Source organism: Bradyrhizobium sp. PMVTL-01 (genome assembly GCF_051861855.1).
GTDB lineage: Bacteria > Pseudomonadota > Alphaproteobacteria > Rhizobiales > Xanthobacteraceae > Bradyrhizobium.
Map to the genome: position 1 here is coordinate 112,293 of NZ_CP193983.1, position 115,343 is coordinate 227,635.

Annotated in this window: 83 protein-coding genes and 9 pseudogenes; 53 read left to right on the forward strand and 39 right to left on the reverse strand. The window is 60.6% G+C overall.

Annotated elements, in window-relative coordinates; translation table 11 throughout:
* The first annotated feature begins 95 nt into the window (after nucleotides 1-95).
* The 5 genes from ACRQ5Q_RS41485 to ACRQ5Q_RS41505 all read left to right on the forward strand — a co-directional run bounded on the left by ACRQ5Q_RS41485 (nucleotide 96) and on the right by ACRQ5Q_RS41505 (nucleotide 6,235).
* On the forward strand, nucleotides 96-554 hold the full coding sequence (locus ACRQ5Q_RS41485) for a hypothetical protein (RefSeq protein WP_439400086.1): 459 nt from the start codon (nucleotides 96-98) through the stop codon (nucleotides 552-554).
* 474 nt (nucleotides 555-1,028) lie between these two features.
* Nucleotides 1,029-2,159 carry an efflux RND transporter periplasmic adaptor subunit gene (locus ACRQ5Q_RS41490; RefSeq protein ID WP_439400087.1) on the forward strand — a complete coding sequence of 377 codons (1,131 nt, stop codon included), beginning with the start codon at nucleotides 1,029-1,031 and terminating at the stop codon, nucleotides 2,157-2,159.
* Nucleotides 2,160-5,234, forward strand: coding sequence for an efflux RND transporter permease subunit (locus ACRQ5Q_RS41495; RefSeq protein WP_439400088.1), 3,075 nt, complete (start codon nucleotides 2,160-2,162; stop codon nucleotides 5,232-5,234).
* A complete protein-coding gene (locus ACRQ5Q_RS41500) occupies nucleotides 5,231-5,542 on the forward strand; it encodes a DUF3240 family protein (RefSeq protein ID WP_439400089.1) in 312 nt (103 codons plus the stop codon). Before ACRQ5Q_RS41495 ends, ACRQ5Q_RS41500 begins: the two co-directional genes overlap by 4 nt.
* A gap of 246 nt (nucleotides 5,543-5,788) precedes the next feature.
* Nucleotides 5,789-6,235, forward strand: coding sequence for a c-type cytochrome (locus ACRQ5Q_RS41505; protein WP_439400090.1), 447 nt, complete (start codon nucleotides 5,789-5,791; stop codon nucleotides 6,233-6,235).
* Between the two features lie 405 nt (nucleotides 6,236-6,640).
* On the opposite strand, the gene ACRQ5Q_RS41510 is transcribed toward ACRQ5Q_RS41505, so the two are convergent.
* Complete coding sequence (locus ACRQ5Q_RS41510) at nucleotides 6,641-8,929, reverse strand: heavy metal translocating P-type ATPase (protein WP_439400091.1); 2,289 nt, start codon at nucleotides 8,927-8,929, stop codon at nucleotides 6,641-6,643.
* A 596-nt stretch (nucleotides 8,930-9,525) separates the two neighbouring features.
* Between ACRQ5Q_RS41510 and ACRQ5Q_RS41515 the strand changes: the two genes are divergently transcribed.
* The 3 genes from ACRQ5Q_RS41515 (at nucleotide 9,526) to ACRQ5Q_RS41525 (ending at nucleotide 14,516) form a co-directional block, all read left to right on the forward strand.
* Nucleotides 9,526-9,978 (forward strand): pyridoxamine 5'-phosphate oxidase family protein, encoded by a 453-nt coding sequence (locus ACRQ5Q_RS41515; RefSeq protein WP_439400092.1) that lies wholly within the window; start codon nucleotides 9,526-9,528, stop codon nucleotides 9,976-9,978.
* A gap of 989 nt (nucleotides 9,979-10,967) precedes the next feature.
* Nucleotides 10,968-13,379: a phosphoenolpyruvate synthase gene (ppsA, locus tag ACRQ5Q_RS41520; protein ID WP_439400093.1), complete on the forward strand. Its 2,412-nt coding sequence runs from the start codon at nucleotides 10,968-10,970 to the stop codon at nucleotides 13,377-13,379.
* A 171-nt stretch (nucleotides 13,380-13,550) separates the two neighbouring features.
* A complete protein-coding gene (locus ACRQ5Q_RS41525) occupies nucleotides 13,551-14,516 on the forward strand; it encodes a 1-phosphofructokinase family hexose kinase (protein WP_439400094.1) in 966 nt (321 codons plus the stop codon).
* A gap of 551 nt (nucleotides 14,517-15,067) precedes the next feature.
* Here ACRQ5Q_RS41525 and ACRQ5Q_RS41530 read toward each other — a convergent pair.
* Nucleotides 15,068-15,487: a hypothetical protein gene (locus ACRQ5Q_RS41530; protein ID WP_439400095.1), complete on the reverse strand. Its 420-nt coding sequence runs from the start codon at nucleotides 15,485-15,487 to the stop codon at nucleotides 15,068-15,070.
* Nucleotides 15,488-15,800: 313 nt separating this feature from the next.
* Here ACRQ5Q_RS41530 and ACRQ5Q_RS41535 point away from each other — a divergent pair, with 313 nt between their 5' ends.
* Nucleotides 15,801-16,019: a hypothetical protein gene (locus tag ACRQ5Q_RS41535; RefSeq protein ID WP_439400096.1), complete on the forward strand. Its 219-nt coding sequence runs from the start codon at nucleotides 15,801-15,803 to the stop codon at nucleotides 16,017-16,019.
* Nucleotides 16,020-16,104: 85 nt separating this feature from the next.
* On the opposite strand, the gene ACRQ5Q_RS41540 is transcribed toward ACRQ5Q_RS41535, so the two are convergent.
* The 4 genes from ACRQ5Q_RS41540 to ACRQ5Q_RS41555 are packed head-to-tail and all read right to left on the reverse strand — an operon-like array spanning nucleotide 16,105 to nucleotide 19,775.
* Nucleotides 16,105-16,515, reverse strand: coding sequence for a hypothetical protein (locus tag ACRQ5Q_RS41540; RefSeq protein ID WP_439400097.1), 411 nt, complete (start codon nucleotides 16,513-16,515; stop codon nucleotides 16,105-16,107).
* Nucleotides 16,516-16,549: 34 nt separating this feature from the next.
* Nucleotides 16,550-18,205 (reverse strand): cation/acetate symporter ActP, encoded by a 1,656-nt coding sequence (gene actP, locus ACRQ5Q_RS41545; RefSeq protein WP_439400511.1) that lies wholly within the window; start codon nucleotides 18,203-18,205, stop codon nucleotides 16,550-16,552.
* Nucleotides 18,205-18,504, reverse strand: a complete 300-nt coding sequence (locus tag ACRQ5Q_RS41550; RefSeq protein WP_439400098.1) for a DUF485 domain-containing protein — start codon at nucleotides 18,502-18,504, stop codon at nucleotides 18,205-18,207. Before ACRQ5Q_RS41550 ends, actP begins: the two co-directional genes overlap by 1 nt.
* Nucleotides 18,505-18,533: 29 nt before the next feature.
* Complete coding sequence (locus ACRQ5Q_RS41555) at nucleotides 18,534-19,775, reverse strand: FAD binding domain-containing protein (protein WP_439400099.1); 1,242 nt, start codon at nucleotides 19,773-19,775, stop codon at nucleotides 18,534-18,536.
* Nucleotides 19,776-19,939: 164 nt separating this feature from the next.
* Here ACRQ5Q_RS41555 and ACRQ5Q_RS41560 point away from each other — a divergent pair, with 164 nt between their 5' ends.
* The 6 genes from ACRQ5Q_RS41560 to ACRQ5Q_RS41585 all read left to right on the forward strand — a co-directional run bounded on the left by ACRQ5Q_RS41560 (nucleotide 19,940) and on the right by ACRQ5Q_RS41585 (nucleotide 27,372).
* Complete coding sequence (locus ACRQ5Q_RS41560) at nucleotides 19,940-20,644, forward strand: TetR/AcrR family transcriptional regulator (protein WP_439400100.1); 705 nt, start codon at nucleotides 19,940-19,942, stop codon at nucleotides 20,642-20,644.
* Between the two features lie 842 nt (nucleotides 20,645-21,486).
* Complete coding sequence (locus tag ACRQ5Q_RS41565; RefSeq protein WP_439400512.1) at nucleotides 21,487-22,710, forward strand: ABC transporter substrate-binding protein; 1,224 nt, start codon at nucleotides 21,487-21,489, stop codon at nucleotides 22,708-22,710.
* A gap of 102 nt (nucleotides 22,711-22,812) precedes the next feature.
* Nucleotides 22,813-23,688: a branched-chain amino acid ABC transporter permease gene (locus ACRQ5Q_RS41570; protein WP_439400101.1), complete on the forward strand. Its 876-nt coding sequence runs from the start codon at nucleotides 22,813-22,815 to the stop codon at nucleotides 23,686-23,688.
* 1 nt (nucleotide 23,689) lies between these two features.
* Nucleotides 23,690-24,616, forward strand: coding sequence for a branched-chain amino acid ABC transporter permease (locus tag ACRQ5Q_RS41575; RefSeq protein ID WP_439400102.1), 927 nt, complete (start codon nucleotides 23,690-23,692; stop codon nucleotides 24,614-24,616).
* Nucleotides 24,616-26,097 carry an ATP-binding cassette domain-containing protein gene (locus ACRQ5Q_RS41580; RefSeq protein WP_439400513.1) on the forward strand — a complete coding sequence of 494 codons (1,482 nt, stop codon included), beginning with the start codon at nucleotides 24,616-24,618 and terminating at the stop codon, nucleotides 26,095-26,097. Before ACRQ5Q_RS41575 ends, ACRQ5Q_RS41580 begins: the two co-directional genes overlap by 1 nt.
* 39 nt (nucleotides 26,098-26,136) lie before the next feature.
* On the forward strand, nucleotides 26,137-27,372 hold the full coding sequence (locus ACRQ5Q_RS41585) for an ABC transporter substrate-binding protein (protein ID WP_439400103.1): 1,236 nt from the start codon (nucleotides 26,137-26,139) through the stop codon (nucleotides 27,370-27,372).
* A gap of 507 nt (nucleotides 27,373-27,879) precedes the next feature.
* On the opposite strand, the pseudogene ACRQ5Q_RS41590 reads toward ACRQ5Q_RS41585, so the two are convergent.
* From ACRQ5Q_RS41590 to ACRQ5Q_RS41605, 4 genes and pseudogenes are all read right to left on the reverse strand, one after another.
* Nucleotides 27,880-28,043: pseudogene (locus ACRQ5Q_RS41590) on the reverse strand (IS5/IS1182 family transposase); the annotation flags it as partial.
* A gap of 48 nt (nucleotides 28,044-28,091) precedes the next feature.
* Entirely contained in the window at nucleotides 28,092-28,250 is a 159-nt protein-coding gene (locus ACRQ5Q_RS41595) for a hypothetical protein (protein WP_439400104.1), read from the reverse strand.
* Nucleotides 28,251-28,279: 29 nt separating this feature from the next.
* Nucleotides 28,280-28,885: a hypothetical protein gene (locus ACRQ5Q_RS41600; RefSeq protein ID WP_439400105.1), complete on the reverse strand. Its 606-nt coding sequence runs from the start codon at nucleotides 28,883-28,885 to the stop codon at nucleotides 28,280-28,282.
* A gap of 281 nt (nucleotides 28,886-29,166) precedes the next feature.
* On the reverse strand, nucleotides 29,167-31,860 hold the full coding sequence (locus ACRQ5Q_RS41605) for a bifunctional diguanylate cyclase/phosphodiesterase (protein ID WP_439400106.1): 2,694 nt from the start codon (nucleotides 31,858-31,860) through the stop codon (nucleotides 29,167-29,169).
* 380 nt (nucleotides 31,861-32,240) lie between these two features.
* On the opposite strand from ACRQ5Q_RS41605, the gene ACRQ5Q_RS41610 reads away from it, so the two are divergent.
* Nucleotides 32,241-32,375 carry a hypothetical protein gene (locus tag ACRQ5Q_RS41610; protein ID WP_439400107.1) on the forward strand — a complete coding sequence of 45 codons (135 nt, stop codon included), beginning with the start codon at nucleotides 32,241-32,243 and terminating at the stop codon, nucleotides 32,373-32,375.
* A 302-nt stretch (nucleotides 32,376-32,677) separates the two neighbouring features.
* Here the strand turns inward: ACRQ5Q_RS41610 and ACRQ5Q_RS41615 are convergent, their stop codons facing one another.
* Together ACRQ5Q_RS41615 and ACRQ5Q_RS41620 are read right to left on the reverse strand one after the other, a co-directional pair.
* Nucleotides 32,678-33,694: an aldo/keto reductase gene (locus ACRQ5Q_RS41615; RefSeq protein WP_439400108.1), complete on the reverse strand. Its 1,017-nt coding sequence runs from the start codon at nucleotides 33,692-33,694 to the stop codon at nucleotides 32,678-32,680.
* Between the two features lie 304 nt (nucleotides 33,695-33,998).
* Entirely contained in the window at nucleotides 33,999-34,583 is a 585-nt protein-coding gene (locus tag ACRQ5Q_RS41620) for a hypothetical protein (protein ID WP_439400109.1), read from the reverse strand.
* 282 nt (nucleotides 34,584-34,865) lie between these two features.
* Between ACRQ5Q_RS41620 and ACRQ5Q_RS41625 the strand changes: the two genes are divergently transcribed.
* From ACRQ5Q_RS41625 to ACRQ5Q_RS41675, 11 genes and pseudogenes are all read left to right on the forward strand, one after another.
* On the forward strand, nucleotides 34,866-35,969 hold the full coding sequence (locus tag ACRQ5Q_RS41625; RefSeq protein ID WP_439400110.1) for a hypothetical protein: 1,104 nt from the start codon (nucleotides 34,866-34,868) through the stop codon (nucleotides 35,967-35,969).
* 107 nt (nucleotides 35,970-36,076) lie between these two features.
* Nucleotides 36,077-36,208 (forward strand): hypothetical protein, encoded by a 132-nt coding sequence (locus ACRQ5Q_RS41630; protein ID WP_439400111.1) that lies wholly within the window; start codon nucleotides 36,077-36,079, stop codon nucleotides 36,206-36,208.
* A 168-nt stretch (nucleotides 36,209-36,376) separates the two neighbouring features.
* On the forward strand, nucleotides 36,377-37,267 hold the full coding sequence (locus ACRQ5Q_RS41635) for an N-acyl homoserine lactonase family protein (RefSeq protein ID WP_439400112.1): 891 nt from the start codon (nucleotides 36,377-36,379) through the stop codon (nucleotides 37,265-37,267).
* Nucleotides 37,268-37,377: 110 nt separating this feature from the next.
* A complete protein-coding gene (locus ACRQ5Q_RS41640; RefSeq protein WP_439400113.1) occupies nucleotides 37,378-38,325 on the forward strand; it encodes an ABC transporter ATP-binding protein in 948 nt (315 codons plus the stop codon).
* A complete protein-coding gene (locus ACRQ5Q_RS41645; protein ID WP_439400114.1) occupies nucleotides 38,322-39,023 on the forward strand; it encodes an ABC transporter permease in 702 nt (233 codons plus the stop codon). Before ACRQ5Q_RS41640 ends, ACRQ5Q_RS41645 begins: the two co-directional genes overlap by 4 nt.
* 12 nt (nucleotides 39,024-39,035) lie before the next feature.
* Entirely contained in the window at nucleotides 39,036-40,637 is a 1,602-nt protein-coding gene (locus ACRQ5Q_RS41650; protein ID WP_439400115.1) for a Gldg family protein, read from the forward strand.
* Nucleotides 40,634-41,695, forward strand: a complete 1,062-nt coding sequence (locus ACRQ5Q_RS41655; protein ID WP_439400116.1) for a DUF4340 domain-containing protein — start codon at nucleotides 40,634-40,636, stop codon at nucleotides 41,693-41,695. The genes ACRQ5Q_RS41650 and ACRQ5Q_RS41655 overlap by 4 nt, the downstream gene beginning before the upstream one ends.
* Nucleotides 41,692-42,783 (forward strand): HupE/UreJ family protein, encoded by a 1,092-nt coding sequence (locus ACRQ5Q_RS41660; protein ID WP_439400117.1) that lies wholly within the window; start codon nucleotides 41,692-41,694, stop codon nucleotides 42,781-42,783. The genes ACRQ5Q_RS41655 and ACRQ5Q_RS41660 overlap by 4 nt, the downstream gene beginning before the upstream one ends.
* A gap of 525 nt (nucleotides 42,784-43,308) precedes the next feature.
* Nucleotides 43,309-44,706, forward strand: a complete 1,398-nt coding sequence (locus ACRQ5Q_RS41665; RefSeq protein WP_439400118.1) for a cytochrome ubiquinol oxidase subunit I — start codon at nucleotides 43,309-43,311, stop codon at nucleotides 44,704-44,706.
* The gene (gene cydB / locus ACRQ5Q_RS41670) at nucleotides 44,703-45,713 is read left to right on the forward strand and encodes a cytochrome d ubiquinol oxidase subunit II (protein ID WP_439400119.1); all 1,011 of its coding nucleotides are present in this window, start codon (nucleotides 44,703-44,705) and stop codon (nucleotides 45,711-45,713) included. Before ACRQ5Q_RS41665 ends, cydB begins: the two co-directional genes overlap by 4 nt.
* Nucleotides 45,714-45,837: 124 nt before the next feature.
* A pseudogene (locus ACRQ5Q_RS41675) lies at nucleotides 45,838-46,417 on the forward strand (MFS transporter); the annotation flags it as partial.
* 800 nt (nucleotides 46,418-47,217) lie between these two features.
* On the opposite strand, the gene ACRQ5Q_RS41680 reads toward ACRQ5Q_RS41675, so the two are convergent.
* Entirely contained in the window at nucleotides 47,218-47,427 is a 210-nt protein-coding gene (locus ACRQ5Q_RS41680; RefSeq protein WP_439400120.1) for a DUF2934 domain-containing protein, read from the reverse strand.
* A gap of 363 nt (nucleotides 47,428-47,790) precedes the next feature.
* Here ACRQ5Q_RS41680 and ACRQ5Q_RS41685 point away from each other — a divergent pair, with 363 nt between their 5' ends.
* Nucleotides 47,791-48,015 carry a hypothetical protein gene (locus tag ACRQ5Q_RS41685; protein ID WP_439400121.1) on the forward strand — a complete coding sequence of 75 codons (225 nt, stop codon included), beginning with the start codon at nucleotides 47,791-47,793 and terminating at the stop codon, nucleotides 48,013-48,015.
* A 203-nt stretch (nucleotides 48,016-48,218) separates the two neighbouring features.
* Here ACRQ5Q_RS41685 and ACRQ5Q_RS41690 read toward each other — a convergent pair whose 3' ends face one another.
* Both ACRQ5Q_RS41690 and ACRQ5Q_RS41695 read right to left on the reverse strand, forming a co-directional pair.
* Nucleotides 48,219-48,473 (reverse strand): hypothetical protein, encoded by a 255-nt coding sequence (locus ACRQ5Q_RS41690; RefSeq protein ID WP_439400122.1) that lies wholly within the window; start codon nucleotides 48,471-48,473, stop codon nucleotides 48,219-48,221.
* A 126-nt stretch (nucleotides 48,474-48,599) separates the two neighbouring features.
* Entirely contained in the window at nucleotides 48,600-49,385 is a 786-nt protein-coding gene (locus tag ACRQ5Q_RS41695; RefSeq protein ID WP_439400123.1) for a hypothetical protein, read from the reverse strand.
* A 60-nt stretch (nucleotides 49,386-49,445) separates the two neighbouring features.
* Between ACRQ5Q_RS41695 and ACRQ5Q_RS41700 the strand changes: the two genes are divergently transcribed.
* Nucleotides 49,446-49,724 carry a hypothetical protein gene (locus ACRQ5Q_RS41700; RefSeq protein WP_439400124.1) on the forward strand — a complete coding sequence of 93 codons (279 nt, stop codon included), beginning with the start codon at nucleotides 49,446-49,448 and terminating at the stop codon, nucleotides 49,722-49,724.
* A gap of 225 nt (nucleotides 49,725-49,949) precedes the next feature.
* Entirely contained in the window at nucleotides 49,950-50,474 is a 525-nt protein-coding gene (locus ACRQ5Q_RS41705) for a hypothetical protein (RefSeq protein ID WP_439400125.1), read from the forward strand.
* An 800-nt stretch (nucleotides 50,475-51,274) separates the two neighbouring features.
* Here the strand turns inward: ACRQ5Q_RS41705 and ACRQ5Q_RS41710 are convergent.
* The 14 genes and pseudogenes from ACRQ5Q_RS41710 to ACRQ5Q_RS41775 form a co-directional block, all read right to left on the reverse strand.
* Nucleotides 51,275-51,832: a VOC family protein gene (locus ACRQ5Q_RS41710; protein WP_439400126.1), complete on the reverse strand. Its 558-nt coding sequence runs from the start codon at nucleotides 51,830-51,832 to the stop codon at nucleotides 51,275-51,277.
* A 168-nt stretch (nucleotides 51,833-52,000) separates the two neighbouring features.
* Nucleotides 52,001-52,849: pseudogene (locus tag ACRQ5Q_RS41715) on the reverse strand (sensor histidine kinase); the annotation flags it as partial.
* A 93-nt stretch (nucleotides 52,850-52,942) separates the two neighbouring features.
* Nucleotides 52,943-56,150 (reverse strand): annotated as a pseudogene (locus tag ACRQ5Q_RS41720) (GAF domain-containing protein); the annotation flags it as partial.
* A 577-nt stretch (nucleotides 56,151-56,727) separates the two neighbouring features.
* A pseudogene (locus ACRQ5Q_RS41725) lies at nucleotides 56,728-56,852 on the reverse strand (cyclase); the annotation flags it as partial.
* Between the two features lie 196 nt (nucleotides 56,853-57,048).
* Nucleotides 57,049-57,225 (reverse strand): annotated as a pseudogene (locus tag ACRQ5Q_RS41730) (EamA family transporter); the annotation flags it as partial.
* Nucleotides 57,186-57,677, reverse strand: a complete 492-nt coding sequence (locus tag ACRQ5Q_RS41735; RefSeq protein ID WP_439400127.1) for an alpha/beta fold hydrolase — start codon at nucleotides 57,675-57,677, stop codon at nucleotides 57,186-57,188. The gene ACRQ5Q_RS41735 and the pseudogene ACRQ5Q_RS41730, both read right to left, overlap by 40 nt.
* The gene (locus ACRQ5Q_RS41740; protein WP_439400128.1) at nucleotides 57,674-59,620 is read right to left on the reverse strand and encodes an acyl CoA:acetate/3-ketoacid CoA transferase; all 1,947 of its coding nucleotides are present in this window, start codon (nucleotides 59,618-59,620) and stop codon (nucleotides 57,674-57,676) included. The genes ACRQ5Q_RS41735 and ACRQ5Q_RS41740 overlap by 4 nt, the downstream gene beginning before the upstream one ends.
* A 4-nt stretch (nucleotides 59,621-59,624) precedes the next feature.
* Nucleotides 59,625-60,659: a class III poly(R)-hydroxyalkanoic acid synthase subunit PhaC gene (gene phaC, locus ACRQ5Q_RS41745; protein WP_439400514.1), complete on the reverse strand. Its 1,035-nt coding sequence runs from the start codon at nucleotides 60,657-60,659 to the stop codon at nucleotides 59,625-59,627.
* Nucleotides 60,660-60,718: 59 nt separating this feature from the next.
* Complete coding sequence (locus ACRQ5Q_RS41750; protein WP_439400129.1) at nucleotides 60,719-61,378, reverse strand: poly(R)-hydroxyalkanoic acid synthase subunit PhaE; 660 nt, start codon at nucleotides 61,376-61,378, stop codon at nucleotides 60,719-60,721.
* Nucleotides 61,371-62,561 carry an iron-containing alcohol dehydrogenase gene (locus ACRQ5Q_RS41755; protein WP_439400515.1) on the reverse strand — a complete coding sequence of 397 codons (1,191 nt, stop codon included), beginning with the start codon at nucleotides 62,559-62,561 and terminating at the stop codon, nucleotides 61,371-61,373. The genes ACRQ5Q_RS41750 and ACRQ5Q_RS41755 overlap by 8 nt, the downstream gene beginning before the upstream one ends.
* 91 nt (nucleotides 62,562-62,652) lie before the next feature.
* Nucleotides 62,653-64,305 carry an acetolactate synthase large subunit gene (locus ACRQ5Q_RS41760; RefSeq protein ID WP_439400516.1) on the reverse strand — a complete coding sequence of 551 codons (1,653 nt, stop codon included), beginning with the start codon at nucleotides 64,303-64,305 and terminating at the stop codon, nucleotides 62,653-62,655.
* A 190-nt stretch (nucleotides 64,306-64,495) separates the two neighbouring features.
* Nucleotides 64,496-65,842: an MFS transporter gene (locus ACRQ5Q_RS41765; protein ID WP_439400130.1), complete on the reverse strand. Its 1,347-nt coding sequence runs from the start codon at nucleotides 65,840-65,842 to the stop codon at nucleotides 64,496-64,498.
* Between the two features lie 4 nt (nucleotides 65,843-65,846).
* Entirely contained in the window at nucleotides 65,847-66,761 is a 915-nt protein-coding gene (locus tag ACRQ5Q_RS41770) for a DUF1932 domain-containing protein (RefSeq protein ID WP_439400131.1), read from the reverse strand.
* 2 nt (nucleotides 66,762-66,763) lie between these two features.
* Entirely contained in the window at nucleotides 66,764-68,131 is a 1,368-nt protein-coding gene (locus tag ACRQ5Q_RS41775) for an MFS transporter (protein WP_439400132.1), read from the reverse strand.
* Between the two features lie 191 nt (nucleotides 68,132-68,322).
* On the opposite strand from ACRQ5Q_RS41775, the gene ydiJ reads away from it, so the two are divergent.
* The 7 genes from ydiJ (at nucleotide 68,323) to ACRQ5Q_RS41810 (ending at nucleotide 80,382) form a co-directional block, all read left to right on the forward strand.
* On the forward strand, nucleotides 68,323-71,355 hold the full coding sequence (ydiJ, locus tag ACRQ5Q_RS41780; RefSeq protein ID WP_439400133.1) for a D-2-hydroxyglutarate dehydrogenase YdiJ: 3,033 nt from the start codon (nucleotides 68,323-68,325) through the stop codon (nucleotides 71,353-71,355).
* 58 nt (nucleotides 71,356-71,413) lie between these two features.
* Nucleotides 71,414-74,095: a pyruvate dehydrogenase (acetyl-transferring), homodimeric type gene (aceE, locus tag ACRQ5Q_RS41785; protein ID WP_439400134.1), complete on the forward strand. Its 2,682-nt coding sequence runs from the start codon at nucleotides 71,414-71,416 to the stop codon at nucleotides 74,093-74,095.
* Between the two features lie 23 nt (nucleotides 74,096-74,118).
* Nucleotides 74,119-75,678, forward strand: a complete 1,560-nt coding sequence (locus tag ACRQ5Q_RS41790; protein ID WP_439400135.1) for a dihydrolipoyllysine-residue acetyltransferase — start codon at nucleotides 74,119-74,121, stop codon at nucleotides 75,676-75,678.
* 18 nt (nucleotides 75,679-75,696) lie between these two features.
* Complete coding sequence (gene lpdA / locus ACRQ5Q_RS41795) at nucleotides 75,697-77,448, forward strand: dihydrolipoyl dehydrogenase (protein ID WP_439400136.1); 1,752 nt, start codon at nucleotides 75,697-75,699, stop codon at nucleotides 77,446-77,448.
* Between the two features lie 216 nt (nucleotides 77,449-77,664).
* Nucleotides 77,665-78,429: an IclR family transcriptional regulator gene (locus ACRQ5Q_RS41800; RefSeq protein ID WP_439400137.1), complete on the forward strand. Its 765-nt coding sequence runs from the start codon at nucleotides 77,665-77,667 to the stop codon at nucleotides 78,427-78,429.
* A gap of 82 nt (nucleotides 78,430-78,511) precedes the next feature.
* The gene (locus tag ACRQ5Q_RS41805; protein ID WP_439400138.1) at nucleotides 78,512-79,462 is read left to right on the forward strand and encodes an amidohydrolase family protein; all 951 of its coding nucleotides are present in this window, start codon (nucleotides 78,512-78,514) and stop codon (nucleotides 79,460-79,462) included.
* On the forward strand, nucleotides 79,459-80,382 hold the full coding sequence (locus tag ACRQ5Q_RS41810) for an SMP-30/gluconolactonase/LRE family protein (RefSeq protein ID WP_439400139.1): 924 nt from the start codon (nucleotides 79,459-79,461) through the stop codon (nucleotides 80,380-80,382). Before ACRQ5Q_RS41805 ends, ACRQ5Q_RS41810 begins: the two co-directional genes overlap by 4 nt.
* A gap of 52 nt (nucleotides 80,383-80,434) precedes the next feature.
* On the opposite strand, the gene ACRQ5Q_RS41815 is transcribed toward ACRQ5Q_RS41810, so the two are convergent.
* The 3 genes from ACRQ5Q_RS41815 to ACRQ5Q_RS41825 all read right to left on the reverse strand — a co-directional run bounded on the left by ACRQ5Q_RS41815 (nucleotide 80,435) and on the right by ACRQ5Q_RS41825 (nucleotide 83,636).
* Nucleotides 80,435-81,697: an MFS transporter gene (locus ACRQ5Q_RS41815; RefSeq protein ID WP_439400140.1), complete on the reverse strand. Its 1,263-nt coding sequence runs from the start codon at nucleotides 81,695-81,697 to the stop codon at nucleotides 80,435-80,437.
* Nucleotides 81,698-81,769: 72 nt separating this feature from the next.
* Entirely contained in the window at nucleotides 81,770-82,828 is a 1,059-nt protein-coding gene (locus tag ACRQ5Q_RS41820; RefSeq protein ID WP_439400141.1) for an amidohydrolase family protein, read from the reverse strand.
* Nucleotides 82,829-82,958: 130 nt separating this feature from the next.
* The gene (locus tag ACRQ5Q_RS41825) at nucleotides 82,959-83,636 is read right to left on the reverse strand and encodes an RraA family protein (protein ID WP_439400517.1); all 678 of its coding nucleotides are present in this window, start codon (nucleotides 83,634-83,636) and stop codon (nucleotides 82,959-82,961) included.
* Nucleotides 83,637-83,978: 342 nt separating this feature from the next.
* Between ACRQ5Q_RS41825 and ACRQ5Q_RS41830 the strand changes: the two genes are divergently transcribed.
* Nucleotides 83,979-84,713 carry an IclR family transcriptional regulator gene (locus tag ACRQ5Q_RS41830; RefSeq protein ID WP_439400142.1) on the forward strand — a complete coding sequence of 245 codons (735 nt, stop codon included), beginning with the start codon at nucleotides 83,979-83,981 and terminating at the stop codon, nucleotides 84,711-84,713.
* A gap of 136 nt (nucleotides 84,714-84,849) precedes the next feature.
* Here ACRQ5Q_RS41830 and ACRQ5Q_RS41835 read toward each other — a convergent pair.
* Both ACRQ5Q_RS41835 and ACRQ5Q_RS41840 read right to left on the reverse strand, forming a co-directional pair.
* Nucleotides 84,850-85,119, reverse strand: a pseudogene (locus ACRQ5Q_RS41835) (integrase core domain-containing protein); the annotation flags it as partial.
* 640 nt (nucleotides 85,120-85,759) lie between these two features.
* Nucleotides 85,760-86,002 carry a hypothetical protein gene (locus ACRQ5Q_RS41840; protein WP_439400143.1) on the reverse strand — a complete coding sequence of 81 codons (243 nt, stop codon included), beginning with the start codon at nucleotides 86,000-86,002 and terminating at the stop codon, nucleotides 85,760-85,762.
* A gap of 253 nt (nucleotides 86,003-86,255) precedes the next feature.
* Between ACRQ5Q_RS41840 and ACRQ5Q_RS41845 the strand changes: the two genes are divergently transcribed.
* The 7 genes from ACRQ5Q_RS41845 (at nucleotide 86,256) to ACRQ5Q_RS41875 (ending at nucleotide 96,161) form a co-directional block, all read left to right on the forward strand.
* Nucleotides 86,256-88,040, forward strand: a complete 1,785-nt coding sequence (locus tag ACRQ5Q_RS41845) for an adenylate/guanylate cyclase domain-containing protein (protein WP_439400518.1) — start codon at nucleotides 86,256-86,258, stop codon at nucleotides 88,038-88,040.
* Nucleotides 88,041-88,387: 347 nt separating this feature from the next.
* Nucleotides 88,388-89,782 carry an AAA family ATPase gene (locus tag ACRQ5Q_RS41850; protein ID WP_439400144.1) on the forward strand — a complete coding sequence of 465 codons (1,395 nt, stop codon included), beginning with the start codon at nucleotides 88,388-88,390 and terminating at the stop codon, nucleotides 89,780-89,782.
* Entirely contained in the window at nucleotides 89,773-91,779 is a 2,007-nt protein-coding gene (locus tag ACRQ5Q_RS41855; RefSeq protein WP_439400145.1) for an ATP-binding protein, read from the forward strand. Before ACRQ5Q_RS41850 ends, ACRQ5Q_RS41855 begins: the two co-directional genes overlap by 10 nt.
* A gap of 341 nt (nucleotides 91,780-92,120) precedes the next feature.
* Nucleotides 92,121-92,939: a class I SAM-dependent methyltransferase gene (locus ACRQ5Q_RS41860; protein WP_439400146.1), complete on the forward strand. Its 819-nt coding sequence runs from the start codon at nucleotides 92,121-92,123 to the stop codon at nucleotides 92,937-92,939.
* A gap of 71 nt (nucleotides 92,940-93,010) precedes the next feature.
* Complete coding sequence (locus ACRQ5Q_RS41865; protein WP_439400147.1) at nucleotides 93,011-93,460, forward strand: hypothetical protein; 450 nt, start codon at nucleotides 93,011-93,013, stop codon at nucleotides 93,458-93,460.
* 1,498 nt (nucleotides 93,461-94,958) lie between these two features.
* A complete protein-coding gene (locus ACRQ5Q_RS41870) occupies nucleotides 94,959-95,720 on the forward strand; it encodes an outer membrane protein (RefSeq protein WP_439400148.1) in 762 nt (253 codons plus the stop codon).
* 69 nt (nucleotides 95,721-95,789) lie between these two features.
* Nucleotides 95,790-96,161 carry an addiction module antidote protein gene (locus ACRQ5Q_RS41875; RefSeq protein WP_439400149.1) on the forward strand — a complete coding sequence of 124 codons (372 nt, stop codon included), beginning with the start codon at nucleotides 95,790-95,792 and terminating at the stop codon, nucleotides 96,159-96,161.
* Between the two features lie 173 nt (nucleotides 96,162-96,334).
* On the opposite strand, the gene ACRQ5Q_RS41880 is transcribed toward ACRQ5Q_RS41875, so the two are convergent.
* The 3 genes from ACRQ5Q_RS41880 to ACRQ5Q_RS41890 form a co-directional block, all read right to left on the reverse strand.
* Nucleotides 96,335-97,681 carry an IS5 family transposase gene (locus ACRQ5Q_RS41880; RefSeq protein ID WP_060909953.1) on the reverse strand — a complete coding sequence of 449 codons (1,347 nt, stop codon included), beginning with the start codon at nucleotides 97,679-97,681 and terminating at the stop codon, nucleotides 96,335-96,337.
* Between the two features lie 1,074 nt (nucleotides 97,682-98,755).
* On the reverse strand, nucleotides 98,756-99,943 hold the full coding sequence (locus ACRQ5Q_RS41885; protein WP_439400519.1) for a c-type cytochrome: 1,188 nt from the start codon (nucleotides 99,941-99,943) through the stop codon (nucleotides 98,756-98,758).
* A gap of 209 nt (nucleotides 99,944-100,152) precedes the next feature.
* Nucleotides 100,153-100,362 carry a hypothetical protein gene (locus tag ACRQ5Q_RS41890; RefSeq protein WP_439400150.1) on the reverse strand — a complete coding sequence of 70 codons (210 nt, stop codon included), beginning with the start codon at nucleotides 100,360-100,362 and terminating at the stop codon, nucleotides 100,153-100,155.
* A gap of 260 nt (nucleotides 100,363-100,622) precedes the next feature.
* On the opposite strand from ACRQ5Q_RS41890, the gene ACRQ5Q_RS41895 reads away from it, so the two are divergent.
* Nucleotides 100,623-100,823 carry a hypothetical protein gene (locus ACRQ5Q_RS41895; protein WP_439400151.1) on the forward strand — a complete coding sequence of 67 codons (201 nt, stop codon included), beginning with the start codon at nucleotides 100,623-100,625 and terminating at the stop codon, nucleotides 100,821-100,823.
* A gap of 815 nt (nucleotides 100,824-101,638) precedes the next feature.
* Nucleotides 101,639-101,794: a hypothetical protein gene (locus ACRQ5Q_RS41900; RefSeq protein WP_439400152.1), complete on the forward strand. Its 156-nt coding sequence runs from the start codon at nucleotides 101,639-101,641 to the stop codon at nucleotides 101,792-101,794.
* A gap of 1,365 nt (nucleotides 101,795-103,159) precedes the next feature.
* Here ACRQ5Q_RS41900 and ACRQ5Q_RS41905 read toward each other — a convergent pair.
* Nucleotides 103,160-103,322 (reverse strand): annotated as a pseudogene (locus ACRQ5Q_RS41905) (DUF3606 domain-containing protein); the annotation flags it as partial.
* A gap of 313 nt (nucleotides 103,323-103,635) precedes the next feature.
* On the opposite strand from ACRQ5Q_RS41905, the gene ACRQ5Q_RS41910 reads away from it, so the two are divergent.
* From ACRQ5Q_RS41910 to ACRQ5Q_RS41925, 4 genes are all read left to right on the forward strand, one after another.
* A complete protein-coding gene (locus tag ACRQ5Q_RS41910) occupies nucleotides 103,636-103,827 on the forward strand; it encodes a hypothetical protein (RefSeq protein WP_439400153.1) in 192 nt (63 codons plus the stop codon).
* Nucleotides 103,828-103,934: 107 nt separating this feature from the next.
* Nucleotides 103,935-104,624, forward strand: a complete 690-nt coding sequence (locus ACRQ5Q_RS41915; RefSeq protein ID WP_439400154.1) for a hypothetical protein — start codon at nucleotides 103,935-103,937, stop codon at nucleotides 104,622-104,624.
* A 601-nt stretch (nucleotides 104,625-105,225) separates the two neighbouring features.
* Nucleotides 105,226-105,720 (forward strand): PRC-barrel domain-containing protein, encoded by a 495-nt coding sequence (locus ACRQ5Q_RS41920; RefSeq protein ID WP_439400155.1) that lies wholly within the window; start codon nucleotides 105,226-105,228, stop codon nucleotides 105,718-105,720.
* A 1,073-nt stretch (nucleotides 105,721-106,793) separates the two neighbouring features.
* Complete coding sequence (locus ACRQ5Q_RS41925) at nucleotides 106,794-107,222, forward strand: hypothetical protein (protein WP_439400156.1); 429 nt, start codon at nucleotides 106,794-106,796, stop codon at nucleotides 107,220-107,222.
* A gap of 250 nt (nucleotides 107,223-107,472) precedes the next feature.
* Here ACRQ5Q_RS41925 and ACRQ5Q_RS41930 read toward each other — a convergent pair whose 3' ends face one another.
* Nucleotides 107,473-111,414 carry a GAF domain-containing protein gene (locus ACRQ5Q_RS41930; RefSeq protein ID WP_439400157.1) on the reverse strand — a complete coding sequence of 1,314 codons (3,942 nt, stop codon included), beginning with the start codon at nucleotides 111,412-111,414 and terminating at the stop codon, nucleotides 107,473-107,475.
* Between the two features lie 377 nt (nucleotides 111,415-111,791).
* On the opposite strand from ACRQ5Q_RS41930, the gene ACRQ5Q_RS41935 reads away from it, so the two are divergent.
* On the forward strand, nucleotides 111,792-112,718 hold the full coding sequence (locus ACRQ5Q_RS41935; protein ID WP_439400158.1) for a tyrosine-type recombinase/integrase: 927 nt from the start codon (nucleotides 111,792-111,794) through the stop codon (nucleotides 112,716-112,718).
* Nucleotides 112,719-112,729: 11 nt separating this feature from the next.
* A pseudogene (locus tag ACRQ5Q_RS41940) lies at nucleotides 112,730-113,940 on the forward strand (IS91 family transposase).
* The last annotated feature ends 1,403 nt before the right edge of the window (nucleotides 113,941-115,343 follow it).

The following is a 115,343-nucleotide window of genomic DNA, read 5'->3' on the forward strand; positions in this document are numbered from 1 at the left end:
CACGGATCCTATAGTCGCGGCTCCCGCTTCTCAGCAATCGACGCGACGCTCTTGCGAAACTGTATGGCGGTGTCCGCGGAACTTGCAACGCATTGATGACTGCGAGCGAAATTTCGCAGCCGACCGAGCGCCGCATCGTTCAATCCGAACAGGCGCTCGTAGTCACGGCGGCTAATCTGAACGAGCGCTCCGTCCTGCAGCTCTTGCAACCTCGCCTCCAAGTCGGGCAAGGTAAATTTAGAACGCATGGTCATATCCTCCGTGTTTCGTTGCGCGCCGTGCACGATCAGCTGACCTGGACTGGGACTGTGCGAAGTTTATTTCCCGACAAACCGGCTCCCATTCCACCGAAGCAAGCTGCTGTTACCTTTTGCATCGACGACTTCAAGGACGGCCCGATCGTGAAGAGACGACAACCGAACGTCGCGGGCATGAACAGAAAGCACACGGCGATACCGGCCCATGGTGGAGACGTAGACTTCGTGCAGGCATCCAGCGGCACCGCAGTAAGCCGTCTTATTGCGGCAGCGAAAATCGTCGAAATGGAGAGCTAAGAACTGCGCGCTCGGAACCGTGAGGTAGAGAGCGAACCGCTGGGCCGCGGCTACCGAGCCTCCGCACCTGGCATCCCATTTTCGTACGTCCGCCCGAACTTCAGGAGGCAGCATTTGAAGGTGCGCAGGATTCCAAGGGTCCTGCGCCGTCCCGCTATGTGAGAGCGCCGGCTGCCGAAGCCCGAACAATGCAATAAGGGCGCCTGCAATGACCGCGATTTTGTTTGGCTTCACTGGCCACAACTCCTCAGGACATAAAGTCTAACCTCTCGCACGGCGAACGGATTGAGCGAGATCAAGAGAGAGCTGTTGGCGACCCATTTGGCGTTGGAGCATCCGACTGCATTCCCTTCCCCGAGCGGTCAGTGGATCGTGGTCAGTTGATGCAAATCAACCCATCAAGGCTCTGATGGAGTAAGCAAAATCCGCAATCACGGGATGCTTCGGCTGCCCGGCGACAGAGGACATCCGGTCATGCAGCTCCGGCAGGCGATTCTCGGTCCGAGCCTCTTTCGGCGCGCGGCCCGCGCTCTCCTTGCGCTCGTACTCAGTTTTTTGCCCTCAGTGTCGGTGGCGCAGGATGAGGTGAAGCTAAGCGCGGAGCAGGCTCAGAATCTTGGAGTCCGGGTGACGCATCCGGTATCGAGCCGTACCGACCAAACGCTGCCCTATCCGGCCCAGATTGTGATCCCAACGCCGCAATTATGGGTCGTCAGCGCTCCCGTTGCGGGGATGGTCTCCAATCTGGCCGTCGCTCGTGGAGATCGCGTCAACGCCGGCCAGCCGCTCGTCACGCTGGAAAGCCCAAGCTTCGTTTCGCAGCAACGCGAGTATCTGCAAGCGGTCGCGCAAGAAGTTCTGGCTGCCCTGCAGCTCAAGCGTAACGCCGACCTGTTTGAAGGGAAGGCGGTGCCGCAACGTGTGCTGGAGGCGAGCCAGACTGAGGCGCGGCAGGCGAGCATCGCGGTCGCAGAGCGACGCCAGATGCTACGTCTGAGCGGACTATCCGATGAGGCGGTCTCGCGGCTGACCAACGAGGCGGCGATCAGCGCGAGGCTGACTGTCTACGCGCCGCAGGCGGCTTCCGTAGTTGATATCGCGGTTTCGCCAGGCCAGCGGCTCGAGCAGTCAGCACCGCTCGTCAAGCTTGCGCAGCTCTCGTCACTCTGGGCAGAAATCGCAATTCCGGCGGCGAACCTCCATGCAATCCGCACCGGTGCGAAAATTGAAATCGAAGGCTATGCCACGCCGGGCAAGGTCGTGCTGGTCTCCGAGACCACGGACGCGGCGACCCAGACCATCTTGGTTCGCGCGGAAATCCCCAACAACGGGGAACTGCATCCCGGCCAGACAGCTGCGGCACGCATCGGTTTCCTCTCCCCTGGAGAAAGCGCCTGGGAAATACCTTATAATGGGCTAGTCCGCCGCGGCGAGCAGACTTGGGTCTTCGTGGCCATCGACGGCGGCTTCCGCCTCGTTCCGGTCGCTCTGCTCGCGGAAGACCAGAACCACGTCGTGGTGTCCGGTCCCATCACGGACAGGAACGAAATCGCGATCGGCGGCATTTCGGCGCTTCGCGGTATTCTCTCTGGGTTAGGGCAATAGATGCTCCAACGCCTCGTCGCATTCGCACTTTCACAGAGGCTGTTCGTCGTCCTGAGCGCGCTGCTGTTGATCGGTGCTAGCGCCGTGTTTCTACCGAGCCTGCCGATCGACGCCTATCCGGACGTTTCGCCGGTCCAGGTGAAGGTCATCATGAAGGCGCCGGGCCTCACCCCCGAGGAGGTCGAACAGCGCATCACGGTTCCGATCGAGCTTGAGCTGCTCGGGCTCCCTAACAAGACAATTCTGCGTTCGACCACCAAATATGCGTTGGCAGACATTACAGTCGATTTCGACGACGGCACCGACATTTACTGGGCGCGCAACCAAGTCTCGGAACGCCTGTCAAACATCTCGCGCGATTTCCCGGACGGCGTGAGCGGCGGACTTGCGCCGATCACGAGCCCGTTGGGTGAGATGTTCATGTTCACCATCGACAGCCCCGAGCTCTCGCTCGCGGAGCGGAGGACCCTGCTCGACTGGGTGATCCGCCCGGCCCTGCGCACCGTTCCCGGCGTTGCCGACGTCAACGCGCTTGGCGGCTATGTCCGTGCCTTCGAGATCGTTCCGCGGACCGACGCGCTTGCGGCCCGCGGCATCTCCTACGACCTGTTCCGCCGGGCCATCGAGGCCAACAGCCGTAATGACGGCGCGGGCCGCGTGAACCAGGGCGAAGACACCGCACTGGTTCGCATCGAAGGCAGCATTCGTGGCATCGACGACGTCCGGGCGATCATCGTCGACTCCCGCGACGGCATTCCGATCCGGGTCAACGACGTGGCACGAGTCCAGATCGGCACGCTGACCCGCTACGGAGCAGTCACGGCCGACGGCCGCGGCGAGACCGTCGAAGGGCTGGTGCTCGGCCTGCGGGGCGCCAATGCCGGCCAACTCGTCCGCGACGTCCGGGCGCGGATTGCAGAACTGCAGCCGTCGCTGCCCAAGAGCGTCTCGATCAACGCATTCTACGATCGGAGCCACCTGGTCAACCGTGCCGTCGGCACCGTAGTGAGGGCACTCGGTGAAGCTACTGTGCTCGTGATCGTGCTCCTGCTGCTGTTCCTAGGTAACTGGCGTGCCTCGCTGGTGATTGCGCTCAGCCTGCCGCTTGCAATCGTCATCGCGCTGGTCATGATGCGGGCGGTCGGGATGTCGGCCAATCTGATGAGCCTCGGCGGGCTCGCTATTGCGATTGGCATGCTGATCGATGCACTTGTGGTCGTGGTCGAGAACATCGTCGGCAATCTCAGCAGGCACGATCCCGGGAGAGCCACGCCACTGATCCACATCGTATTCCGCTCGGTCTGCGAAGTCCTGCAACCTGTCGCCTCCGGTGTGCTGATCATTATCATCGTGTTCGTGCCGCTCCTGACCCTGCAAGGGCTTGAGGGAAAGCTTTTTGTTCCCGTGGCGCTCGCAATCATTTTCGCACTGGCCGGTTCGCTCCTGCTTGCGCTCACCGTCGTTCCAGTCACCACCTCCTTCATCCTCAAGTCCGCCTCGCATGGCGATCCCCTCCTGATCCGGGCCGCGCGGCGCGCCTACGCGCCTGCCCTAGGCTGGGCGTTAAACAATGAGCGCAAAGTCATCGCGGCCGCGCTGGTCGGCCTGATCGCCGCGGGCTTTGCATACACAAAACTCGGCAAGACTTTCATGCCGACCATGGACGAGGGCGATGTCATTGTCAGCGTGGAGACGCTCCCTTCCGTTAACCTGGACGAATCGCTAGCCATCAATGCGAGGCTACAGTCGGCGCTGTTGAAGGTGCCGGACATTGCCGGCATCATCGCACGGACTGGGTCTGACGAGCTCGGCCTCGATCCCATGGGCCCCAATCAAACCGATACGTTTCTCGTGCTCAAGCCTGCGGCAGAGAGGCAGACTACGGACAGGGAGGCCTTGCTGCAGAAACTTCGCGAGGTTCTGGCCGGCTTTCCCGGCATATCGCTCAGCTTCACCCAGCCGATCGATATGCGCGTGCAAGAGATGATCAGCGGAGTGCGCGGCGACGTGGCGGTCAAGATCTTCGGCCCGGACATCGTCAGACTCAATGAGATAGCGGCGAAACTATCGTCTATCCTGTCCGGCATTGACGGTGCCGAGGACGTCTACACCACACTCAACGAAGGCGCACAATACTACACTGTAGGCGTCAACCGGATGGAAGCCGGCCGCCTCGGCCTGACGGTCGACTCCATCGCCAACGCGCTGCGCACGCAGATCGAGGGCCGTACCATCGGGACGGCGCTCGAGGAGGGACGCCGCACGCCCATCCTGGTCCGCGGCAGCGAGACGACTCGGAAGGCGCCGACTCTGCTCGCCAGCCTGCCATTGACGCTCTCGTCCGGGCAGCACGTCGCGCTGTCGCAGGTCGCCCGTATCCAGCGCGTCGATGGGCCCGTGAAGATCGACCGTGAAAACGGCAATCGGATGAGCGTGGTTCGCGCCAATGTCCGCGGCCGCGATATGGTCGGATTCGTCCAGGCTGCTCAGCATAAGGTTGCCGCCGAGCTTCCGCTGCCGGAAGGCTATCGGCTGACCTGGGCCGGCCAGTTCGAGAACCAGCAGCGCGCCGCAGCGCGGCTCTCTGTCGTGGTGCCGGTCGCCATCGGCCTGATCTTCGTGCTGCTGTTCACCACATTTGGCTCAGTGCGCCATGCCCTGCTGGTACTGGTCAACATCCCCTTCGCCCTGATCGGAGGCGTGTTCGCGCTGGTCTCGAGCGGCGAATATTTGTCCGTTCCGGCGTCGGTCGGATTCATCGCGCTGCTCGGCATAGCCGTGCTGAACGGCGTCGTGCTGGTCTCCTGTTTCAACCAGCTCCGCGCTCACGGCCTGAGCGAGGGGCGGATCGTCGTCGAAGGCGCCATGCGAAGACTGCGGCCCGTTCTGATGACGGCAAGTATCACGGCGCTCGGATTGATCCCGCTGTTGTTCGCCTCCGGTCCAGGATCCGAAGTGCAGCGACCGCTGGCAATCGTCGCGATTGGGGGCCTGGTCTCGTCCACACTGCTGACACTGATCCTGCTGCCGATCCTCTATCGCCGCTACGGCGGCGCTGCAAAGGGGGCCAAATGACGAGCGGCTCCGTCTGCCTCACATTGATCCTGCCGCGCGGACTTCGCGACGAGCTGTTCGACTATCTCGGCGAACAGACCGATCTGGTGAGGGGTTTCACGGCCTCCGATGCTGCCGGACACGGCGCTGGCTTGCGACTCCAAAGCACGGCCGAGCGCGTCAAAGGGCGCGCCGATCAGGTCATCGTATGGATTATCCTGCCACGGCGCGATGCTGAGCGCCTGCTCGAACGGCTTCGGACTTCGTTTACCGGCACCAACCTCGTCTACTGGATCCTGCCCACGACGGAATTCGGCACGATCGACTAGGCCATTAATGTTGTCAGGACCAGTGGCCTAAGACAAAGTCGCCATATCCGGTCTGCCCCGAATCGCCGACGTGCCAGACGCCCCTCGATATCGCCTTAGGGCCACAAACGGGGCTCATGCACAGGAGCGGCTGCATCTCAAACCACTTATGAGCTTAAGCCGGAAGCCAGCCTTGATGCGCGTCAAACTGTCGGGGTGCGAAGCCGCTAATAGTTTACATCTTCCCAACCAGCGTCGGAGTGCGACATGGTGATCTTTGGTGGAAAATTAGTAATGGCCGGTCTGACCGCTGGTTTCGCCGCCGCAGCCCAGGCCGAAGACCTCGACATCGGTAGGTCAGAATTTCAATCTTCGTGCGCCAGCTGTCATGGTGCGGACGCGAGGGGCAAAGGACCGGTTAGCAGCCAACTTAGGATACCGCCTCCCGATTTGACGATGTTGGCCAAGAATAACCACGGCGTATTTCCTATGGACGCTGTTTATGAGACTATAAACGGATTGAAGACAATTCCAGCTCACGGCACTCGCGAAATGCCAGTTTGGGGAGAGCGATTCAACCCCGTCGTCAACTTGCCTCACTATGTTGATCCGTACTATTGGAAGAAGGCTGGACCGGAGCAAAACCCCGAAGTCGTCGTGCGAAAACGCATCCTCGCTGTTATCGATTATCTGAGCCGCATTCAGCAAGAGTAGCAAGCGACAGCGCCGCTGATGAGCGGTCTTGGGACGCTTGCTGCGCCGCCTGCCAACCGTGATGTCCGAAGTGGGTCTCGGCCGTGTAAAAACCCCTCTTTCTACGGAGGTCGGAGAGAAGCCAGGACCGGTCGGTCTCACGCCGCGCTCGCGGCAGGTCTACCTCGCGCCTGACTTATTGCGATCCACGGAGCGGCATGTCTGCTCACGTCATTCGCGATCGGATAGGCAAATAGCAAGTCCTCAGCTAGATCGCCGAAAGTTGAAGTAAATCAGGCCAGGCCGTTAGCGATTGATGCCAGCTGCCCGAGATGTATTGGCCGTGTGCTAGTCTAAAGAGTTAGCGTCCTAACGAACAAGGCCTTTTTACTTGGCGCTCAGGTTGCGTAAAGCTCGCAAAGCTGATTACTGCGCGGCCACGGCCTCGTAAATGTCCTCCTCTTGAGCCGTATGCATACGCACCAGCGTTTCGATCGCCTCGATTACACGTTGGGCGTCTCGGACAAGATAGCGGTCGATTTTCTCTGACGGCAGATCAGCCGCGATCCGCGCGAGCAACCGCGCAAGGTGCAAGATCTCACGATGCGCGCGACTCATTGCCGAAAGGCCATGGCGTTCTCGCAGGACCCCTGCAATCTTCGGATAGACGCTGCCCTCGTCGTCGCGCTCGTGCTTGACGACGCTGCCCTGGACCAGGCGATGAGCCTCTTCGATCAAGGCCGCCGCGGTATCTGGCGTCGCATCGTCGATCGCATCAGCGATCTTGCGGAGCCGGTCGAGATCCCTGAACAGAGCCTGATGATCGTGATGCAAAGCCAAGCCCTGCGCTGCGGATATCCGAGGACCGGCGTTCCCATGGGCTGGAGTGAGCGCCCGCAGCGCGTTCAGGATGACCGCAACATCGATCACCTCCTGCGCGATCGCCGCCGGCACCGGATCCAGCCAGCCAGCGGTGGCGGCCGCCATGGCCGCTATCGACAGTCCCATCCCAATAATGATGCTTTGGAGTGCAATACGCCGCGCTCGCTGCGCGATTATGATCGCTTCGCCCACGCGATCAAGCCGGTCGGTCAGGATGACCACATCAGCCGCCTCGGACGAGGCGCTCGCGCCGCGCGCGCCCAGCGCGATCCCGATATCGGCCACGGCCAACGCAGGTGCATCATTGATACCATCGCCGACCATGATGGTCGGATGCAGCCGCTGTTCAGCGCGCACGGCCTCGACCTTGTCAGAGGGAACGCGGTCCGCCAGCACGGCATCGAGGTCGAGCGCCGCTCCGATTGCCTGCGCCGCTGCGGCGCGATCGCCCGTGACCATGACCATTCGCGCGATGCCCGCATCGCGCAGCAACCGGATCGCTCGCGGCGTATCAGACCGCAGCTCGTCAGCCAGCAGCAACGCACCGATCGGACAGCCGTCTAGGGCAACAAAGACGATCAACGCCGAGCGCCAAGATGCGCGCCGGATTGCCCGCAGCTCCCACGGCGACAGCTCGGCATGTGAGCGAAGCAGCTCTCGCGAGCCAGCGGTTACCTGGCGGCCCTCGATCAGGCCGCACAAGCCGGTGCCCATGATCTCTTTGACCTGTTCAGGCGCCTTCAGCTTCAGGCCGCGGTCGACGGCCGCAGCCACAACCGTCTTTGCGAGGACGTGATGCGAAGCCTGCTCAAGCGATGCGCCCAGCATAAGGACCTCGTCCGGATTTCTCCCTGGAGCGACTTCAACTGAAAGCAACCGCGCGCCTCCCACCGTCAGGGTGCCGGTCTTGTCGAACAGGACGGTGTGCGCGCGGGCAAGCGCCTCCAGCGCGGCTCCGCCCTTGGCCAAGATTCCACGGCGGGCCGCTTGCGCAACGCCGGCAATGAAGGCGACCGGTGCGGCCAGAATGAGGGGGCAAGGTGTCGCCGCCACCAGCACGGCGAGGCTGCGCGTCAGATCGCCGGACATCTGCCACGCGAGGAAGGCGATGACGAGCGTCACCGGCAGAAAGATCAGCGCATAGCGGTCGGCCAAGCGGACAAAAGGAGCCTTCGTCGTTTGCGCCGCCGTCACCATGCGCACAATACCAGCGTAGGTGCTCTCGCCAGCCGGTGCGGTCACGGTCAACTCGAACGTCTCGCCCGCATTCAGCGTGCCAGAAAGAACAGAGCTACCTCGTGTCTTCTCGACCGGAATCGGCTCTCCCGTGACCGCGGACTCGTCGATGGTCGCCACAGCCGAACCGACGATGCCGTCAACCGGCACGATCTCGCCGGCGTGTACCAGGAGCTGATCGCCGACCGAGACTGCCTCGACTGGCACCTCCTCGATGCCCTCCTCAATCTTCCGATGTGCCCGGCGCGGTGCATGATCCACCAGTGATCTCAGATCGCGCTCAGCCCGCGCGGTCGCAATATCCTCCAGCACGTTGCCGCCGGAATACATCAACGCCACCACGGCCCCGGCAAGCGGCTGGCCGAGGGCCAATGCCGCGCTCATCGACAAGAGTGCGATCGCGTCGACGCCCATGCGACCGCCCAGCAAATCCCTGACAATCGAGACCGCCAGTCCTCCTATCACGGGCGCCGTGCCGATCGCCCAGGCAAAGTCGGCCAGATCAGGACGCCCTGCGGCTCGCGCAAGAATACCCGTGGTCAATCCCGCGATTGCGATCGCGACCAGGCTCCACCTCAGGGCTCGCTCGAACGGCATGATTTGGTTCCACATTTTCACATGCAGATTACTCTGTTCCGAAATCAGCTTCGTTCCTTGAGCAGGATCAACACCATGCGCGGAACGCCACAGCCCTAGAGACGGCCACGTTGCGGAGCTTGTTTCGGCTTTGATGATTCCTGAATTGACGCAGTCCGTTTCCGGAAGCAGTTCACCAACGCGAGGTCGCCTTCCCGTAAACATAGAGTGCAACCAATCCGACGGTCACCGCCGTCGAGAAGATCAAAATATTTCGATCCCAATCGGTTCGATACTTCCCGGCTCTTCTGAAAGCCATGGCCGCGAATAGGGCTTTTATGGCAAATCGACGCATGGAAGCAGCCCTCCTACCCGCACGATCTCACCGCCCTTGAAGGCCAGCTTGATGCACCTCAAGGGTGAGTGACAGGGCGGCTATAGTGACAAGTATGACGGCCAAATGGCGCCGCGACCTCCCGAAGCGATTGGTGCAATTGCCCTCAGGGGTAGGCGGGCCGATCGCGCCCAGGCTTCACGGCCGGCTTCTCCAATACTTGACCTGCCTCAAAACATGCAAGCCACTTCGGGGCTACACTGATTAAAATCGGAGGCGACCAATGGACGAAACGTTCAGGCGGAAAATCCTTCGGCTTCTGGATCAGCACCGGACCACGAGGATCGCGACGCTACGATCTGACGGCTGGCCTCAGGTGACCACGGTCGGTTACGCCAATGACGGGCTCGTTATCTATTTCCTTTGTGGAGCAGACGGCCAGAAGGCAGCTAACCTGGCGAGGGACGATCGGGTTTCGCTAACGGTGGACGACGATCCTGCCCAAGTGATGAACATCGCCGGTCTGTCGATGGCGGCACACGCGAAGCTCGTAACGGATCCCGCCGAATTCGAAAAAGCCTTGCGGCTCCTGATCTCGCGATATCCAAACCAAAAGGGCCTTGATCTTGCCATGCCGAAAACTTCGGATGTCTGCGTCTTCCGCCTGACACCGACGATCGTCTCCCTGCTCGACTACTCAAAGGGCTTTGGACATACCGACTTAATCACATGCTGAGGAATCGCGTCTCCCGCTAAGGCACTCCCCTCGCCGCAGCGATTGATCGGCAAAGTTCTTGGCGATGCGAGTACCTGCGCGTGTTCGTACGAGTCCCGATCATGAGTTGAGAAGAAAACATGTTCCGCAGCACCCGACTCGGCGTCAGCCTCGCGATTTTGATCGCGTTGGCGACTTTTTTCCTCATTCGCGTGCACAATGCGGACGGATCTAAGCTTCTTGCACATAGCGAATTGGAGGGACGACGCCTCGCGGAAGCATGATGCAAGCCGTGTCATGCAATCGAACCGCACATGGCGGGAATGTCGGATCAGGCACCGAGTTTCGCGGCAATCGCGAACAGGCACGGAACGACAGCGCTTTCGCTCAAAGTGTTCCTGAAGAGCAGCCACCAGAACATGCCGAACCTTGTCATCGCGCCCGCTGAGGCCGACGCTCTCGCGAACTACATTCTCAGTCTAAAAGGGTCAGAACTAAAGCGTTGATCGGCACGACTGTGACGGTAAGCTGGGGTCTAAGCGAGCCCGTCCGGCTTGCAAGGCCTCGAGGAACGCTACGATTGCGTCAATCTGGTATTCGACGAGCTTCGAGGGCGCCGGGATCAAGACAATGCCGTTCGCCTTGCGGTCAGAAGCCAGCACAACGCTTCAAATGCTGTTCGACTTCGGATTCCTGCTCGATCTGCAAGATCCGCGCCCCGTCCCAATTTTTGCGCTAGATCAAGGGACCCCCGGCAATGCCTGGCTGAATGGCGCAAGCTGTCCGTAGTTCGGATGCAGCTTGCGGCGCAAAACGGCGTCCCTGGGACGCCGGGCGTGGTGCTTGGTTTCGCCGCTGGTCGCGCTCACTATCCAGCGGGCTCGGGCGGCCACCCCGAGAGCAGCCACTTCTTCACCGCGGGTATGGCTTGAGCAAGCACAGCGCATCATTGCCTAGGAAGGATTGACCTGGCTCAAGCCCAGACGGGCACGGCGTGGTCTGTTACGTTCATGACCAATTATATCAGACCGTTCCTCGAAATCGGTTTGGCGGACGTCAATCTGGTCGGCGGCAAGACCGCCTCGCTGGGCGAACTGTATTCTGCCCTCGCCTCGCAAGGAATCGTCGTCCCGAACGGTTTTGCGATTACGACCGACGCTTATCGCGAAGCGTTATCGCGAGACAACGTTGCGGACGAGCTGCATCACTTCCTCGACGGGATCGACAAGAGCAACATCAGGCAGCTCGCCAGCAAGGCGGCCAAGGCACGCGTGGTCATATACAAGGCGATCGACACGCCCCTCCTCCGCAGTCAGATCGAGGAAGCCTATCGGCAGCTTGAACGTGAGGCCGGGACCGGAGTTGCAGTGGCCGTCCGCAGTTCTGCAACGGCCGAGGACCTGCCGACAGCGAGCTTTGCAGGCCAACACGAAAGCTTTCTCAATGTGCGCGGGCCAAAGGAGTTGTTCGAGGCCTGCCGGCGCTGCTTTGCGTCTATTTTCACCGACCGCGCGATCTCCTATCGCATCGATAATGGCTTCGATCACTTCAAGGTCGCGCTTTCTGTCGCCGTGATGAAAATGGTGCGATCCGATCTGGCGGCCAGCGGCGTCGTCTTCACGCTCGATACCGAATCCGGCTTTCGTGATGTCGTCTTCGTCACCGGTTGCTACGGCCTTGGCGAGACAATCGTGCAAGGTCAGGTCGATCCGGACGAGTTCTACGTCCACAAGCCGACGCTGAGCCAGGGATACCGCCGGGTGCTGCGGCGCCGGCTAGGCGCCAAGCAGATACGCATGATTTACGGCAAACGGGGCGGCGATCATGCAACGCTCACCCGTAAGGTCCCGGAAGCCGAACGCCAGAAATACTGCATCTCGGACGACGAAGTGCTGAGCCTTGCCGAGATCGCGGTCCGGATCGAAGCTCACTACTCGAAACACGCCGGCGTCCCGACGCCAATGGATATCGAATGGGCCAAAGACGGCGCCGACGGACGGCTTTATATCATTCAGGCCCGGCCTGAGACGGTCGCGTCGCGGCGTTCGGCAGACGTCTATGAGACGTATAACCTGAAGGAACCAGGTTCGGTGATCGTCCACGGTCGGGCGGTGGGAGAGAAGATCGCTTCAGGACGTGCGCGCCGCGTCGTGTCCGGGCGCGATCTCGCGGCTTTCAAGCCTGGCGAGATCCTGGTGGCGCCAGCCACAAGTCCTGATTGGGAGCCGGTCATGAAGATCGCCGCTGGCATTGTCACCGATAAGGGCGGTCGCACTTGCCATGCGGCAATCGTGGCGCGAGAGCTGGGCATTCCCGCCGTGGTGGGGGCCACGCTCGCGACGGAAAGGATCAAGACTGGAACTGAAGTCACGATCTCCTGCGCCGAGGGCGACGTCGGAAGCGTCTATCAGGGGAAGGTTGCGTTTGACGTGACCAAGACATCGGTGAGCGAGATTCGGCAGCCGCGCACGGCCATCATGGTGAATGTTGGAACGCCGGAAATGGCGTTCCGCACGGCGATGCAGCCACAAGCCGGAGTCGGTCTCGCCCGGATGGAATTCATCATCAGTGAACATATCCGCGTTCACCCGATGGCATTGCTGCAGCAGGACAAGATCAAGTCAGCTAAGGCGCGGACCGAGATCGCCCGCTTGGTCCGTGACTTTAAGAGTCCCGCCGACTTCTTTGTTCAACGATTGGCGGAAGGCGTCGGCACCATCGCGGCGGCCTTCTATCCGAAGCCGGTGATCGTGCGGCTTTCCGATTTCAAGACCAATGAATATGCCAGGCTGATCGGCGGGGAAGGCTTCGAGCCCAAAGAGGAGAATCCGATGCTGGGATTCCGGGGCGCTTCTCGTTACAGCCATCCGGCCTATACTGAAGGGTTTGCTCTCGAGTGCGCGGCCCTCCGCTTGGTGAGGAAGGAGATGGGCCTTTCCAATGTCCGGGTCATGGTCCCATTCTGCCGAACCGTCGCTGAAGGTCACCGCGTGATCGCGACGATGGCAGCCAATGGACTAAAGCGCGGCGAAGACGAGCTCGAGATCTACGTCATGTGCGAGATCCCGAACAACGTCATCCAGATCGATGCGTTTGCGGAACTATTCGACGGCTTTTCGATCGGCTCCAACGATCTCACCCAGCTCACGCTGGGGGTCGACCGCGATTCCGATATCGTGGCCTTCGACTTCGACGAGCGCGACCCGGGAATGCTGGAGATGTTCCGGCAGGCGGTGGTCGGCGCCAAGCGCAACGGTCGCCATATCGGCATCTGCGGCGAAGCGCCTGCGAACTATCCGGAGATTGCACGATACTTGACCGGGCTCGGCATCGATTCGATCAGCGTCAATCCCCTGAGCGTTTTTCGTACTATGGCCGTGGTGTCCGACGCCGAGACCAACCAGGCGAAATCCGCAGCGTGACGCCTTCCGGCGAACACCGAGAATGTATGCCGGGCTGATCAAGGGATGCAGCGATGATGAAAGTAACTTCGGGGAGCCTCCGAAATTCCTTGAATCGATACCAGCCTGTCTCATTCTGGATGACGAACGTCGCGTTCGTCCGCCTTCGCGACCTGATGGAGGCAGAAGGCCTTGGCTGAGATAGCGCAACTCGAAATCGTAACCCTGACCATCAATCCGGCTGTCGATATCTCGACTTCGGTCAAGAAGATGGTGCCCTACACGAAGATGCGCTGCGCCGAGGCTCGGCGCGATCCCGGTGGCGGTGGGATCAATGTGGCCCGAGTGCTCAATCGGCTCGGCCTCGGAGCGACCGCAATCTATCCCGCCGGCGGCGCTACCGGGCAAACCTTGGCAGCGCTGGTTGAACGCGAGTTCGTGCGCAGCATCGTGATCCCGACATCGCACGACACCCGCGAAGACATCACTATTTTCGACGAGACAAGTCGGGAGCAGTTTCGACTGGTTTTCCCAGGCGCCTTCCTCAAGGACTTTGAGTGGCAGCAGTGCCTCGACGCAATTTCGCGCGTCAGTCCGCAGGCTGCGTTCGTCATCGCAAGTGGTAGCCTGCCCCCCGGGGCACCGGCTGATTTCTACGGCAAGGTCGTTCGAGCATCGAAAGCGACCTCCAAGGTCATCGTGGATACATCCGGTGCTTCGCTCAAATCCGCGCTGGACGCGGGTGTCTATCTCATCAAGCCCAATCTTCGGGAGTTTCAGGAGCTCGCAGGGATCAGCTGCGCCGACGAGCCTTCGCTTTTGGAGGCCGGTCGGCGCCTGCTCGACGGGTATCGCATCGAGATCATTGCGCTCTCCCTGGGTCCCGGCGGTGCGTTGCTCCTGACGCGCGACATCGCCTTGCGTGCGAATGGCCTAGCCATCGAGCCGGTCAGCGTTTCGGGGGCTGGCGACAGCTTCCTTGGGGCGATGGTGTCGAGCCTGGCCAACGGCGATAACCTTGACACTGCGCTGCGCTATGGTGTTGCCGGCGGTTCGGCGGCGCTGCTCAATCCCGGAACGGAGCTTTGCCTAGGCGCAGACGTTCATCGCCTCGCAGCGGGTGTGACCATATCAGCTATCGCCGACTACCATGCCTAGCACCGTCGGATACCGATCGCCTAGCGAACGGAAGTTGTTCCTACGCCTCTGGAAAAGCGCAACGCCGAAATACATTGCCGGCACAATGCTCCTTGGCGAGGTCGTTCAGGCGGCAGCGGCGTTCGCCGTAGTCCGGAGCGCCTGCAGCCGGTTCACGGACAACTATCCACGTCTGGCGGAAGGGGCTGCGTCGGCCTCGCCCTTGACGCTGACGTCCGCTCTGCACCAACAGCGATGTCAGTCAAAATGTCAGCCACCAACCGCCATATTGGAGCACACCAAAATTCGCGGGAACGAGCTCGAAGCACGCCTGCTAGCGCGGCGTCCAGAAGGCATCTTCGTCAGCCCGTTTGAGCAAGCGAGATCGGGCTGGACGGCCTATAAAATGGGCCTGGAAGGAATCGTCTCGAAACACCGTGATCGACCCTACCAGGCCGGCCGATCGAAATACTGGATCAAGGTTAAGAACCGGAGTCACCCGGCGATGTACCAAGTGATCCCTCGCTTAAGGGCCGTGCAAGGCCCGCCAGCCTTACGGCTATATACGCTAGCTAGGACAGTTCCTTCAGATGCTTTCCAGTCCTAAACGTTGATCCAGCCGGCAGCGCCATCGCAATCGATTCTTGCGGCCCAGGCTGCAACGGTGCCGAGTCAAGAACAGCGTCGTAAAGATTATCTTGAGCAATCACTTTGAGTAAGTCGCTTACGAGTTCAGACTCGGTGCAGCCCATAAAACCCGCCCGAGCGCGCAAGCTGGTCAGAGTGTCGCGGCTTAAGGTGAGTGGCGATCCGGGCCGAAGCTGCATCTTTTTGCGAGGCCGCAGGCTGATGCCTGCGTTCGAACATCGCACCTGCAAGGTAGCTTCCTTGCAGCCGAGGCGTTCGGCGATCTCAGACTTACGCAATCCCTGTGCGACGAGCGCTGGGATGGTGGCAAGCACTTCTGCAGTAAGGATGCCGCGCCGGATCACTAAGCAATCTCCCACGAGCTACGCGCGGCCCCCCAATCGAACATGCTCCGGAATCAAATGGCTAAAAGTTTGGGGCTCGCAGATTTTCTATATTAATGAGCGCAACTTTATGGGATTCCGGGATACTACGGTGTTCCAATACCGAGGCAGCCGATTGCCCCTTTCCCCGACTCCGCGCACCGGCGCTCACGCATAGTAACCACCCTTGCTGCCCGCCTTCGCGTCCCCGCACATCAAGCCTGAATACGCGGTCACGCTCGGTGCGTTCATGCAGACTAGCCGCTTGCTCGGAGGGGAAGTCGGAACCGCATTTATGCAGACGTTCATTAGCAATCGCGAGCAGATCCACTCCAATCTCATCGGCTTGCATGGGCAAGCCGGGATCACAGCAGACCGTCTTTCAAGCTATGGACACCTTTTTGGTGGACGCCTAAGCGATCCGCTGCACACGTCGGCGGCCTCAACGGAACTGCTCACCGCTGCCGTCTCGGTTTTTGCGCCTCATCATCCCGCCACTGCCAAGGCCGGATAGACGTCACAACTGGTGGCCCTTTCGGCCAAATTCGCGACACGACGCCCGAACTTGGTGTGAGCTTAGGCCACCTGGGCTCGCGAGGCTATGCTTCCTGATCGAGCTTGATTGGTTCATTCGCACTATCTAGAAACTCCACCGTGGTGAACCAGAGATCGTTAACGCCCGTGTTTTCGAGATCGTGGATCTTGTACTCGCCCTTTCCGTACTTGAAGTGACGTGTATCACCCGCGCGGTAGATGGCTTCCACCGTCGTGCCGTCTTGCATGTGTGAGCGCGCGCTGCCAGGAGTTACCGCCGTCCAGAAATAATCGAGTACATGACGATGGAACGCAATACGCTCACCTGGAGCGAGTCGAATTTCCCAAACTCGAACGCGCTCCGTTTCAGATAGAAGCCGCGTGCCGACGCGTCCGTTGAACTGGTTGGTCTCGAACTCCTTACGAATGAGATCGGGCCAAATGGTCTCGGCTTTTTCCGGCGCAGTAACACTCATGTTGGAACTCCCTTGGTGAGTTAGATCGATTACGTTATTCGACGCCTAGCCCAATCTGAGCACGCACGTGCTGCGCACCAAACGAGGCCCGAACAGATGCTGCCGCTGTGCTGCGGTCCAACACTGAAACCAGCCAAGACACAGCAAAAGCCAATGGAACGGAGACAAGAGCCGGATTATCGTAAGGAAACGGCGCCGGTCCCAGTTTGAATGTGACCGACCACACCCCGGGACTGAGAGCTACGAGCCCCACTGAAGTTAGCAGACCAACCACCGATCCGCTCACGGCGCCTCGCGTCGTGAGATTCGGCCAGGTGATCGACAACAGTATCACAGGGAAGTTTGCGCTCGCGGCGATCGCAAAGACCAGCCCCACCATGAACGCGATATTCTGGTTTTCAAAGACGACGCCCAGACCCATCGATAACAGGCTGATTGCGACCGCGGCGATCTTCGAGACGAGCACCTCCTCCTTCTCATCAGCACGCCCCTTACGGATTACACGCGCGTAGAGATCATGACTCGCAGCAGAGGCACCCGCCAGTGTTAGTCCGGATACAACTGCGAGAATGGTCGCAAATGCCACGGCCGAGATAAAGCCGAGCAGAAGTGAACCACCAACGGCGTCCGCCAGATGCAAGGCTACCATATTGACACCCCCGAGCAGTGCGCCTGACGCGTCTCGAAACTGGGGGTTTGCCGAAACGATCGCGATCGCACCAAAGCCCAACACAAACAGTAAACTATAGAAAATCGAGATGAACCCGGTCGCGACCAACACCGAAGTGCGAGCCTGACGGGCATCACTTACCGTGAAGAACCGCATGAGAATGTGCGGCAGCCCGGCTGTGCCGAAGATGAGAGCGAGTCCGAGAGAGATTGCCGATATCGGATCCTTGACCAGGCCGCCGGGAGCCATGATCGCGTTGGCTTTCGGGTGCAAAGTGACGGCTTCTCGGAAGAGAGCTTCAAGGCTAAAGCCAAATTCACCAAGTATCAGGATCGACATCAGCACCGAGCCAGACATCAAGAGCACTGCTTTGATGATCTGAACCCAGGTCGTTGCGAGCATGCCCCCGAAAGTAACGTAGACCATCATCAGCACACCCACGATGCCCACTGCATATGCGTAAGGCAGGCCAAACAGCAGCTGGATCAACTTGCCCGCTCCCACCAGCTGAGCAATCAGGTAGAAGATCACGATGACGAGGGTATTAACACCAGCAACCGCCCTCACCGGAACCTCAGATAGCCGGTACGCAGCTACGTCGGCGAACGTGTAGCGGCCCAAGTTGCGCAGCGGCTCGGCGATCAGAAATAAAATCATTGGGAAACCCACGAGGAAGCCGATAGCGTAAATCATGCCGTCGTAGCCGGAGTTGTAGACCAGCGCCGTGACGCCCAAGAAAGTCGCCGCCGATGTATAATCGCCGGCGATCGCGAGTCCGTTCTGGAATCCCTTGAGGCCTGCGCCGGCGGCGTAAAAATCCTTAGCTGTGCTCGTGCCTCGTCTGGCCGCCCACCATGTAATCGCTAGACTGACCCCAACAAAGGCTAGGAACATTGTGATAGCCGTCGCGTTCAACGGTTGCCGGTCGCCAGACGTAGCAGTGAGCGCGTCAGCCGCTGAGGGATGGGAAAAGGCAGTAAATGCTGCTGCGAATAGGGCTCCGCATACCGTGCGCGACATCATTGGAGATCCTCTAAACAAAGCTTGTTGAGCTTATCGAAGCGGGAGTTGGCTCGACGGACATAGATCGCCGTCAGGGCGAAGCCGAGCGCGATCAGGCCGACACCTACCAAAACGCCCCACGTGATTACGGTGCCGCTCCACAATGGAAGGCCAAGCAAGCGGGGCCAAAATGCGACGGTCAGGATATAGGCAAAGTACGCGGTCGCCATGACGATCGACATACCAGTGCCGAGACGCGAGCGTTCGGTCGCAAGCTGTCTGAACGCGGGGTGATTCTGTATGCTCTGTAGGTTCATTGGTCGTTGTCCTCCCTCCCAGAATTCGCTTACGCGGCGATGCCTGTCGCGACGGCGGTTTCGGCCATCACCGCCTCAGGGCTGCGATGTCTCTCAGCCTTTTCTCGTTCTTCAACAGTTGCGATTTGCGCTTGCATATACGCGCCGAGGTCGCGAGCGCGACGAACAACAGCGGATCCGAATCGAACTCGAGCTGCCTCGAATTGCGCGAGCGCAGCGCACCGATCGTCGGGATGACTGCGCAATGCGTCTACCAGGGCCGCCGCGTCGGCGGCGGCCTTTGTTACGCCCATCCCTACGTGTGGCCTGGCCACGAAGGCCGCGTCGCCCAAGATCACCGTTCGAGACCCGAAGGCCATGCGCGGTGTTTCCAGATCAAGGATTGCCTGAATGAAGGGCTGAGACGTGCGGCGAACGACCTCCGCAAATTGCGGCGCAAGCAATCTCTGCGCGTCTCGCCGCATCGAGGCGATCACATCAGATCGGATTTTTGTCGGGGGAATAGACATTTCGTTCCGGACGCCATCGACGTCCGTTAGGAGATCACCTAATCCGTGATCAGCATCGGCTGGACGGTACCAAACGAAGTTAAACCGGCGTTCGCCGACGGCCATCTCCTCGTTAGCTCCGGCGACAGGATAGCCTAACATTTGTTCTCGTGGAGGCAGGCTGAAGGCGAACCAATCGCACAATTCCGCTCGCGTCCGAGGCGAAAGCTCTCGTTCGTCTACGAGGCCGCGCCAAGCGACGTAACCGGCGTATGCGGGCCGAACGCTGGGCGCACGCCGCGCTCTGACGCTCGAAAATATACCGTCGGCGCCGACAAGAAGATCCCCAGATGCCTCGGACCGGTCCGAGAAACGTGCCACGACGCGGTCGTCAAGCTCTGTGACGTCCTGGAGATTTCGACCGTGATGATAGCATTCCGCAGGCAGCGCAGCCTTCAAGAGCCGGTAGAGATGTCCCCAGGAGGTCAAGACCTGTGGGAGCCCAAGCTCGCCGACAATTTGGCCGTCCTGATCCAGGACGCGCCTTCCCGGGACCGTAACGCCAACTGCTGCCGCTTTGCTATCGATGCCCGCGCGACCCAACACTTCGAACAACTCGGCATGTGTCACGATGCCCGCACCCCGTCCCGCGAGTTCGGCGCCGATACGCTCATAGATATCGACGCTCCAGCCTTCGCGACGTAACAGCAGGGCCGCGAACAGGCCAGCCATTGATCCGCCGATCACGAGCGCCTTTGGTGACTTGTGGCGATTGTCCTTCAATGCTTCCTCCCTTGGCTCACGGCCCGGGCAACATTCCCGCGCGCTATTTATCGTTTGATCAATTATTGTGCCGGCGCTGACGTGAGTCAAGAATTATTTATCATTTGATAAACAAAGCGTGATTGCCGTCGGGCCATCGGCGCTTGCCGCAAATCGGTATATGAATGAGGGGGAGCGCACTCAAACCGGGCGAATCAGGTGTGAAACAGGGCCATAAGGCGCGTCTGAAGACGCCGATTCGAGAACAACAGAGACTGGATCCGTCCGAACGCGAAGCCATAATCGCGCGAGAAGCCGTTTCGTTTTTCGCTGAGCACGGGTTCGAGGGGCAGACCCGCGAGCTCGCCAGGCGGCTGCAGATAACCCAGCCCCTCCTATATCGCTATTTCCCCAGCAAGGAGGCCCTTATTGAACGCGTCTATCAAGAAGTCTTCGTGGAGCGGTGGAAGCCATCTTGGGAGAAAATCATTACCGATCGCTCGGTCCCATTGAAAGCCAGACTGGTCCACTTCTACCGGGAGTACGCAGAGGTCATTCTCACGTACGAGTGGATTCGCCTCTTTATGTTCGCCGGCCTGAAAGATCTCGGATTGAATGCTCGCTACCTCAAAATGCTGCGGGAACGCGCCTTCGAGCGTGTCATTGGAGAGCTTCGCGCCGAGTATGGGCGCCCGTCAATCGACAAAGTCCCGGTCACTGTCCTTGAAATAGAGATGGTGTGGGGACTTCACGCCGCGATCTTCTACCTCGGAGTTCGCCAATTCATCTATTCAATGCCTCTTGAAGCCGACGTCGACTCAATAATCGACGCAAAGATAGCAACCTTCCTCGGCGGTGTTCGCTCCGTCCTGCCGAAAGCCGCGGGGTAGATGAAATCGTCGGACGGAGCTCCCGGCACGCAAGCGCGCTAAAGTCAGCGATCCCGGACAATCATTTGGTCTGGCGACCTCGCTATTTGTCGAGGTTGAGAGCTGCAAAACGAACGCCGGCCCAATCGGCAATACGATTTGCTATTTATCGTTCGATAAACTATCGATCGTGTCGGCCACCTTTGGGCCGGCTAACGAAGGGGTGCACCTTTGATCAGTCCGACCACTAGGTTGCCTGGGCGTGTCGGTTTCTGTTCCATGAATGCCCTGACTCAGGTTTGTGCTCGGAGGACATTTATGCGAATCTCTCGCGCAATGCTTTATCTGCAACGACTTTGCGAGCTCGCCTCCCAGTTCTCAGAATTGGAAAACTTAGAAGTCTAGTCGAAGATGCAGCGCGCGTCGCCCGCGGTGCGCCTGCCTTGCGCTCTAAACGCCATGCTTCCCGCCGCCTCCGAGGTCGTGATCTCGGCGCCCTATCTGTCCGCCTCCGTCGCTACACGCCACCAAGCAGAATGCAGGAGGTCTCAGGCCCCTTCAGATCGATTGGACGTCGCGCGAGCCATTTCCCGACGGACGTTGGACTTCTCCTTAAAGCTCTTAAGCGGCTGCTGGATCAAGTTTTCTCCTCTGCTTGCAGCCCTTCCGAGCGGCGCGTTCAGTCAGATGCGAATAGTTCCACCCACTACTTTAGTTGCTCGCCTCTGTTTGCATGGCGACCTGCGCGCAGTCGCATTGCTGCGTTTGTGACGGTAGGTGTAGCGTCGATGAAACCGCTCATAAAGAAGCCAACAACAAAAATGGAGTGAAACGCAATGAAGTTCACAACTCGATTGCCGCGGATGGCAGGTTTCCCACTATTCCTAGGGGCGTTCGCTCTGCTTGCTGCGACTACCGGCGCCGCGACGGCGGCGGATCCGATCAAGATCGGCGTGATTGCGGAGGCCCAGGCCATCGCCGGCGCTTCGATCCCGCAGGCGGCCCAGCTTGCCGCTGAGGAAATCAACGCCGCCGGCGGCATCGACGGCCGGAAGATCGAGATCATCGGCTACGACAACCACTCCTCCTCGGCCGACTCGGTGCGAGCATTCCAGCGCGCGGTGAACGAGGACAAGGTCAATGCCGTCATCGCCAGCTATATCAGTGAGGTGGTGCTGGCGCTGGAGCCCTGGGCTTCGCGCCTAAAGACGCCCTTCGTCACGCCGGGCGCGGCCTCCAACGAGATCAGCAAGAGCGTTCATGCCGACTACGAGAAGAACAAGTACACTTTCCACGGCTATCTGACCTCGGCGGCGCTGGCGCTGTCGGTCTGCGACGCGGCCAAGGACCTTCTCGTGGATAAGATGAAGATGAAGACGGCGGTTATCATGAGCGAGGACGCAGCCTGGACCAAGCCGCTTGACGTCGGCTACGAGGAATGCCTGCCCAAGGTCGGGTTGAAAGTGCTCGATCACATCCGCTTCTCGCCAGACACCACCGACTTCACGCCGATCTTCAACAAGATCGAAGGCTCGAAGCCCGATGTCATCATCACCGGCATTTCGCACGTCGGCGTGCAGCCGACGGTGCAGTGGAAGAACCAGCAGGTTCCGATTCCGATGTTCGGCATCGCCTCGCAGGCGACCAACGAGACCTTCGGCAAGGACACCAACCAGGCCGCCGAAGGCGTGCTCTATCAGGGCGTCTCTGGGCCCGGCGTCGCGGTGACGCCGAAATCGGTGCCGTTCGCGGAGAACTTCAAAAAGAAGTTCGGCAACTATCCGTCCTATGCCGGCTACACCGCCTATGACGAGGTCTACTACATCGCCGACGCAGTGAAGCGCGCGGGCTCGACCGAGGCCGACAAGCTCGTCACAGCGCTGGAGAAGACCGACTGGGAAGGCACGATCGGCCGCGTCCAGTTCTACGGCAAGGACGATCCGTTCACGCACTCGATCAAATACGGCAAGGGCCTGATCACCGGCCTGATGCTGCAATGGCAGGACGGCAAGCAGAGCGCGGTCTGGCCCAAGGACGTCGCCAAAGTCGAGGTCAAGTTCCCGAGCTTCATCAAGCTCTCGAACTAGCAGGAACAGCTCCCGGGACCACCTCCCGGGAGCTTCCACTTGCGGCGCCCCGCAGCACCTTCCCTCGAAGCGACAGTTTGACTGTCACCTGGCCAATCATTCATGCGAGTTTTCCAGATCTTGATTGATGGCTTCGCCATCAGCGCTCTCTACGCTCTCGGTGCCACCGGCTTCACGCTGATCTTCGGCGTCTCAGGCGTGCTCAATCTCTCCCACGGCGCCATCATGGTGGCCGCAGCCGTCGCCGCCTGGGCCGCCGCCAGCATTCTCGGCGTCGGCACCTATGCCGGCGCGCTGATCGGCGTCGCGGTCGCCCTCGTCACCGCCTTTGCCACCTATTTCGCGGTGGTGAAGCCGATCCAGGATTCGCGCCGCATCCCGAATGAGGAGAAGGAGATCTTCGTCCTCACCGGAACTCTGCTCTGGGGCATCATGATCCAGGAGCTGATCGCCTATTTCTTCACCAACAACGCCAAGACCGTGCTGCCGATCGTCGAGGGCGTGGTCGAGATCCTCGGCGTGCGGACCCCGCGCAACGAGATCTTCACGGCGATCGTGTGCTGCCTCGTCATCGCGCTATTGTGGCTGCTGGTGAACCGCACCCGCACCGGCAAGGCGGTGCTGGCGGCCTCGATGAACCCGCGTGGCGTCACCCTGCTCGGGCTCGAGCTCACCAACATCTATATCGTGGTCTGGACGATCTACGGCATCCTCGCCGGCATTGCCGGCGTGCTGCTCGGCATGTTCTTAGGGGTCAGTTCCTACAGCGTGGGACCGCTGACTGCGAGCGCATTCTCGATCGTCGTGCTCGGCGGCCTCGGCAGCGTCTCCGGCTCGCTGATCGCAGCTTTCGTGGTCGGCTATCTCGAAACCATCACGGCCTATCTGGTCTCGCCGGCCTACCGCACCATCCCGGCGCTGCTGCTGCTCGTGTTCGTGATGTACATCCGGCCTCAGGGCCTTCTGGGGAGGCGCTGAGATGTCCACCTTCTTCACCTCGCGCCTGTTCTTCGTCTCGTTGGCGCTCGTCGTCATCGCGGCGACCCTGCCGCTCTACGTCTCCGGCTATGTGCTCGGGCTGCTCACCGTCGCGTTCTATTTCGGCGTGTTCGCGATGGCCTGGGACCTCTTGTTTGGCTTCGCCGGCGAGGTCAACTTCGGCCCGACCTTCCTGATTGGCGTCGGCGCCTACACCGCCGGCATCCTGAACAACCAGTTCGGCTGGTCGGTCTATCTCTGCATCGTGCTCGGGGCGCTCGCTTCGGTCATCGCCGGCCTCGTGCTGGCATTGCCGGCGCTGCGGGTGCGCGGGCCCTATTTCGGCCTGACCACGCTGGTCGCGGTCTTGATGCTGCAGAACTTCGTAGTGGTGTTCGCCGATCTCACCGGCGGCGAGATCGGCCTCACCATCCCTGATGTCATCACCATCAATGCCGGCGCCAATTACTGGATCGCGCTTGGCTTCATGACGATCTCGGCGGCGATCCTGTACGGCCTGTCGCAATCGCCGATCGGCCTCGTGCTCCAGGCCAGCGGTCAGGATCCGGTGCAGGCCGGCGCGCTCGGCTTCAACATCGTCAAGCACAAGCTCGCCGCCTTCATCGTCTCGGCGTTCTTCTCGGGTCTATCAGGGGCGCTGCTGGTGTTCTACTTCGGCACCGCCTCGGTCGGCACCGTCGTCGACGTCGCGGTCGGCGTGAACGTCATCGTCTCGGCCGTGCTCGGCGGCCGGCGCACCGTGCTCGGGGCGGCGCTAGGCGCGATCTTCCTGATCGTCGCCGGCGAATTCCTCCGGCCCACGGGCGAGCTTGCGACCTTCATAGTCTCGGCGGTCGCCCTGCTCGTCGTGCTGTTCCTTCCCGGCGGCTTCCTCGGAGCGGCCCTCTCGCGCGAGGCTCGTTCGTGATGGATATGAGGCTTTCAAACCGGGCCGTTCTCGAAGTTCACGGCCTGACAAAACGCTTCGGCGGATTGACGGCGGTCAAGAACCTCGGCTTCGAGGTCAACGCCGGCGAGATCTTTGGCCTGATCGGGCCAAACGGCTCGGGTAAGTCGACCGCGATGAAGAGCGTGATGGGCATCGAGCGCCCGACCGCGGGTGAGGTGATCTTCGAGGGCGAGAACGTCGCTGGCCTGCCCGCGCACAAGATCGCGCGCAAGGGTTTTGGCATGGTGTTCCAACACTCGCGCCCCCTGAACCGGCAGACGGTGCTGGAGAACATCATGGTCGCGCTGCTGCCGGACAGCCTGTTCATGCTGTTCCCGGACAAGGCGCTGGTTGAGCGCGCCAAGTGGATCGCCGAGCGCGTCGGGCTCGGCAACGTGATGAACCGCCGCCCGCCGACGCTGCCGTTCGCCGATCTGCGCCGGCTCGAGCTTGCCAAGGCCATCGCACGCGATCCCAAGGTCGTACTGGTCGACGAGCCCTTCGCCGGCCTGACGCGGGCCGAGGTCGATATCTTCTCCGACCTGATCCGCAGCTTCCGCGACGAAGGCCGCGCCGTGATGCTGGTCGACCACAACGTCAAGAGCGTCGCAGCTCTCGTCGACCGCGTGCTCGCGATGTATCTCGGCGAGGAGATCGTGACCGGCAAGGCCGACGACGTCATGCGAAACGAGACCGTGCGCCGGGTCTATCTTGGCGGCGCCATCGAGACCCATGCGCGGCCCGAGACCAGCTTCAAGGACAAGGTGCCGCTGCTCCAGGTCGAGAATGTCAGCGTGTTCTACGGCAAGGCCCAGGCGCTGGAGAACGTCTCGATCCACGTCCATGAGGGCGAGTTCGTCTCCGTTGTTGGTCTCAACGGCGCCGGAAAGACCACACTATTCAACACCATCTCCGGCTTCCTGCCCTACACCGGCGAGATCATCCGCGGCGGCAGCAAGCTGCGCGGCATGTCACCTGCGAAGATCGCGCGCAGCGGCCTCGTACAGTGCCCGGAATCCCGTGAGCTGTTCGGCGAGATGAGCGTGCGGGAGAACCTCGACCTCGGCGGGCAACACCTTTCCGACGACAAGCGCGCCGCGCAGCTGGCCTGGCTGTTCGAGCTGTTCCCGATTCTCAAGGAGCGTCAGGGCCAGATGGCGCAGACCTTATCGGGCGGCGAGCAGCAGATGCTTGCAATCGGCCGCGCGCTGATGATGCAGCCGCAGATCCTGATCCTGGACGAGCCGACGCTGGGCCTTGCGCCGGTCATCCTGGAGCAATTGTCCAAGGCCCTGACCAAGCTGCGGCAGACCACGTCGATCACGGTACTGCTCGGCGAGCAGAACGTGACCTTCGCGCTGCCGCACGCCGACCGCGTCTATGTGCTCGAGCATGCCCGGATCGTCTGGGAGGGTGATCCCGGCCGCTTCGCGTCGGAGGCCGGCGCCGATTTTCTGTAAGTCTTCAACATCAACAAAAAGCATAGAAAGGAAACGACCATGCGATCCTCAGTTCTCAGCGGCAGCTTCATCGCCTCGGCGCTGACGCTGTGCCTTGCCGCCCCCGCCTACGCGCAGTCGAACGATCCGATCAAGCTCGGCGTCATCGCCGAGGTGCAGTCGATCGCGGGCGCGGCGACGCCCGGCGGCGCGCAGATCGCCGCCGACGAGATCAACGCCAAGGGCGGCATCCTCGGCCGCAAGGTCGAGATCGTCACCTATGACAACAAGAGCTCCTCGGCCGATTCCGTCCGCGCCTTCCAGCGCGCGGTGAGCGAGGACAAGGTTTCCGCCGTGATCGCAAGCTACATCTCCGAGGTCGTGCTGGCACTGGAGCCCTGGGCGGCGCGGTTGAAGATGCCGCTGATCACGCCGGGTGCGGCCTCGAACGAGATCACCAAGGCGATCCACAACGAGTACGAGAAGAATAAGTACACCTTCCACGGCTATCTGACCTCGGCCGCGCAAGCCCAGCTCGTTTGCGACGCCGCCAAGGACCTCCTGGTTGATAAGCTCAAGTTCAAGACGGTCGCGATCATGAGCGAGGACGCCGCCTGGACCAAGCCGCTCGACGTCGGCTACGAGGCCTGCCTGCCCAAGGCCGGGCTGAAGGTCGTCGAGCACGTCCGCTTCTCGCCCGATACCACCGATTTCACGCCGATCTTCAACAACATCGAGAGCAAGAAGCCTGACGTGATCGTGACCGGCATCTCGCATGTCGGCGTACAGCCGACCGTGCAGTGGAAGAACCAGCAGGTGCCGATCCCGATGTTCGGCATCAGCGCGCAGGCGCTAAGCCCGACTTTCTGGAAGGACACCAATGGCGCCGCCGACGGCGTGCCGTCGCTGGCGGTGGCCACGCCCGACGTGGCCGTGACCTCCAAGACCAAACCGTTCGCGGCCGCCTTCAAGGCCAAGTTCGGCACGCCGCCGGCCTACACCGGCTACACCTCCTATGACGAGGTCTACATCATCAGCGAGGCCATCAAGCGCGCCGGCTCGACCGATCCCGACAAGATGGTGGCCGAGCTCGAGAAGACCAATTACGAGGGCACGATCGGCCAGATTCAGTTCTACGGCAAGGACGACGAGTTCACCCACGGCATCAAGTCCGGCCCGGGGGCGGTGACCGGCCTCGTCTTCCAGTGGCAGGATCAGAAGCAGGTCGTGGTCTGGCCCGAGAAAATCGCCGAGGGCAAGCTGAAGTTTCCGAACTTCGTGAAGCTGTCGCAGTAACCGTTTTCGGTCTCAATGTGGCTCGTCGTCCTCCCGGGCGATGGGCCTTTACCTTCTCAGATGCCCCTGGTTGCGCCGCGCTTCGCCCGACGACATGCCGGTCGAGGTCGTCGTTGGCTTCGCCGATCGCATAAGAGAACAGGAAGGCGGCATAGAGGATGAACCGCATGTTGCTGCACACGCGCACGATGGTCTGCAAGGCGCGCCGGAGATCGCGACGCTGAACTCGCCCCAGCATACTGCGATGACCATCGCCAGCACGCAACCGACGGCCGCTGCCTCGGTCGGTGTGAGCAGCCCGAATAGATGCTGTCGATGGTACCTCCGCTCAGCACTGAAGGGGATGAGGTCGAGCAGGCCGCAAGGAGTTCGCCGACCGACCGGGCGCCGGTTTCCGCCGGAACGATTCCCGGCCTGAACCAGGCGTGCATGGCGATTTAAAGTCATGAACAGCGCGGGCAGCAGCAGGCCCGGCATCACGGCGGCCATCAACAGCTTTCCGACGGAAGTCTCGAAGTGGGTCGCACCCGTACGGGCTTTGATCGTGCCGAAGGGATGCTCGACCGTCTCGCGCCCCGTCCGCATGGCGTCTGGATCGGAATCGAGCCGTCTTTGGACCCCTCGACCACATGCTCATGCTCCCAGCGCGTGACGCGGCGCTCCTTGGACGGCTTACATTGGTTGTTGATCGGGCAACCTTGGCACGCCGCCGTCGACCACTAACGGTGCAGCGTCATTCCATGCTCGATGTTGGTGTAGTGATAGGGCAGTAGCTGGCCGGATGGGCAGCAGTAGACGTCCTCATCGGGCAGGCAGGCGAAGTCCTGTTTGCCGAACCGGCCCTCCGCCTTGGCGTTCGACATCATGGGCTTGGGCAAGCTGACTCCAACGCCAGCCTCTGCGCAGGCTAATATATCCCCTGCATCGAAGTAGCCACGGACGGCGACCGCCTCGAGTTTGTCCACTTCGAGCACTTCTTGGCTTTCTTCGACATCCGAGCGAGCTGCCCACGGTCGTTAGTGACGTTTATGACGTCCTTGTAGCCGACGACACCTGATCCGCATCCGGCGGTGGCCAACGAACGGACGTCCGGATCGGTGAGCGATATCTGTTGGTCCGGCGTGTTGCGCATCTGCGCATCAAGCACCTCCAGGCGGCTCATCTCCTGCTTCAGCCGAGCAATCTTTTCCTTGATCCTCGTCGTCTTGATGCTGATCGGCTCCGATGGCTCCTGCCCATCGGCGCTATCGAGTTGACGCAGATATCGACCGACGCTTTCCTCGAGCTGTGCCATCCGCCTCGCCATCTTGGCATGCTTGAAGTTGCGATCGCGGTTGTTCACTGCCCTGAACTTGCTGCCACAAATTGCGACGCTTGGGGTCTGCAACAGGCCCATTTTTCGGCATAGCGCAGAGAAATTCGCACAAACGTTTCGGACAGCCGCGCCATTATCCTTCCGGAAATCGGCGATCGTCTTGCGATCGGGGGCCAGGCGTCCGATCAGCCGCATCACCTCGACATTGCGGCACGCCTCACGTTTCGAGGCGCCGACTGGATTGCACCCGATAGAGATAACCGTAGATGTAAAGCCTCAGAAGGACTGTTCGATGATGCGCGAAGCGCGCGAGCAGAGCGTGACAACGAGGCTGTCAGCCTGCCGCGAGTACGATGAAGGAGCAGCTACATCATTGGGAGGCAAAAGTTATCTCGGCTGCCGCCCCTTGCAGTCCGGCTGCCCGTGCCTTGCCAAGTACGACCGGCACCCGGGCGGAGCACCCTTTTGTGGACAGAGTCCTATCTGGAGGCTGTCCAGGCGAACATCCGGCTAGAAGTCAGCATCTCTCTGACCTCGGCTGCTGGTCTTGGCCGGCTCACAAAGAAACCCTGCATCTCGTCACATGATAGCTCGGAGAGAAGGTCCCGTTGCCGTTCTGTCTCGACGCCCTCGGCCGTCGTGGACATCTTGTGCTCCGCCGCGAGCGCAACGATCGTCTTGACGATGCTGATCGACCTGCTTGAGTCCGACAGTTCCTTGATGAAGCAGCGATCGATCTTGATCTTGTCGAAAGGAAACTTGCTCAAGTAGCTCAAGGAGGAGTACCCTGTCCCGAAGTCGTCAAGCGCGACTCGAACGCCAATAGCTCTCAATTGGTGAAGAATGTCGACGGCGACCTGATCGTCCTTGATCAATATGGCCTCGGTGATTTCCAGTTCGAGCCTGCTTGGAAGCAGGCCGGCTTTTTCCAACGCCGAAGCAACCTTCAAAGGAAGCCCAAATGTCTTGAATTGCGCGGGAGAGATGTTCACCGCGACCTTCAAGTGCGCGGGCCAGCTCGCAGCTTCTGCGCATGCGAGCCGAAGCACGTGATCTCCGAGAGAATCGATCAATCCGGATTGCTCAGCGACAGGGATGAATTCATTTGGCGAGACAAAGCCGCGCTCGGGATGGTTCCAGCGGGCCAGCGCCTCGCACCCGACAATCTCTCCGCTAGAAAGTGCGACGATCGGTTGAAAATAGACCTCGATCTCACCTGTAACAAGCGCCTTACGCAGGTCCGCCTCAAGCATCCTGCGCTCACGCGTTCGCTTCTCCATGGCGGGTTCGAAGAACCGATAGCTCTTCTTGCCGGCGAACTTCGCTTCGTACATGGCCAGGTCGGCATTCTGTAGAATCTCTTCGCATGTCCCCCCATCTTTTGGCGCGATCGCCACGCCGATACTGGCTTCGGCGCTGAGCATGTAAGGACCGCAGCTATGTTGTCTCTGCAAGGCGCGGTAGAGGTCTGCGATCAGACCAGCCGCTCTATTGCGGCCATCGGTGGATTCTCTTAAAAAAATGGCGAATTCGTCACCTCCCAATCTGGCGAGGAAGGCCTCGGATCCAATGCAGTCCCGAAGGGCTGCGGCAATGCTCTTGAGGAGTTCGTCTCCGATGTGGTGGCCGAGCGAATCGTTGACTGACTTGAATTCGTCGATGTCCAAGAAGCAGACGGCTAGAGACCCCTCGACTCTCTTCTCGAGTTCCTGCTGTAACCGCTCGAGAAAAAAGGCCCTGTTGGGTAGCCCGGTCACCACATCATATCTCGCAAGTCTAGCAATCCGCTCCTCGGCCCTGCGTTGCTCAGTCACGTCTTCGATGGTCGAGACCCACCCCCCACCTGGAACGGGCCGATTGATGATCTGCATCCAACGGCCGTCACCGGTCTGGGTCAACGTCTCCGTCGCCCGGCCAAGTTTTGCGCGACGAATGAATTCGCAGTATGCATCCACCCCACCCGGCAGAGAGCCGATATCGCTCCGGTGTTGGATAATATCTCTGAGCGCGCATCCCGGCCTGACGACCTCCGGAGAGAGACCGAACATGTCCAGATATCTGCTGTTGCAGACGATCAGCCGCTCCGACTGGTCGAACAAGACAAGGCCTTGCTTCATGTTGTTCACGGCAACATCGAGCTGTCGGCGCTGCTTCCGCAAGCAGAAGACGATTGAGGCCATCATGACCAGCCCGACCGCCCCTGCCGCGCCGGCGCCCGCAAGTACCAAGCGGGCCTGACTGTGCCAATTCGCCAAGACTATCGATGTCTTGCTAGTTGCCGATACAGCGAGCGGGTACTGGTCCAGGAATCTCACCGACGCAATTCGCTCCTCTCGGTCCAAGAAGCCGGTAACGGTCATGGTGGCTTGACCGCCATTCAGCAGCGCTTGCGCCGCCAATGGCGAACTGGAGAAGTCGCGTCCGAGCGCGGTGGATACGCTTGGGAAGCGAGCGAGCAGCGTACCGCCTTGATGAAACAGCGCCACCGTGGCGTTCGGGAGCGCGATGGACGACAGGAAGCGCTCGACATCATCTGGCGATATGCTTCTCGTTATGAAGCCCAGAAACTGCCCATCTTGCCCGGTGATCTTGCGAGCGACCACGATTGTCAAGCCGGGCGAAAGCTTGCTCTGGACGAGTTCCACCGCAACAGGGCTGCCCCCGTGATCTCTCTTGAACGTTCGGTAGTAGTTTCGATCGGAAAGATTGACCGGCGTAGCCGGCCATTTGGTCGAGGAAGCAACACGATTGCCGTCCACGTCGTAGAGGTTGACGCCAGCAAAGTCTCCAGAGTCATTTACCCTAGCGCGCAGCATCTGGTGAAAGCTCTCGTCCGATGCAATCTTCTGGAGCTCGTCAGGAGACGTAATTCGTCGCCCTAGCTCGGTCGCAAGCGATCGTTCGACGGCTTCGAAGTCCGCAAATCGCTGGTCGAAATGCCGCGCAAGCAGCCGGACCGCATTCTGCAGGGTTTCACGACTTCTTTGCAGCTCCTGGCCGCGCAGATGCTCGACGGTCAGGGCGGTGGCGCCGCCAATGAACGCCAGCACGGTCAGTCCGCACACGCATACCCAGAAGATCGGACCTGCCTTGCTTAGGAAGCCACGCCGCCGCTTCGCATTGAAATGGGCCAATGGCGACTCGGGCCACACCTCGGTGTTGTCCTTGCTCATGTGCCTCCTCCCCCAGAGGGAAGTTAGCGGCCGGGGCGGAACTTTGAGTTACCAAACGTCCTTTTCAAGGAGTTAAAGTCCCCGATCGCCACTAACCCGCCAGCGCGGGTTCGAGTACTTCGGAGTCGCCGACATTCCCAGTCCGCGAACTATGCGACCGGTCTTTCGTGGAGAAGATCGCGCAACAGCCCGGGTTAGCCGGCCGCCATGGCAAACGTGTCCCAGCACGAATACGTGCGCGGCTTAGCCATCTAACACTCCTGTTAGCTTAAGCGACCATCTTGACCGCCATCTCGTTCGCCTTGTCGGCGGCCTTGTGCAAGCGGCAGCCTACGTCAAGGTCGCGCCGCGGCTTCCGGGTGAAGGAGCGAGCGCGCCAGATGTCGCTCTATCTGGAGCCGGCGACCCACGACGCGCTGCGGGATATCGCGCATCGAGAGAGGACCAAGATGCATGTTCTGCTGCTGCAGATAGTGGGCGAGTTTCTAAAGAAACGCGTTATGCCGCCGGAGTGACGCGATTAGGCTTTCCGTGTGTTATCGCCGAAAAGCGGGATGGAGGCGGTCAGGGCTTCGCCGCTGGGTTCGTCATGACGTGCCTGATGCCCCGGGCCGAGAACAAACCGCCGTGGGCACGATGAGATGCTGAAGCAGATAACCGGCAAGAAGGCGGTACTGTGCCGTAAGAGCGAAGCTTCCAAAGTACGCCGCCGTTCAGGTACAGGAGACCGAAGGCGGCCAATACGATGCCGATCGTCCTGCCTGAGAGTTCAGAAAAAACGGACAAGTCGGGTACGTAGGTCTCTCTCGCCCCGGTTCTACAGCACGGGGACGGAGGCGCCCGCTTCAATCAGGCCTTCACTCTTCAGATCGTCCCAGAACGGGGGCGGAATCTTGGCTTGCAAAGAATTCCAGTCCTCCTCGATCTGTTGGGCACTACGCGCCCCCGCCAAAAGCGCGACGGCAACATCAGCCGCTGCGGAAAACTGCAGGGCCGCCGTTCGCAGATCCACGCCGTATCGGGCCGCAACCGCGCGGAGCTTCTCGCGCTTTTGGATCGCCTCAGCGGGAATCTTGAAGTTCTCCTTGCCGTAATTGTAACGCGAACTTCCGGAGATGAACCCGGCATTGAGCGACGAGCCGATCACGAGCGAGATGTCCCGCTTCCGAACCGCCGGGAAGAGTTCATGCACGGCGCTGGCGTGATCGACAAGCGAATACTGCCGGGCGCACAGGCATACGTCGGGGTCGGCATCTTCCATCACCTTGAGGATCGGCAGGGGCGTATTCACGCCGATGCCCCAGGCGCGAATCATTCCTTCGTCGCGCATCTTCGAGAGTGCCGGGAAGGCGCCCTTGCGGGCTGTCTCGTACTGCTCCTCCCAGCCGTTGGGGAAGAAGGCAAAGTCGGGAGAAATGTCGTGTACGAAGGCGATGTCGAGACTGTCGACGCCGAGCCGCTGTAGGCTATCCTCGATCGAACGGCGCACGCCGTCGGCGGTGTAATCAAAAACGACGTCGTTAGGCGAATCCGAGAGAGGATAGATCTCCGCATGCCGGTTGTTCTTCGACGCCTTGAATAGTTTCCCGACTTTCGACGAAAGCAGATATTCACCCCGGTTCTTGGTGTGGAGGAGCCGTCCGAACCGCCGCTCGGCCAGCCCGAACCCGTACCATGGCGCAACGTCAAAGTAGCGCACTCCGACCTCCCAGGCCGCTTCGAGGGTGCTTTCCGCCTCCTTGTCCGTGTGTTTGTTGAATTCATTGCCCAGCGAAACTCCGCCTAGTCCGAAACGAAAGCGGGGTTCGAAGATCTGCTGCGCGCGATTGGGCATGTTCGGATTGACCTTGCCGAATGGAGCATCTACAGAACGGCGGCGGGGCGCCTGCCGTTCCGCTCCTATTGGGCCCGTTGCGCCTCCCTCTGCCGCTCCTAACAACCTCGGCAGATGCTCTTAATCTTCTTTTCCAAGACGACATCCGCTGGATCGCGCGATTGCGCGCCGGCGGACTTATCCATGGTCCGCTGCTCGACCGCTGGCGTCGGCGAGCGTTGGTTGTGTCGTTTGCTCTTGGCCTCTGCAGAATGAACCGGAGGGAGCGCTGCTACTACGATGACCGACGTTGACACTATGAGCTTCAGCAATTTTTGCAAATCTTCCCCACCGTCTTGTCGGCCTTGTTGTTTTCGCGATCGATCTGGGCGTCGCTGTCCTGTTCGTTCGTAGTCGTCGGCTTGCCGATGCCGCCCGCAGGCGCGGTGTTCTGTGCGCTGGCCCCAGGAGCACCCGACGGCGCCGCCGTGCCGGCCGTATTTGTGCCCGGCGTTAATCCTGTGCTGAGCCCATTGCCATTCACCGTCTGATGATTGGGGAGTCGGCTGGTAGCCTGACTATTCGTGTTGCCGGTTGTCTGGTTGTTGGTGTTGCCGGTCGCCGCATTTCCGCTCGGTCCTGAGCTGCCTGTCGCGGACGACGCATTTTCGTTCGTTGAACTTGCTCCTGTAGCACCTGAAGTGGCGCCGCCGCCGGTACCACCGCCAGCGGATCCGCCGCCGCCACCTCCCCCTTGGGCGAACGCGGCCACCGGGACGAGAACAGCGGCGAGTAGAGCAAATCGAGAGAGCTTCATGTCGTCATTCCCTCTGCGATAAGCCCCCGCCGCATGTTTCGTTCCTGTCGTCCGGAGCGTACCGAGGAACCGGTAGACCTTGCCCTCGTTCAAGTCGGATGGTCTCTGGTCAAGCTCAGAGCAGCGAGGTAGTCGATCGCGCGCAGGCTGGCGGTGGGGCGTGTTGATCCGCCAAATCATCGAGGTCATGGCGGGTACTGGTCTCGTTGGTCTCTCGCTGCGGGACGTGTTCGACACTGTGGTGGTGCCCGGCGAATCCAGGGGCACCTTGCGCGTGGCCAGGCGGCTCCTTTTCGCGATGCTCCCGCTACGGATGCGGCTGGCGTCTCGACCAGCTTCGCTCCGTCCGTGCTGATGGCGTCCTTCGTGGCCTGGATGGCGCTGCTGCTGATCGGATTCGGCCTGATCGCTCACGGCCTCGGGAACTGGTTCTCCCCGCCGGCCGACAGCTTCGAGCGGGCGGCCTTCATCGCGGGCAGTGCGCTCGCCACTGTCGGCTTGTCCGGCATCGAGGCATACGGGCCAGCACACTGGGTGCTGGTCGCGGCGGGAATTTGTGGTCTGGCAGTGCTCACAATGGCGGCGACCTACCTGATCGAGGTGCAGGAGGGTATTTCCCGACGGGATCGCGGCGTCCTCAAGATCACCACCACATCGGGCCAGCCGCCGTCGGCGCTCGGGATGCTGGAGCGCTACGCCGATCTCGATGTGCCCGAGGAGATCCGGCGGACCCTTTACTGGTGCGCCTCGGTACTGCAGAGCCACGCTTCCCACCCCTCCCTGATCTACTTCCGCTCGGTGGGGACCGGCGCAGGGTGGCCGGGCGCCCTGGGCACCATGATGGACCTCGCGCTGATCTTCGAGCTTCTGATCGACGATCCAAAGAGCCGGGCGGCTGCCGTCCTGCTGCGCGACGAGGGATTGCGTCTCGTCGGAGAAATCGCTGGTCTGATCGGCCTTGAGCCAAGAAGCGCCCGACCGACCACGTCCGAGGTCGACGCTGTCTGCAGGCGGCTTTCTGCGGCCGGGTATACGCTCAAGTCGGATCCGACCTTGGGGCCTTCGCGGCGAGACGGGCAGAGCACGCCCGCTGCATCGAGGCGATCGCCGCCCATCTCGGCACGCCGGCAGCGCCGCTGCTGCCTGCATCCGTGCGCATCGCAAGCAAAGCTTAACATGTCTGAATCCCAAACCCGGTCAATCCGGGTTACGATGGAGCTTTCCCGGACGGGGCGCCCATGTTCGACACGGCAACCACCACGCTTTTGCGCCCCGGTACCTTGTTGGCCGTTACATCCACATCGTCCTTGCTTCGCTCCTCGCAAGGACGGGGCTAGACCTGCGCATGTCCAACGCCACGCCGCGCAACGCACGCGCTCCCGGTCGCCGGCGTTGTCTTCGCCGTTCACACCGACGACTACGATCCCGACACCGAGAGCATCGGACTGCAGCAATCTGCGAGGATCCTGCGCGTATTGAAGACTCTGGGTTGGTTGACCGGAAGCCGGCCCGAGTCACTGTCCCGTCCGACAAGGAATTCTGACGGCGGGATCAGCCCTTTCGGGCAGCGAAGACTCGCGCGCACCGTGTTCGAGCAGGGCGCGCTTGAGCAGGAGCAGGTCTATATCAATGGCGGCCAACGTGGCTTGCAGCTTCGGCTCAAACCAGCCGACGTGCGCAACGTTCTCAAGGTAGCCGTGGCCGGCGTAGTCGCCTGAGCAGGAGGGGTCATCAGCGGGACAATTGCACCGCACAAAAATGTCAGGCCTCGCGTAGCCTTATTTTATTGGCCGCTAGCGTCCCATTGAGCCTGCACAGCCGCGTTAGACTATGGTAGGGTGCTGCAATCCGCTGAAAAAAAGCGCGTCGAAAACAGGGAGGACGACATGCGGGTGACTGCGTCGAAGGTCCTTGGCCCGCTGGCCGCAGGACTTTTTTTTATGTCGGCAGCCGCGCCGGCCGCCGAACCGCCCAAGGAGATGAAGCTCTACGTCTTCTCTTCGGGAGCGCTCAATCTCGACAAGTCGATCATTCAGAACGGCAGTAGCGGCAAGGTTCAGATACCTGTGGGCTTCTTCCTGATCCGCCACCCAAAGGGCGACATTCTGTTCGATTGCGGCAACAACGACCGCATCATCAAGGATCCCGACTATTGGGGCCCGTTCGTCAAGGCGCTTGATCCCGGCCGTTCGCCCGACATCGCCATCGACGCGCAACTTTCTAAGATCAACGTAAGCCCGTCCGACATCAAATATGTCATCCTCGGCCACTTCCACGTCGATCACGCCGGTAACATCGGCAAGTTCTTGGATTCGACGTTCGTGTACCAGCGCGACGAGATGAGGAACGCGTTCTGGCCTGCGCCGGGCTACGCGACCTTCTTCATCACCGACGATTTCGCCATGCTTCGCAACAGCGTCGGCGGAGGAATGCCTTCCAAGTACAAGACCATCGAGCTCGACGGCGATCTCGACCTGTTCGGCGACAACAGCGTCTTCATCCACCGCACCGTGTCGCATACGCCCGGAAGCCAGATCTTGGTCGTGCGCCTGCCGAAGACCGGCACGGTGGTGCTGACCAGCGATGCCATTTATCTTCAGGAGAACCTAGACAAGAACATCCTGCCGAGCATCGGCAGCGTCTACGATCCGGTCGGCATGCTCGATGCCTACGCTTGGGTGAAGCGGGTACGCGACACCGAGGGCGCCGACATCATCTATGCCCATGACCCCGATACGTTCAAGGCCCACAAGCATTCGCCCGAATTTTACGAGTGATTGGTCCCGACTTCGGGCCATCGCACACGCGTCATCATCCCGGGCCTTCGCGCCCGGGATTTCCGCGGTAGTCTTACGCGGTGGCTGCCACAGGGGTGTGTAAAGCTTCCATGCTGTCGGCTGTCTCTCCGGTTGCCGTCGCCGAGCGCGTAACAAAATGGTACGGGCCGCGGCGCGCAATTGCCGATGCGTCCTTTGCGATCGCGCCCGGCGAGATTGTCGGCCTGCTCGGGCCGAACGGTTCCGGCAAGAGCACGCTCTTCCGCATGCTTACCGGCTATCTGGTGCCGACCTCTGGACGGATCGAGGTCGCGGGCCACGATGTCGTCGAAGATTCTCTCGGCGTGCGCCGCGCCATCAGCTATGTGCCGGAAGATGCGCCGCTCTACGACCACATGCGGGTCGGCGAGTTCCTGCACTTCATGGCCGGCATCAAGGGATTGCACGGGCCGAAGGCGAGGGCGGCGGTCGATGAGGCCGCCGAGCGGCTCGACCTTGCCCGCGTCATGAGGCTCACGACCGGAAAACTGTCGCGCGGCTTCCGCCAGCGTGTCTCGATTGCGCAGGCGCTTCTGGGCGATCCAAAAGTTCTCGTGCTGGACGAGCCGACCAGCGGTCTCGATCCGCACCAGGTGATCGCCGTGCGCAACTTGATCCAGTCGCTGTCGGGACGCCACACCGTGCTGATGGCTTCGCACATCCTGCACGAAATCGAGAAGATGGCGTCCCGCGTGATGATCCTGCTCGACGGCGTGCTTCTGACGCACGATGCGCTGAAGGGCGCCGCGCAGGATCTCGCGTTGCGACTGTCGGCAGACGCGACAGAAGATGCTGTGCGCAGTGCGACAAAGACCGTCGCTGGCGTTCGCGAGATTATCGCCGATCCGAGCAGCGCCGGACGCTTTCTGATCAGGGCGGAGCGGCGTCCGTTGCTCGCGGAGGATCTGGTCTCCGCCCTGGTCGCAGCCCAGATCCCGTTGTGCGAGCTGACCGAGCTGCGCCCCGATCTCGAAAGGGTGTTCCTCGAACTCACCCGGCGACCGGAGGCGGCCGCATGAGAAGTTTTGCGGTGCTGCTAGGGAAGGAAGCGACGGCGCTGTTCTCCTCGCCGATCGCCTATGTGCTGATGACGGTATTCCTGCTGATCATGGGCTACAGCTTCACGCTCACCCTGTTCCTCAGCCACCAGCCCAGCATGGTGCACATCTTCTTCCAGATGTTCGTGCTGTTCATGCTGACCGTGCCGCTGATCACGATGCGACTGTTCGCAGAAGAGCGGAAGCTCAAGACGCTTGAGGTTCTCCTGACGGCCCCGCTCTCCGAAGTCGCGATTGTGCTGGCGAAGTTCGTTGCGGCGATGAGCCTGATCGTGGTCATGCTCGTGCTGTCGGGCGCCTACGCGGCCGCGCTCGCCTGGTTCGGCGATCCCGATTTCGGACCGATCTACAGCGGTTATTTCGGCTTGCTGCTGTTCGGATCGGCGCTGGTCGGCGCGGGGCTGCTCGCCTCGGCGCTGACGGCCAACCAAGTGATCGCCGCGCTGATCTCGCTCAGCGTGTTCCTGCTGCTTTGGATCATCGACAATTTTGGCTGGCTGCTGCCGAGCCCCGCGGACACGCTGGTGGTGAACCTGTCGCTCTCGGTCCATTTCCGCCCCTTCGCCGTCGGTTCGATCTATCTGTCCGACGTGGGCTTCTTCCTCAGCGTCAGCCTGCTGACGCTGCTGTTGACGGTCCGCGCGCTGGCGCGGCGGTGAGAGGCGCAGGCGATGAGCGGATCTGTTAGAACGAATGTCGCTCTCCTCGTCCCGGCGGTTGGTGCCATCCTCTGCGGCGCGCTTGGATTCGCGCGGCTCGGCGAGACTGCATCGAACATCCTCTTCTTCGTGGCCTGCGCTCTCGCGCTGCTCGCACTCTTCATGCTGGCAATCCGGCTCCCTTTGCGCGGCGGCGGGTCGCGCTGGTCGGCGTGGCTCGGGAACGCGTCGATCGTTGTCGCGGCGGTCGCGGCGGTCTTCGGCACCAACGTGGCGCTCTATCGCCACGACGTGCATTTCGACGTCAGCCGGGAAGGTCGCAATACGCCGCCGCAACAGCTCACCGATGTGATCGCGCAACTGCGCACACCGCTCGCGCTGACCTATTTCTACAATGCGAGCGATGCCAACGCGATTGCGGTCCGTGACCTCGTTCAGACCGCGTCGCGGAACCATCCGCTGCTCGCCTTCCGCGCGATTGATCTGGACAAGGAGCCCGGCCTTGCCCGCGACCTCGGTGTGCGCGCATACAATACCGCCGTGCTGCAGGCCGACGATCGCAAGATCCTGGCCGAAAACGTCATCGATCCCGTCCGCATCGGCTATGCGGCGTTGCGCGTGCTGCGCAAGCGCGTGGAGACCGTTTGCTTCGTCACCGGCCACGGCGAGACGTTCCGCCCGCTGCCTTCGCATTTTCATTTCAGCCATGTTGAGACTTTGAAGGGGCACGAGACCCCCGGCGCCGGCGACGTGCTGGAAGCGGCGCCCGAGCAACTCGACCGGCTCTTGCTTGCCCTCGACCAGATCGGCTTCGAGATGCGCGAGCTCGTCACGGCGACGGCGTCCAGCATTCCACCTGACTGCTCGGCGGTGGCCGACGTCGGCCCGCGCACAGCCTTTGCCGCTGACGAGGCGGCGCTGCTCGGCGACTATGTAAGAGGTGGAGGCAGGCTTCTGCTGCTGATAGATCCGCTCTCCCAGCTCGATGGCGATTTCGAGCGATTGCTGCTCAAGCCAGTGGGATTATCGAGCCAGGCCATGATCGTCATCGATCCCCTCAATCATTTCCGTACGGATGCGGACAAGGTCGCCGTGCCCTATTATCCGCCGCATCCGATCACGAAGCGTCTGGCGCTGACGGTGTTTCCGCAGGCGCGGCCGATCGAGGTTGCGCACCCGCCGTCCGGGGTCAGCTTGATCATATTGGCAGCGAGCAGCCAAGATAGTTATTTGCGCTCGCCCAAGTCTGCTCCCGCACTGACGGAGAGAGACGCGACGAACATCCGGCGGAGCGCACAGCCGCTTGCGGTCGCGCTCGAAGGCACCTGGCCGGGGGCCTCGCCGGGCAAGCGCTTCCGCCTCGTCGTGGCCGGCACCAGCAAGCTCGCAAGCAACGAATATTTCCCCTACGTCTCCAATGGCGAGCTGTCGCTTGCCATGCTGCGCTGGCTTGCCGAGGATGATGCCACGCCGAGCGTCGCACCGCAGACCTTCAAGGTTCCGGAGATCGTGTTGACCAGCAGACAGATGCGCGAGACCTTCATCGTGCTGGAGGTGCTGTTGCCGCTGAGCACAGCAGTGTTCGGTGTTGCGATGTGGTGGAGGCGACGGTGACGGACGGGGCGGCGGGGCGCGGGATGCCCCGATGGTTGATGCTGCTCCTCCTTGTGTGCCTGGTGGCGCTGCTGGGTGTCCTGATCGTCAGCGGGCAGTGGCCGGAGCTGCGCAGCAAGGTCGCATTTGCGCCGAAGGGCCTCGTGACCATCGCGCCCGGCGAGGCGCGGCGGGTGGAGATTCGTTCTGTTAGCGGGAGCGTTGTCCTGCTTCGCAAAGCCGACGAGTGGATGATCGAGGGGATCGATGGCGCCGTACCGGCCGAGCTCGGATCGCATCTCGAAACGGCACTGCGGCTCGTCGCCGTCAGCGAGCCCGCGCGCGAAATTCCGGCCGCCTCGCTCGCTGTGGAACATTTCGCTGCATTTGGGCTCGACCCGCCCGCAACCGTGGCAGTGATCGAGACTGCCGATGGTTCAACGATCTCCGTGAATTTGGGCGCGCTCAATCCGGCGAGCACCTCTCATTATGTCCGGATCGCCGGGCGTCCGGCTGTGTACCTGATGCCGCGTCATTTCAGCGAGGAGTGGCGAGTCACGCTCGATATGGCGCGCCGCCTGCGCGGCCCAGCCGGGCCGGATGCCGCAAGCCGTGGCAAGAGCTTGTTGCTGCCAATCTCTATCGCGCAAGTGTGGGCGTTCGAGATCGTCTTCGCGGGCAAGCTCACCCGCTTCGAGCGCGACATTGACGGCAATTGGTTCCGCCACCTCGGCCAGCACAACCACGCCGCCGGCAATGTCGTGCACGTCGCCGATCCCGAGCAGGCCCGGGTCATCGACGCGGCGCTACGCGCGTTCGATGCCGCCGCAGTCGAGACGCGCGTCGGACCGGCTGATCCGTCGCAAGTCACCCGCTATGGGCTCAACCTGCCGACTCTCATCGTGCTGGTGTTCTCGCGCGATGCGGCCGCGCCGCTGGCAAGGTTAGAGTTCGGCGCATCCGCCGATAGTCTCGACCGCTACGCACGGCTCGCGCCCAATGGCGCGGTGGTCACCGTGGCCGAGTTCGAGATCCGCCGCTTGACGGATCTGCTCCGCGCCATCGGAGCGGGATCATGAACTTACCTCGCCTCTCGCTACTCGGCTTAATTCTGCTCAGCTTCGGCGCGCCGGTTCGCGCGCATCAGGTCAACCTTTCGACAGCGCGCGTTGCGCTGACAACCGATCGCACCGTGACCGTCGAGGTCGCGCTCAAGGGCAGCGACATCGACAAGCTCGTCGGCACCAAGATCTACGACGCAAAGGAAGACGCGGTCGATCCCGGCGCGGTCGACGCGGCCGCTGCGTCGATCCTCGCCTACATGAAGGTACATCTCGCCGTATCGGCGGCCGAAGGGCCGGCCTGCGCCCGCGGGATTGCGGCGATCCTGGCCGATGGCGACGGTGTCATCTATCGCAACAGCTTTGCCTGCGAGGGCATTGCCGGCGACATCGTCTATCGCTCGACCGTTCTGACCGAGCAGGATCCGACAGCGCGCCAGGTGGTGCTTGTCACGCAGGGCAAGTCCGAAGTGCAGGCGCTGCTCGACGCCGGCAACACCACTGTCACACTCTCGGCGCCGGCGCCGCCGCTAGGGTCGACAATGCAGCGCTATCTCCTCACCGGAATCGAGCACATCTTTCTCGGCTACGATCACATCGCCTTTCTGATCGCGATCGTGCTGTGGGCGCGCCGGCTCATTCCGGTCATCAAGATCGTCACCGCCTTCACCATCGCCCATTCGATCACGCTGTCGCTGGCCGCGCTCGACCTCGTCGTGATCCCGAGCCGCGTTGTGGAGCCCGCGATCGCGGCCTCGATTATGTTCGTTGCCGTTGAGAACTTCTTCTCGCGCGACATAGACAGACGCTGGCACGTGGCCTTCCTCTTCGGGCTGATCCATGGCTTCGGCTTTGCCGGCGCGCTTCATGAGGTCGGCCTGCCGACGAATGCGATCGTGCCGGCGCTTGCGGCCTTCAATATTGGCGTCGAAATCGGCCAAGTCGCGATCGTCGCGATCGTACTCCCGGTGCTCGGCCTGTTCGACCGGCTGATCACGACCGACCGCACCAAGCCGATGAGGGCGAGTGGGCTGGTCTATGCCGTATCCGCTGTGATCAGCCTGCTCAGCGGCTACTGGCTTTTCATACGCGTGGTGGAGGCCTGACGCGCCGCGGATTCATCATCCGGTATTTTGGCGGCGCCTGGCGGCAGCATGGCAAGGACCCGGGGACTTGAGCTCGCGTGCGAGGCCGGTCTGGAAGGTAGAAAACTGGCCATCAGTTGCGCCGGCAGTGCAGCCGCCATAGAAGGTTGTCTTGCGTCGGCGGCACCCGGTATTAGGCCCTGCTACCAGTCATACGGGACGCGTTGATGCGACGCGAGCCTTCGCGGCGGCCCTCGATGCCGTGCCTGGTGATGGCCCGTCGATCACCTTGATGGCGCGGGTAGACGCTTCCCCGAAGACTCCGCCGGCGGCGGGTTGGGACGGGGCGTGGCAGATGGACCGTAAGTAGCGTCGCAAGGAGACCTGCGGATTCCTTCCGTCCGGAACCGGCTCGGTCTATTTCGCACGGTTAATGGAAGCGGTGACCGAGATTTTTCTCTGCGTACGGGGTAACATTACCGGCATTGCACACGCCGGGATCCCGAAGGAAACTCGATCGCATAGGGTCGAAGATATAGGTGCGTCATGTTCGAAGGATGGGATGTGGTCGCGCTCGCCCGCGCACAATTCGCGTTCACGATGTCGTTCCACATCGTGTTCCCCGCGTTCTCGATCGGGCTTGCAAGTTACCTCGCGGTGCTGGAAGCGAGGTGGCTTTTGACGGGTCACGAGATCTTCCTCAACCTGTTCAATTACTGGCTCAAGATCTTTGCAGTCGCCTTCGGTATGGGCGTGGTGTCGGGCATCGTAATGGCCTACCAGTTCGGCACCAACTGGTCGGCCTTCGCCGACAAGACGGGCCCTGTGATCGGCCCGCTAATGGCCTATGAGGTGCTCACCGCGTTCTTCCTCGAGGCCGGCTTCCTCGGCGTAATGCTGTTCGGCCTCAAGCTCGTCGGCCCCCGGCTGCATTTCCTGGCGACACTGATGGTCGCGATCGGCACGCTGATCTCGGCGTTTTGGATTCTCTCCTCCAATTCCTGGATGCAGACCCCAAGTGGCTATGCAGTGAGCGCCGACGGCCAGTTCGTTCCGGCGGATTGGCTCAAGGTGATCTTCAATCCGTCCTTTCCTTATCGCCTTGTGCATATGGTGCTGGCGGCCTACCTCACCACGGCGCTGGTGGTCGGCGCCGTCGGTGCGTTTCATCTGCTGCGCGACCCACATCTCGCCGGGCCCCGCGTGATGTTCTCCATGGCAATGTGGATGGCCACCCTCGTAGCGCCGATCCAGATTCTCGCTGGCGACCAGCACGGCCTTAACACGCTGGAGCACCAGCCCGTGAAGATCATGGGTATGGAAGGTCACTACCAGAGCCATCCCGGTGGCGCGCCCTTGATCTTATTCGGCCTGCCCGACCAGCAGGAAGGCAGGGTCAAGTACGCCCTTCAAATTCCCAAAATGGGCTCGCTGATCCTGAAGCACTGGCCGTACGCTCCGATGCCGGGTCTCGACACCGTGCCACGTGAAAACTGGCCGCCGGTGCCGATCACCTTCTGGTCGTTCCGCATCATGGTCGGCATCGGCTTCCTGATGTTCGGCCTCGGCCTGTTCAGCCTCTGGTGCCGCTGGCGTCAAACGTTGTTCGACTCGCGGCTGTTGCATGTCTTTGCGATTCTGATGGGACCGGCCGGCTTCATCGCCGTGCTCGCGGGCTGGATCACCACCGAGACCGGACGGCAACCGTTCACGGTGTACAATCTGCTACGGACCGCGGAATCCGCTTCGCCTCTGGCGGCCCCCGCGGTCGGCTCCTCACTGCTCGCGTTTGTCGTCGTCTATTTCGTGGTGTATGCCGCAGGCGTGACCTATCTGTTGCGGCTGATGGCGCAGCCCCCGCATCCCGGTGAAGCCGGACCGCCGCACGAGCTGCCGACACGTACGGCCGGCATCACGCCCGCGATCGAAGGGGTCATCCAATGAGCCTCGCCATCGACCTCGCAACGATTTGGGCGCTCATCATTGCCTTTGCCGTGTTTGTCTATGTGGTGATGGACGGCTTTGACCTCGGGCTCGGCATCCTGTTTCCGTTGTTTCCGGCGAAAGCCGACCGCGATGTGATCATGAACAGCGTAGCGCCGGTGTGGGACGGCAACGAGACCTGGCTCGTGCTCGGCGGCGGCGGCGTGATGGCGGCATTTCCGCTCGCCTACGCCGTGCTGCTGCCCGCGCTCTACACGCCCATGATCGCAATGCTGATCGCGCTCGTCTTCCGTGGCGTCGCGTTCGAGTTCCGCTGGCGCGCGCGAGGAGAACGCAACCCTTGGGACCTTGCTTTTGCCGGCGGCTCGTGGCTTGCGGCGCTGGCGCAGGGCATTGCGCTCGGCGCCATCCTGCAGGGCGTGAATGTCGAGGCGCGGCAATATGCCGGCGGATGGTGGGATTGGCTGACGCCGTTCTCGATCCTCACCGGCGTGTCGATCGTGATCGGCTATGCGATGCTCGGCGCGACTTGGCTCGTCATGAAGACCGAAGGAACATTGCGCGACCGCGCCTATCGTCTGAGCTGGCTATTGTTGATCGCTATGCTGGGGGCGATCGTTACGGTCAGCCTCGCAACGCCGCTCCTGCATGTGCAGTACACGCAGCGTTGGTTCGCCTGGCCGAACATCATCTTCACCGCGCCGGTGCCGATCGCAGTCGCCGCTGTCACCGTACTGCTGCTCCGCGCGCTCACGAACAAATACGACTACCAGCCGTTCTTTCTGTCGCTTGCATTGTTCGCGTTGTCCTATGCCGGGCTTGGAATTAGCATGTATCCCTTTATCGTGCCGCAGAGCATCACCATCTGGCAGGCGGCCGCGCCGCCGAATAGCCAGATCTTCTTGCTTGTCGGCGTCTCCGTACTGATCCCGCTGATCCTCGGTTATACCGCGTGGGCCTATTGGGTGTTTCGTGGCAAGGTACGGCCTGAAAGCGGGTATCATTGATGCCACTCGATCGGAATCGGCGCCCGCTCGCGCAACGCCTGTTGTGGTTCGTAGTACTCTGGCTTGGTGGCGTCGGCACGGTGGCGCTGATTTCGCTCGCCTTGCGCTTCTGGATCGCTCCGAAATAAACCTGACGCTACCTCGAGCCGAACGGGCAACCGCTGCGCAGAGCCCGATGGTCAAGCCGCACATCCGGATCGACCGGAGGATGGTGCTGTTCTCGTTTGTGTTTTGCCGCCGCGTGGGCGATGACGTCGGCGATTGCGGCGCATCTGCCGCGCGTCATCGAGGAGTTCGGAGCGGGCCCGGCCGAGGCCGTCTCCGCCTGCATGATGATCGGCCCGGCCCAGGTCGGCGCGTAGATCATCGAGGCAAGCCTGTTGAACCGCTTCCATGCGCTCGTCTTAACCAGCCTCGCGTGTCTCACGCATCCGATCGGCGCCTGCGTCATCGGTCTGCTCGGCGGCGGAGCGGGCGTTCGCCTTGCTGCACGGCGCCGGCAACTGCGTCCTCACCATCGCGTCGCGGGATGCTCCCGCTCGCGATCTTCGGACCGGAGAACTACGCTACCGGCTCGTGCTGCTGGGTGCATCGTCCCGGATCGCCCAGGCGCTGGCGCGGTCTTGTCCGTGTTGCCGATCGGGGCCGCTAGTCTAGGCAGAGCCGTAGTTGTGGTCTCGGCGCGCCTCAGCCTGTCGGCGCTTCCGGAAACCGAAAAGCTCTTTAGTCCCACGTTGGGCGAACGCATCGTCGTCAGCATGAGGCTGGCCGAAGGTGCCTGGCCCGCGCGCGCCGATCCCGGCCAGCTCACGACGGCGCTCTTGAACCTTGCTTTCAACGCTCGCGACGCCCTGCCGAATGGCGGCAAGCTGATGCTGGAGACGCGGAACATCTCTCGCGACGAGCGCGACGTCGGCGCAAGCAATGATTTGGAAGCTGCGACGAAGGCTGGTTGTACGAGCTGCTTTTTTCTGAGAGGATTGCAATGACGCCGACTGTTCCCGAACTCCTCACGCGAAAGCAGCGCTCTTAGAGCGGCTGCAAGAGGGGCGCCGCTTGAACGAGCAAGATGAAATCGAGCGCCTATTGGCGAGCATCAATACCACCTTGAATTCGCTCGACGGGACGCCGAGAACGAGAACGAAGCGTCATTAGCCGCGGCTACGGACGCCAGCCGAGCTGCATCAGCCTATGATGCGATATTCCTTTGTGCGCTTCTCGCCTCGAGGCGCGTGAAAACCCCATCCGCGTCCGAATGGCCCCCGAGGCACGCGAGCAAGCCGATTGGCTTGCTCGCGAAGCCTAGAACAAACGCATGCTTGCGTTCCGCCCAGCCATCGCCCGTCTTAAGGTTATGGTTTTAATGCAGGCTATCAATATCCTGAGTCAAATGCCTCGGCTGTAAAACGCATCGGACCTTCGCGCTCAATATTTTCCAACGGCGGAAGGCAACACCGATTCATCGAAAACGCTTGTTCCCGGGGCTTGTCGCAGCGCCACGGTCTTAAACCGCGGACTTCTTTTTCTTCGCGGCAGCCTTACGTGGGCTCTTCGCATTCGTCGCAAGAGGTTGCTCGGAAGCCTTGCTCAGCGACGCACTCAAAACCTCGCGCTGGGCTGCCAGCCAATGAGCGTTGGCGTGTCCATGCTGGCAGCCGCCTTCAATCCAAAGATGATAGGCACGTTCACGAACGGCCTGTTCCAGATCGTACATTTAATTCACTCCTTGTCGGCCTAATTCGTCTCAGACCGTCGTCTGTCGCCCACTCCAGCCCCGATTTCCAATGCTCAACCATGATCCTCGATGGTTAATGAAAAGTTACCGAACCGATTGGACGCCAAACGCGGTTTGTCGCGCCAATTTCCTCGTTATCTACAATCCGTTGCGGCTTACCATAACCGACTGCTCTGGCCCTCAGGAGAGACTATCTACGGCGGCTCTGTCCTGGCATCAGCGGAACGAGGGGCGCAGGCGCGCAGGCAAGCCGGCCGGCTCGCCTGCGAAGCCTGGAACAAGCGCATGCTCAGCTTCGGAGGCCCGTGCAGCCGTCACCGGCGCCTTGTCAACTAAGCGGCCATGTCCGTTTGGGCCAACCGGCTCTCCAGCATCGTGATCGTGGCCAAGAGATTGCCGCGTCTGGTTCTCAGAATTCGAGCAAGGATCGGGTACGCGCTATTGGGAGGGATCGGAGATACCCGTCCGCTCCTCGTGTTGAATGTCGCGGTCGAGAAGCTGAACGCGCCAACGCAGATCACCGATGAGCGCCTGACGTTTTATGGTGGTGCGGGGATGGTTCGGTAGCGTCTCTAAACGGGACGTTGGCTGCATTGGTCTGCTCCGGTTTGGTACGGCCTGAAAACGGGCGTTTGGGTTCGAGCAAACCTAAGCAACCCGAATGCCAGCGTGGCCGCAATGAGATCAACATGCGCCCAACCCCGCATAATGTGGCCCACGCGGTTGCAGGCAGCAGCGCGTAACACGGCTCCCTGCAGCAGCACCGGCGTTCAATCGACGTTGGTCAGATGCTTTAGGGTGGCGTTGCAAGCCTCCTCTGCTTCGGCGAGCATTTTGAAGGGCGAGCCGCCGACCTTGATCGCGCCGCCGCCGCCGATAGCTCGGCGCCACGACGCCACGTAGCCAGCGCGCCCGCGAAAGCCGGGGCCAGTAGGGCTCCCATAGGTGATCACGAACGAAAAGCCCTCGCTGTTTGCGCTCCATATTTCCATGTGCTCGATGGCACGGTGGAATTCCAGCGCCATCGGAAGCCGTTCGCCTGTAATGGATCGCGAATTATAGCCTCAAGGTTTGAACGGCGACCCTCGCCCGTCTGTCCGAAACCCGACAAATAGCAAGCTTTTCATTCGTGGTGTGGGAATTGGGACACACTAGCTCGCGGCGCAGCGGCGGCCACCAATCCTACGGGCTTGCCGACCCCCGCACGTTCGGCGCATTCTCCCCCGATGGGCACCAATCCCGCGACAGGCTGTATGGCACCTCAATGCGCATTGCGGCCGAGCAGCCGGCGGAGGCACGCAAGATAGCCGACCGTCTTGCCTGTGAAGCCTGGAATAAGCGTATGCTCGCCTGCGGCGGCGCCGGGCCGAGTGGCGTAAGAGCGAGCTTGAGAAGGCGCAGCGCACGTTGTGCAGTCGCCACGGGCATGGTGGCGTTTTCCCATTGTCGGGCGAAGCGGGAGCGGCCGTCATGGTACGATACTTTGCGAACTTCATCATGAAGACGGTCTGGGTCGGCGGCAACGGCTCAGTCACCGGAACGGAAGCGGAGACCGGCTTGGCTGCCGGGATCGGCGTCACGCCGTCGCGGATCGCGTTTACCATGCAACGCAGCTCAACGAGCGCAAAACCGGCAGCAACTTCGACCTGCGCAGCGGTGTTGCCGATAAAAAGGCCCATTGCGCTGCTTTCCGGGTGAAAGTGAAGCTTCTCCAGGGCGTCGGCGAAGCGCTTGCCAGCCGCCAGATAATCCGGCAGCGCCCGCTCGACGGCATCAAGGTCCTGCGCCAGCTTTTCGCTTGCCGCCTCGCGTTCGACGGTGGCGCGCTCGGCCGCGAGCTTCTGCTCGGCGTCGGCGATCTTGGTCTGCACCTCCGCCAGTGCGTCGGCATACGCTTCACGGGTCACCGCGCAGGTGGCGACGACCGCCGCCTCCAACTTCGTGCGACTTTCTCTTCATTGAGATCGGCTTCGAGGTGATGACGCTGGAGCTTTGCCTTGGCGTCGTCGTGGGCCGCCTTCGCAGCGGAATGGCGGCTGTTCAAGGCCGCGACACGCGTGCGCAGCGAGGCCAGTCCGGCTTCAAGTTTTTCCATCGGTGATTTTCGTTGGTACAATGGTGACATGCCGACAACCCTATGGAGTGCAAAGCGATTTACCGAGGCTCGACCTGTGGCGCACGCCAACGGGGAAGCGATTGTTATGGTGCAAACCAAATACGAACGAGGTTGGCCGCGCCCGCCGTGGATGAAAGACGGAAGTTTTATCGGTGGTTGAAAATCTCGCGACTTCGTCCTTTCGGTGTCCTGTCGCCTGGTGTATCGTTGAAGCATTATTTTGCGAGCTGCCAGAGGGGACATGCCGAGGTCCCCATTGCTTAAGTGGCAGCGACAGGCCACCGGCGGGCACTTCACCTCAATTGGTCAAATTTGCTTTTTGACGGTCTCCACTGCACTCGATGCATCGAGTGCCTACACGAGCGCGTATGAGAGGAGATTTCACATGGACAAACGTTTCATCACCACGGTCGTGTATTCCACGCTCGGGTTCATCGGGGCAACCGGGGTTGCGCAGGCTGAACCGGCGGGGCGTTACGAATGCAGCATTGTCGGTGCCGTGAGCCAAGACCCCATTGGCGACAAAGAAGGGCACCTACTCCGCGGTGTCCAATATTCCTGTCTTGGTGTGGAAGGCCCCGTGAAAGGCGCACTGTACACAGGGGCATCGACCAGTGAGTGGGACGGTCCTCAGGGCACGTATTTTACTGGCGGCGGAATTGTGCGGGCGGCTGGAGGGTTCGCTGTTACGCTACTCACCGAAGGGACGGGGACGGTTATCATGAAGGACGGCAAGCCCGCCGGCGTCGAAAGCTCCGGAAAAGCGCGATACAAGTTCGCCTCCGGCACGCTTGCCGCACTCTCCGGGAAAGCCGTCAGATGGGAGACCAAGCCAATGGGCGTTGGTCGGTTTAGCCTCGAATTGATGACTGACAATGAACCGGGTGTGATCGGCATGAGCCGACAGTAGCAGTTGCGGTAACCATCACGAGAGAACTCCTGTCTTGAGTAGGATTGTCCCCTCACCTCAAGGCAGGAGGGCCGCCCGCGGTCGCGCCCAGCCCTCATACTTGCTGGCTCGCTCCTCAGCGCGTTGGTGCACCTCCGGACCTCGTCGAGCAGTTCCAGTTTGCCAACCATCCATCGGCCTGCGAACTTTATAGCAAGCGGACGGCTCATTTCGGCGCTCAGCTCGCAGCGCCTGCGCAGTTTTTCAACGTCGGCCGCCTGATCTAGGTTCAACAGTTCCCCTCGTAGGATGCGGGCAATCACGCTGCCTTTGTTTTCGCACTGGCGTACCCGATCAGCGAGCCGCCGCGCGCCGTCGGCAATGCGCTCAAGCTCGGTGGCGAGTGTGTTCTGATGATCAGTCATGGCAAGTTGTCGCTTCTCGTCGTTCGTCACTGCCTCGCCCACGTGTTGGCTTGTTCGACTTCATCCAGTACTTCCCAGTATTCCTCACGCAGAACCAACTCGCCGCGCGGGCATCGGACAATGCGAGCTCGGACGCGAAATCACCGTGACCGCCCTTGGCGGCCTGACCATGCTTGATGAGCGCGCGCGACCTCCTGAACGTCGTATTGGCCGCGCGGTTTCTTGGTGAGGACGCCACGATTGAGCGCGCGGTGGAACGTCTACCCGCTGCTGCCGCACCAGTTACAGACCCGTGTCGCGACATATTGCGCTGCCGCCCGAAGTCGTTCGCTATAGGGGCAAAGCAGACATTGCTTTCGTCGCATCACGCCGCTGGGTTTATGGGCACCAACAATCTCAGGTGTAACCGTCGTTCGGGTTGAAGGTCGCACCAGACGCAAACACGCCGGCGCCGGGCACGTAATTAAGCTCAAGCCGGATCCCGTCCGGGTCCTCGAATAGAACATAGTAGTAGCCTGGTGCCCAGGTCCCCTCCAAAGGTCCTCGAACAATCCTGGCGCCGATCTCTTGAAGTAAGGCCGCGCAGCGATCGACGTCTTCTCGGGCCCGGGCACGCAGACATAAATGATGCAACCCGACCCTATCTTGAACAAAGCGCGCGGCTGCGTGCTCAGGAGCACAAGGTTCAATGCCGATTGCGGTCCTGCCACCGACGCAATAGAAAAATTTATCAGTGTCGCAGACCGGCGTCATTCCCATGGCCGGCAGAAGCTTGCCGTAAAACTGTCGCGCCGTGGAAAAATCAGAGACGGTCAGGATGACGTGGGCAATTCCGTTAACGTCAATCATCTCAATAGCCTTCGAGTTTCCGAACAACAGCTTGGTAAGAGTATGGCGCTCGAACTCTGCCGGGTTGATAGGCCGAATTTGAACATCGGCATGGAGTGTTGCCAAGGCCCTGCCCTAAATTACGAAGCGAGGTAGTAAAGCTTAGCGTCTGTCTCGTTTAAGTGGTCCTGCAAAATTATGTCCGAGATGGGGTCAATCTCTGCCTTGGCGGGCTCCAAACGATTGCTTCCGCTGTGGCACTGAAACCAATGAGCGGCTGAGGGGCAAAGGCCGTCATTCCAGCTTCTCGCCGATGATACTGCTCCCATCGCGCGGCAACGTGATAATGAACTCGGTATAAGCGCCGGGCTCAGTCTCCACATCGATCCGGCCGCCATGTTGCTTGACGATGATGTCATAGGTCATTGATAGGCCCAGACCTGTTCCTTGGCCGGTCGGCTTGGTGGTGAAGAAGGGATTGAACATCTTCTCCCTCACCTCAGGTGGAATACCTACCCCGTTGTCACGAATACGAATCTCAATGGCCTTGCCAAGATTCCTGGTGGTCGCGGTAAGGACCGGCTCGAACGCTTCATCACTTCCCTCTTCCTTACGCTTGGTCGCCGCATAGAAGCCGTTCGAAATTAAGTTTAGCAGTGCTCGGGTCATCTCTTGCGGATAAAGGTCGAGCGCGCCGGCCTTCGGATCGAGGTCATGCTTCAGGGTTATCGTGAAGCCAGCCTTTTCGGCTCGGGCGCCGTGATAAGCGAGATTGAGGCTCTCCTCGACGAGCTTGTTAACCTCGGCAGGCCGTCGTTCGGTTGAACCCTCCCGTGAGTGCAGCAGCATATTCTTCACGATGGAGTCGGCGCGCTTGCCGTGCTGCACGACCTTTTCGAGGTTGGTTTTTAAGAGTTCACGGATTTCATCCAACTCCTTTCGTCTGCTGGCCTCATCGCGTGCGGGATTTTCGAAGATATCGGCCATCTCGTCCAGGAGTTCAGCCGATACTTGGGCGAAGTTGTTGACGAAATTTAGCGGGTTCTTGATCTCATGTGCGATGCCCGCCGTGAGCTGGCCGAGGGAAGCGAGCTTCTCCGTCTGGATCAGACGGTCTTGGGCGGTCTGCAGGTCGCGCAATGCATTTTCAGCGGCATCCCGCGCTACGCGAATTGCCTCCTCGCCGCGCTTGCGGTCGGTGATATCCGCGTAGATGAGTACGAAGCCGCCCTCGGGCACCGGATTTCGCCGCACCTCGATGATCCGACCATCGGGGCGTGTGCGCTCGTAGCGCATTTCCCGCTTGTTATCCTCGAGGCTGCGACTCAGCTCTGCCTCAAGATCTGCGGAGTCAAACTCCCCTCGTGGCGAGGTAACGGAAAAGTTCGGCAAAGCTCGGACGGCTGACAAGCAGGGCGTCCGGCAGATCGAGCATCTGCTGCATATTTCGATTCCAGGCCACCAGCTGCCTGTTGGGACCGAACATCGCGACGCCGTCACCCATGTTGTCGAAGGTTACGCGCAGCTCTGCTTGGCGCTCGCGCAATTCCTCAAACAGGCGCGCATTTTCGATGGCAATCACCGCTTGATCGGAAAAACTAGTGGCGAGCTCAATTTCCTTATTGGTGAACGGGTCGACGCGCCTGCGCTGAATCGAAAACATGCCGATCAAGGTCTGCTCGCGCAACAGAGGAATGCCGAGCAACGTGCGGTAGCCGATGATTTTCTGCCCCTCGCCATATGTATATTCTGGATCATGAAATACATCATCGATCTGGATCGGCCGGCCCTCGGACGCCACACGCCCCATAAGCGTACCACGATCAGGCGCAAGAGGATGAGCGAGCAAGAACTCCTTTGCCGCCGCTGAAAGCCCATCCGAGGCCACCACATGATAGCGGTCGCCGATTCGCCGAAACATCGCCGCCTGGTCGGCGCGGCACAGATGCGACACCGTTTGAACGAGCGTGTCGAGAACCGTCTCGAGATCGACGGACGAACGGCTGATGACCTTAAGCACGTCGGCGGTCGCGGTCTGCTGCTGAAGTGATTGGCGCAATTGGTCAAGCAGCCGCCCGTTCTCAATCGCAATCACCGCCTGTGCTGCGAAACCTTGCAGCAAGGAGATTTGCCGGTCGGTAAAAGGTCGGACTTCCCGGCGGTAGATCGTAAAAGCGCCGAGAAGCCCGTCGTTTTTCCGCAACGGTATGGCTAGATACGTGCGGGTTCCGGCAATATCAACCATAGCACGGCGGACCGGGTTGCCCCGCCGGTAGCCTTCGTCATCGGCCGCATCAAGGATGTGAACGAAGCTTTCGCCGCGCACGAGGCGGCCAACGCCCGTTTCGGGACCGAGATAAAAGGTCTTATTCATGACGAGATCGGCCACCGCGGGTGGCATGTTGCGGTTCGCGACGCCTCGGTGCATGTCGTTGCCGAGATAGAGCGTGAGTCCGCCGAAGCTCGCCTCACAGAGCTGTGTCGCCTTTTCGAGAACCGTCTCGAACACCGGAGTTAGATTGCCAGGCGTGCGGTTGATAACTTCGAGGATCTCGGCCGTCGCGGTCTGACGCTCCAGGGCCTCCTGCGTTTCCTTGAAGAGCCGCACGTTTTCGATGGCGATCACCGCTTGGTCGGCGAATGTCTGCACCAACTCGATTTGCCGGTGCTCGAACGAGCCAGCGTTGAACCGGAACAGGGTGATGACGCCGAATGTCTCCCCTTCGCGCATAAGTGGGACGCCGAGGGCGGCCCCCAAGCCCATGAGCTTTTGCGCCTCCGGTCGATTGTAGTCGGAGTCCGCAGCCAGGTCTGGAATGTGGACGGTGTGACCTTCGAGGATCGTTCGCCCGAAAACCGAGCTTCGGTCCGGCTTTGTCGTGTATCTCTTGAAATGTTCGATCCATTCCCGCTTAGCGCCGAACGTGGCCGCAAGCCGGAATTCGCTGCCTTCCCGATAACGGATCGTGCCGATATCAGCTTCGCACAGCCGGCAGGCCGACGAGAGCAGGACATCAAGCACCGTCTCCAGATCGAATGCTGAGCGGCTGATCACCTTGAGCACGTCGGCCGTCGCTGTTTGCTGTTGCAAAGATTCCTGCAAGTCATTGGTGCGCTCGTGCAATTCCCCGAGCAGCCGATTATTCTCGATCGCAATTACCGCTTGGCTAGCGAAATTAGTCAGTAGCTCAATCTGTCTGTCGTTGAAGGCGCGCACCTCTTGGCGATAGACAGTGATTACCCCTATCACTTCTTCCTGCCGTAGCATTGGCACGACAACGATCGTTCGGGCACCAGCAAGTTCGGTTACCTCAACGGATGACGGGTTGCGCTCAAGATAGGCCGGATGCTTACGCATGTCCTCCACTTGAACCACTTGTTTGCCACAAATGGCATCAGCTAGTGAGGTTCGCGGATGGATCCGAATGGCCTTATTCATTCGTGCGGCGGCAAAGGAAGAAGGCGCATTGTACAGCGCCACCTGCCGCAACATATCACCTTCCAATAGGTTCATAGACCCAAACTCGGCTCCGCAAACGCGAGTTGCGTTCTCAAGCATCTTGTCGAACACTGGCGAAAGGTCGCCCGGCGAGCTTGCAATGACCTTTAGTACATCTGATGTTGCCGTTTGCCTCGCTAGCGCTTCCTTGGTCTCGTTGAACAGCCGCGTGTTCTCGATAGCGATGACCGCCTGATCGGCGAACGTGGTCAGCAGCGACATTTGCTTCTCAGTGAAGGGCCGCACCGACAAGCGGGAGAGCCCGAAGGCGCCGATCGGCTGTCCGTCACGCAACAGCGGCGTTCCGACCATGCTGCGATAGCGACCTACCTTTTGCGAGCTAACCAGCTGGTATTCCGGATCGTTCAGCGCATCGATAATCTGAACCGTCGTACTCTCGAGAAGGGCGCGGCCGGTGACGCTGCCGCGTCCCGGTCCAAACGGCGTCCGTTCCAGCTCCTCTTTAAGTTCCTGGGTGAAGCCGTAGTGCGCTTCAAACCGGAAAACACCGGCATCGTCGGGACGCACGATGTGGCCCATGTCCGCGTCACAGATGAGAACAGCCGACTCGACTAGCGCGTCGAGTACTTTCTGTAGGTCGAAGTCCGATCGGCTGATAAGCTTTAGGACTCGAGCGGTGGCGACCTGAAGTTGCGTCGCCTGCTCCAGTTCGCTGAAGAGTCGTGAGGCCCCCGGCGTTCGGCAGGCTTTTGCCCTGACACCGCGGGCGACAGCCTTGCCGGATTTCTTGTGTGCGTGCTCGACGTCACGCGCCCGCGGACCGGACGGCCGGGAAGCACCCTGCCCGCCTGGCTTGTTGTTCGGCGAGCTGCGTTTTGCGGGTCCCCGCCCCATATCCGCTCCGCATACTGTGCTAGCTGAAGAGTATCGGCTTTGCCGCAAAGAGTGTAGGACAAAATGTGGACGGTGTCGCAAAGCGTGCATCGATTATCTACAGCTGGCAAAATCCTGATTTAACAGTTCTTTTCGTCTTACTTGCTACATCGCCGGCATCGCATGTTGAGCGGATCTAAGCTGAACCGTGTATAGAGATTTCGTTAGCGAATGATCCCATGGCTAAGCTGGGTGACAGTGTGGGCTTATCCTCAACGTCTGATTGACGCCCGAACTTCTCGCAAGCGCACTGGCCTCACCGTCCTGCGAACATCAAGCGCCGAGAAAGCCACCTGCAACTTCGGCGCGCGCCGCAACAGCCCTAACTTTCGTTTCGCGACGATGCCGCCGAAGGGATCGTTTCAGGACACGAGTTCAAGCATGCTCAGGACGCGCTTAATGCGAGCCCGAGAACGCTGTTGCTGAGCTTGAGACTGAATTCGTGGCGCCAAATGCAAGTAGCTGCAGATTTTGATTCGAGGCTTTTTGACGGATGCCTGTGCTGCGCCGCGCGAGCGGTTTATTCTAGTCCGCTGGCCCGTTTCTGCCTTCGGCAATGCTGAGATCGAGGTCGGCTTCGGAGGGCGAACCTGGGGGAACGTAGGACGATGCCGCGTGATCGAGTTAAGTCCGTTGACTTATAGACAGCCTCCGCTGTCACGCCTTTCGCTTCTGAACCGGCGCAAACTCGTCATAAACCTTGCGCCAGGCCTTGTAGTCGGAGACTGTGTGTCTGACAAACATCGTCGTCATCGATACCCTCCTCCCTCTAAAGTGCACTAATCTTCTACCCCTGCGCCGATATGCAACAGCGAGCGACATAGGGGCGAAGGGTCAAAGCCTGCCGTCAAGGCTCCGACCCGTGACTGCCGGTGTGCCCCCGAAAGCCGAGCTATCAACAGCAACTCCACTGTGCTGCTCCCAAGCCACAATCGGTAATCTCCCGCCCTCACGCTTCGGTAGCCCCTGCGATACTGCGATTGACGAGCGCCACACCACTGGCAAAGATCAGCATTCCAGCCATCGAAATTGAATCCAGCCGCTCAGCGAGTAGAATGTAAGCGAGCAAGGCGGTCACGGCGGGCACTAGATAGAACAGGGTCGCGAAACTGGTCGCTGCGGAGCGGCCATCCCGATCAACCCACCAAGCGAGGTTCCGACCCAATCCACCTCGGATGCGTCGAGACGCGCGATCAGCGCATTCATGTCTGCGCAATATTGTGGCAGCGAATAGTGATCCGGATTGCTGATCCACCCGCTACGGCCTCGCCCCGGCAAATTCGGACAGATGACACGCCGTCCTTCTGCTGCAAGCCGGTGGGCAAGATGATCAAAGTCGCGCCCCTGCCGCGTCAGACCATGGACACAGATGAGTCTCTTCGCATCTATGGGTCCCCAATCAGTATATGCCAAGCGATGGAAAACCCACCGGCGAGAGCCCCAGTAAATAATTTTCGCGATCTGGCTTCCAAAGCCGGACCGCAACGTGATCGGACAACCCCGGCGCGGCTCTGTACGCCCAGTCCGATGCGTCGGCTGCCGGTTCACCTGAGCCGCCGTTTGAGGCCCGACCTTCACACATCGTCCCTCCGATGGCTCCGTGCGAATGCCTGAGCCTCGGCGCGGGTTTCGAAGATGTGCGGCGCTACGTGACGCTCGGAAAGCCCCTCTCCCAATTTTAGCCGCATGAAGGCACTCGTCGTATAGCGTGAGGCCGAACTGTAGTAGCGCTGCTGGAGATAGGCGATCATCGAGAAGTAGGTATCGCTGACGGCCGGCTCAAGATAGAAGCCGTCGTAATTCGCCACGAGCGCGACCGGTTTACCGACGGCCTGGCAGGCCCGTTCCACCTCTCGGCGGACGAGGTCGACATCCTCGACGGTCCGCACGTCGAATCCCTCGAAATTCACGAATAAGATGTTGCGCTCGGCATCATAGTTGATGCGATCGGCAAGGCCGCGACCGAGCAACATGTGCGCAAGCCCCATTGGCCCTTCGCGGAAGATGCGGGAATCCATCGGGCGAACGTTACGGATCAGTGGCTTGAACTCCATCTGGGCGATGATATCATGATCGATGTCGATGCCGGGCGCGACCTCGATCAGCTCGACGCCAACAGGCGTCCGCTGCAACACGCAGCGCTCGGTGACGTAGAACACCGGCTGGCCGGTCTCGGCAGCATGCTCGCCGCTGAAGGTGATCTGCTCGACCGCGGCAATGAACTTTTTCGCCGATCCCTCGCGCAGGATATGCAGCGAACCATCCTCGACCGCGACCTTCAGGCCGCCGCTGGTAAAAGTGCCGGCGAAGACCAGCTTCTTCGAGCTCTGCGAGATGTTGATGAAGCCGCCGGCGCCGGCGAGCCGCTTGCCAAACCGGCTGACATTGACATTGCCCGCAGCATCGGCCTGCGCCATGCCGAGGCAGGCCAGATCGAGCCCGCCGCCGTCGTAGAAATCGAATTGCTGATTCTGATGGATCACCGCGTCCGGATTGAGCGCCGTGCCGAAGTTGAGCCCGCCCTGCGGCATGCCGCCGATGATACCGGGTTCGGCCGTGAGCGTCAGAAACTGCAGCATGTGCTCTTCGGTCGCGACCGCTGACACGCCCTCGGGCATGCCGATGCCGAGATTGACCACACCGCCCGGCGGAAGCTCGAAAGCGCAGCGCCGCGCGATGATCTTACGCTCGTCGAGCTCGAGCGGCTTGACGCGGTCCATCGGCACGCGTTGCCGGCCGGAGAAAGCGTGGCTGTAGGTCGCACCGTAGGTCTGCACGTGATTGCAGGGTTCAGCGACAACGACGCAGTCGACGAGGATCCCAGGAATCTGCACCTCGCGTGGATTGAGCGAATTGCTGGCCGCGATACGCTCGACCTGCACGATGACGAACCCACGCGAGTTTTTCGCGGCCATCGCCATTGCGAGGTTGTCGAGCGTCAGTGCCTCGCGCTCCATGGTAATGTTGCCCGCGGGATCAGCCGTAGTGCCACGCAGCAGCGCCACGTTGATCGGGAACGATTTGTACCGCAGCCACTCCTCGTTGTTGATGTGCATCAGTTCGACGAGCTCTTCGGTGGTGCTCTCGTTGAGCTTGCCGCCCTGCAGGCGCGGATCCACGAAGGTCTTCAGGCCGACCTTGGAGATCACTCCGGGCCCGCCAGCGGCCACATTGCGGTACAGGTGCGAAATGCAGCCGAGCGGCAGATTGTAGGCTTCGATCCGGTTGGCCAAAGCCAGCTCGCCGAGCTTCGGCACCAACGCCCAATGACCACCTACCACGCGCTTCAGGAGGCCGTCATGCGCGAGGCGGTTGAGGCCGCGATCGGCGGCATCGCCGGGCGCGGCAGCGAACATCAGTGTCAAGTCAGACGGATGGTGAGTTTCGCGGAAGCGCTTCTCCAGGGCGATCAGGAGTTCGTCGGGGGTGCCGATGCCGACAAATCCAGACGTGCAGACCGTGTCGCGATCGCGGATGATGGCGACGGCCTGGTCCGCAGTGACGATCTTGTCCTTTGTCATCTGCCTAATCCCTGGCGGCGAGCCACGCCGATATGCCCTTGCTGAGCGTGCCTTGCGACTTGCTCGACACGAACAGGCCGACATGGCCGCCGGGCAATTCGATCTCCGAATAGTCCGTGGTGCCGACGTGGGCACCGAGCGCTCGCGAACAGGTCGGCGGGATAATGTGATCGTTCAAGGCAAACACGTTGAGCACGGGTGCGGTGAGATTTGAAAGGTCCACGCGGCGTCCAGACAGCTCGAACTCGCCCTTCACAAGCCTGTTGTCCTGGTAAAGGTCCTTGAGCCACTGCTTGGCAGCCTCCCCCGGATGCGCCGGCCGGTCGGCGAGCCATTTTTCCATCCTCAGGAAATTCATCAATTTGGCTTCGTCGTCGACGACATCGATCAGATCAACGTTGTATTTTGTCAGCGAGCGCATCGGTGTCATCAGGGAGAACACCGAGCTCATGAACTCCCCGGGCAGTCCGCCATAGGTATCGACGAGCTTGTCGACATCCGATCGTTCAAGGCTCCGGGTCCAGATATTGAGTAAGCCGTGATGGGTGTTCGGATCGTCGCGGTCAGCGTGAAAATCGATCGGCGTGATGGTGAGCACCAGACCTTTGACCTTGTCTGGATGTAGCGCTGCGTAGCAGGTCGTGAACACGCCGCCTTCGCAGATGCCGAGCAGCGTGATCTTGTCATGACCGGTCTCTCGGCAAATCCGCTTCACCGCAGCGTGAATGTAGTCATCGACGTAATCGTCGATAGTGAGCCACCGCTCGGTGCGGTTGGGCTGGCCCCAATCGATCAGCCAGAGATCGAGGCCTGGGCGCAGCAGGCTGCGCACCAGCGAGCGGTCCTCCTGCAAATCCGCCATGGTGTAGCGGCCGATCAGCCCGTAGGCGAGCAGCACCGGCGTCTTGACTTTTTGCTCGGTAATGGGCGTGTAGCGGAAGAGCTCGACCCTGTCGCGGCGCATGACGAGCGTCTTGGGCGTCGAGCCAACATCGACGTCGTCGTCCTTGATGGTCGAAAGCAACTTGCCGGCCTTCATCAACTTGTCGGTCAGCTCTGCAAACTGACCAGCCGGATTCAACTTGTGCTTCTCGCTGCTCATGCGTGCCCCCGCGATCCCGCCTCGCTGACCCGGCGCTCCAGCGCCCTCACCTCGCGCCTGAGCTCGGTGAGTTGGCGCGTCACCTCGTCGAAGTCGCGCTGCGTCGGGATACCCAGCATGGCCGCGATGGTGTCGGCGATCTCGGATTGCCGGGCGCGAAATTCGATCGCGGCCTGCAGCAATTGTTTCTGCGCGGCCAGGAATTCGTCGGTGCGCTGATTGGCGATCAGTTCCTCGTTGGCAAGTTGGTTCCATGCGCCAAGCTGTTCGCGCCAGCCGGCTTCTTTGGTCTTCTCCTCCGGTGACCTTTGTCTAAACTGCTCCGCCGCACGTACCCAAGGCTTCGCGGCGATGACCTGATAGGCGGCAAGCTTTCCTTGTAGCTCGTTCCAGGCCGCCGTCAGGCTCGCGAGCTTTCGGTCGAAATCGAGCACGTCGGCCAGCCGGGGCCCCTTTGCCATCCGCTCGATGGCCTCGGCGAGATCGTTGCCGGTCATGCCGAGCACACTCTCGGCTGCACGCTTCATGATGAAGGGCAGCATCGAGTTCGACCAGGTCTCGCCGACGCTGGCGGCGGATCCTGCCATCGCACGCCATGACTCCAGCCATTGCGAGGCCATCGAGCCGAACGGATCGGTCTGACCTTTCTCAGCCATGGGAGGCCTTCACGAAGCGGTTGCTGCCGTCGCCGAAGGCGGCACTGTAGATCGCATAGGCGTCGTCCAATGACAGTTCACGGGGATTGTTGACCAGCAGCCGGGTCTGCTTCATCGCGTCCTTGGCGAGTTTCTTCAGATCGTCACGCCCGATCCCCATATCGGCGAGCGAGGCCGGCACCTGGCAGTCGCGGCCGATCGCCGTCATCTCGTCGATGAAAGCACGCGCCTTCTCAGGCACGCTGCCGCGCAGGCCGGGCTTCACAATCTCGGCGAGCTCTGCATAGAGCCCTTCTGCGGCCTGGAGATTGAACTCGAGCACGTGCCGCAGCACTAGCGCGTTCGACAGGCCATGCGGCACGTGAAAGATCGCGCCGATCGGATAGGCCAACGCATGGACCGCAGCGACGGGGGCGTTGGCAAACGCCATGCCGGCCAGCATCGATCCAAGCAACATTTCCGCGCGTGCGTCGAGGTCGCGGCCATTTTGGCAGACCTTGCGCACGTTGGCCGACAGCAGCGCGAGCGCCTGGCGCGCCAACTCGTCGGAAATTGGGTTCTTCTTGACCTTGCTGGTATAGGCCTCGATCGCATGCACCATGGCATCGATCCCGGTCGCGGCGGTGACGTGCACAGGCAGGCCGAGCGTCAATTCTGGATCGAGGATCGCCCAATCCGGGATCAGCACCGGCGATACCACGCCCTTCTTCTCGGTGGTCGGCGTGGTCACGATTGCAATCGGCGTCACCTCCGAGCCGGTGCCGGCTGTGGTAGGCACCAGCAGCAGCGGTAGGCGCTTTCCCTTGGCAAGGCCGACGCCGTAGATATCGTCCAGACGATCCGGCGTTTTGGCGAGATAGGCGACAAGCTTTGCGGTATCGAGCGCGCTGCCGCCACCGATCGAGAGTACCAGCTCGATATCGTCGGCGCGACAGGCGGCGGCCGCGGCCTCGACAATATGCGATGGCGGATCGGCAACCACCTCCTCGAACACGCTGAGCTTGATGCCGGCGGCGGCAAACGAGCCCTCGGCAGCCTTGGTCAACCCCGCGTCACGGACGCCCTTGTCCGTCACCAGCATGACGCGCTTGGCACCGTAGCCCGCGACAAGTTCACTGATCTTTCCCGAAGCGCCTGGCTCGAAGAGGATGTTCGATGGCGCCTGGAAGGTGAATCGTCCAATCATCGTTATCTCCTTTTGGCATCGCGAGTGCGGCAGGGACGTAGCCCACCGGGACAAGGAGCCCGATCGCGCGCCAGCACATCGGTTCTTGTCAGGACGGCTTGACGCCGAGCTTGCGGTTGCGCAGTTCCTCGACCAGCACACGCATGTTCTCGGAATAGTCAATCGCGACATCGACGAGGTGGACGCCGCCGCCCTTGAAAGCGGCCTCCAGGGTCGGCACCAGCCCATCCACAGAGGTGACGCGCGAGCCCTTGGCGCCATAGGACTCCGCATAGCGCACGAAGTCTGGGTTGCCGAAGGTCAGGCCGAAGTCCGTGAAACTGTCGACCGCCTGCTTCCAGCGGATCATACCGTAGGCGCCATCGTTGAGGATCAGCACCACCAGATTAAGCTTGAGGCGGACCGCCGTCTCGAGCTCCTGGCTGTTCATCATGAAGCCGCCGTCGCCGCAGATCGCCATCACGCGACGGTCCGGATACAGCATTGCAGCCATCATCGCCGACGGCAGGCCGGCACCCATGGTGGCGAGTGCGTTGTCGAGCAGCAACGTGTTGGCGACGTAGGTTCGGTAGTTGCGCGCAAACCAGATCTTGTACATGCCATTGTCGAGCGCGACGATGCCGTTCTCCGGGATAACCTGTCGAACGTCGTGAACCAGACGCTGTGGCGTCACCGGCCAACGGTCTTCTCGGTCGCGGTCCGAAATTCGGCTCAAGATTCCTTCACGCAATCCGAGCAATGCACCGTTGTTGTGTAACCGACCCTCCACGCGGTCAGCGAGCAGTTCGAGGCTCGGCCCGACGTCGCCGACGACCTCGCATTGTGGAAAGTAGACCTGTTCGACCGTCGCCGGCGTGTAACTAACGTGGATGACCTGGGGCCCATTAGGACCCATAATGAATGGAGGCTTTTCAATTGTGTCGTGACCGATGGCTATGATGAGATCGGCCTGGTCGATCGCTTCATGCACATAATCACGCTCGGATAGCGCCGCCGTTCCCATGTAGAGGTTGCTGCCACCCGGCACCGTTCCCTTACCCATTTGGGTGGTAAAGAACGGAATCCTTGTCCGCCGCACGAAGCCGCCAATTCCGGCGGTGCTTCGCGGCCGCGACGCCGCGGCCCCCAGCATGATAAGCGGCCGCTTAGCAGATAGGATCATTTCCGCAGCACGATCGAGCGAGGCCCGGTGAGCCACGGGGATTTCGATCGGATGAAGCGGAACGATCGCAACGGGATCCGTCTCCTCGCCAGCGATGTCCTCGGGCAACTCAAGAAGGACGGGCCCCGGACGCTCCTCGGCTGCAATGCGGAAAGCATCTCGCACCAAGGTCGGAATAGTCGAAGTCGAGACGATCTGACGCGACATCTTTGTGAGCGGCCTGAAGGCGCTTACGACGTCAACGATCTGAAAGCCGGCCTGGCGGCTTTTCATGATGCCCTTTTGCCCGGTGATCATGATCATCGGCATAGCGCCCAGCAGCGCATACGCCGCACCAGTCGTAAGATTGAGAGCCCCCGGTCCCAACGTCGTGATGCAGACGCCGGGCTTTCCGGTCAACCTGCCGTAGGTCGCTGCCATAAAGGCCGCTCCCTGTTCGTGCCGGGTCAGGATCAATTCGATGGACGAATTGCGCAGACTCTCGACGACGTCCAGATTCTCTTCTCCGGGAACACCGAAAATGCGGTCGACGCCCTCGTTCTCCAGCGCCTTGACCAGCAAATCAGAACCCTTCGGCATCACGCGTCCTTTCTTGCTCAATTCATCGACTACCGCCTAATGCGGCGATGACTTCCTGTGCTCGCTCGCCGCCCACCCAGGGACGCGAGCTACCGTTCCGGCTCGGAACCCGAGCCGGTCAGAACCTGCCGCGCCAATCCTCAAGTGAGTTTGGCGCAGTCTCCAAATGATATGTCCGTAGCCTTCTTGATCAGGGCTTTACGGTCGCAACATCCGTATCCGCCGCGCGCGTCGCGTTCCGGCCGAGCACCAATACGCTGATGGCAGCGACCGCACACAGCAAAGCAAGCGGCAACATTCCCAGAACAAAACTGCCTGTCCATTCCTTGACGAGGCCGACCACGTTGACCATGAGTCCGCCGCCGATCAGATTGGCGATAGCATTGATGCCGGCGAGACCCGCCGCGAGCGTGCTTGCCGAGAGCCAGCTTGCCGACAGCGCCCAGAATGGGCCCTTGAAGGCATAGGCTCCCACCAGGCAGCAGGTGACCATTATGATCGTTGGAACGACTTCGGTCCCCGTCAGGCCCAGTGCGGCGAAGCCACCCGCCGCGAGCAAGAGTGGAATAGCGGTGTGCCAGCGACGCTCTGCAGTCCCGTCGGAATGGCGGCCCCACAGAACCATCACGACCGTTGCAATGCCATAAGGAATGGCATTGACGAAGCCGGTTTGCAGGTTCGTCAATCCGAACGACTTCAGAAGCTGTGGTTGCCATACCGACAAGACGCTGCCGGTTGCCGACGCACCGGAACAAACAAGCGCCATGACAAGGAAGTACTTATTTGTCGCCAGTTGCCAGAGCGAGAGATGCCCGACCGGCTTGCGCATGGCGGCCTCGGCCTCTATGCGTCCCGTCAGCCACTCCCTTTCTTCGGTTGTGAGCCATGTCGCCTGCGCCGGCTTGTCGGTCAAGACGAACAGACAGGCAAAGCCGAGAAGCACGGTGGGCAATCCCTCCAGAATAAAGAGCCACTGCCAGCCGCGCAGGCCGAGCATGCCGTCGAGTTCAAGCAGACTGACGGATAGGGGTGACCCGAGGAATGTCGCAAGCGGAATCGAGACCGTGAAAGTCGCCAAGATACGCGCCCGATATTGCGACGGAAGCCAATACGTCAGGTAGAGGACTGCGCCGGGAAAGAAGCCCGCCTCCGCGGCACCGAGCAGGAACCGCATTGCGTAAAGCGAATACGGCCCGACAACGAGGGCCATGCACGCCGTCACAAGGCCCCACGTGATCATAATACGCGCGATCCAGCGTCGGGCGCCCACCTTCTGAAGCGCCAAATTGCTAGGAACTTCAACGAGAAAATACGAGACGAAGAATAGACTCGCGCCAAAGCCGAACACCGCGGGAGTAAGACCGAGATCCTTGTTCATCTGCAGAGCAGCAAAGCCGACATTGACGCGGTCCAGCAACGCGAAGAAATAGCAGACCATCAAAAAGGGTACGAGGCGCAGGATCACCTTGCGCATCGTCGCCTTTTCAAACTGGTCCAGATCTGTTCGAACGCTCGCCACATCCACCTCCCTATTCATCGCCCTATTCGGCTGCTCTTGCTTTGCTCTGCATCTTCTCGACGATCGCATCGATGGCGATTTTGTAGTTGGCCGGCACAACGCCCTTGAAGTGGTCCTTCAGACCCAAGCTTTCCTTCCACCGCAGGCGGGCCGCGATCGCACGCGCCATGATTGGCTCGACACCGGCGTCTGCGACGGCATCCGCCGACATCTCAAGCTCCTCCGCGCGGCGCTTGGCGTGGATCACGCCGGACGGCGTGAGGCTGTGGACCGTATCCATGAAGGGCCGCGCCAGCGTCTTGGAAGCAGAGGCGAGGACGACCTCGTCGATCCCATATTGACGGGCTGCCAGCAGCATTTCATCCGTCAGCGCCTCAATGCCCTTGATAAGGACGGAACGGATAATCTTGATACCGGATGCAGTCCCGAGAACTGGCCCGGTGAATTCGATCTGCATGCCCCACGGGACGAGCCAATCCCGAACGCGCTCGCCGGCGGGACCGCTCGACAGCATGCGCATCGAGTAACCATGGAGCGGCGTTCCCTCGATCGAGCCGTCGCCGAGAAGCGCGCCGCTTGACGCAAGCTTGTCCGCGACGCTCTTCTTGATCTTCGGAGTGGCGGACGCGAAGTCGAGAAAAGTGTGCCGATCCGTGATAAATGGCGCAAAAGCGTCGGCACTTTCCAGCGAAGCGGAACCTGGCGTTACACTGAAGATCAGCTCGGCCGCGTCAGCGAGTTCCTTGTTGGATTTCACAAGCGTAACGCCAGCTGCTTTGGCGCGCTCCTGAATGAGGTCCGCGTAAGGACCATTGAAGGCGTACTTATCGTAGCAGAAGATTTCTTGCAGGCCGGCTTCGCGCAACCCCTTTCCAAGCGTACTGCCGATTTCACCGTAGCCAACTAACCCGAGACGAAACTGCTTCTTGTCGCTCATCGTCAAACTCCTTTTGACATAGTGGAAATCGGGTGGACGCCGCCGCCAGCCACTGCCGGCTGCGGTTGTCGGAGACTGATCCCGACGACCCGAATGAGGATCGCGGCCAAGGTCAGAAATGCGCCCACTGAGATCAGTGCCCACGCAAAGCTACCCGTCGACTCGCGGATTTCACCGATAAGGTACGGACCGACAAAGCCACCAAGATTGCCGATCGAGACTATAAGGGCGAGCCCTCCGGCGGCTGCGCTGCCGGTCAAAAAGCTAGATGGTATCGGCCAGAATGTGGATTGGTAACACATGATCCCAACGACCGCGCCGCAAAGAGCTATGATGGAAAGGAGCGCCGAAGACGTCGCCAGACCGCAAGCGACCAGAGAAACGGCGCCCAATATGAGGGCCGAAGCCACGAACCAGCTTCGCTCTCCGCCCTTATCCGACAGCCTGGCCCACAACATCATTGCGATGGCGCCGCAAATGTAGGGGATCGCGGCGATGAAGCCGATCGTCACGACGCCAAAGCCGAAGCCCTTCAGGATCTGCGGCATCCATAGTCCGAGCCCGACCGAACCAATGATGGCGCAGAAGTTGACGACCGCGCACACAAGAACGCGCCAATTGGTGAATGCGTCCCTCAATCTCGTGGGATGCTTGGAAGCGATGTACTGGCGCTCACTCGCAAGCACGCTGACGAGCCAGGCGCGCTCGTCTTCGGTCAGCCAATTGGCTTGTTCGGGTTTGTCGGTGAGCGTGAAGAGACAAACGAATCCGAGGATAGTCGCAGGCAGACCCTCGAGGATTAAAAGCCACTGCCAACCGTGCAGTCCAGCAACGCCGTCGAGGGCCAAGAGGGAGCTTGATATCGGCGCTCCGATGATGTTGGCGATCGGGATGCCGAGCAAAAACGCGGCTGTCGCCGTACCGCGCACACGCGCCGGGAACCAGTACGTGAAATAGAGGAATACACCCGGCGTAAAACCAGCCTCACCAAGACCGAGCAGAAAGCGCATGACGCCGAAGCTCGTGGGGCCAACTGCGAATGCGGTGCAGGCCGAGAGCAAGCCCCATGTAATCAGAATGCGAGCGATCCATTTGCGGGCGCCGACCGCCTGAAGGGCCAGATTGCTCGGCACCTCAGCCAAGAAATAGCCAAAGAAGAACAGTCCGGCGCTCCACCCGAATTCGGAGTGCGAGATCCCGATGTCCTTGTTCATCGTGAGGCTGGCGATCCCGACGTTCACCCGGTCAAGATAGGCGATGATGTAACAGATGAGCAGGAACGGCACGATCCGCCAAAGCACCTTGGACAGGATCCGCTCTTGCACTGCGGTAAAATCTGTGCCGGTCGACGCGGCAGGACTGCTCGGCATCTACTCCCTCCCTCGGCCAGCGTTACCCCGGCCTGTCTAAGCCCAATAACCCAAAGAGGGACGACTTGCAATCTTTTTTGAAACGGTGTTTCATTTTGCGGGCCGCGGCGATAAAGCGCTGGACTATCGCCTAGGCCCCGAGTTTTCATGAAAAAGCAGTGCGCTGCGCGGGTTACGGGTAGGAACGCAAAATGCTGCCACGCATTTCCGAGGTACCGACCTCGACTTCCCTGCATATCGATCTCGCCACGGAACTTCGTGTGCGGGGGTTCGAGGGAGACCTTGCGCCGGCATACGGCGACCGGATCGTCTCGGCGACCGACAACTCGATCTACCAGCTTCTTCCGCAACTCCTGGTCTTCCCGCGCACGATCGAGGATCTGACGCGCATCGCGCACGCGCTCGGCGATCCGCGCTTCGAGGACATTGTGTTCGCACCGCGTGGCGGCGGAACTGGCACCAATGGTCAGTCGCTGACGAACGGTGTGGTGGTGGACGTCTCTCGCCACATGAACCGGATTCTGGAGATCAATCCGGCGGAAGGCTGGGTGCGGGTGCAGGCCGGGGTCGTGAAGGACCAGCTCAACGCCGCACTCGCCGAATATGGGCTGTTTTTCCCGCCCGAACTTTCGACCTCCAATCGGGCTACGGTCGGCGGCATGATCAGCACCGATGCATGCGGCCAAGGCTCGTGTTTGTACGGCAAGACGCGCAATCATGTGCTTGAGCTAACGTGCGTCCTACTGGACGGCACGGTCTGGAGGTCGCGGCCGCTTGAAGATGAGGAACTCCGGCAGATCCAGCAACGAAAGGATCGCGTAGGCGCCGTCCACAGAGTGGTCGATGCCATTCAGCGCGAGCAATCGGATTTGATCGCTGCCCACTTCCCGAAGTTGAACCGTTGCCTCACAGGCTATGATCTGGCGCATATCCGCGACGACGCCGGCCGCTTCAACCTCAATTCGATCCTTTGCGGCAGCGAAGGCACGCTTGCTCTGATTGCGGAAGCAAAGCTGAACGTCGTACCCATTCCAAAACACAGCGCGCTGGTCAACGTGCGCTATGACAGCTTCGATGCCGCCTTACGGGACGCGCAGGAATTGATGCGGTTTGGCGCGGCCTCAATCGAAACCGTCGACTCGAAAGTGCTGGGCCTTGCACAAGGCGACGTCATCTGGGATTCGGTTCGGCAATACTTCCCGGACGACGATGGACAACGAGCTACGGGTGTGAACCTGGTCGAATTCGTCGGTAACTCCGAAGCGGAAGTCGAAAACCCAGTTAGCCGGATAACGCAGGCGTTTGCATCAGCGAACCATTCGCATGGGCGGCGCGGCTTCACCGTTGCACGCGGCCACGCCGACGTGAACGCAATCTGGGAGATGCGCAAGAAGTCGGTCGGGCTGCTCGGCAACATGCAGGGTGACAAGCGACCAATCCCGTTCGTGGAGGATACCGCGGTCCCGCCCGAGCATTTGGCCGACTACATCTCGGAGTTTCGCGCAGCCCTGGATGCCCGCAGGTTGAGCTATGGCATGTTCGGCCACGTGGATGCCGGCGTGCTTCACGTTCGTCCGGCCATCGATATGAAGGATCCACAACAGGAGATCCTCATTCGGGAGGTGACGGAAGACGTTGTCCGGATCACCAAAAAATACGGCGGCCTCCTCTGGGGCGAACACGGCAAAGGTGTACGCTCTGAATTCTCTCCGCGCTTCTTCGGTCCGCTATACCCCGCGCTACAATCGATCAAGGTAGCGTTCGACCCCCGTAATCAACTTAACCCCGGAAAAATCGCGGCACCCGAGGGCGGCCATCTGCTCTCGATCGATGGGCTGGTCACGCGAGGACAACTCGACAGGACGATCCTCGGCCCAACACGCACCGCCTACGACGAGGCGTTGCACTGCAACGGCAATGGCGCGTGCTTCAATTGGGATCCCGACGAAGCGATGTGCCCGTCCTATAAGGCAACGCGCGATCGCCGGCACTCGCCAAAGGGACGGGCTTCCCTCACCCGCGAATGGCTTCGGCAATTGGCCATCATGGGTGTGAATGCCGAAGCCGAAGCCGCAGCGCTGCGAACAGGATCGGGCTGGCGCGACTTGCTGGCCAGAATGCGTAACACCTGGTCTTCGGAACAGGACTTTTCGCATGAAGTCAAGGATGCGATGGACGGCTGCCTCGCGTGCAAATCCTGCAGCGGGCAATGTCCGATCAAGGTGGACGTGCCCTCCTTCCGCGCCAAGTTTCTCGAACTCTATCACGGTCGCTATCTGCGGCCTGTTCGCGATCACATGGTGGGCTCGCTTGAGGCAATGCTGCCAACGATCAGCAAGATCGGCGGCCTCTATAATCTGATCCTTGCAACACCAATCGGTCGTCTCGCCATGCGCACGATCGGGCTGGTTCATACGCCGAAATTCTCGTCCCTGTCGATGCGGCGGGAACTGAAAGCGCGCGGAATCAAGATTGCGAGTGCTGATGTGCTCAAGGGCTTGTCTGCCGAGGAGCGGGCGCGGAGTGTAGTGCTGGTCCAGGACGCATTCACCAGCTGGTACGACCCAGAGATCGTTTTGGCAGTCCTCGATCTCATGAAGGTCATGGGATTCCAACCGTATGTGACGCCCTTCCTTCCCAATGGAAAGCCACTGCACGTACATGGCTTTCTTGGTGCGTTCATCCGGACGGCGGCTCGCAATGCAGCCATGCTGCGAGACCTCGCCGCTACCGGCGTCGAACTGGTCGGGGTCGACGCATCCATGACACTGACCTACCGGTCCGAATACATTATGTTGCCGGATGCAGACCGGCCGCCTCCTGTCCACCTCGTGCAGGAGTGGCTGGCTGGCCACCTCGATTCAATTCCCGAGGGCGCTAAATCCGACGAGGAATATCTGCTGTTGCCGCATTGCTCGGAGCGCTCGATCGCCTTGACCAGCCTGCGGCACTGGCAATCGGCTTTTGCCGCCGCTGGCGCCCGCCTGCGTGTTTTGTCGTCGGGGTGCTGCGGGATGGCCGGCACCTACGGCCACGAGGCCGAGCACCGAGCCACATCTGAGAAAATCTACGAAATGAGCTGGGGAGGGCACGTCGGGAAATGGGCGTCGGGCGGCCGCCTGGTCGCGACCGGCTATTCTTGCCGCTCCCAGGTCAAACTGATCGACCGGCAGACGTTACACCATCCGGCGCAAGCCTTGCTGGTCTGCCTGCGCGGGAGCTGATCGCGGCCAACACAACTACATCCAGTGACGATAGAACAAGATTTCACGGGAGGGACTAATGGACGCGATGAGAGACTCCGACACGGCGGAAACTCGGGAATGGCTGGATGCTCTCGCCGCGGTCAAGGAGCATCGAGGGACTGAGCGAGCCGCGTTCGTCGTCAATACGGTAATCGAGGCCGCGCGTAACAGTGGCCTTCCGATAGAACAATCGCTGACCACGCCCTATTGCAACACGATCCCGGTCAGCCAGCAGCCACCGCTGCCGGGAGATCGCGCCATCGAACACAAGCTTCGCTCGCTCATCCGCTGGAACGCGCTCGCCATCGTGTTGCGCGCCAATAAGGAAAGCTCTGAACTTGGCGGCCATATCGCAAGCTTTCAGTCCGCGGCGACGCTCTACGACATCGGCTTCGGCCATTTCTGGCACGCGCCGACTGAGGGCCATGGCGGCGACCTGATTTTCTTCCAGGGCCATTGCTCCCCCGGCATCTACGCGCGCGCTTTCCTCGAGGGGCGGCTGAGCGAGGAGCAGCTGCTGGGCTTTCGTCAGGAGACCGGCGGCAAAGGTCTTTCGAGCTATCCGCATCCCTGGTTGATGCCGGACTTCTGGCAATTTCCGACAGTGTCGATGGGCCTTGGACCGCTGATGGCGATCTATCAAGCGCGCTTCCTGAAGTATCTCGAGAACCGTCATTTGGCCCAGACGTCGAACCGCAAGGTCTGGGCGTTCATGGGTGACGGCGAAACCGACGAACCGGAATCGCTCGGCGCGATCTCGCTCGCCGGCCGCGAGAACCTCGACAATCTGATCTTCGTCATCAACTGCAACCTGCAGCGGCTCGACGGCCCGGTTCGCGGCAACGGCAAGATCGTCCAGGAACTTGAAAGCATATTCCGCGGTGCCGGCTGGAACGTCATCAAGGTGCTGTGGGGCTCGGGCTGGGATCGTCTGCTTGAAAAGGACAACAGCGGCCGGCTGCTTCAGCTGATGGACGAATGCGTCGACGGCGAATACCAGGACTTCAAGAGCAAGAGCGGCGCCTATATCCGCGAGCACTTCTTCGGCAAGTACGAGGAAACCAAGCAGCTTGTCGCCGACATGAGCGATGACGAGATCTGGCAGCTGGCACGCGGCGGCCATGATCCGGAAAAGGTGTTCGCCGCCTACACCGCGGCCGTGAACCACAAGGGCCAGCCGACGGTCATTTTGCCGAAGACGGTCAAGGGGTACGGCATGGGGGAATCCGGCGAAGGCCAGATGATCGCCCACCAGGCCAAGAAGATGACGCAGGACGCTTTGCGCGGCTTCCGCGACCGCTTCCAGGTGCCGGTCGCCGATGCGGATCTTGCCAACGTACCTTTCCTCAAGCTGCCGGAAGACAGCGTGGAGATGAAGTATTTCCGCGCGCAGCGCGAGAAGCTCGGGGGTGCTTTGCCGCAACGCCGTCGAAAATCAGAATCCTTGCAGATTCCGCCGCTTTCGACGTTCCAGCGGCTGCTCGAGAACACCGGCGATCGCGAAATCTCGACCACAATGGCATTCGTGCAAATGCTCGGCACTCTGGTGCGCGACAAGGCGATCGGCAAGCACATCGTGCCGATCGTGCCGGACGAATCCCGCACCTTCGGCATGGAGGGCATGTTCCGCCAGCTCGGCATCTATTCGTCGGTCGGCCAGCTCTATCGGCCGCAGGATGCCGATCAGCTGATGTATTACCGCGAGGACAAGAGCGGACAGGTGTTCCAGGAGGGCATCAACGAGGGCGGCGCGATGTCGAGCTGGATCGTCGCGGCGACATCCTATTCGACCAACAACGTGCCGATGATCCCGTTCTACATCTACTATTCGATGTTTGGCCTGCAGCGCGTCGGCGACCTCGCCTGGCTTGCCGGCGACATGCGTGCGCGCGGCTTTCTGCTCGGCGGCACCGCCGGCCGTACCACGCTGAATGGCGAGGGCCTCCAGCATGAGGACGGCCACAGCCACGTGCTGGCCGGCACCATCCCGAACTGCGTGTCCTACGATCCGACCTTCGGCTATGAGGTGGTCACCATCATCCGCGAAGGCATGCGCCGCATGTATGAGGCGCAGGAGGACGTTTACTACTACATCACGTTGATGAATGAGAATTATCCGCATCCCGCCCTTGCCGAAGCCGGCAAGGGCGCTGAGGAAGGCATTCTCAAGGGGATGTATCTGCTCAAGGATGGCGGCGAGATCGTAAAGAAGGGACTGCGGGTCCAACTCCTCGGCTCCGGCACGATCCTGCGCGAAGTCATTGCAGCTGCCGATCTGCTCAAAGCCGACTTCGGCGTCACCGCCGATGTCTGGAGTGCAACCAGCTTCAACGAGCTGCGCCGCGACGGCATCGCGGCAGAGCGCCGGAACCTGCTGCATCCGACTGAGCCGCGCCGCAAGAGCTGGGTTGAAAGGCAGCTTGAAACTCATCCGGGACCGGTGGTCGCATCGACCGACTACATGCGCAACTATCCCGACCAGATCCGGGAATACGTCCACGCCGCCGGACGCCGCTACGTCACGCTGGGGACGGACGGATTCGGCCGCAGCGATTATCGGGTCAAGCTCCGGAAGTTCTTCGAGGTTGACCGGCACTATGTGGCAGTCGCGGCGCTCAAGGCCCTCGCCGACGATGGTGCAATCAAGCCGGCGGTCGTCGCTGACGCCATCTCTAAATATCACATCGACGCCGGGCGCGCTGCGCCCTGGACCCTGTGATAAGCGGAACCGAGGGCAGAGCGATGAGTGGTCTGATCGATATCAAGGTTCCGGACATCGGTGATTTCAAGGACGTCCCGGTCATCGAAATTTTCGTCAAGCCGGGCGACAAAGTGAAGGCCGAGGACCCGCTGGTTGCACTGGAGTCCGACAAGGCGACCATGGAGGTACCCTCGCCGCGCGGCGGCGTCGTGAAGTCCGTGGTCGTGAAGGTCGGCGACAAGGTCAGCGAAGGCACAGTGATCGTACAGTTCGAGGGCGCGGGCGCCGAGCAGGCCGACGCGCGCCCGGTCGTCAGCGCGCCGCCATCGCCAACCAGCGCTCCGGCTGGACTAGCCGAGGTGCGCGTCCCTGACATCGGAGACTTCAAGGACGTGCCTGTCATCGAGATCTTCGTCAAACCCGGCGACAACGTGAAGGCGGAAGATCCGCTGATCGCGCTGGAGTCGGACAAGGCGACGATGGAGGTGCCGGCGCCGCTTTCCGGCACCGTGCGCGAGATCAAGGTGAAGATTGGCGACAAGGTCAGAGAGGGTGCAGTCATCCTCGTGCTGGCGACGGGTGGCGGGGCCACGGTGTCCGCTCCAGCTGCTGCACCGGCACCCGCGGCGGCACCAACTCCGGCAGCACAGGTCGGCGCATTGGACGAAAAGGCATTCGCCCTCGCCTATGCCGGTCCAGCAGTCCGCAAGCTCGCGCGCGAATTGGGCGTCGATCTCGGCAAGGTCACGGGCACCGGCAATCACGGCCGCATTCAGCGCGAGGACGTGAAGGCCTTCGCCAAGGGCGGCGGGGCTACATCCGCCAAGCCTCTGGCTGCGGCGGCAGCCGGAAACGGCGCCGGCGGCATCGATCTCCTGCCCTGGCCCAAGATTGATTTCGCAAAATTTGGGCCCATCGAGCGCAAGGAGCTTGGCCGCATCAAGAAGATCTCGGCAGCCAATCTGCATCGCAACTGGGTGGTCATCCCGCATGTCACGACCCATGACGAGGCTGATATCACCGAGCTCGAGCAGTTCCGCGTGAAGATGAACAAGGAGCTGGAGAAGAGCGGCGTCAAGCTCTCGCTCCTGCCTTTCATGGTGAAGGCGGCGGTCGCGGCACTGAAGAAGTTTCCGGAGTTTAACGCCAGTCTCGATGGCGACACGCTGGTCTACAAGAATTACTGGCACATCGGCTTTGCGGCGGACACACCGAATGGCCTGATGGTGCCTGTGATCCGCGATGCCGACAAGAAATCGATCCCGGACATCGCCACCGAGATGAACGCGCTGGCCAAGCTGGCGCGCGAGGGCAAGATCAAGCCGGATCAGATGCAGGGCGGCACCTTTTCCATCTCCTCGCTCGGCGGCATCGGCGGGATCTACTTCACGCCGATCATCAACGCGCCTGAGGTGGCGATCATGGGCGTCTGCAAGGGCTACTGGAAGCAGCATTCGCTGGACGGCAAGACCTGGACGTCGCGTTTGACCTTGCCGCTGTCGCTATCCTGGGACCACCGCGTCATCGACGGCGCGGCGGCTGCGCGCTTCAACGTCCATTTCGCCAATGTGCTCGCCGATCTGCGGCGCGTGTTGTTCTAGGGATCGGGGGGAAACAGCATGGCTCAGCAAATCGAAGTCAAGGTTCCTGACATCGGCGACTTCAAGGATGTCGCGGTCATCGAGGTCCTCGTGAAGCCCGGCGAGATCGTCGCGGTCGACACCAGCCTGATCATGGTGGAGTCCGATAAGGCATCCATGGAGATCCCGTCCTCGCATGCCGGCGTCGTCAAGGACGTGAAGGTCAAAGTCGGCGACAAGGTCAGTGAAGGTTCGGCCATCCTGATGATCGAGGCGGAAGGCGCAGCCGCACCGCTGAAGCAGGCGTCGGCCCCGCAACCAACCCCTGTCGCTGCTCCGCCACTGCCTGCGCCCACTGCCGCGTCCTATACCGGCAAGGCGGATATCGAATGCGACATGCTGGTGCTCGGCGCAGGGCCAGGCGGCTACTCCGCAGCGTTCCGCGCTGCCGATCTCGGCATGAAGACCGTACTGGTCGAGCGTTACGAGACGCTCGGCGGTGTCTGTCTCAACGTCGGCTGCATCCCGAGCAAAGCGCTGCTGCACACCGCGTCCGTCGTCGATGAGGTCAAGCATCTGCCCGATCACGGCATCACCTACGGCACGCCGCAGATCGATCTCGGCAAGCTGCGCGGCTTCAAGGATGGCGTGATCAAGAAGCTGACCGGCGGCCTTGCCGGCATGGCGAAGGCCCGCAAGGTCGAGGTCGTGACCGGCGTCGGTGCTTTCCTCGATCCGCACCACCTTGAAGTGGTCAGTGCGGGAGCCAAGAAGACCGTCAAGTTCAAGAATGCGATCATCGCCGCCGGCAGCCAGGCGATGAAGCTGCCGTTCCTGCCTGAGGATCCCCGTATCGTCGACTCGACCGGCGCGCTGCTGCTCAAATCGATCCCCAAGCGCATGCTGGTGATCGGCGGCGGCATTATCGGCCTCGAGATGGCGACGGTCTATTCGACGCTCGGCGCGCGGATCGACGTCGTCGAAATGCTCGACGGCCTGATGCAGGGCGCCGACCGCGACCTGGTCAAGGTCTGGGACAAGATGAATGCGAAGCGCTTCGACAAGGTCATGCTAAAGACCAAGACGGCGGCGGGCAAAGCAACCGATGCCGGCATCGAGGTGAGCTTCGAGGGCGAGCAGGCGCCTGCAGGGCCGCAACTCTATGACCTCGTTCTGGTCGCGGTCGGCCGCAGCCCGAATGGCAAGAAGATCGGCGCCGATAAGGCGGGTGTCGCCGTCGCCGACCGCGGCTTCATCAATGTCGACAAGCAAATGCGCACCAACGTGGAGCATATCTTTGCGATTGGCGACATCGTGGGACAACCGATGCTGGCGCACAAGGCCGTGCATGAAGGCCATGTCGCTGCCGAGGTCGCGCACGGCGAGAAGTCCTATTTCGACGCGCGGCAGATTCCCTCCGTCGCCTATACCGATCCCGAGGTTGCGTGGGCGGGCAAGACCGAAGACCAGTGCAAGGCCGAGGGCATCAAGTTCGGCAAGTCGGTCTTCCCCTGGGCAGCGTCGGGCCGCGCCATTGCCAACGGCCGCGACGAGGGCTTTACAAAGCTGCTGTTCGACACGACAACGCATCGCGTAATCGGTGGCGGCATCGTCGGCACGCACGCAGGCGATCTCATCAGCGAGATCTGTCTTGCGGTCGAGATGGGCTGCGAGCCGGCCGATATCGGCAAGACCATTCATCCGCATCCAACGCTCGGCGAATCCGTCGGCATGGCGGCAGAGGTCTTTGAAGGCCACTGCACAGACCTACCTCCCACGAAGAGAAAATGAGTGGTAAACAGCAACTTAGCTAACCTTTTGCTGATTCTCGTTCCCGCCAGAAGGCGCTTGCAGCGCACGGTTGCGTCAACTATCTCCCCCGAGTACGCGGCCACGTGCCGGGAAGATGGACGCGGGACCGGGGCGTCTTTCGCTTTTCAGCGCCATTTTGGAACAGCTGCAATAGTAGGCGTGTTCGGTCCAATCGAAGGAAGTAGAAGGTCTTAGATGGCAAAGCAAACCCGGAGCGAGGCAGCATCTTCAGTCAAGGGCGTTTCGGCAGCCGAGCGAGCACTAGCCGTCTTGACTGCATTCCGCCGCGGTGATGGCGCGTTGAGCCTATCCGACCTTGCTCAGAGAACCGGCTTGGTCAAAAGCACAATCATGCGTCTTGCAGTGTCCCTCGAGCAGTATCGATTGCTGGCGCGCCTGCCCGACGGGAGCTATCGGCTGGATGCAGAAACCCTGCGCCTTGGAACCGCCTATCAACAGGCTTTTAGCCTCTCGGATCACGTTGCGCCCGTGTTGGATGAACTCGCGGCGAAGACAGGAGAGACCGCCTCCTTCTATGTGAGGAACGGCGACGAACGCCTTTGTCTCTTCCGGGTGGAGAGCCCGAGCCGGATCCGCATGCACGTGCAACCGGGCGACACGCGCCCGATGGATAAGTCCGCAATTGCACAGGTGCTGCGAAAATATGAATCCGGCCCTCTCTCGGATGACGAACTTCCGCTCTTCACGTCAGGCGTTACCGACCCCCATGCGGCGTCTCTCGCCATGCCAATATTCGGCATCGGCAACGTACTGATGGGAGCCTTGTGTATCTCCGGACCTGTAAGCCGGCTGACGGCAACGCGAGCCGAGCAACTTAAAGAACATTTGGTTGAAATGGCGCACAAGCTATCGACGGCCTGCGGCGGAACACCGCCATCAAACGCGGGCAAACGAGGACGCAAACGCACAGCAGGACGCGCTACGGGAGCCGCGGCCTAAAACGAAACGCCGTTTCCTTTCTTCTTGCAAGAACGTTCTGAAGTGCCTTAAATGCCGCTCAATAGAACAGGGAGCGGACGCCGTGGCATCATCATCGCTGACGCGCAGAACTCTTCTCGGGACGCTATCGGGAGCCGTTCTTTCGACCGGCTCCAGCGTGATTGCTCAAGAGGTCAAATGGTCGAGCGGTGCCTCGAAAGCGCGCGCCGTCGCACCTCCCGGAGCGGTTGATTGTCACTTCCACACCTATGACAAGCGATACCCGCCCATCGCGGGCGCCACGCTGCTTCCCGAAGATGCCACCCCCGACGACTACCGTGCATTGCAGGGCCGCACAGGCACCACCCGTGGCGTGATCATCCAGCCATCGACGTACGGAACCGACAATCGGCTGCAGATTGCATCCCGGCAAGCGCTCGGTCCCGAAGACTTTCGCGTCGTCGCCGTCGTCGCCGAGAATGTCCCGGATGCAGAACTCCAGCAGCTGAACGAACAGGGGGTCCGCGGCGTTCGTTTCAATCTCAGATTTCCCGGCGGGCTGACAGTGAGTTCGCTGAAAATGCTTGCGCCTCGCCTGGCGGACCTCGGTTGGACCTGCCAAATCAACATGCACCCCAAGCAGATTGAAGAAAACGCCGATCTGTTGATGTCGCTCCCCGGCCCTCTCGTGTTCGACCATTTGGCGCAGGTACCGCAGCCCGACGGGCTGGACAGCGCGACGTACAAAGTCATCCGCGGAATGCTCGATCGAGGAAAAACGTGGATCAAGCTGTCCGGAGCTTACATATCAAGCAAATCTGGTCCCCCTGACTATACTGATGCAGGTGCTGTCGCGAAGGCGTACGCGAAGGCAGCTCCGGAGCGATTGGTCTGGGGGAGCGACTGGCCACACCCTTCGGAGAGAGAAAACAAACCCGATGATGCCCGCTTGTTCGATCTTCTTGCCGAGTGGGCGGGCAGCGACGCGACGTTCAAGCGCATTTTGGTTGATAACCCCGTTGAGCTCTACGGCTTTCGCCCGGTGACCAAATGACCTTCTTTTCCCCTCCGCGTCGGATCGAAACAACCGTCTTCACACGATTGCCGGATCAGTTTCGCAAACCGCGTCGCACCGCGTGGGCCGATGCAAACCAAGGCGGCCGTGCGATCGATTGTTTCCTCGAGGGCCCGTCGTTCGATCGAGAGGGGCGGCTCTACATCACCGACATTCCCTACGGTCGTATCTTCAGAGTTTGGTCCGATGGCCAATGGGAGCTCATCACCGAATACGATGGTTGGCCGAATGGGCTGAAGATCCATCATGACGGAAGGATCTTCATTACGGACTACAAGCGCGGGATCATGCTGCTCGATCCTATGCGCGGATCGGTGACGCCTTTTCTGGAGACGGCCGCCAGCGAAAGCTTCAAGGGCGTGAATGATCTTGTCTTCTCAAACTCAGGGAATCTCTACTTCACGGATCAGGGCCAGACCGGAATGCACGATCCCACCGGCCGCGTCTGGAAGCTGACGCCTGCAGGCCAATTGACGTGCCTTGTAAATACCATACCGAGCCCAAATGGGATCGTCGTCGATCCGGAGGAGAGCTTTCTGCTTGTCGCGGTAACGCGGGCGAACCAGATTTGGCGCGTGCCGCTACCGGCCAGCGGTCTGATCACCAAAGTCAGTATATTTGCGCACTTGCATGGCGGCCCGGGGGGCCCAGACGGCTTGGCGTTCGACAACGCAGGAAACCTTCTGATCTGCCACACCGGCTTTGGCTCCGTGTGGCGTCTTTCGCCGCTGGCGGAACCCCTGGATCGCATCGTTTCATGTGCAGGCGTGGGGACGACCAATCTTGCGTTTGGTGGTCCCGAGCAAAAGACCCTCTTCATCACTGAGAGCCGAACCGGATCGCTCCTACAGGCGACACTCGATACGCCGGGGATGCCGATGTTCTCACACGCGACCTAGCCGACGCGCCTTTCACCAAAGCGCGCCGGTTGGTGCTGTGAGGATGACTACTTCATCGAGCTCCTCCACCCTGTGCTAGTGCGCTGGTCGACAATTCCTCGTTTTCGTCGCCGAGCTCTATGGGCCGGATTTCCGGAACGATGAAGAGAATGGAGCACGCCGATATCAAGATTCCCAATCCGGCGAGGAGCAAGGCCATTTGGAAGCTTCCCGTGAATTGATAGACAAACCCCGTTACGGTCGGCGCCATGACGCCTGCCACGGAGCTCACGGTATTGACGGCGCTGGTCAGCGTTCCGCCGAGTCCTTTGGGCGACACTTCGGACAGTATCGTCCACATAATGCCGGCTGACGCCGACTCACCTGCAATATTGATGGTGAGAAGCGCGACCGCGATCATCGGGTCTTCGACAAAGCCTACCCCAATGACTAGCGCTGCGACGAGTTGCGATCCGACGAGACAATATTTCCTCGAGTTGGTGACGCTTACTCCCTTCTTGATGAGCCAATCAGAGAAATGCCCCATGGCTGGCTGTGCGACGAAACCGACGATCCACGGAATCGAAGCATATAGGCCCATTTTAAGGATGGAGAATCCTCGCTCCATCACCAGGTAGGTTGGCAACCAGCTGATGAATACGACCCAGAGGTAGTCGAGGAAAAACTTGGTGAGCATCAGGCCCAAAGTCGTCCGGTTGCCGAGCAATTTCTTCCACGGTATCTGCTCGTCCTTCTTCGCGCCAAGATGAGCCGCCTTGGGGCTCTCTTTGAAAAGAGCGTACCACGCAAAACACCATATCAAGCTTGCGAGTCCCGTTACGATGAACGCGACGCGCCAATTCCACGTTGCCATCAGGAAGCCCATAAGGACAGGCACGGCCGCGAGTCCCAGCTTCGTGCCGGACAGACACCACGTCATCGCTCTCGCGCGCTCTTCCGAGCCAAAGTTTTCATTGATGACCTTGGCGCCCAGCGGATTGGCACCCGACTCGCCGGCACCAACGGCAAGACGCACGGCCATCAACCCATAAAATCCCTGGATCAACCCCGTGGCCGCGGAAGCCAACGACCAAAAGGCAGCGGCCCAACCATAGGCGGCCTTCGCGCCATACTTGTCGGAATATCTCCCGACCGGGACCATGAACAGAATGTAGCTGCAATAGAAGGCCGATAGCGCCAGTCCCATGACACCAGGATCCATTTTCAGATCAGCAAGCATCTGGGGAGCAGCGACGCCGAGAGCGCCGCGGTCGATAGCATTGATAAACATGCCGGCGCCTAAAAGGGCGACCAACGTCATCTTTCTCGCATCCATGGCCGTCTCCTGAATTTGTCTTTTTGTTACCAGCGGTTTTGATTTTGCTGGGTCGTAGATATTCGAGCCGTCTCAAGGCATAGCTGCATGATCCGCTACTATATTCGGCGATAGACGGTACACGCGCATTGCCGTGCCGCTGAACAACGCTTGCTTCTCGGGCTGACTGTATCTCTCGACGATTCTTTTGAAGGCGTTCCAGAGGATCAGATACGAGCACATTCCCTTGTCGACCGGGAAGTTGCTTTCGAACATGCAGCGGTCAGGACCGAACAGTTCGATGCACGTTTCGATGTAAGGCTTCCAAGCTTCCGCCAGCTCCCGGGATCCCGGTGGCTTAGGTTGCTCGTGAAAGACGAAGCCGGTCGTTTTCATCCCAAGGCCGCCGAGCTTCACTGTCACATTGGGCAAGGCTGCAAGCTTCGCAACACTTGCCTTCCAATCCAAAAACACGGCGTCGCGCTGCCCGGCATATGGTCCCAGACCGAGCGGACCGCCGACGTGATCCAAAATTATGGAGAGGTCCGGATTCTGCTGTGTGAGCTCTAGGACTTCATTCAGTTGGGTGTGATAGGCCCAAACATCCAGCGACAAATTCTCTCGAGCCAAACATCGGACACCTTGGCGAAACTTATCGCTGGACAATAGCCCGGGCGGCGGTGGCTGCGGATTGGAGCGGATGGCCGGATCCTGATGCCACGCAGTTGTGTTCCGTATGCCTCGAAGGCGATCGCCTCCGGCTCGCACCAGCGCTTGCAGCACGGGAGCGACCTTGGCGCCGAGAGTGAGCTCAGCAAATCCGACTATTGCCGTGCAAGCGCGGAATTGTCCGTAGATCCCGGACGCCGACTGCGCCGCAACGCCGTTGATGAACTCGACCTCACCGATGGGCCGCATCTCGTCCGGACCGGAATCGCGATACATCGACCTGCATTGCGCGAAGATGCTCGCCACGACTTTGTGGCCCGAACGCACATCCGCGAGATATTCCGGAAACAGGTAGCAGGCTCCGGGCCGATCCCACAGATGGTGATGAGCATCGACGATCGGCTGACCGGGATCCAGGACTTCCTCGGTCTTCAAGCTCAACCAATCTTCACGCACGGAAAGATGCGGAGATGTAATCGACATAGGAGCGCTTGCTCTACTTGCGGTGGCCGTCGAAACGGCTGCAGCCAATTGTCAGATCAACGATGGATGGATGCCGGCGGCGAAGCCTCAATGCCCTCGCCTCCGGAATCCCTGTTCGAATGATACGCTTTCAGTCCAGCCCCTCGCACTTGAGCTCGCGTAGGGCCTTGTCGACCCAAGAGGCATCGTGCGTTCCCGCCTTGATGTTTGCGATCTGCTTTTGCTCGGCTGCGAGCTTTGCGGTAGCCCCTTTCAAGACTTCGTCCACGTCGTCAAACGGAACGCAGAGCAAGCCGTCGTCGTCTCCGATGATCAGATCGCCAGGCTCGACCACCATGCCATCGAAAGCGACGGGCACGTTAATCTCGCCCGGTCCGTTCTTATAAGGCCCCCGATGAGTGACACCGGCTGCGAAGACTGGAAATTTGTTGCTGCGGATAAAGGCGGAGTCCCGAACGGCACCGTTGATAACCAAACCGGCGATCTTGCTCTCGATGATACGGGTTAGCATCATCTCGCCGATCAGGGCGTTGGTCAGATCGCCACCGGCGTCGACCACGATGACGTCGCCCGGCTCGGCCATAGCCATCGCCTTGTGAAGCATAAGGTTGTCGCCGGGGCGCGTTTTCACGGTCAAAGCCACGCCAGCCATACCACCTCCGGCATGCAGCGGGCGCAGGCTCGCGCCTCCCGCCGTCATGCGCGACATGGCATCGCTCACGTTAGCTACAGGCAGACGTGAAAATCGCTCGACGATGTCGGCGCCAACCTTCCTCGTCCGCTTCACAATCTTGAACCCAACAGCCATCAGCGCGACCTCCCTTTTGCAATGCTCATTTTCCAGCATTATAGAACGGCGTTTCATTTTTGGCAAGGTACAAAAACTCCGGCTCCGCATGCGTCCATGAAAAATTGAATATTGAAATAGCGTTCGTTTTCCAATAATGGAACGCCGTTTCATTTTAGAGCGAACTCCCCAGTGGGCTGGATAGGCTTGCCTTGGTGGCCGGTGCCGTGTTCGGGGCGCTTCTACTCTGAGATCGGTTCAGTTCGGCGTCGGCCGGGCCGGCCGGCGTGCGGAGCACGTTTGGCAAATCAAGCAAGGGTGGCGGCTGGCGCTGTCCACACGCTACGTAGAGGGTACGATATCGTGGCTGGAGTCACCGGGTTATGGCGGGTTCAGAAAAAGCTTGAAGCTCAAGACTCGACGGGAGCTTCCTCGGTCGAGCGCGTTCTGGCAATCTTGACCGCGTTCAAGCATGGCGATCGCGCGTTGAGCCTTGTTGAACTTGCGGAACGCACCGGTCTGGTGAAGAGCACGATATTGCGGCACATCGCGTCGCTGCAGCGATTTCGGCTGGTCGCGCGCTTGCCGGACGGAAGATACCGTTTGGACGCGGAGATCCTCAGATTGGGTACTACGTATCAGCATGCGTTCAGCCTGCAGGATTACGTGGTGCCGACTTTGGAGCAGCTTGCGGATCAAAGCGGCAAAACCGCAATGTTTTACGTTCCTCACGGTGATGAGCGGCTTTGTCTTTTTCGCGTTGAAGGAGCGAATCCCATTCGACTTCGTGCGCAGCCTGGCGAGGTCAGACCGATGGATAACTCGGCAGTAGCCCAAGTGCTTCGCCGGTATGCGTCGACCGCCAAGGTTCAAGCGACTGAAGGAGTGGTTTTGTACACCTCTGGCGTGGCCGACCCGCATACTGCAGCCTTGGCGACCCCGGTGTTCGGCGCGGGTGAAACGCTCATCGGCGCAGTCGCCATCGCTGGACCCGCTACGCGCCTGACGCCTGAAAAGGCGCAAAGCCTGAAGGAACCTCTGTCTGAGGCCGGCATCGAATTGACGCGGCTCTGCAGCGCCATTCCGGTTCAAAACTGACTTTCGGAAGAGGTCTTCGGCTTGCAGCCCGAGGGCGCACCGGGCTGCTCGACCTTAGTTCGACGTTGGCATTCTCGGCGGGCGGCGGCCCTTCATGAAAGAGTTCCTCATACCGCGGTGACCTGCCACTGCATTTTCATCCAGCGGCAGTTAGAGGCTCGGGGTTTTGTACGCCAAGTGGCGCGGATGGAGCAACGGACGATCGGCGGAGCTGGTCGGGGTTGCGCAGCCGATCGTCCGTTGCGGTGAGGTGGGCGGCGTAGGCCGCGGGGGTCAGGTATTTCAGCGACGAGTGGGGACGCTGGAGATTGTAGTCGGCGACCCAGTTGGCGATCTTGGCGCGGGCGTCATCGAGACCGAAGAACAGGGTCTCGTTGAGTAGCTCATCGCGCATCCGGCCATTGATGGGGAAGACGGCCCCGCTTCCTCGGCGCCGGCGATATACTGGCGATGGACGAACAAGGAACAGGAGCAATTCATCAATGGAAGTCGCGACAATTGGGTTGGACATTTCGAAGCACGTATTTCACATCCATGCAGTTGATGGCCAAGGCCAAGTGGCCGGTCGCCAACGCCTCCGGCGAGGCGAGATCGTGTCGTTCTTCTCCTCGCTCGCGCCTTGTATGAGCGGACCTTCGACAGATGCGGCGCAACTTCTGTGTGGACGGCTCCGGGTTGGCAAGAAGAATCTTCACTTTGCAGCATTGGTCGGAGCAGCCATGTGTTCGGCCTATTTGCGCGGTACACAGATGACCGCTGGCCATAATGCCCTCCGCGGATCAGGTCCGATCAACAGCACGCATTCGAAGATGCCTTGGCCCATGTGGGTTGTCCTGATCGCCGGATCGACCGGCGCTGCATTAAGTGCTGTTCGTCCTTTCCAACCGTTACAAACGCAAGCCATTATGCGGTCGCCGGAAGTCTGCTTAGGGTCCAAAATGCGAAGAACTCAGGTTGAGCAAATCGGGTCCGCCATAGCTCTATAAGCGGACCTTCGATCGACATGCCCCAACTTCGCTGATGGGCCACCGGCGAGCCGAGAGATATCAGATAAAGCCTTCGATGTACTCTCGCACCGCCCTTGTGTCGCCAGCCGCGGCAGCACAGATGCCGAATGCATGAATTTCATGCGGCAATGCGCTGCTTGGGCTCTGGATGATATCCGTCATTATCGAAGAAACCGCCTCGCGCATACGGCCGGCGCTCAGAAGCGCGAGCGCGGCTTCCTTGCTCCGTTTAAGATGTTCTTCTCGCGTTAACATTGAAGGCAGGTGGCTCAGTGACGGCATAAAACAGCCTGTTCCTCACTGGCTTGGCAGTCAATCCCTTGAGAGCGCCAAAAGGGACAGGAGCCCAACGCAGCGGTGACGAACCTCCGGCAGATGCGGCGCAACTTCGCAGTCTTCGAGATGTTTGCACAATCCCGAGCAAACAATCGGTCAGTGCGGCTGACGTTTGCGCAGTAGCCGGCATCGGGGCATCGTGCGTTTGGCACTGCCGTCTGATCCGTCGTACAAGTGTGGTGAGTTGGAATTGCGGGCCATGGTGCAAGAGCGGCCAATCCGGGTCGAGCGCAGGTTATCGGCGATATTGGCTGCCGACGTGGCGGGCTATTCGCGGCTGATGCACAATGACGAAGAGGGTACGCATGCCAAACTGACTGCGCTCCTAATGGAGGCTGTCCACCCCCCCATCGCCGAACACGGCGGTCGCATTGTGAAGAACACCGGCGACGGGTTTTTGGCAGAATTTCTGAGCGCGGTGGAAGCGGTCCGAGCTGCTGTGCAATTTCAGACCCGCATCAAAGAACTCACAGCCGCCGACGCGGAAAACAGGCAGATTGCCTTCCGTGTCGGCATCAACGTCGGCGACGTGATTGTCGAGCCGCACGACATTTTTGGCGATGGAGTCAATATTGCGGCACGGCTTGAGAGCATTGCAGAACCAGGCGGCATTTGCATCTCGTCGTCCGCCTACGATCATGTCCGGGGCAAGGCAGGCGTCGAATTCGCCGATCTGGGCGTCCAGGACCTCAAGAATATCGCGCTCTCGGTTCGGGCCTATGCGGTGGTCCGGGATGGGCTCAGCTCGGCGCCAGAGCCGCCGCGAGCGAAGCTCGATCTGCCGTCTCCTCCTCGTCTTTCTATCGTCGTGCTGCCTTTCGCCAATCTCAGCGGTGATCCCGACCAAGACCATTTCGTCGATGGCGTGACCGACAGTTTGACCACGGACTTGTCGCGAATCAGCGGCTCGTTTGTGATCGGCCGCCATACGGCATTTACCTACAAAGGAAAAGCGGTTGACCTTAAGAAGGTCGGGCGTGAGCTAAACGTCCGCTACGTGCTCGAAGGCTCTGTACAGCGGAGCGGCAAGCGACTCCGGCTCAACGTACAGCTGCTCGATGCCGAAACCGAAAATCACCTTTGGGCCGAACGGTTCGACAAGCCGGTCGCCGATCTCTTTGACATGCAGGACGAAATCGTGGCGCGACTGGCTAACGCGCTGAATGCCCAAATGATTGCAGCTGAGGCGCGCCGGGCAGAAGGCTCTGCAAATCCCGACGCGATGGACTTGAACTTTCAAGGTTATGCCTGGTCATACAGGGGCGTGGAGCACATGAGCGAGGCGCGCAGCTTTTTCGAACGCGCCTTGGCAATCGATCACGGAAGCGTCGGCGCATTGGTCGGCTTGGCGCTCGTTGATCTAACGATCGGAGCTTCCCTCTTGGCTGATAACCGAGCCGCGTACCTTTCGGCAGCCGAGGCAAATGCGATCAAGGCGCTGGAGTTGGCGCCGGACCACGCAGTAGCCCACAGGATCCTGGGAGGGGCGTACATTTTTACAAACCGGGCCGCGCAAGGGATCGCTGAATGTGAGCGGGCATTGGAGATTGATCGCAATCTGGTCGGTGCTCACAGCGCCATCGGTATCGCGAAGTTCTTCATGGGTCGCGGTGCTGAGACAGAAGGCCATATCGTCGAGGCTCTCCGTCTCTCCCCTCGCGATATCTTTGCCCACCGCTGGATGCATATTGCTGGCATGGCCAAGATACTGATCGGCGCAGATACAGAAGCCGTCGCTTGGCTACGGCGAAGCATCGAGACCAATCGCAACTTTCCTGCTGCCCATTTCTGGCTCGCCGCGGCCTTGGGCCTGCTTGGCGAAAGAGATGAGGCGCGAAGCGCCGCAAAAGTGGGACTTAAGCTCGATCCAGGCTTTACCATCAGCCGCTTGCTTGTCAGCAAAGCAAGCAACAATCCGACATATCTCGCCGAACGAGAGCGCGTCTGCGAGGGCATGCGCTTGGCCGGGGTGCCGGAGGGATGATTTCGCCCATTCGAGACCGATTCAGCCGGTCGTCATGCCTATCATTGCGCGGCCCCTCTGATGTCGCCTCCGGGTAAAAAGCGCTGGGTTCAGCCTCAACCGCCGACTTCCGATCTCACCCTATCTTCGGACATGTCGCCGCACTGTGCAAACTGAGACCGGCCGCTGCGACTGCAAGCGGATGCAGGCGGCAACTCTTGAGAGTTGCTAGACATATTGGGCTGCGGAATGTCATGATCGGGCTGATCGCGCGAATGCGAGAGCTCAGCGTGCGGGGGGCCTGCAAGTCGCGATCTCGAATGGCTGCTCTCGCGTAGACTACCTCGGGCAACAGGACGCGTAGCGCAATGCCGTCGCTCAGAGAGTGGTTAGCTTCGCTCGGATTGGCCGAGTATGCGGACCGCTTTGCCGAACACCGGATCGATTTTTCGATCCTTCAGGATCTCACGGACAAGGATCTCAAGGAGGAGCTGGGCATCGTGCCTCTTGGAGATCGCCGGAAGTTGCTCCGGGCGATTGCCGAGCATGCCGGAGCCGCCTCCGCCACGGCCAAGCTTGCGCATGGGTCCGAATCGAGACCCAGGGACGAAGCCGAACGCCGCCAAGTCACGGTGATGTTCGCAGACCTGGTGGGTTCGACTGCGCTTTCCACTGGCCTGGACCCGGAGGACTTGCGAGAGGTGATTGCGGCCTATCAGAAATGCGTCGCCGAGACCGTGCTCCACTTCGGCGGGTTCGTCGCCCGATATGTGGGGGATGGTGTCCTCGTGTACTTCGGTTATCCGCATGCTCATGAGGACGACGCCGAGCGAGCGGTACGGGCTGGTCTTGAGCTGATTGCGGTAGTTACTGGGCTCAAAACGCGCACTCCTCAGCAAGTCCGGGTTGGTATTGCAACTGGGGTGGTTGTGGTGGGGCACCTGATCCCATCAGGTGAGTCGGAGGAGCGCGGCATGGTGGGCGAGACGCCGAATCTCGCGGCTCGCCTGCAAAGCATTGCCGAACCGAACATGGTTGTCGTCGCCGAAAGCACGCGAAGGCTTCTTGGCAGTTTCTTTCAGCTCGATGACCTTGGAATGAGGAACCTCAAGGGCATTGCTGGACCGGTGCGGGCGTGGGCGGTGCTGCAGGCGAGCTCCGTGGCAAGCCGCTTCGAGGCGCTGCACGCGACCGGCTTGACCGCCCTCGTCGGGCGCGAAGAGGAATTCGAGTTGCTGCGGCGGTGCTTCTTGAAGGCAATGGATGGTGAAGGCCAGGTAGTCCTGCTCTCCGGCGAGGCCGGTATTGGGAAATCGAGGCTCACGAGCGCTTTTGTGAAGCTTCTCGCTGGCGAGCCACATATACGCTTGCGCTATTCCTGCTCCCCGCAACACACTGATAGCACGCTCTACCCGTTCATCGGCCAAATCGAACGTGCTGCCAGACTGGCGCGCGAGGACACATCGCAAGCGAAACTCGACAAACTCGATGGGTTGCTCAAACAGAGCTCGACATCTGCGCCGGACGCGTCGCTCTTTGCCGCGCTGCTATCGTTGCCGAACGACCAACGCTATCCCCCGGTCGAGCTTACTCCGCAGCAGCGCCGACAAAGAACGCTGCAAGCACTTGCCCGGCAACTGGAGGCTCTGGCCCGTTCCTGTCCGGTGCTGATGGTCTTCGAGGACGCGCATTGGTCGGACCCTACCAGCCTGGAACTGTTGGACCGGGTGGTGGACCGGATTCGGATGCAAGCGTGTTGCTGATTGTAACCTTCCGGCCGGAATTCCAGCCCGGCTGGATGGGAAAGCCGCACGTGACTCCTCTCAGCCTCAATCGGTTGGCGCCCCGCGAAGTCGGCACCATCGTCGACCACATCATCGGAAACAAGCTGCTGCCAGCGACCATACGGCAGGATATCATCGAGCGCACCGACGGCATCCCCCTGTTCGCGGAAGAGATGACGAAAGCGGTGCTGGAGGCAGAGAGCGAAAACGAAGCGCGGCGGGTTGCTGCCTTGGTTCCGTCGCCGGCACTGGCGGTCCCGGCAAGCTTGCACGCATCGTTATTGGCGCGGCTCGACCGGCTCGGGCCCGTCAGGGAGTTGGCGCAAATCGGGGCGGCGATCGGACGCGAGTTCTCCCATCCCCTGTTGGCTCTGGTCGCACGCAAGCCGGAGGCGGAGCTGCAAACCGCGCTTGGCCGCCTTATTTCGGCTGGTTTGCTGCTGCGGCAGGATGGCGCACCGTACGCGACCTACTCGTTCAAGCACGTGCTCGTACGGGATGTGGCTCACAGCACGCTGCTGCGCGAGCCGAGACGTACGCTTCACGCCACAATCGCTAAGACCCTCGAAAGTCACTTCCCGGAAATCTCCGAGAGCCAGCCCGAGCTGATTGCGCGTCACTATCGAGAGGCGGACGATGTGACAAAGGCTGTCGCCTATTTGTCTGTTGCCGGAGACCGCGCGCTGTCGCACTCGGCGTTGAAGGAGGCGCACGAGCACATCACCCTGGCGTTGCAGTTGATTTCCGCATTACCAGACGATGATATCCGAAGACGCAGCGAGCTGAAGCTGCAGACGGCCCTCGCCCGAACGCTGCAAGAACAGAAGGGTTACGCGGACCAACAGGTGGGCGAAGCCTACTCCAAGGCGCTCGAGTTATCGAAACGCGTAGGCGATGCGGGGATGCATCTCGCGGCGCTCTACGGCCTGTGGGCATATCAATACCTCAGTGGCCAACCCATCGCGATGCTGGAGCAAGCCAACGAATTCTTGGCCTTTGCCGAGCAGGAAGACGATGCGGACCCGATCATGGTCGGATACCGCCTGGTCGGAACGTCGCGTCTGATCAACGGGAACATCGCAGACGCGAGCGGCGCATTGTATCAGGCGTTTTTGCGCTACGATCCCGACCAGCACGGAGCCGCCTCGCCGATCGGGCGGAGCCTGCGCGCGCGCTTCGGCCACGATGTGGGCGTGACAATGTACTCGTATCGATCATGGGCGCTGTGGCTGTCCGGTCAGGCTGCGGACGCAGAGAAAGCTTCGGAAAGTTTGTTGGAACGAGGTGACGCGTTGGGGCACGACGATCAGTCTCAGCTCTATGCCCTTTGGCATGCCGGAATCACTTACGTACTGCTGCGCAACGTCGACAAGGTGGCTGAGATCGGAAGTAAGCTAACGGACCTCGCGACTGATCGCCAGCTTCCGTATTGGCAGGCACTCGGTGACTTTTTGTGCGGCTGGCGCGCCACGCGCGCAGGCCGGGCGGGAGACGCGGTCGGTCTGCTGCAAGAGGGGCTGCGGATTTGGGCACAAACGGGCTCACGAATATTTCGCCCGATTTGCCTGGCATTCCTCGCCGATGCCTATGCCGCAGACGACAAGCCCGATCTCGCCCACCGCACATTCGAGGAAGCGCTTCGCACTGTGAGCGAAACCGGCGAGCGATGGGCTGAACCTGAAATCTATCGCATGTTTGGTGATCTCCTCGCCCGTCGCGGACAGAGTGCCGTGGCGATTGCTAATTACGAGCAGGCGATCGCCATCGCCTGCGCGCAGGGGGCACGATCGTTCGAACTGCGCGCGACCACGAGCCTCGCCCGTTTCTTGTCCGATCAGGGGAGGCATGCGGAGGCACATGACCGGCTACTGAACATCTATCGGTTCTTCAACACAGGGTGCGATACGGCGGATCTGGCGGACGCGAGGACCCTGCTCGATAAACCGCCGTTCGCATCGCAAGGGCGCGGCCAATGACCTGCGGTTGAGCGGGTGGCGGTCCGACAAGTGGCAACCGGTCATCGCAAATCCCTCCTTTCAGTTGGGGTTTGGTGCTGATCTGCGGTGCGCCTCTCGACGATCAAGGTGTCTAGCCCCAGGCTCACTTTGACGAGGCGTCTCAAGTGTCAAGCGCGACGGTCTGGCCCGGTTTAAGTTAGGTCGGGTCTACCCCTGACCACCGACATATCCTCGGCCGTGGGATGCGCCAGCGATGGGCCACAAGCAAGACTTCACCCGTTGCAGCTAGCCGGGTGATAAGCCAGCATCGATAGCGCAAGACATCTCTAACTTCGCGGCAGCGACAAATAGGGGAAGTCATGTTGGTTCAAGAACATTGGCAGATGGATGCCAGCGCTCCCGAACTGTACGATCGCTATCTCGTCCCCGCCATCACTTCGATTTGGGCCGATGATCTGCTCGATCGTATCGGACCGAGGGGCGGGGAAAGCGTTCTCGACGTGGCCTGCGGGACCGGGGTCGTGGCCTGCCGGCTGGCCGAGCGGGGGCACGTCGGAAGGCTTGCCGGCGTAGACCTCAACGCAGCGATGTTGACGGTCGCTCGGTCGAAATCCAGCGACATAGAGTGGACCGAGGGGAGTGCGCTCGACCTGCCATTCGCGGCCCGCAGTTTCGACGTAGTACTCTGCCAGCTCGGGCTTCAATTCTTTCCTGACCGGCCCCATGCTCTAAGAGAGATGGCTCGCGTCCTCAGGTCGAAGGGGCGTCTCGGGCTCAGTGTCTACAGCGCCATCGAGCACACTCCGGCCGCTCACGCGTTTGTGCGGGCGCTGGACAAGTTTCTTGGTGCGGAGTCGTCGCGGACCAAACGCGCCGAGCATCTTTCTTGCGGCGCTGACGAAGTGGGCGATTGGGTGCGCCAGGCGGGTTTCGACCGTGTCCGTGTCCAGACCGTGTCCAAACAGATCCGCTTTCCCTCCGCGCTCGATTACGTCCGCTTCCAGCTAACGGCGACCCCAATGGCTCAGCTCTTAAAGGCGGAGCACGCCGCCAGCCGTGAACGCATGATCGCGGCTATAGCCGATGACGTGGCGGGTCGTCTCGATCCTTCAATGCTGGCGAACGGCAGGCTGACGTTTCCTCAAGAGTCCTTCGTGGTCGTCGCGTACCTTCCCTGACCGTCCATTTCGCACATCTCCCACTGCTGGTAGTGGCCAGCTCAGCTGTGGATGCATAGGAGCATCCGCCCATGAACGAGCACCGGTCCGAGCCCGAGACGCCGCTTTATGACCGAGCGTTGCTGTTGCACGGTCCGAAACGCAACAAGTTGCTTAGCTTGGAAGAAGTTCGGCGATATGGCCGCGACAGCTTCTCCGATTCTGACTTTATCCGGCTATACGGAATGACGCCCGCGCAGTGGTACACACGCGGAGTGAGATTGCTCGGCCGCACCGCGGTCGAGTGTACCCGAGATGCCGTTGCCGACCGCATCGGGCAGGACGTTGCCGCCGTGGGAGCGTCGCTTACGGTCGGCGGCCGATGGATCGTCGTCGATCCGTTCGCCGGCTCCTGCAACACGCTATATTGGATATGGCGCCACGTGCCGCGTGCGCGCGGAATTGCATTCGAGTTCCGACCCTCAGATTTATCAGCTGACCAAGGAAAACCTGGCGGTAATCGACCGATCTATCGATCTTAAGCTGGGCGACTGCAGGGTCATGATGGGACACGTCAGTATCGGAAGCGATGAGTCTATGATCATCTTCGTTGCGCCGCCTTGGGGCACTGCACTGAATGACGCCGAGGGGCTGGATCTAAGCCGAACCGAACCTCCGATAACGGAGATCATCGCAAAGATCAGCGACGCGTTTTCCGCCAGTCGAATCATCTTCGCCGTTCAGGTGTATGCGAGGTACGCCCTCGCTGGTCCCCAGCTCCATTTACCCGGCAAGTAATTGCTACCCATCATCCGCACGCGTTCCCGCTTCCGAGAAATCGGAACTGGACTGAGCATGGGACGGCGCGGGCAGAATCTGGGGCGACCTTCGTGCGGCCTTCATCCGGCTTAAGGCTCTGAGCGCGATCGATTGACATGCTAGGCCCTCCGATCTTGCGAATACTCCAGTAACGTCGTCGGAAGATGCTGTAACCGAAGTGGGTTACATCAGTCGACCAATCTGGTGGCCAGATGGAGCCGCTTAACCGTGAATCCCGACCACGAACCGTATGGCAAAGTAGGCCGCGATGCCCGTCGCAGCGGTGACGCTTATCGCGAAGAGAACTTTCCAGCTCTCTGACATCGAGATCTCCGGAAAAGAAACGGCCCCCGCGGGTCAGTGTGAGTCGCCATCGGGATCGGCCGCTCATCCCTTCAGCTCCGCCGAGCCCGGCATCTCCACGACAGCGCAGCCACCCTCCACCGCTCACCCATGCGGCTTGGGCCATCGAAGAACTCCAGCGTCGGCTACTCGACATCACCTTGGTGGATGCAAATCACCTTGCAGCCAACGGCCAAGGCCTTGGGAATGCATCGGATCTTCGTAGGCGGCGCGGATTGTGAGTACCTCATTGCAGACTGCGCATTGAAACCTGTGCAAGTCCACGCCTGGGCGCTCTGGCTCGATGCTGACGAGCATCATCGGAGCTTTGCACTTCGAACAGGCGGGGCGCTGGATTGTGATAGGTGCAACGGTGGGGGATGGGGATTGAGCTTGGGCCATCGAGACTCCCTACGCCCAGGCGGGAGCGCAACACTCTCAGTCACCGGCAGATGCCAGAATGCGGAACGGTGATAGCATGGGTATCAGCTGCAGCGAACTTAAGCGCGCCACCACATATGTTAAACAGGTGCCGAATAAAGTCGCGGTGGACGCCGTGCCCATGTTTCGGATATTCGGCCGGTTCGCTGGCGGGCCTACAAATTCACTTTCTGGGAAGTTGTCGATCGCCCGCTCTGAGCCACCCGAGTGCCCGCCATGGGCCCGACGACAGACATCCGCTGGCGCCCAATGACCCCGACTTGCGCCCGATTGGTCAATAGCATTGACGCAACTAAGGCGCGTTTTTGCCGAATGTTCCCGAGTGTTGCGGCCTAGGCACATCGCATGCTGATGGAATCAACTAGGTTCAAGCCGGAATGCTGGACAGGCAACAGAACCGGTCTCGTTTCGGGTGAAACGTGGGATGGAGCAAAAATAATGAAGAAGATGTTGTTGAGTGGCATGGCCTTGCTGGCAGTGAGCATGGCGGCACCCGCGTCGGCGGCTGATCTGGCTGCTAAACCTTACGTCAAGGCGCCGCCCCCGGTGGTCGCGCCGATCTATGATTGGACCGGTTTCTACATCGGCGCCAACGGCGGATGGGGCCAGAGCGACAATTGCGTGGATTTCGTCACGCTCGCAGGAACGGTTGCGAGCGGTTGCCGTGATCGTTCCGGAGGGGTCGTTGGCGGACAAATCGGATATCGTTGGCAGACCAATCAGTTTGTGTTCGGATTGGAAGCACAAGGTGATTGGGCCGACCTCAGCAACACGCGGGTGAGCCTCCTCAATCCGGCGCTCTCGACCACTGTGAAAACCGACGGCATTGGCCTTTTCACGGCTCAGCTCGGTTGGGCGTGGAACGCATCACTGCTCTACGTGAAGGGTGGTGCGGCCGTGACCAGCAATCGCCTTGATGTCTTCAACAACCTCACTGGGGTCGGTCTGGTCTCGGCAAGTAACACGCGGTGGGGCGGCACGGCGGGTGTCGGCTGGGAGTATGGCTTCGCGCCGAACTGGTCGGTCGGTGTTGAATACGACCATCTCTGGATGGGCCATGACGACCGCACCTTCGCAGGCGCAGGCATAATCGCGCCCGGTGGGGTCACCCTCCTGGGCGGCCGGATCACCCAGGACGTGGATATGGTCACCGTGCGCTTCAACTACCGCTTCGGCGGCTGGGGAACGGCGAGATACTGACCTTCGTCTAGACGTTTTTTATCGCCACAATAGGCCGGGCATGTTGCCCGGCCTATTTGCTTGACGCCCATGTCTGACATTGCAAGGCGCTCTATCAGATCCAAACCGAACCGCCGAGAGGTTGCGGAGCACATCAATGCCGCATTCGAGGCGGGTGACATCGCCGATGTTTGTCGTGCGATTGAGGAAGTTGCTCGTCTGCACAACATTTCGGAGCTTGCGCGAAGTTCTGGGATCACACGAACAAGCCTTTACCGCGCGTTCGCAGGCGGCAAAGCGCATCCGAATTTCAGCACCGTCTTAAGCGTTTTGCACGCGATGGGTTTTCAGTTGCACGTGACCCTGCGCCCGCGCGCTCAGGCGGGTAGACGCATGACAAAGGTTCAAGCGTCGGCCATCCGCATCGGATCAAAAGCGCCGGTCGAGGATCGTGGCAGATGAGTAGCTTCACCTCACCACCTATGACAGCGGACCTCAGCAAGTCACCACCGAAATCGCTTTCTCGACATCCACAGTGAGGGCCCGAATCCTAGCAGGTAACTCCCGCTGCGCAGCGGCGCACCGCCCGTCGATCCGCTCTCCGCGCAACGCCAGCGACGCTCGTTGGTCGTCCGTTAAGAAGGCGAATTGAGCGGGGCGGGACGGCCGAACGTGCGCCATAGCTGGAGCAGGATGAGGCACAAGAGTTCTCTGAGCCAGGCGAGGATGCGGCGGAAGTTGTGGCCCACGGCTGAGAGGATGACGTTAGCCGCATCGCCGGCGCGGCCTTTGAGGTAGCAGCGGCCGAGGTGACCATCGGCCTTCAGGTGTCCGATGATGGGTTCGATGGCGGAGCGGCGGCGCAGCTCGCGCTTGATGACACCGAAGACGCCGCGCTTCTGGCCGGAGATGAAGATCCGTCGGGGATTTTGTGCGTCGTGGCCGCGGTATCCCTTGTCGACATAGGCCCGCTCGATCGCGCAGCCGGTGAGTGTCTCGGTGCGGTCGATGACGTCCCGCAAGGTGTGACCGTCGTACGGGTTATCGGGTAGCGCCCTGGCGTGCAGCACGAACAGGCCCCCGGGAGAACGGCGGTTGTTGGTGACGATGGAGGCTTTGACGCCGAACTCGTAAGGCGCGGCTGCTTTGCCCTTGCCGATGCACTCCACCTCCGGGGCGTGGAAGGAATAAAGCTTGAAGCCGCGCTGGCGCTGCTGCTGCGAGCGGATCTGCGAGGCCCGGCTGAGCGGGAGGGCGAACGTGTTCTCAAGCACAGCCTGACCTTCGATCTTGCGGCGGATATCGCGGATGATCCGGCCCAGTCGGCTGCGCAGGATGCGCAACTGCCGCTGATGCCGCTTGAATTGCTTGGCATGGCCGTAGCGTCCCGCCATCATTGTCGCGGTTTTGGCAATGCGCAGATAGGACTGCCGCAGCTTGACCCCGTGCTTCCTCGCCAGACGGTTGAGCCCCTTGATCGCCGCGTGCAAGAGCTTGGCATCGGTCGGGAAGGTGATCGCCTTCGGCTGCACGGTGGTATCGACTGTGACCCGCTTGATGTCCTGGCTGCGTAACGCGCCGGCCTCGTGTGCCACCCGCAAGCTCTCGGCCAGCAACAGCTCCAGCTTGTCGCCGAGCCGCTTGCGCCAGTGGCTCAGGTCCGAGCGCTCGTGCGGGAATGCGTGCTGGAAGAACTCTTCGCCGGTGAAGTACTGGAAATATGGGTCGTGGACCCAGCGCTCGCACACCCCCTCATCGGACAGCCCGTAAATGTGCTTGAGCAGCAACAGCCCGATCATGAAGCGGCTCGCGATCCCGGGCCGACCATTCTCGCTATAGAGCGGCGCGATCTCGCCGTCGATCCAGTCCCAATCGACCTTGCCGGCGAGCTGAACCAGCTCGTGCTTCATATTGATGATTTGGTCCAGCCTGGCCCGGAACAGATCGCCCGATCCCGTCGTCCTGTGCTTCTTCGGTCGCATCGCCACCTCCGATGCGATGACGGAATCATGGTTGGCGATTCGACGGAATCCTGAAAATGAAATTGCAAGGTTCCGACGCCCGAAGCATCAAACCCCTGCAAACGCAAAACAGTCCACAACGACAAATGCGATTCTAGCTCAATCGCTTAGCCACTCTTCACGGACGACTCGTTGCAGTTAACGGTCGTCCTACTCGGGCGTAAGCATTGTCCAACGATATGGACAAGCCTTTCTCTTGTGACCACTGAACCGAAATCGGGGCGGCGCACAATATGGTGGCTCCTACCAAAATTGCTCCAGCCATGCTCATCTTTTTCGTGAGATTGCGCTCGCAATAGTTGATAGTTACGGACTCTGTATGCGTTCCAGATCTTCGCACTTGGTCCAGATCAAGCGATTGAAATTGCTTGACCTGTCAAGGCACGCCCGCCCGTCGCAGGGGATACCGAATGAGCGCTCTGGGTCATTCGCAACTGGGCCGAGGCAGTCGCACGTCCGGCCGAGTCCGACAGGTCGCCGAAAGCGGAAGCAATCTGGCTCATGATGCCAAATGGGTCTGCGCTGCCTCGCCAAGTGAGGTCTCCGCAAGGGAGGCTTCGTTGTTTGCAGTGCTCTCGAAGATATGCCTGAGTAACTGGTACGCGTACCTGGTCGCTCTCAATCCCGGCTATTGCCCTCGAGAGTCATCCCACCCCGGAACATGGCCAAGTCCTGGATACTTTGCTTGTAGCCGGGCATAAGCCACTTCGACGCCATCTTTATCCCAACATACCAGGCGTAAGCAGTTGTGCCACTGCTCATCGGCTCAACACCGAGGGGTGTGCGTTCACTGAAACCCACACGCGGGCGGGCGGCATCTTCGAGAAAATCGTATTTGCCCTGTTCGCGCCTTCCAGAAAAGCGAGCCCGCAACAATAGTGCGAACTTGCGTCGTGATGCAGCCCTCGGCGCGCTTCCTCGCATATTTCCGCAAATTTATCCCTCCCCCTGCCGTCCGCCCGCAGTTGCAAGTGGCCGCCGCGGCGCCAGGCGGCACCCAAAGGGCCTGCCTACGAACGGCTACGCGCAATCATCTCACGCCCCGATCAATCGGGCGTTTTCGCCTACTTCCCATCTACCGAGAACGCGAGCAGAACGTTGCCCGGCGTGCCGTAATTGGTGTAGCCCGAATTGACGTAGAGAGCCCGGACCATCGAGCGAGCCGCCATGCGCGGCTGCGCCATTAACGGTCGTGTAGTCCTGGATCGTGTCGACGTCCCAGATGATCTCGCCGGTCTTGGCTACGTAGGCGCGCAGGTGCCCGTCGAGCCCGCCCGAGAACACCACGCCGGGAATCGCCGTGACCGCGGCCGACTGGGCTGGACTGCAGCCGGGCTTGTCGTTACAGCCCGGATGCGGCGTGTGCCACACGACCTCGCCCGTGGCGAGCTTGAGGGCAAACAGTCCACCGCCTTCGCGCGGATCCATCTTCAACTCGCCGCCCATGATCGTTTTCTGCGCTCTGGGCGCGCCCGACGCCACGCTTTCAAGGCCGACGTCCGACACTGCGACGTAGACATTCTCGTCATCGACAGCCATGCCCCATTGCACGTCGCCAAGCGAGGAGCCCTGACCTACCCGGCGCTGCCACACTATCGCGCCAGCATGATCGGGATCGAACGTGTGCACCATGCCCGACTTCTGTCCCGCGATCAGCGCGCGCTTGCCGTCCGCGAGATCGGCCATGCGCTGACATCCGGTGCTGGCGCTACCGACGAACAGTCGGCCGCCCCAGACCGTCGGCTGCGCAAAGGCCCTGACATCGCCGGGAAAACCGAAAGCCCATCTCAGCCTGAGGCGCGGGACCTCGTCGGCCGCAAGCTGCGCGTTGTCGGCTGGCTGGAAGCGATGCTGGCGGATGTCGACCACCCAGCCGTTCCAGCGCGGGAGGGCGGCATCGGCGAGTTTGGGTCCGTCGTCGCGGCTTCTGGAATCGGGTAGTTGGAGCGCAGGTGCCGGCGCGGTGCCCTTTAAATAGCGAGTGATGGCGCCGATCTGATCCTTGCTCAGATCCCGCCCCTGCGCGCTCATGAGCCCGTAGGCGATCTGAAAGCCGATCCGCTGGTCGCTCAGCTGCCGCAGCGCATTCCTGTCGGGCGTCCGCGCCAAACCGCCCTCATGACACGAGGCGCAGCGTTGCTGATAGAGCGCCTCGCCGGACTGAGCCGCTGCCTCCTCTGCCCCGGAGCATGAAACGCCGATCGTGGCGAGAAGCAGTCCAATCGAAAACTGTAACTAGATAAGGCCAACCGCATTCTCGGACGACATCGTGCTCCACCTATCGATACGGAATCTTCCATTCGAGCCGGATCGCGCACAGGTGACCCGCGTTACCTTCCTTCAACCCCGCTCGCAAACCGCTGACGCGGCGGACACGCACGTAAGCTTGCCATACTTCGTCAAGCGCAGCGATGTGCAGAAGGCTCGGTCGTTCAGAGATGAGCACGCGGCAATAGCCAGCTCATGATCTTTTCATACGGATCGCGATGACTGCGGACGAATGCGTTCTCGTTCTGCTGGGCGGCGGTCTTGGCAAATTCAGAGATCGCCCCCATAGAATGCCGTTTATCCTTCGGAAGCTTCGCCCATTGACGAATGATCTTCCGGCGGGCTTCTCGCTGCTTTTCCCTGACGTCAGGCATCGGTGCGCTCCTGAAGTGGATTTGCTCCTGCTCAGCCTATGCTAGCCAACCTGAAAGCCATGCTCGTGTCCAGAGCGCAGTTTGGATTGCGGTGAGATCGATCTCCGCGCGCTTCCACCGAACCAGCGCAGCTTGCAGGCAAATTGTGCGATGCGGCAGCACCAGTTCTCCGAATGTCCGCTTTGCCTCGACCATACACTCGCATAAGGATGCTTTGCCGCAAATTTTTCCCTCCCCTCCCCTCGATCAAAAAGAGACCCGTGGGCCTTGTCGTTGAGGCGCAGCAGCCGGCGTATCTGTTAAGGCGCACACCGAACCAACGCGCAATCGTCCGCAACATCGCGGTGATGATCCCCGTCCCGCTTACCACGACCGCAGTGCTCGCGCTCACAACCATTGTCGATGAATCGTACTTTCCGAAGAAAGCGGATTCCGAATTGCGCATCCATCCAGTAGAGTGATCTGCGTTTACTCTTCTATGCGACCCGCCGTGGGCGAAGCTTAGGCGACGACACATCGCGACGGCGCTGCAATAAGACTGGCCCGTTGCTGGCGATGATCCGACAAGCTTCACATCAGCGCGACCCAGCCGTCCTTCGAGTGGCGCTTCCCATTGATCGTCCCTCACGACGCCAAGGGTGACCTCTTGACCTATCAGGCGGTCATGCCCGCCGTGCGTTGATCCCGCGCGGAAGCCGGTGCTCATACGCACTGGCTTGCCTTCGCCTACGCACGCCCACGGCCGGCCGCTCAGGATCACGTTCGGAGAGATACGCGACATGGGCCTGTGCGGCGTCCTGGTCTACTGCCCTTGCGGCCACCACCTCGCGCTGAGGGCCGATCGTTGGCCTGATGAGATTCGCCTGTCTGATGTCGAGCGGCGCTTCGTCTGCGCCGGCTGTGGAAGCCGCGGGGCGGACATCAGGCCGGATTCGAGAGCGGGAGGCCACCGCAATTCGTCAGTTGAGACGGGCCTACTGCCCCATGGAAACGACGTCCGCCAACCCTATTCTAGGGCAGCTAACCCCCACGCCAGCACATTGAGCATCCAGGGCTGCATGGCTGCCTCACTGGAAGCAGGGTGCAATCGGATCACCTGGGTTACTTGCGGTAGATCATGAACAATCAGGTCGCCAGCCAGCCGGCAGTTAAAGAAGGCTTCTGGTTCGGCGCATTCACGGCCGCGTGTACGAAGCCATTTTAGACGGCCAACGAAGCGAAACTGAAACAATGCAATCCGATGCTCTGATGGTAACGCCCATTGAGGGAGGGTGGAATGCGCAGCCTGATTTTCGGTGCGGCTCTCCTGGCGCTGGCAAGCATCGGATGTTCGACGTTCGTTTCGGCCGCCCTTTCCGCAGCACGGGATGCAAAGGCCGCAACATTCTCAGAACGGTTCGCGCCGGCAGTGACGGTTCTCCCAACCGGCTAGGCCCGTCGTCGCATTGGCGTGGAACAACTTAGCGAACGTACCCGATCGCAAGGGCGCCGCGTACTAAGTTCGCCCCGAGCCGGCCTTTTGCCGATCCAGAGGCCGCCGGGCGCAGGCTGATCGAACCTCGCCAAGAGCGTCGAGGCGGTCCGGGACGGGCCGCATCCATGTCGAGAAGATTAACGCGCCGTTTCTGTCGAAGGACGGTTGCAAGGCCACGGGCGCGGAATTCGGCGCCGGCATCAATTATGCCGTCGAGCACGACTGGCTGGAGCTGCACGAGAGCGGGACCTATGTGCGGCTCAGGAAGGCTGGGCAGGATCTGCTGGCAAACGGCTGCTGAGCAACGTCGGGACTGTGGTCCCGGTGGCCTCAGCAGCCGGTCACAGCGCCGCAGACGACCGCCGCGAACGTAACGTCAGCCATTACCCGCTTTCGCGGTGGTCTGATTGATTTTGTGTTCATCGCCGTCCGCTCTATGCATGGAGATGGTGGCTTCCGGGTTGATCCCCGGTGCACCGGGAGTACCCAGGCCACTGGGGCTCCGGCGCCGGAGTTCCCGCAGTTTACCCGGAAAGTTCACTTTTGAACAAACCGCTGTACGGGTCGTTAGCTTTTGAATGGAGAAAGAAGGCCCAATGCCTCGTTACTTCTTCGTCAGCACGTGCGCGGCGAAAGAATTGAAGACCTGCCTGGAAAACTATTCCCGACCGATGCGAAAGCATGTCACCGAGCTGCGCAGCGGATGCCCGCCGACCTGAGAAGAGCTGCGATGCGTTCCCGCAACACCTATGTCGCCATCGAGGTAACTGACGGCAACCAGACGCTGTTCGTGGTGAGGGGAACAGTCATTGTCGAACGGCGGTAACACCGCGGCGTGCAGCACCCGAGCGCGGACACAAGCACTGGCGTTGGCTACCCAGCGAGTGGTGAACTGGTTTGGGACGAATAGCCGTGACTCTGAATAATGCGGCGTTTCGTCTACCTACAAACGATCGGTTACTGCTACTGTCCGCTTGCCAACGTCGGTGCAGCTGTTCCAGCCCATCTTCGATCAATCGGAGATCATCGCAAACGTACTTGGCTGCGGGGCCAAGACATGGATTGAAGGAATTCGCGCCGAAGATCTCTCATATCTTCTAAGGCCTGCTGGTTCTTCAAGCGGACGTAAACCGAGACGACTGCTTACACGACATGGCATTTCCAGACGCTTGTAGTAATCGACTGAACCGTTAGTCCAAGGGGGGCCCGGCCCGCCCTGGGGTGGCGAGTTGGGGCTTAGCGTCTTGCGAAAGGATCGAACGCAAGTCGGATCGTTGAACTCACCGCAGAGGCTATGGTTCCTGACAGCGATGGCGTCTCATCGCCCCAGCGCCGCTCAACCTTCTTGCGGCTGCTGCCCACCTTCTTGACCGCCTTCTTCACTGCGGAAGCCGAGCGGCGCGTCTTCTTCGCCTCGTAGCGCACCCCGTAACTCCTCTCCGCCGGCCACGCGAGGCTGTCGAATATCTCCAGCTGCCGAGGCCATCTGACCCCGGCATGCGGGAGATCACAGAGCTGTGGCAGGCGACAAAAGCACATACCCAGCGTCGCTCGCGATTCTCAAGCCGTGCGGCGATTCGTTGATCCGTCCTGAAGCATCTTCTAACGGCTAAGATCATGGAGCGGACCGGCAAGATTTTCCTACCCAATACGCTGAAATAGCAGGCGTGCCCCTTCTGCAACATTTGCCAAAAAAGAGGTCGTGCGACCGCCAATTCGGGTGTCTATTTGTTGCGTGGGTTGAGCCTCCGGCTAGGTTTAGAATCGGTAGGGTAGTGGGCAACTTCAGGGGAGACTTGATGCTAAAATTCGTAATTGGGTGTGCTGCGTCTTTGGCCTTGGTAGGAGCAGCAGTCGCGGCGGATCTGCCTCGTCCGCAGCCCGTCGTTCAGACCGCGCCGGTTGGTAAGTATCCCATCGGCAAAACCCCAGTCGGCAAATACCCGATCGGGAAGGCTCCGGCGTCGGCTCCGGTAGTCACCAAAGGTTAGTCCCGCAGATACAAGCGCCTTCGGCCCTTCGGGGGCCGGAGGCGTTCATCTCCGATAACGCGGACTGTTTGTAGCTTGGGCTGTATTGGGTCCAAGAGAGGGCGAACGTGGCAAGAGTGATTTGGAAATACCGCGATCTGCGATTGGTCGTCGGAATCGCAATCCTGGCGGCTTCCGTCGGAAGTGCTAGTGCACAGCAACTCGCGGCGCGCGCTGATCTTCAGCAGCGACCGGACACTGCCCCCAAAACATCAATCAAGTCCGGCACGAAAACGGCCGCGGCTCCGCCAAGCAGCCCGCCAGCCACGTCGGATGCAAAGCCGGCTCGGCGATCTGCGTTCAAAGGACCCTACTACGTTGATTTTCGTGCCCGCACTGCTGCATCCTACGGACACGCATTTATCTGGTACGGTAAGACGAGCGAGAGGGCGGTCGAAGTTGCCGGCCTGCATCCAGCAGGTGACACACTGCCGTACATATTGGGACATCTCATGTTTGTGCCTTCTGAAACGGGCGCGAGCTACGGCGACCTTGATGAGCAATATTTAACGGCTAGCTATCGAGTCTACTTGAATGAGGCTGACGCCAGGAAGGTATTTGCTTACATCAAGCATCTTCAAGCGACCTCGCCGGTATGGAACGCAGAAACAACCAACTGCACTAATTTCATCGGTCGCATAGCGAATTTCATGGGCCTGAAGGCTCCATTCCATTTGTTGAAGCCTGAGGAATACGTAAACCAACTCAAAGCGCTAAACGATGGACGTCAAATGGTGCAACTCGCTGCCAACCGTTAGACCCCGCGGGCCTTAATCCAGGCTCCATGACCAAGTCGCTCTGCGCAAACTCACGAGACCTCCGTAGCGCAGATCTGTTGCAGCACACGGTAATAGCTGTTGCACCGGCGACGAAGTCGAATCACTTCTAGCGCCTAAGCCGTTGAAGATGTGCGCGACGCTCATGTGTGGCATCGGCTTGTCCGACCAGAAACGGCGGTTTGCCGTGCCCGTAACCCGGCTGACGTCTGTCGGCTGGCTCGATTAGGATTGGTAGCGCGTCAGTCTACCGGGTGCTGACAAGTTAGGTTAGGCCGTGATCTCATAAATATCCTCGGCGGCGCTTGCCAGAGTCGGCTATTTCTCGATAGCGACTAAATTCCGCTGCGCAGCGAAATGACGTGATGGGCCATAAGCTGTCGTTCACGGTCCTCACTCCGATATGGCAGCAGAAATGCTGCGGCGGATCCGACGACTTCAAAACCTGGTCTCGGCGTCCAGTCCTCCAGTCCAAGCGTTTGGCGGAGTACTCTCGCCGTGTGCTTGACGGAGCGTTCCGCTCCGGGAACTCGAGCGCGATGCCGCGCGTTTGAAGCTAGGGCATTGAGGAGGAGACAAGAAGATGCTGAGGATTCTTTGTGCGACCGCTGTCGTGGCGCTGATCCTAACGAGTTCGGGTGGCGCTGCGGAAAACAACACTTCAGCGGGTGCAGCCGCTCGCAATGCGACAGATCTTTACAAGCCAGGTCACTGGCGCGCTGCGAAACTCTCAGGCGTCAACGTTTACAACAATAATGGCGACAAGCTCGGGGACATTTCCGACGTTATCCTCGACCAAAGCGGAAAGGCGGCCGCGGTGGTAATCGGCGTGGGCGGCTTTCTTGGCTTGGGAGAACACTACGTCGCCGTCAACTATGACCAGCTCAAGTGGAGCAACGAGCCGGTACGAACGAGCAACACCGCTAACGACGCCCCCAACCGGGAAACCACCACCGGCACGTCGCGCGATAACCGCAAGGAGTCGGACAACCGTACCACCGGGAATTGGTACCCTGATCATGCGATCTTGAATGCAAATAAGGATCAGCTTAAGAGCATGCCTGAGTTCAAGTACTAGGCGATGGCCTCGCTCGTATTCCTAAGAACTACCGAGCGAGGCCAGAATCGGTACGAACGCGAAATTTACTTTCCGGCGTTCAATGAGTTCGCCGGTGTCCGGCTCTCGGTGGCGGAACGCGGGGTGCTCGCTAAACCTAGCAATCGCGGTCTCCGCGCGTGCATCCAGGACAACGCGGCGCCTCCAATTAGGGTGACCCAGCGACGTTAACACCTTTGATCTACGTTTCCCGTCTGACTAAGGGGAAGGTTTGTCAGGGAATGCGCGGATGGCAGAGCTGGCGGCGTCAATTAACCCCCCCGGGCCAAGATCCCAGGGGGCAATTGATGCGCAACAGAGGTGCGGTTAATCAGCGGAAGCGGCCGTGATGCCCTCCAGCCATGCCGACGGACCGGTAGCCGGCGCGTGCGAAGCCCGAGCGATAGCCAGCAACCCCTACCCTCGCGCCGTACCCACGATAGCCCACTCCATAACCACGGTCTCCGACTCCGTAGCCGTAGTGTCGATGACGCCAGTACGGCCTTCCATACCCCCAAGAGGGCCCCACGTAACCGACCGAGTACGCAGGCGCGTATCCGTAGTACCCGTAGTCATACTCAAGGGGATAGCCATAGTCATAGGCGTAGGAGTTTCCGTAGTAGCCGTAGTAAGGGGCGGCTAGAGCAGCTCCGACAATTGCTCCCGTTGCCAGGCCGAGGCCAACGCCGCCCCACCCCCAGCCACCACGCCCCCAACCTGCGTGGCCCCACCCGCCGTGGCCCCAGCCCCCGCCATGCCAGCCGCCGCCCATGTGGCCGAAGCCGCCATGGATTCCAAAGCCTCGCGCTTGAGCGGGGTTAGAGATCATGCTCGCAACCAGAAGCCCCGCTGCCGCTATCGTCGTTAGGCGCAACTTCATGCTCGATCCTCCACATACTCCCTGCATTTGCCACAACGTCGCCACGCTCCGTCGTGTTCCGCCCCGGTTCGGCCTCAGATCAGAAGGGATGTCACCGCCGCCTCTAAGCTGCCATCAACCTGAATAACCATTCCGTTTGCGTTCAACAGGGAACTACGTTTAACGGGGGGTGCGGATGAAGCTCATCACGCGATGGCTGCTGGCCGTCTCACTGTTGCTCGGCTTGTCAGAGGCCAATGCCACGGTACGCATCACACACGATCGTGGCGGCCAAATCGGACCGTACGTCGAAAAGTATCAGCAGCTTGCCTCCGCTGGAGAATCGGTGATGATCGACGGTCTGTGCGCCTCCGCATGCACGATCGTACTGAGTGAAGTCCCCCCGGACAGAATTTGCGTGACTTCCCGGGCGACACTTGGCTTCCATGCGGCCTGGAATTTTGGCCCAGGCGGCCGCACATTTACCGACCGTGAAGCCACCTTGATGCTGTACTCGGGTTATCCCGACCCGGTGCGCCGATGGATCGCAAGCCGTGGTGGGTTGAAGCGAAAGCTAATCTTCCTCCGCGGAAACCCGCTGCACGCGATGTATCGATCGTGTTGAGTTGTCGGGCAGTTCTAGGTGGAGTGCCCAAGAGACCGGGACCTCGGCGTGGGCGGCGTAAGCGAGCCGCTACCCCACAACTACAGGCTACGAACTTCAGCACTCACGCCTTGCCCGCCGAAGCGAAAAAAGAATGCTCCAGCCCCACGGGGGAGCGAGCTGGAGCTTACGATCTTGCGAAAGGATCACAGCGAGGAGCATGAAAGCTGGCGAAGTCCTGGCGACGACCTGCGTCAGCACTCGCCGTGCCTTACCCCCTCTCTTCCGCCCCAGCACCGTGCCGCCTGCGTGGCAACCGTACGGTTAACTCCGTAAACTCACCCACTTCGCTGTCGACCACAATGGTGCCGCCATGCTGTTGCGTCACGATTTCGTAGCTTATTGAAAGCCCGAGCCCAGTGCCCTCGCCAGTAGGCTTTGTTGTAAAGAAAGGCTGGAACAATTTTTCCCTGTTTTCGGGCGGAATGCCGATGCCGTTATCGCGAACTCGAAGTTCAACGGTTTCGCCAAAGTCCCGGGTCGTGACCCTCACAACAGGATGGTACGACCCATCACTTGCACTACGCCGCTGGTTAGCGGCGTAGAACCCATTCGCGATTAAATTGAGGAGCACGCGCGTCAGTTCCTGCGGAACCACTTCGACGGGTGCGAGATCGCTTTCGAGGTCGCTTTCCAATGTCATCTCGAAATTCGGATCCTGCGCACGCGCCCCATGATAAGCCAGGTTCATCGCTTCCTCTGCGAGCGCGTTCAGATTAGTCGATTGCCGGTTGTCGCTACTGCCGCGCGAGTGCTCCAGCATGCTCCGAACAATACCGTCAGCACGACGTCCATGCTCGACAATCTTTTCCAAGTTTTCCGTCAGCATGCTGATTATTTCAAAACTCTCGGACCCTTCGAGGGGATTGCGCGTCCCAGCCCTGGTTGCCTCCGTTAGTTCGTTCAACAGCTCAATCGAAATACCAGCAAAATTATTCACGAAATTGAGAGGATTCTTGATCTCGTGAGCGATTCCTGCTGTCACTTGCCCGAGCGCCGCCATCTTCTGCGCATGTAGGAGACTCGCCTGTGTTGCTTGTAACTCGCGCAATGCCGTTTCGGCGGCGTCCCGTGCGGTCCGGATGGTTTCTTCAGCTCCTTTACGCTGTGTTACGTCGCTGTAGATCAGCACAAAACCGCCGTTTGGGACCGGATTGCGACGCACTTCCATAACCCGACCATCGGGTCGCGTTCGTTCAAAACGCATTTCGCTCCGCGGGTCTTCATTGGCGCGGTTGAGTTCAGCTTCCAGATCGACAGAATATTCACCACGATCGGCAAGATAGCGGAAAAACTCTGCAAAGCTTGGCCGCGCCGTCAGGAAGGGTTCCGGCAGCTCGAGCATCTCTTGGAAATTGCGGTTCCAGGCTGTGAGTCTTGCTGCAGCATCGAACATGACCACGCCGTCAGCCATATTGTCGAACGTGACTCTCAACTCACTCTGACGCTCACGCAGCTCGGCGACAAGCCGCGCATTCTCCATCGCTATTGCAGCTTGATCAGCAAAACTCGAAACTAATTCGATTTGCTTGTCCGTAAACGGGCGCATCTCAGATCTGGTCATCGCCAACACGCCGAGCGGAGTACCCTCCCGCAAGATCGGAACGGCGAGTACGGTGCGAAAGCCCTCGGCATTCGCTTCTTCAACCAACTGGTATTCCGGATCAGATAGGACGTCTAAAATATGTATGGCTTTGCGTTCCAGGAGTGCACGGCCACTTGCCGAGCCGCGCTCCGGATGGATCGGAATTCTTCTAAGGCGCTCCATGAATTCTTTGGAAAAGCCGCAGAATTCCTGTCGATAGAAGATGTCGCCTGCTTGCCTTGTAATTGTTCCCTTGTCGGCATCGCACAACCGCGCAGCCGATTCGACTAAGGTTTGCAGAACCGACTCCAAATCGAAAGCCGAACGACTTATCACCTTGAGCACGTCTGCAGTCGCTGTTTGTTGCTGCAGCGATTGCTTCAGCTCTTCGAACAGTCGGGCATTCTCGATCGCAATCACCGCCTGGTCGGCGAAAGTTATGGCAAGTTCGATCTCTTTGTCTGTGAACGGCTCGACTCGCGTCCGGCTGACCGCAAATACACCCAGTAAAGCGTCCTCGCGCAAAAGCGGAATGCCGAGCAGGGTGCGGTAGCCGATAGCCTGCTGTCCCTCCCTATAGGTGTACTCTGGGTCGTTTAGCACATCCGGTATGTGAATCGTTCGACGCTCTAAGATGACGCGACCGGTCAATGACCCCCGGTCTACCGTTATGGGGTGGGCGATCGCGAACTGCATCGCTTTCTCCGACATGCCCCAAGATGCCACCAAGTGATGCTTGTCGCCTCGCCGCCGATACAGAGGTGTCTGGTCAGCGCGGCAGAGACGCGCCACTGTCTCGCAAAGCGTCTCGAGAACGGTCGTGAGGTCAACGGTGGATCGGCTGATGATCTTGAGTACGTCTGCCGTGGCGGTCTGATGCTGTAGAGATTGCCGCAACTCATCAAATAACCGCACGTTCTCTATCGCAATCACCGCCTGGTCCGCGAAGGTGGAGACGAGTTCGATCTCCTTGTTCGTGAACGGTTTGACCTCAGATCGCGTGAGGAAGAAGACACCAAGGATCTCCCCATCTCTTAATAAGGGTACGCCTAGGCAGCTACGCCATTTGCCCCGCGACTGATAAGCATGGGCAGTGTATTCCGGGTCCGCGAGCACGTCCGCGACGTGAACAGGCCTACCTTCAATCACGGCGCGACCGATGATCGTTCCCCTTCCGGCGGTCAGCGGGTACTGTTTGAGGTATTCCTCTAACTCGCTTGAAAACCCGTAATTGACGGACAGTCTGTAATAATCACCGTCACGTTGGAAGATATTTGCCCTTTCAGCGTCGCAGAGCCTTGCCGCCGACCCGACCAGCGTCTCAAGGACCCTCTGCAAATCGAACGTTGAACGGCTGATCACCTTCAGCACGTCAGCGGTTGCAGTTTGGCGCTGCAAGGATTCCTCAAGATCCAGGGTGCGTCGCTCTACTTCTTTGAACAGCCGAACGTTCTCCATGGCGATAACCGCTTGCGCCGCGAAGCCCTTGAGCAGCGCAATCTGCTGGTCCGAGAACGGCTTAACTTCTTGTCGATAAATGATGAAATCACCAAGAAACGCCCCGTCCTTGCGCAGAGGTACCCCGAGCATGGTTCGACCCCCGCCGAGCTCAACCAAAGCCCGGCGAAGCGGGTCTCCGGACGCATAGGCAATGTCCTTCGCCACGTCGGCTATGTGCACGACCGGCTCACCACGCAGAAGCCGGCCGTGCGCATTAGTTTGGCCAACAGCATGGGGAGATCGCGTCAAGAGCTCCGCAAATTCTGTTGGCGCGCCGCGAAGCGCGGCCGCGTGGATGAACTCGCCATCGTAACTCCATAGGATACCAAACGCTGCACCACATAGTTCCAACGCCTTGTCGAGCATTGCGGCGAACACGGGTTCCAGATTGCCCGCGGAAGCATTGATGACCTGCAAGACCTCAGCCATTGCGGTCTGCCGCTGGAGCGCCTCTTTCGTCTCGTTTATCAGCCGCGCGCTCTCGATGGCGATCACTGCCTGATTGGCAAACGTCTTAAGCAACCTTATTTGACTATCCCCGAAAGGCTCGACGCGGGTGCGTGCCAGAGCAAACACTCCGATCGGCTGGCCGTCACGCAGCAACGGCACTCCAAGCATCGAGCGGAAATTGTTTGCTGCAGCCGCTTCCTTGTCCTCGTACTCGACGTCGTTGAGAGCATCGGCGATGCGCACCACGTCCTTTTTCACCCCGACGCGCCCGACAAGCGTGCCAAGCCCGGCACGGATTTCGGATCGCTGTTGGTGTTCACGATAGCCTTCGGAAAGCTGTTGGCCCGCACGAAATCTGTAAACGTCACCTTCAAGGAGAAAGATACCTGCCGGCCCCGTTCTGCACAGGCGGGCCGCGGTACTCACAAGGGTCTGAAGAATTTCGTCCAGATCGAACCCTGAACGGTTGATAGCCTCAAGTACCTCGGCCGTTGCCGCCTGCTGCTCGCGGGCTTCCTTCAATTCAACGTCGGGCGATGCGTAGCGCTTGAATGAGGCAGACCGTCTGGCCTTAGCGCGTGGACGGCCCTTTACCGTGCGCGACTTGCGCGTCTTCACCGCGCTCCTCTTGCCGCCTGTTTTCGCTGGTCGTGCCATTCCGCCCCCCGGGGGTGACAAGGGCATCTTATCGAGCGAAACCTGTTCGGGAAGGGTTAAACGACAGAGAATTGCGGCTGCCGCTGGTATCGGGTTGGGGTCCAAAGGCGGCATCAGTCCGCGTCACCGTCATGTCTGCATAGCCTCGAAGGCAGACATGACAGACTTCAAATGTTGATGTCGCGGAAGGGCCAATGCACAAAGTCGCTGCGCTCCAGCCCGCTGCGCGGGAGCAAGAGCCGAGAGGCCGGTAGCCAGTTGAGACGATAGTGGTAGCACTGGAGAGCCCCGTCCTGAGAATCGAGGTGTTGCAACCCTCACTCAGGAAGGAGCTCTCCATGAGCGATACCAACACAGTCAGTCCGCTGCGTCAGCGTATGATCGAAGACATGGCTGCGCGCAAGCTCAACCCGCACACTCAGCGTGGCCACATTTACAGTTGCAAGCGGTTCGCCGCCTGGCTCAAACGCTCGCCCGATACGGCGACGGCCGACGAGGTGCGCCGATTTCAGCTGCACCTGATCGAGAGCGGGATGAGCATCTGCAACCGCAATCGGATCATGACCGGGATGCGGTTCTTGTTCCGCGTCACGCCACGTCGTCACGATCTGGCGGCCGAGGTCTGGCACCTCAAGGAGCCCGAGAGGCTGCCGCCGGTGCTGAGCCCCGAGGAGGTCAAGCGCGTCCTGACCATAGCGACGAGCCTGAAGGCGCGGGCGATGCTGACCCTGGCCTATGGTTGCGGATTGCGCGCCGGCGAGGTGGTGCGGCTGCGGGCGGGCGACATCGACAGCGAGCAAAAGATCATCCGCATTGTGCAGTCGAAGGGCCGCAAGGACCGGCACGTGATGCTGCCGCCAGCGGTCCTGAAGCTGTTGCGGCAATGGTGGAAGGCGGGGCCGACCGCGTCCAACAACGGCGTCGCGCCCGAACAGCGCTGGCTGTTTCCCGGTCGCAGTCAACGTCAGCCACTGACCACGCGTCAGTTCAGCCGGTTGTTCAAGGAGGCCGCCAAAGCCGCGGGGCTGCGCAAGACGGTCCCGCTGCATTCGCTTCGCCACAGCTTCGCGACCCACCTGCTCGAGCGCGGCAGGGACATTCGCGTGATCCAGGCGTTGCTCGGACATTCCAAGCTTGAGACGACAGCCCGCTACAGTCGCGTGGCGATCGGACTGATTGCCAAGATCGAGAGCCCGCTCGAGGGGCTAAGCGCGCCGCGCCGCCGCCGTGCAAAGCGAGACAATGAGGAGCCGCCAGCGCCGTAGCGCCGCCGGCCGTGGCTCGGCCAGTTCTGGAGGTCGCGGACATCCTCCGCGATCACGGCTCTGCTTGGCGTGACGCCAATCAGGGCCATGTGAGCCTCGGGCAATTGAAGGTGATGAATGCGATCGAGCGCTGTCGTACGGCAGCGCTCGGCGGCCATGTCGCACGCTGCGAGAACGCGGCGTGCGGCCATACCGAGGTCGCCTACAACTCCTGCGGCAACCGGCATTGTCCGAAGTGCCAGGGTGCGGCGTCCCGCCGATGGCTGGCCGACCGCGAAGCGGAGCTGTTGCCGGTGCCGTATTTTCACGTCGTCTACACGCTGCCCAGCGAGTTGCGTGACATCGCCTACCAGAACAAGCGCGTGATCTATAATCTGCTGATGAAGGCAGCGGCCGAGACGACGCTCGCCATCGCAAGCGATCGCAAGCGCCTCGGCGCGCGGATCGGTATCACGGCCGTGCTGCACACCTGGGGCTCGGCGCTCACCCATCATCCGCACGTGCATATGATCGTGCCGGGTGGAGGGCTCTCGCTCGATAACGCGCGATGGATCGCCGCGCGCTCCAATTTCCTCGTCCATGTCAACGTGCTGGCGCGCCTGTTCCAGGGCAAAATGCTGGCGATGCTCGTGCATGCGCACGACGTCGGCGAGCTAAAGTTCTTCAATACCCATGCCGGACTCACCGACAAGACAACGTTCAAGCGCTTCATCGCCCCGCTGCGGCGCATCAAGTGGGTGGTCTATTGCAAGGCCCCGTTCGCGGGGCCCGCGCAGGTGCTGCGTTATCTGGCCCGTTACACCCATCGTGTCGCCATCTCCAACCGCCGCCTCGTTGCAGCCGACGACGAAGCGATTGCGTTCCGCTGGAAGGACTATCGCCTCAATGGCGCCAACCGCTGGAAGACGATGCGGCTTCACCCGCACGAGTTCATCAGGCGGTTCCTGCTGCACGTGCTGCCCAAGGCTTCCACCGCATCCGCCACTACGGGCTCTTTGCCAACGCCAACCGCGCCCAGAGCATCGCGACAGCCCGCGCACTCCTCAACGTCGCCCCGCCGGCCGCCGACCCGCGAGAGCAGCCGGATATCGCGACGGACACGCCACGTATGCTGCCGTGCCCATGCCCGCGCTGTGGCGCCCGCATGATCGTGATCGAGGTGTTCGCCCGCGGCTGCCAGCCGAGCTGGCGGCCGACACTGATCAGGATCGACACGTCATGACCAAGACCTCCTGTGAGCGTTGCTGTTGTCCTGGTCCGATGCGCTGGCTAAATGCCGGCGGCGATCTCGCTCAACCCAGCGGCATCCATCAGTGCGCACGTCGCGCATTGGTGCGCTCCGAACGCCCGCCCAAAAGCCTAATGCACTCTCCTGAACTGCCCTACGTCCGGACACGCAGGTCCAATCCTGTCGCCGTCACGTCTATCATCGAGCCCGACGCCGGCATTAAATCCCCATAGCGCTCGCTGCTTAGCCGGTGCTCAACTTCCCGCGACTTCGTGCCTTGGCGCTTTTTGGACGCCGGTCAGTTCGGCGTGCGAAGCCTCTTTGTCGCCGGCGTCCAAAAACCTGCACATAGCACAAAGTCGCTGCGCTCCAGCCCGCTGCGCGGTGGCAAGAGCCGAGAGGCCGGTAGCGATGGCGAGGACTGCGATAGCAGGGGTGGCTCAACTCGCGTATGTCGGCATCATCGAGAACAGCAAGAACATCTGGGGCTGACGCCCATCTCACGCGGCGAGCCACGTCTCGCAGCCTACGAGGTAATGACAAAATTGTCTTGACGAACAGCGCGAACCGGTTTTCTTAAAAGCGCCGCAGGCATTTCGGCTCGCAAGAAATTGATTCACACTATGCCACTGAATGCGGATCGACCGATCAATCGCGCAACAGTGTCGGATGCGCTATTTCTGCTACGCCCAACTATCTGAAATTACACGGGCCAACAAAATTAAATCCCCCATTTAGCAACAATCGCGCCAAAACGCTTAAGTTACGCTCGCCTTCCATGCCGCCACTCCTCGAATTTTCCTAAGTCGAGCACCTCGTAGCACTCGCTGCTCCGCCAGTGCCAACCTCCCGCGACTTCGTGCGCGCCTAGAGGGAGCTTGTCACCAATGCTGCCACCCGCTTCTGGAAGCCACTAATCTGTCTTAACACATCCCGCCGCTCTGCCCCTTCGGGCAGCCGTTGTGCGGCCTCCCACAAGTTCACTAACAACCGCACCATATCCATCAGTTCGTTAAATTCGAGCATTCCAACGCTGCGTTGGCTCAATGTTTGGTCCTCTTGGTTGGGGAAGGGATCGATGAAGAACGCGGCTTAATGGCGCCGTCAGTAAGGGAAGAGAGTAAACTTCAACCGGTCATATCGGTGCAATCGCCGCGCGGAACTCTCGGGGCAGCAAAAGGTGCTCTTCTCCGCGCAAGTCGCATAGCATTGATCCTCCTTAGCTACCCATGTCGAATACGCGGATCAGCGAGCACTTACGGCATTCCGCGCGTCATGAAGTTGTCATACACCGGCTGCAATCTCGGAACGCGACAGCCGAATCAGTGCGACCAGAGCTGGGGAAGATTTCCGGTACCTGCTCGGCCCGAAAGCCAAAGGATTCATCCATCGCCGAA

Bases quoted from the DNA above. Each gene is read 5' to 3' on its own strand.
- ACRQ5Q_RS41485 (WP_439400086.1), top strand. From the start codon at position 96: ATGACTGCGAGCGAAATTTCGCAGCCGACCGAGCGCCGCATCGTTCAA.
- ACRQ5Q_RS41490 (WP_439400087.1), top strand. From the start codon at position 1,029: ATGCAGCTCCGGCAGGCGATTCTCGGTCCGAGCCTCTTTCGGCGCGCG.
- ACRQ5Q_RS41495 (WP_439400088.1), top strand. From the start codon at position 2,160: ATGCTCCAACGCCTCGTCGCATTCGCACTTTCACAGAGGCTGTTCGTC.
- ACRQ5Q_RS41500 (WP_439400089.1), top strand. From the start codon at position 5,231: ATGACGAGCGGCTCCGTCTGCCTCACATTGATCCTGCCGCGCGGACTT.
- ACRQ5Q_RS41505 (WP_439400090.1), top strand. From the start codon at position 5,789: ATGGTGATCTTTGGTGGAAAATTAGTAATGGCCGGTCTGACCGCTGGT.
- ACRQ5Q_RS41510 (WP_439400091.1), bottom strand. From the start codon at position 8,929: ATGCCGTTCGAGCGAGCCCTGAGGTGGAGCCTGGTCGCGATCGCAATC.
- ACRQ5Q_RS41515 (WP_439400092.1), top strand. From the start codon at position 9,526: ATGGACGAAACGTTCAGGCGGAAAATCCTTCGGCTTCTGGATCAGCAC.
- ppsA (WP_439400093.1), top strand. From the start codon at position 10,968: ATGACCAATTATATCAGACCGTTCCTCGAAATCGGTTTGGCGGACGTC.
- ACRQ5Q_RS41535 (WP_439400096.1), top strand. From the start codon at position 15,801: ATGCAGACGTTCATTAGCAATCGCGAGCAGATCCACTCCAATCTCATC.
- ACRQ5Q_RS41540 (WP_439400097.1), bottom strand. From the start codon at position 16,515: ATGAGTGTTACTGCGCCGGAAAAAGCCGAGACCATTTGGCCCGATCTC.
- actP (WP_439400511.1), bottom strand. From the start codon at position 18,205: ATGTCGCGCACGGTATGCGGAGCCCTATTCGCAGCAGCATTTACTGCC.
- ACRQ5Q_RS41550 (WP_439400098.1), bottom strand. From the start codon at position 18,504: ATGAACCTACAGAGCATACAGAATCACCCCGCGTTCAGACAGCTTGCG.
- ACRQ5Q_RS41560 (WP_439400100.1), top strand. From the start codon at position 19,940: ATGAGGGGGAGCGCACTCAAACCGGGCGAATCAGGTGTGAAACAGGGC.
- ACRQ5Q_RS41565 (WP_439400512.1), top strand. From the start codon at position 21,487: ATGGCAGGTTTCCCACTATTCCTAGGGGCGTTCGCTCTGCTTGCTGCG.
- ACRQ5Q_RS41570 (WP_439400101.1), top strand. From the start codon at position 22,813: ATGCGAGTTTTCCAGATCTTGATTGATGGCTTCGCCATCAGCGCTCTC.
- ACRQ5Q_RS41575 (WP_439400102.1), top strand. From the start codon at position 23,690: ATGTCCACCTTCTTCACCTCGCGCCTGTTCTTCGTCTCGTTGGCGCTC.
- ACRQ5Q_RS41580 (WP_439400513.1), top strand. From the start codon at position 24,616: ATGGATATGAGGCTTTCAAACCGGGCCGTTCTCGAAGTTCACGGCCTG.
- ACRQ5Q_RS41585 (WP_439400103.1), top strand. From the start codon at position 26,137: ATGCGATCCTCAGTTCTCAGCGGCAGCTTCATCGCCTCGGCGCTGACG.
- ACRQ5Q_RS41605 (WP_439400106.1), bottom strand. From the start codon at position 31,860: ATGAGCAAGGACAACACCGAGGTGTGGCCCGAGTCGCCATTGGCCCAT.
- ACRQ5Q_RS41610 (WP_439400107.1), top strand. From the start codon at position 32,241: ATGTCGCTCTATCTGGAGCCGGCGACCCACGACGCGCTGCGGGATATC.
- ACRQ5Q_RS41615 (WP_439400108.1), bottom strand. From the start codon at position 33,694: ATGCCCAATCGCGCGCAGCAGATCTTCGAACCCCGCTTTCGTTTCGGA.
- ACRQ5Q_RS41625 (WP_439400110.1), top strand. From the start codon at position 34,866: ATGGCGCTGCTGCTGATCGGATTCGGCCTGATCGCTCACGGCCTCGGG.
- ACRQ5Q_RS41635 (WP_439400112.1), top strand. From the start codon at position 36,377: ATGCGGGTGACTGCGTCGAAGGTCCTTGGCCCGCTGGCCGCAGGACTT.
- ACRQ5Q_RS41640 (WP_439400113.1), top strand. From the start codon at position 37,378: ATGCTGTCGGCTGTCTCTCCGGTTGCCGTCGCCGAGCGCGTAACAAAA.
- ACRQ5Q_RS41645 (WP_439400114.1), top strand. From the start codon at position 38,322: ATGAGAAGTTTTGCGGTGCTGCTAGGGAAGGAAGCGACGGCGCTGTTC.
- ACRQ5Q_RS41650 (WP_439400115.1), top strand. From the start codon at position 39,036: ATGAGCGGATCTGTTAGAACGAATGTCGCTCTCCTCGTCCCGGCGGTT.
- ACRQ5Q_RS41660 (WP_439400117.1), top strand. From the start codon at position 41,692: ATGAACTTACCTCGCCTCTCGCTACTCGGCTTAATTCTGCTCAGCTTC.
- ACRQ5Q_RS41665 (WP_439400118.1), top strand. From the start codon at position 43,309: ATGTTCGAAGGATGGGATGTGGTCGCGCTCGCCCGCGCACAATTCGCG.
- cydB (WP_439400119.1), top strand. From the start codon at position 44,703: ATGAGCCTCGCCATCGACCTCGCAACGATTTGGGCGCTCATCATTGCC.
- ACRQ5Q_RS41680 (WP_439400120.1), bottom strand. From the start codon at position 47,427: ATGTACGATCTGGAACAGGCCGTTCGTGAACGTGCCTATCATCTTTGG.
- ACRQ5Q_RS41685 (WP_439400121.1), top strand. From the start codon at position 47,791: ATGTCCGTTTGGGCCAACCGGCTCTCCAGCATCGTGATCGTGGCCAAG.
- ACRQ5Q_RS41690 (WP_439400122.1), bottom strand. From the start codon at position 48,473: ATGGCGCTGGAATTCCACCGTGCCATCGAGCACATGGAAATATGGAGC.
- ACRQ5Q_RS41705 (WP_439400125.1), top strand. From the start codon at position 49,950: ATGGACAAACGTTTCATCACCACGGTCGTGTATTCCACGCTCGGGTTC.
- ACRQ5Q_RS41740 (WP_439400128.1), bottom strand. From the start codon at position 59,620: ATGACAAAGGACAAGATCGTCACTGCGGACCAGGCCGTCGCCATCATC.
- phaC (WP_439400514.1), bottom strand. From the start codon at position 60,659: ATGAAGGCCGGCAAGTTGCTTTCGACCATCAAGGACGACGACGTCGAT.
- ACRQ5Q_RS41750 (WP_439400129.1), bottom strand. From the start codon at position 61,378: ATGGCTGAGAAAGGTCAGACCGATCCGTTCGGCTCGATGGCCTCGCAA.
- ACRQ5Q_RS41760 (WP_439400516.1), bottom strand. From the start codon at position 64,305: ATGCCGAAGGGTTCTGATTTGCTGGTCAAGGCGCTGGAGAACGAGGGC.
- ACRQ5Q_RS41765 (WP_439400130.1), bottom strand. From the start codon at position 65,842: ATGAATAGGGAGGTGGATGTGGCGAGCGTTCGAACAGATCTGGACCAG.
- ACRQ5Q_RS41770 (WP_439400131.1), bottom strand. From the start codon at position 66,761: ATGAGCGACAAGAAGCAGTTTCGTCTCGGGTTAGTTGGCTACGGTGAA.
- ACRQ5Q_RS41775 (WP_439400132.1), bottom strand. From the start codon at position 68,131: ATGCCGAGCAGTCCTGCCGCGTCGACCGGCACAGATTTTACCGCAGTG.
- ydiJ (WP_439400133.1), top strand. From the start codon at position 68,323: ATGCTGCCACGCATTTCCGAGGTACCGACCTCGACTTCCCTGCATATC.
- aceE (WP_439400134.1), top strand. From the start codon at position 71,414: ATGGACGCGATGAGAGACTCCGACACGGCGGAAACTCGGGAATGGCTG.
- ACRQ5Q_RS41790 (WP_439400135.1), top strand. From the start codon at position 74,119: ATGAGTGGTCTGATCGATATCAAGGTTCCGGACATCGGTGATTTCAAG.
- lpdA (WP_439400136.1), top strand. From the start codon at position 75,697: ATGGCTCAGCAAATCGAAGTCAAGGTTCCTGACATCGGCGACTTCAAG.
- ACRQ5Q_RS41800 (WP_439400137.1), top strand. From the start codon at position 77,665: ATGGCAAAGCAAACCCGGAGCGAGGCAGCATCTTCAGTCAAGGGCGTT.
- ACRQ5Q_RS41810 (WP_439400139.1), top strand. From the start codon at position 79,459: ATGACCTTCTTTTCCCCTCCGCGTCGGATCGAAACAACCGTCTTCACA.
- ACRQ5Q_RS41815 (WP_439400140.1), bottom strand. From the start codon at position 81,697: ATGGATGCGAGAAAGATGACGTTGGTCGCCCTTTTAGGCGCCGGCATG.
- ACRQ5Q_RS41820 (WP_439400141.1), bottom strand. From the start codon at position 82,828: ATGTCGATTACATCTCCGCATCTTTCCGTGCGTGAAGATTGGTTGAGC.
- ACRQ5Q_RS41825 (WP_439400517.1), bottom strand. From the start codon at position 83,636: ATGGCTGTTGGGTTCAAGATTGTGAAGCGGACGAGGAAGGTTGGCGCC.
- ACRQ5Q_RS41840 (WP_439400143.1), bottom strand. From the start codon at position 86,002: ATGCCGTCACTGAGCCACCTGCCTTCAATGTTAACGCGAGAAGAACAT.
- ACRQ5Q_RS41845 (WP_439400518.1), top strand. From the start codon at position 86,256: ATGGTGCAAGAGCGGCCAATCCGGGTCGAGCGCAGGTTATCGGCGATA.
- ACRQ5Q_RS41850 (WP_439400144.1), top strand. From the start codon at position 88,388: ATGCCGTCGCTCAGAGAGTGGTTAGCTTCGCTCGGATTGGCCGAGTAT.
- ACRQ5Q_RS41860 (WP_439400146.1), top strand. From the start codon at position 92,121: ATGTTGGTTCAAGAACATTGGCAGATGGATGCCAGCGCTCCCGAACTG.
- ACRQ5Q_RS41865 (WP_439400147.1), top strand. From the start codon at position 93,011: ATGAACGAGCACCGGTCCGAGCCCGAGACGCCGCTTTATGACCGAGCG.
- ACRQ5Q_RS41870 (WP_439400148.1), top strand. From the start codon at position 94,959: ATGAAGAAGATGTTGTTGAGTGGCATGGCCTTGCTGGCAGTGAGCATG.
- ACRQ5Q_RS41875 (WP_439400149.1), top strand. From the start codon at position 95,790: ATGTCTGACATTGCAAGGCGCTCTATCAGATCCAAACCGAACCGCCGA.
- ACRQ5Q_RS41880 (WP_060909953.1), bottom strand. From the start codon at position 97,681: ATGCGACCGAAGAAGCACAGGACGACGGGATCGGGCGATCTGTTCCGG.
- ACRQ5Q_RS41890 (WP_439400150.1), bottom strand. From the start codon at position 100,362: ATGCCTGACGTCAGGGAAAAGCAGCGAGAAGCCCGCCGGAAGATCATT.
- ACRQ5Q_RS41900 (WP_439400152.1), top strand. From the start codon at position 101,639: ATGCGCAGCCTGATTTTCGGTGCGGCTCTCCTGGCGCTGGCAAGCATC.
- ACRQ5Q_RS41910 (WP_439400153.1), top strand. From the start codon at position 103,636: ATGCTAAAATTCGTAATTGGGTGTGCTGCGTCTTTGGCCTTGGTAGGA.
- ACRQ5Q_RS41920 (WP_439400155.1), top strand. From the start codon at position 105,226: ATGCTGAGGATTCTTTGTGCGACCGCTGTCGTGGCGCTGATCCTAACG.
- ACRQ5Q_RS41925 (WP_439400156.1), top strand. From the start codon at position 106,794: ATGAAGCTCATCACGCGATGGCTGCTGGCCGTCTCACTGTTGCTCGGC.
- ACRQ5Q_RS41935 (WP_439400158.1), top strand. From the start codon at position 111,792: ATGAGCGATACCAACACAGTCAGTCCGCTGCGTCAGCGTATGATCGAA.